93 protein-coding genes, 1 tRNA gene and 1 pseudogene are annotated in these 107,917 nt (G+C 71.4%); 63 read left to right on the plus strand and 32 right to left on the minus strand.

Annotated elements, in window-relative coordinates:
• Positions 1-265 precede the first annotated feature (265 nt).
• The 16 genes from ACWCRJ_RS32875 (at position 266) to ACWCRJ_RS32950 (ending at position 21,261) form a co-directional block, all read left to right on the plus strand.
• Positions 266-670, plus strand: a complete 405-nt coding sequence (locus tag ACWCRJ_RS32875) for an ATP-binding protein (protein WP_450942711.1) — start codon at positions 266-268, stop codon at positions 668-670.
• A gap of 146 nt (positions 671-816) precedes the next feature.
• On the plus strand, positions 817-1,851 hold the full coding sequence (locus ACWCRJ_RS32880) for a LacI family DNA-binding transcriptional regulator (protein ID WP_450942712.1): 1,035 nt from the start codon (positions 817-819) through the stop codon (positions 1,849-1,851).
• Positions 1,848-3,401 (plus strand): sugar ABC transporter ATP-binding protein, encoded by a 1,554-nt coding sequence (locus tag ACWCRJ_RS32885; protein WP_450942713.1) that lies wholly within the window; start codon positions 1,848-1,850, stop codon positions 3,399-3,401. The genes ACWCRJ_RS32880 and ACWCRJ_RS32885 overlap by 4 nt, the downstream gene beginning before the upstream one ends.
• Entirely contained in the window at positions 3,391-5,352 is a 1,962-nt protein-coding gene (locus ACWCRJ_RS32890) for an ABC transporter permease/substrate-binding protein (RefSeq protein WP_450942714.1), read from the plus strand. The genes ACWCRJ_RS32885 and ACWCRJ_RS32890 overlap by 11 nt, the downstream gene beginning before the upstream one ends.
• A 181-nt stretch (positions 5,353-5,533) precedes the next feature.
• Positions 5,534-6,433: a ribokinase gene (locus ACWCRJ_RS32895; RefSeq protein ID WP_450942715.1), complete on the plus strand. Its 900-nt coding sequence runs from the start codon at positions 5,534-5,536 to the stop codon at positions 6,431-6,433.
• Complete coding sequence (gene rbsD, locus ACWCRJ_RS32900) at positions 6,430-6,819, plus strand: D-ribose pyranase (RefSeq protein ID WP_450942716.1); 390 nt, start codon at positions 6,430-6,432, stop codon at positions 6,817-6,819. Before ACWCRJ_RS32895 ends, rbsD begins: the two co-directional genes overlap by 4 nt.
• A gap of 396 nt (positions 6,820-7,215) precedes the next feature.
• Positions 7,216-7,548, plus strand: coding sequence for a hypothetical protein (locus ACWCRJ_RS32905; RefSeq protein ID WP_371580145.1), 333 nt, complete (start codon positions 7,216-7,218; stop codon positions 7,546-7,548).
• Positions 7,549-7,580: 32 nt separating this feature from the next.
• Positions 7,581-7,892, plus strand: a complete 312-nt coding sequence (locus tag ACWCRJ_RS32910) for a pore-forming ESAT-6 family protein (RefSeq protein WP_005486398.1) — start codon at positions 7,581-7,583, stop codon at positions 7,890-7,892.
• Positions 7,893-7,935: 43 nt separating this feature from the next.
• Positions 7,936-8,241, plus strand: coding sequence for a hypothetical protein (locus ACWCRJ_RS32915; RefSeq protein ID WP_450942717.1), 306 nt, complete (start codon positions 7,936-7,938; stop codon positions 8,239-8,241).
• Between the two features lie 16 nt (positions 8,242-8,257).
• On the plus strand, positions 8,258-9,646 hold the full coding sequence (gene eccD, locus ACWCRJ_RS32920; protein ID WP_450942718.1) for a type VII secretion integral membrane protein EccD: 1,389 nt from the start codon (positions 8,258-8,260) through the stop codon (positions 9,644-9,646).
• Positions 9,647-10,442: 796 nt separating this feature from the next.
• Positions 10,443-11,450 (plus strand): type VII secretion protein, encoded by a 1,008-nt coding sequence (locus ACWCRJ_RS32925; protein ID WP_450942719.1) that lies wholly within the window; start codon positions 10,443-10,445, stop codon positions 11,448-11,450.
• 58 nt (positions 11,451-11,508) lie between these two features.
• Positions 11,509-15,528, plus strand: coding sequence for a type VII secretion protein EccCa (gene eccCa, locus ACWCRJ_RS32930; RefSeq protein ID WP_450942720.1), 4,020 nt, complete (start codon positions 11,509-11,511; stop codon positions 15,526-15,528).
• Positions 15,525-17,006: a DUF6177 family protein gene (locus ACWCRJ_RS32935; protein WP_450942721.1), complete on the plus strand. Its 1,482-nt coding sequence runs from the start codon at positions 15,525-15,527 to the stop codon at positions 17,004-17,006. The genes eccCa and ACWCRJ_RS32935 overlap by 4 nt, the downstream gene beginning before the upstream one ends.
• Before the next feature lie 128 nt (positions 17,007-17,134).
• Positions 17,135-18,325 carry an ABC transporter substrate-binding protein gene (locus tag ACWCRJ_RS32940; RefSeq protein ID WP_450942722.1) on the plus strand — a complete coding sequence of 397 codons (1,191 nt, stop codon included), beginning with the start codon at positions 17,135-17,137 and terminating at the stop codon, positions 18,323-18,325.
• Between the two features lie 43 nt (positions 18,326-18,368).
• Entirely contained in the window at positions 18,369-20,141 is a 1,773-nt protein-coding gene (locus ACWCRJ_RS32945) for an ABC transporter permease (protein ID WP_450942723.1), read from the plus strand.
• A complete protein-coding gene (locus tag ACWCRJ_RS32950) occupies positions 20,134-21,261 on the plus strand; it encodes an ABC transporter ATP-binding protein (RefSeq protein ID WP_450942724.1) in 1,128 nt (375 codons plus the stop codon). Before ACWCRJ_RS32945 ends, ACWCRJ_RS32950 begins: the two co-directional genes overlap by 8 nt.
• A 176-nt stretch (positions 21,262-21,437) precedes the next feature.
• On the opposite strand, the gene ACWCRJ_RS32955 is transcribed toward ACWCRJ_RS32950, so the two are convergent.
• Positions 21,438-21,641 (minus strand): hypothetical protein, encoded by a 204-nt coding sequence (locus ACWCRJ_RS32955; RefSeq protein WP_450942725.1) that lies wholly within the window; start codon positions 21,639-21,641, stop codon positions 21,438-21,440.
• A 316-nt stretch (positions 21,642-21,957) separates the two neighbouring features.
• Entirely contained in the window at positions 21,958-22,458 is a 501-nt protein-coding gene (locus ACWCRJ_RS32960; protein ID WP_450942726.1) for an ATP-binding protein, read from the minus strand.
• A 157-nt stretch (positions 22,459-22,615) separates the two neighbouring features.
• On the opposite strand from ACWCRJ_RS32960, the gene ACWCRJ_RS32965 reads away from it, so the two are divergent.
• From ACWCRJ_RS32965 to ACWCRJ_RS32985, 5 genes are all read left to right on the plus strand, one after another.
• Positions 22,616-23,467 carry a helix-turn-helix domain-containing protein gene (locus ACWCRJ_RS32965; RefSeq protein WP_450942727.1) on the plus strand — a complete coding sequence of 284 codons (852 nt, stop codon included), beginning with the start codon at positions 22,616-22,618 and terminating at the stop codon, positions 23,465-23,467.
• Positions 23,467-23,658, plus strand: coding sequence for a DUF397 domain-containing protein (locus ACWCRJ_RS32970; RefSeq protein ID WP_450942728.1), 192 nt, complete (start codon positions 23,467-23,469; stop codon positions 23,656-23,658). Before ACWCRJ_RS32965 ends, ACWCRJ_RS32970 begins: the two co-directional genes overlap by 1 nt.
• An 8-nt stretch (positions 23,659-23,666) precedes the next feature.
• Positions 23,667-24,662, plus strand: a complete 996-nt coding sequence (locus ACWCRJ_RS32975; RefSeq protein ID WP_450942729.1) for a helix-turn-helix domain-containing protein — start codon at positions 23,667-23,669, stop codon at positions 24,660-24,662.
• Positions 24,663-24,752: 90 nt separating this feature from the next.
• Positions 24,753-25,028, plus strand: coding sequence for a hypothetical protein (locus tag ACWCRJ_RS32980; protein WP_275458285.1), 276 nt, complete (start codon positions 24,753-24,755; stop codon positions 25,026-25,028).
• Positions 25,025-25,420, plus strand: a complete 396-nt coding sequence (locus tag ACWCRJ_RS32985; RefSeq protein ID WP_450942730.1) for a DNA-binding protein — start codon at positions 25,025-25,027, stop codon at positions 25,418-25,420. The genes ACWCRJ_RS32980 and ACWCRJ_RS32985 overlap by 4 nt, the downstream gene beginning before the upstream one ends.
• A 47-nt stretch (positions 25,421-25,467) precedes the next feature.
• Here the strand turns inward: ACWCRJ_RS32985 and ACWCRJ_RS32990 are convergent, their stop codons facing one another.
• The 3 genes from ACWCRJ_RS32990 to ACWCRJ_RS33000 are packed head-to-tail and all read right to left on the minus strand — an operon-like array spanning position 25,468 to position 28,618.
• Positions 25,468-26,265: a sugar phosphate isomerase/epimerase family protein gene (locus ACWCRJ_RS32990; protein ID WP_450942791.1), complete on the minus strand. Its 798-nt coding sequence runs from the start codon at positions 26,263-26,265 to the stop codon at positions 25,468-25,470.
• A gap of 38 nt (positions 26,266-26,303) precedes the next feature.
• Complete coding sequence (locus tag ACWCRJ_RS32995) at positions 26,304-27,464, minus strand: dihydrodipicolinate synthase family protein (RefSeq protein WP_450942731.1); 1,161 nt, start codon at positions 27,462-27,464, stop codon at positions 26,304-26,306.
• Positions 27,461-28,618: a Gfo/Idh/MocA family protein gene (locus ACWCRJ_RS33000; protein WP_450942732.1), complete on the minus strand. Its 1,158-nt coding sequence runs from the start codon at positions 28,616-28,618 to the stop codon at positions 27,461-27,463. Before ACWCRJ_RS33000 ends, ACWCRJ_RS32995 begins: the two co-directional genes overlap by 4 nt.
• 235 nt (positions 28,619-28,853) lie before the next feature.
• Between ACWCRJ_RS33000 and ACWCRJ_RS33005 the strand changes: the two genes are divergently transcribed.
• The 10 genes from ACWCRJ_RS33005 (at position 28,854) to ACWCRJ_RS33050 (ending at position 38,890) form a co-directional block, all read left to right on the plus strand.
• Positions 28,854-29,897, plus strand: coding sequence for a LacI family DNA-binding transcriptional regulator (locus ACWCRJ_RS33005; RefSeq protein WP_450942733.1), 1,044 nt, complete (start codon positions 28,854-28,856; stop codon positions 29,895-29,897).
• A 557-nt stretch (positions 29,898-30,454) separates the two neighbouring features.
• Positions 30,455-30,652 (plus strand): CsbD family protein, encoded by a 198-nt coding sequence (locus tag ACWCRJ_RS33010; protein WP_450942734.1) that lies wholly within the window; start codon positions 30,455-30,457, stop codon positions 30,650-30,652.
• A 256-nt stretch (positions 30,653-30,908) separates the two neighbouring features.
• Entirely contained in the window at positions 30,909-31,904 is a 996-nt protein-coding gene (locus ACWCRJ_RS33015; protein WP_450942735.1) for an iron-containing redox enzyme family protein, read from the plus strand.
• Between the two features lie 56 nt (positions 31,905-31,960).
• Positions 31,961-32,701 (plus strand): methyltransferase, encoded by a 741-nt coding sequence (locus ACWCRJ_RS33020; RefSeq protein ID WP_450942736.1) that lies wholly within the window; start codon positions 31,961-31,963, stop codon positions 32,699-32,701.
• Complete coding sequence (locus tag ACWCRJ_RS33025; protein ID WP_450942737.1) at positions 32,682-32,930, plus strand: CDGSH iron-sulfur domain-containing protein; 249 nt, start codon at positions 32,682-32,684, stop codon at positions 32,928-32,930. The genes ACWCRJ_RS33020 and ACWCRJ_RS33025 overlap by 20 nt, the downstream gene beginning before the upstream one ends.
• Before the next feature lie 34 nt (positions 32,931-32,964).
• Positions 32,965-34,500 carry an FAD-dependent oxidoreductase gene (locus ACWCRJ_RS33030; RefSeq protein ID WP_450942738.1) on the plus strand — a complete coding sequence of 512 codons (1,536 nt, stop codon included), beginning with the start codon at positions 32,965-32,967 and terminating at the stop codon, positions 34,498-34,500.
• Between the two features lie 187 nt (positions 34,501-34,687).
• Positions 34,688-35,494 (plus strand): sugar phosphate isomerase/epimerase family protein, encoded by an 807-nt coding sequence (locus tag ACWCRJ_RS33035; RefSeq protein ID WP_450942739.1) that lies wholly within the window; start codon positions 34,688-34,690, stop codon positions 35,492-35,494.
• Between the two features lie 233 nt (positions 35,495-35,727).
• Positions 35,728-36,672, plus strand: coding sequence for an MHYT domain-containing protein (locus ACWCRJ_RS33040; protein ID WP_450942740.1), 945 nt, complete (start codon positions 35,728-35,730; stop codon positions 36,670-36,672).
• Between the two features lie 113 nt (positions 36,673-36,785).
• Positions 36,786-37,997: an NAD(P)/FAD-dependent oxidoreductase gene (locus ACWCRJ_RS33045; protein WP_450942741.1), complete on the plus strand. Its 1,212-nt coding sequence runs from the start codon at positions 36,786-36,788 to the stop codon at positions 37,995-37,997.
• Positions 37,994-38,890, plus strand: coding sequence for an RNA polymerase sigma-70 factor (locus ACWCRJ_RS33050; protein WP_450942742.1), 897 nt, complete (start codon positions 37,994-37,996; stop codon positions 38,888-38,890). The genes ACWCRJ_RS33045 and ACWCRJ_RS33050 overlap by 4 nt, the downstream gene beginning before the upstream one ends.
• A gap of 16 nt (positions 38,891-38,906) precedes the next feature.
• On the opposite strand, the gene ACWCRJ_RS33055 is transcribed toward ACWCRJ_RS33050, so the two are convergent.
• The gene (locus tag ACWCRJ_RS33055; RefSeq protein ID WP_450942743.1) at positions 38,907-39,647 is read right to left on the minus strand and encodes a Type 1 glutamine amidotransferase-like domain-containing protein; all 741 of its coding nucleotides are present in this window, start codon (positions 39,645-39,647) and stop codon (positions 38,907-38,909) included.
• A gap of 486 nt (positions 39,648-40,133) precedes the next feature.
• On the opposite strand from ACWCRJ_RS33055, the gene ACWCRJ_RS33060 reads away from it, so the two are divergent.
• The gene (locus ACWCRJ_RS33060; RefSeq protein WP_450942744.1) at positions 40,134-41,936 is read left to right on the plus strand and encodes a glycoside hydrolase family 3 protein; all 1,803 of its coding nucleotides are present in this window, start codon (positions 40,134-40,136) and stop codon (positions 41,934-41,936) included.
• Between the two features lie 164 nt (positions 41,937-42,100).
• Positions 42,101-42,742, plus strand: coding sequence for a hypothetical protein (locus tag ACWCRJ_RS33065; RefSeq protein WP_450942745.1), 642 nt, complete (start codon positions 42,101-42,103; stop codon positions 42,740-42,742).
• Positions 42,743-42,817: 75 nt separating this feature from the next.
• On the opposite strand, the gene ACWCRJ_RS33070 is transcribed toward ACWCRJ_RS33065, so the two are convergent.
• The 5 genes from ACWCRJ_RS33070 to ACWCRJ_RS33090 all read right to left on the minus strand — a co-directional run bounded on the left by ACWCRJ_RS33070 (position 42,818) and on the right by ACWCRJ_RS33090 (position 50,729).
• Entirely contained in the window at positions 42,818-44,248 is a 1,431-nt protein-coding gene (locus ACWCRJ_RS33070; RefSeq protein ID WP_450942746.1) for a S28 family serine protease, read from the minus strand.
• 133 nt (positions 44,249-44,381) lie between these two features.
• The gene (locus ACWCRJ_RS33075) at positions 44,382-44,732 is read right to left on the minus strand and encodes a hypothetical protein (RefSeq protein WP_450942747.1); all 351 of its coding nucleotides are present in this window, start codon (positions 44,730-44,732) and stop codon (positions 44,382-44,384) included.
• A gap of 121 nt (positions 44,733-44,853) precedes the next feature.
• On the minus strand, positions 44,854-48,591 hold the full coding sequence (locus ACWCRJ_RS33080; protein WP_450942748.1) for an ABC transporter ATP-binding protein: 3,738 nt from the start codon (positions 48,589-48,591) through the stop codon (positions 44,854-44,856).
• Between the two features lie 90 nt (positions 48,592-48,681).
• Complete coding sequence (locus ACWCRJ_RS33085) at positions 48,682-49,761, minus strand: esterase-like activity of phytase family protein (protein ID WP_450942749.1); 1,080 nt, start codon at positions 49,759-49,761, stop codon at positions 48,682-48,684.
• A gap of 74 nt (positions 49,762-49,835) precedes the next feature.
• On the minus strand, positions 49,836-50,729 hold the full coding sequence (locus ACWCRJ_RS33090; protein WP_334659798.1) for a serine hydrolase: 894 nt from the start codon (positions 50,727-50,729) through the stop codon (positions 49,836-49,838).
• A gap of 339 nt (positions 50,730-51,068) precedes the next feature.
• Here ACWCRJ_RS33090 and ACWCRJ_RS33095 point away from each other — a divergent pair, with 339 nt between their 5' ends.
• Positions 51,069-51,434, plus strand: a complete 366-nt coding sequence (locus ACWCRJ_RS33095) for a DUF4180 domain-containing protein (protein ID WP_450942750.1) — start codon at positions 51,069-51,071, stop codon at positions 51,432-51,434.
• A 91-nt stretch (positions 51,435-51,525) separates the two neighbouring features.
• On the opposite strand, the gene ACWCRJ_RS33100 is transcribed toward ACWCRJ_RS33095, so the two are convergent.
• Positions 51,526-52,893, minus strand: a complete 1,368-nt coding sequence (locus tag ACWCRJ_RS33100; protein ID WP_450942751.1) for a phosphatase PAP2 family protein — start codon at positions 52,891-52,893, stop codon at positions 51,526-51,528.
• 650 nt (positions 52,894-53,543) lie between these two features.
• Here ACWCRJ_RS33100 and ACWCRJ_RS33105 point away from each other — a divergent pair.
• From ACWCRJ_RS33105 to ACWCRJ_RS33115, 3 genes are all read left to right on the plus strand, one after another.
• Positions 53,544-54,350: an endonuclease I family protein gene (locus ACWCRJ_RS33105; RefSeq protein WP_450942752.1), complete on the plus strand. Its 807-nt coding sequence runs from the start codon at positions 53,544-53,546 to the stop codon at positions 54,348-54,350.
• Between the two features lie 235 nt (positions 54,351-54,585).
• Positions 54,586-56,853 (plus strand): ArnT family glycosyltransferase, encoded by a 2,268-nt coding sequence (locus ACWCRJ_RS33110; RefSeq protein WP_450942792.1) that lies wholly within the window; start codon positions 54,586-54,588, stop codon positions 56,851-56,853.
• A gap of 190 nt (positions 56,854-57,043) precedes the next feature.
• On the plus strand, positions 57,044-58,534 hold the full coding sequence (locus ACWCRJ_RS33115) for an FG-GAP-like repeat-containing protein (protein ID WP_450942753.1): 1,491 nt from the start codon (positions 57,044-57,046) through the stop codon (positions 58,532-58,534).
• A 171-nt stretch (positions 58,535-58,705) separates the two neighbouring features.
• Here ACWCRJ_RS33115 and ACWCRJ_RS33120 read toward each other — a convergent pair whose 3' ends face one another.
• Together ACWCRJ_RS33120 and speB are read right to left on the minus strand one after the other, a co-directional pair.
• The gene (locus ACWCRJ_RS33120) at positions 58,706-60,391 is read right to left on the minus strand and encodes a thiamine pyrophosphate-binding protein (protein ID WP_450942754.1); all 1,686 of its coding nucleotides are present in this window, start codon (positions 60,389-60,391) and stop codon (positions 58,706-58,708) included.
• A complete protein-coding gene (speB, locus tag ACWCRJ_RS33125; protein WP_450942755.1) occupies positions 60,388-61,389 on the minus strand; it encodes an agmatinase in 1,002 nt (333 codons plus the stop codon). Before speB ends, ACWCRJ_RS33120 begins: the two co-directional genes overlap by 4 nt.
• Before the next feature lie 285 nt (positions 61,390-61,674).
• Here speB and ACWCRJ_RS33130 point away from each other — a divergent pair, with 285 nt between their 5' ends.
• On the plus strand, positions 61,675-62,469 hold the full coding sequence (locus ACWCRJ_RS33130) for a phosphatase (RefSeq protein ID WP_046913325.1): 795 nt from the start codon (positions 61,675-61,677) through the stop codon (positions 62,467-62,469).
• Here the strand turns inward: ACWCRJ_RS33130 and ACWCRJ_RS33135 are convergent.
• The 3 genes from ACWCRJ_RS33135 to ACWCRJ_RS33145 all read right to left on the minus strand — a co-directional run bounded on the left by ACWCRJ_RS33135 (position 62,456) and on the right by ACWCRJ_RS33145 (position 65,317).
• Positions 62,456-63,355, minus strand: a complete 900-nt coding sequence (locus tag ACWCRJ_RS33135) for an acyl-CoA thioesterase (RefSeq protein ID WP_450942756.1) — start codon at positions 63,353-63,355, stop codon at positions 62,456-62,458. The genes ACWCRJ_RS33130 and ACWCRJ_RS33135 overlap by 14 nt on opposite strands.
• 35 nt (positions 63,356-63,390) lie before the next feature.
• The gene (locus ACWCRJ_RS33140) at positions 63,391-64,548 is read right to left on the minus strand and encodes an acyl-CoA dehydrogenase family protein (protein ID WP_046913336.1); all 1,158 of its coding nucleotides are present in this window, start codon (positions 64,546-64,548) and stop codon (positions 63,391-63,393) included.
• A 172-nt stretch (positions 64,549-64,720) separates the two neighbouring features.
• Positions 64,721-65,317, minus strand: coding sequence for an SACE_7040 family transcriptional regulator (locus tag ACWCRJ_RS33145; protein WP_450942757.1), 597 nt, complete (start codon positions 65,315-65,317; stop codon positions 64,721-64,723).
• 96 nt (positions 65,318-65,413) lie between these two features.
• Between ACWCRJ_RS33145 and ACWCRJ_RS33150 the strand changes: the two genes are divergently transcribed.
• The 10 genes from ACWCRJ_RS33150 (at position 65,414) to ACWCRJ_RS33195 (ending at position 78,936) form a co-directional block, all read left to right on the plus strand.
• Positions 65,414-67,030, plus strand: coding sequence for a carboxyl transferase domain-containing protein (locus ACWCRJ_RS33150; RefSeq protein WP_450942758.1), 1,617 nt, complete (start codon positions 65,414-65,416; stop codon positions 67,028-67,030).
• A gap of 19 nt (positions 67,031-67,049) precedes the next feature.
• Positions 67,050-69,095, plus strand: a complete 2,046-nt coding sequence (locus ACWCRJ_RS33155) for an acetyl/propionyl/methylcrotonyl-CoA carboxylase subunit alpha (RefSeq protein ID WP_450942793.1) — start codon at positions 67,050-67,052, stop codon at positions 69,093-69,095.
• Complete coding sequence (locus ACWCRJ_RS33160; RefSeq protein ID WP_450942759.1) at positions 69,092-70,042, plus strand: hydroxymethylglutaryl-CoA lyase; 951 nt, start codon at positions 69,092-69,094, stop codon at positions 70,040-70,042. Before ACWCRJ_RS33155 ends, ACWCRJ_RS33160 begins: the two co-directional genes overlap by 4 nt.
• Positions 70,043-70,047: 5 nt before the next feature.
• Positions 70,048-71,208, plus strand: a complete 1,161-nt coding sequence (locus ACWCRJ_RS33165; protein ID WP_450942760.1) for an acyl-CoA dehydrogenase family protein — start codon at positions 70,048-70,050, stop codon at positions 71,206-71,208.
• A 367-nt stretch (positions 71,209-71,575) separates the two neighbouring features.
• Positions 71,576-72,628, plus strand: a complete 1,053-nt coding sequence (locus tag ACWCRJ_RS33170; protein ID WP_450942761.1) for an ABC transporter substrate-binding protein — start codon at positions 71,576-71,578, stop codon at positions 72,626-72,628.
• Positions 72,629-72,855: 227 nt separating this feature from the next.
• Positions 72,856-73,713 (plus strand): siderophore-interacting protein, encoded by an 858-nt coding sequence (locus tag ACWCRJ_RS33175; protein ID WP_450942762.1) that lies wholly within the window; start codon positions 72,856-72,858, stop codon positions 73,711-73,713.
• Between the two features lie 172 nt (positions 73,714-73,885).
• The gene (gene desA, locus ACWCRJ_RS33180; RefSeq protein ID WP_450942763.1) at positions 73,886-75,331 is read left to right on the plus strand and encodes a lysine decarboxylase DesA; all 1,446 of its coding nucleotides are present in this window, start codon (positions 73,886-73,888) and stop codon (positions 75,329-75,331) included.
• The gene (locus tag ACWCRJ_RS33185) at positions 75,285-76,607 is read left to right on the plus strand and encodes a lysine N(6)-hydroxylase/L-ornithine N(5)-oxygenase family protein (RefSeq protein ID WP_450942764.1); all 1,323 of its coding nucleotides are present in this window, start codon (positions 75,285-75,287) and stop codon (positions 76,605-76,607) included. The genes desA and ACWCRJ_RS33185 overlap by 47 nt, the downstream gene beginning before the upstream one ends.
• Positions 76,604-77,167, plus strand: coding sequence for a GNAT family N-acetyltransferase (locus tag ACWCRJ_RS33190; RefSeq protein WP_450942765.1), 564 nt, complete (start codon positions 76,604-76,606; stop codon positions 77,165-77,167). The genes ACWCRJ_RS33185 and ACWCRJ_RS33190 overlap by 4 nt, the downstream gene beginning before the upstream one ends.
• A complete protein-coding gene (locus ACWCRJ_RS33195) occupies positions 77,164-78,936 on the plus strand; it encodes an IucA/IucC family protein (RefSeq protein WP_450942766.1) in 1,773 nt (590 codons plus the stop codon). The genes ACWCRJ_RS33190 and ACWCRJ_RS33195 overlap by 4 nt, the downstream gene beginning before the upstream one ends.
• Positions 78,937-79,136: 200 nt before the next feature.
• Here ACWCRJ_RS33195 and ACWCRJ_RS33200 read toward each other — a convergent pair whose 3' ends face one another.
• Complete coding sequence (locus ACWCRJ_RS33200; protein ID WP_450942767.1) at positions 79,137-80,750, minus strand: beta-N-acetylhexosaminidase; 1,614 nt, start codon at positions 80,748-80,750, stop codon at positions 79,137-79,139.
• Positions 80,751-80,855: 105 nt separating this feature from the next.
• Between ACWCRJ_RS33200 and ACWCRJ_RS33205 the strand changes: the two genes are divergently transcribed.
• Complete coding sequence (locus tag ACWCRJ_RS33205) at positions 80,856-81,731, plus strand: DUF4429 domain-containing protein (protein WP_450942768.1); 876 nt, start codon at positions 80,856-80,858, stop codon at positions 81,729-81,731.
• 143 nt (positions 81,732-81,874) lie between these two features.
• Here the strand turns inward: ACWCRJ_RS33205 and ACWCRJ_RS33210 are convergent.
• Positions 81,875-81,979, minus strand: a pseudogene (locus tag ACWCRJ_RS33210) (VOC family protein); the annotation flags it as partial.
• A gap of 281 nt (positions 81,980-82,260) precedes the next feature.
• Here ACWCRJ_RS33210 and ACWCRJ_RS33215 point away from each other — a divergent pair.
• Positions 82,261-82,596: a hypothetical protein gene (locus ACWCRJ_RS33215; protein ID WP_450942769.1), complete on the plus strand. Its 336-nt coding sequence runs from the start codon at positions 82,261-82,263 to the stop codon at positions 82,594-82,596.
• Between the two features lie 177 nt (positions 82,597-82,773).
• Here the strand turns inward: ACWCRJ_RS33215 and ACWCRJ_RS33220 are convergent, their stop codons facing one another.
• Complete coding sequence (locus ACWCRJ_RS33220) at positions 82,774-83,562, minus strand: NPP1 family protein (RefSeq protein ID WP_450942770.1); 789 nt, start codon at positions 83,560-83,562, stop codon at positions 82,774-82,776.
• Between the two features lie 410 nt (positions 83,563-83,972).
• Between ACWCRJ_RS33220 and ACWCRJ_RS33225 the strand changes: the two genes are divergently transcribed.
• Together ACWCRJ_RS33225 and ACWCRJ_RS33230 are read left to right on the plus strand one after the other, a co-directional pair.
• The gene (locus ACWCRJ_RS33225) at positions 83,973-84,953 is read left to right on the plus strand and encodes a phage baseplate protein (RefSeq protein ID WP_450942771.1); all 981 of its coding nucleotides are present in this window, start codon (positions 83,973-83,975) and stop codon (positions 84,951-84,953) included.
• A gap of 286 nt (positions 84,954-85,239) precedes the next feature.
• Positions 85,240-85,836: a hypothetical protein gene (locus ACWCRJ_RS33230; RefSeq protein ID WP_450942772.1), complete on the plus strand. Its 597-nt coding sequence runs from the start codon at positions 85,240-85,242 to the stop codon at positions 85,834-85,836.
• A 302-nt stretch (positions 85,837-86,138) separates the two neighbouring features.
• On the opposite strand, the gene ACWCRJ_RS33235 is transcribed toward ACWCRJ_RS33230, so the two are convergent.
• Positions 86,139-87,722, minus strand: a complete 1,584-nt coding sequence (locus ACWCRJ_RS33235; RefSeq protein ID WP_450942794.1) for a purple acid phosphatase family protein — start codon at positions 87,720-87,722, stop codon at positions 86,139-86,141.
• 186 nt (positions 87,723-87,908) lie between these two features.
• Between ACWCRJ_RS33235 and ACWCRJ_RS33240 the strand changes: the two genes are divergently transcribed.
• Positions 87,909-88,166, plus strand: a complete 258-nt coding sequence (locus ACWCRJ_RS33240; protein WP_005486507.1) for a hypothetical protein — start codon at positions 87,909-87,911, stop codon at positions 88,164-88,166.
• Positions 88,167-88,221: 55 nt separating this feature from the next.
• Entirely contained in the window at positions 88,222-90,039 is a 1,818-nt protein-coding gene (glmS, locus tag ACWCRJ_RS33245) for a glutamine--fructose-6-phosphate transaminase (isomerizing) (RefSeq protein WP_450942773.1), read from the plus strand.
• Positions 90,040-90,352: 313 nt separating this feature from the next.
• Here the strand turns inward: glmS and ACWCRJ_RS33250 are convergent, their stop codons facing one another.
• Entirely contained in the window at positions 90,353-90,883 is a 531-nt protein-coding gene (locus ACWCRJ_RS33250) for a universal stress protein (protein ID WP_046918788.1), read from the minus strand.
• A 366-nt stretch (positions 90,884-91,249) separates the two neighbouring features.
• Here ACWCRJ_RS33250 and ACWCRJ_RS33255 point away from each other — a divergent pair, with 366 nt between their 5' ends.
• The 4 genes from ACWCRJ_RS33255 to ACWCRJ_RS33270 all read left to right on the plus strand — a co-directional run bounded on the left by ACWCRJ_RS33255 (position 91,250) and on the right by ACWCRJ_RS33270 (position 94,247).
• Complete coding sequence (locus tag ACWCRJ_RS33255) at positions 91,250-91,750, plus strand: hypothetical protein (RefSeq protein ID WP_450942774.1); 501 nt, start codon at positions 91,250-91,252, stop codon at positions 91,748-91,750.
• A 378-nt stretch (positions 91,751-92,128) separates the two neighbouring features.
• The gene (locus ACWCRJ_RS33260) at positions 92,129-93,352 is read left to right on the plus strand and encodes a helix-turn-helix domain-containing protein (RefSeq protein WP_450942775.1); all 1,224 of its coding nucleotides are present in this window, start codon (positions 92,129-92,131) and stop codon (positions 93,350-93,352) included.
• A gap of 91 nt (positions 93,353-93,443) precedes the next feature.
• Entirely contained in the window at positions 93,444-94,046 is a 603-nt protein-coding gene (orn, locus tag ACWCRJ_RS33265) for an oligoribonuclease (RefSeq protein ID WP_450942776.1), read from the plus strand.
• 128 nt (positions 94,047-94,174) lie between these two features.
• Positions 94,175-94,247, plus strand: a tRNA-His gene (locus tag ACWCRJ_RS33270).
• 79 nt (positions 94,248-94,326) lie between these two features.
• Here ACWCRJ_RS33270 and ACWCRJ_RS33275 read toward each other — a convergent pair.
• Together ACWCRJ_RS33275 and ACWCRJ_RS33280 are read right to left on the minus strand one after the other, a co-directional pair.
• Positions 94,327-94,578, minus strand: a complete 252-nt coding sequence (locus tag ACWCRJ_RS33275) for a hypothetical protein (RefSeq protein WP_450942777.1) — start codon at positions 94,576-94,578, stop codon at positions 94,327-94,329.
• Positions 94,578-94,913: a hypothetical protein gene (locus tag ACWCRJ_RS33280; RefSeq protein WP_450942778.1), complete on the minus strand. Its 336-nt coding sequence runs from the start codon at positions 94,911-94,913 to the stop codon at positions 94,578-94,580. The genes ACWCRJ_RS33275 and ACWCRJ_RS33280 overlap by 1 nt, the downstream gene beginning before the upstream one ends.
• Before the next feature lie 165 nt (positions 94,914-95,078).
• On the opposite strand from ACWCRJ_RS33280, the gene ACWCRJ_RS33285 reads away from it, so the two are divergent.
• Positions 95,079-95,348: a GntR family transcriptional regulator gene (locus tag ACWCRJ_RS33285; protein WP_450942779.1), complete on the plus strand. Its 270-nt coding sequence runs from the start codon at positions 95,079-95,081 to the stop codon at positions 95,346-95,348.
• 72 nt (positions 95,349-95,420) lie between these two features.
• Here ACWCRJ_RS33285 and ACWCRJ_RS33290 read toward each other — a convergent pair whose 3' ends face one another.
• A complete protein-coding gene (locus tag ACWCRJ_RS33290) occupies positions 95,421-95,591 on the minus strand; it encodes a type II toxin-antitoxin system VapB family antitoxin (RefSeq protein ID WP_450942780.1) in 171 nt (56 codons plus the stop codon).
• Entirely contained in the window at positions 95,588-96,643 is a 1,056-nt protein-coding gene (locus ACWCRJ_RS33295) for a LacI family DNA-binding transcriptional regulator (RefSeq protein WP_450942795.1), read from the minus strand. Before ACWCRJ_RS33295 ends, ACWCRJ_RS33290 begins: the two co-directional genes overlap by 4 nt.
• Positions 96,644-97,259: 616 nt before the next feature.
• Between ACWCRJ_RS33295 and ACWCRJ_RS33300 the strand changes: the two genes are divergently transcribed.
• From ACWCRJ_RS33300 to ACWCRJ_RS33315, 4 genes are all read left to right on the plus strand, one after another.
• Positions 97,260-98,582 carry an ABC transporter substrate-binding protein gene (locus tag ACWCRJ_RS33300; RefSeq protein WP_450942781.1) on the plus strand — a complete coding sequence of 441 codons (1,323 nt, stop codon included), beginning with the start codon at positions 97,260-97,262 and terminating at the stop codon, positions 98,580-98,582.
• Positions 98,579-99,607, plus strand: a complete 1,029-nt coding sequence (locus tag ACWCRJ_RS33305) for a carbohydrate ABC transporter permease (protein WP_450942782.1) — start codon at positions 98,579-98,581, stop codon at positions 99,605-99,607. Before ACWCRJ_RS33300 ends, ACWCRJ_RS33305 begins: the two co-directional genes overlap by 4 nt.
• Complete coding sequence (locus ACWCRJ_RS33310) at positions 99,604-100,509, plus strand: carbohydrate ABC transporter permease (RefSeq protein ID WP_450942783.1); 906 nt, start codon at positions 99,604-99,606, stop codon at positions 100,507-100,509. Before ACWCRJ_RS33305 ends, ACWCRJ_RS33310 begins: the two co-directional genes overlap by 4 nt.
• A gap of 129 nt (positions 100,510-100,638) precedes the next feature.
• Complete coding sequence (locus ACWCRJ_RS33315) at positions 100,639-102,081, plus strand: GH1 family beta-glucosidase (protein WP_450942784.1); 1,443 nt, start codon at positions 100,639-100,641, stop codon at positions 102,079-102,081.
• 284 nt (positions 102,082-102,365) lie between these two features.
• Here ACWCRJ_RS33315 and ACWCRJ_RS33320 read toward each other — a convergent pair whose 3' ends face one another.
• The 6 genes from ACWCRJ_RS33320 to ACWCRJ_RS33345 form a co-directional block, all read right to left on the minus strand.
• Complete coding sequence (locus ACWCRJ_RS33320; RefSeq protein ID WP_450942785.1) at positions 102,366-102,779, minus strand: DNA-binding protein; 414 nt, start codon at positions 102,777-102,779, stop codon at positions 102,366-102,368.
• Positions 102,761-103,045: a hypothetical protein gene (locus tag ACWCRJ_RS33325; protein ID WP_450942786.1), complete on the minus strand. Its 285-nt coding sequence runs from the start codon at positions 103,043-103,045 to the stop codon at positions 102,761-102,763. The genes ACWCRJ_RS33320 and ACWCRJ_RS33325 overlap by 19 nt, the downstream gene beginning before the upstream one ends.
• 142 nt (positions 103,046-103,187) lie before the next feature.
• A complete protein-coding gene (locus ACWCRJ_RS33330; protein ID WP_450942787.1) occupies positions 103,188-105,206 on the minus strand; it encodes a beta-galactosidase in 2,019 nt (672 codons plus the stop codon).
• On the minus strand, positions 105,203-106,525 hold the full coding sequence (locus ACWCRJ_RS33335; protein WP_450942788.1) for a glycoside hydrolase family 36 protein: 1,323 nt from the start codon (positions 106,523-106,525) through the stop codon (positions 105,203-105,205). The genes ACWCRJ_RS33330 and ACWCRJ_RS33335 overlap by 4 nt, the downstream gene beginning before the upstream one ends.
• 40 nt (positions 106,526-106,565) lie before the next feature.
• Complete coding sequence (locus ACWCRJ_RS33340; RefSeq protein ID WP_450942789.1) at positions 106,566-107,471, minus strand: carbohydrate ABC transporter permease; 906 nt, start codon at positions 107,469-107,471, stop codon at positions 106,566-106,568.
• Positions 107,468-107,917 (minus strand): carbohydrate ABC transporter permease (locus ACWCRJ_RS33345; protein WP_450942790.1); only part of this gene is annotated, 450 nt, incomplete at its 5' end. The genes ACWCRJ_RS33340 and ACWCRJ_RS33345, both read right to left, overlap by 4 nt.

Genomic DNA, 107,917 nt, shown 5'->3' on the forward strand with positions numbered 1-107,917 from the left:
CATGAGACCCGAACCTACACAGCCGCCCGCACACACAGACCACTTCCGTACACCTGTCCCACCATTCAGCGACCCGCCCGGCCGTACGTTCGACAATGCCCCGGCTTCGCCAGACAGCCCTACGGGCGCTCCGCGCCCGAACTCCCGGACACTGCGACGCTCCGCGTCGCTACCACACGATGCGATTCCTCCCAGGCGCAAACGCCTGGGGTTCCTCGCAAGAATCTCGCTGAAATCCCCCCTCACCCATCGGAGTTGACGACCCATGCCCGAAACCTGGGACTACACCCTCCAGATCCCCAACGACCTCAGAGCCGTGACCGTCTGCCGCCGCACCCTGCGGCTGATCCTCACCATGCACGGGCTCATCGGACTGGTGGACACGGCGGAGCTGCTCGCGGCGGAGTTGATCTCCAATGCCGTACGGCACACGAAGGGGCCCGCCGCGCTGCGGGTGCGGCGGTCGGCGGAGGGGGTGGTGTGGATCGGGGCGTGGGACGCCGACCCCGAACCGCCGCGACCGCCGGAGCCGTTGGACGCGGTGGGCGAGCGGGAGGACGGGCGGGGGTTGGGGCTCGTCGTGGCCTGCACGCCGCACTGGGGATGGATGCCGTCGGCCAGGTTCGGCGAGCGGGGCAAGTACGTGTGGTGCGAGCTGGCGGCGGCCTAGTCGGCGTCGCACCGGGCCCGGTCAGCCACCGCACCTCGGTCACGATTCAATTTCAGCCATCGCCACCCCCTTGCCCATCCCCGTGGAATCGATTCCAATCCTTCATGACCTCGATGTAATCGATTCCACGAGGAGGTGGAGCGGCGATGGCGAGCATCAAGGACGTCGCGGCCGATGCGGGCGTGTCCGTCGCCACGGTGTCGCGGGTCCTGAACGACCATCCGTCGGTCAGTGAGGACGCGCGTACGCGGGTGATGGCCGCCGTGGCCGCGCTGGGGTACCGGCCGAACGCCGTCGCCCGGTCGTTGCGGACGGACCAGACCCGGACCCTCGGGCTGGTCATCAGTGACGTGATGAACCCCTACTTCACGGAGCTGGCGCGGTCCGTCGAGGAAGAGGCGCGGGCGCTCGGGTACAGCGTGATCATCGGGAACGCCGACGAACGGCCCGAGCTGCAGGACCACCACGTACGGACCCTGCTGGACCGGCGGATCGACGGACTGCTCGTGTCGCCGACCGACGGGGGCTCGCCGCTGATGCTGGACGCCGTGCGGGCCGGGACGCCGATGGTGTTCGTGGACCGGTGGATCCCGGGGGTGGACGTACCGGTGGTGCGCTCCGACGGGCGGGCGGCCGTGCGGGACCTCGTCGCGCATCTGCACGGGCTCGGGCACCGGCGGCTCGCGATCATCGCCGGTCCGGCCGCGACCACCACCGGGCGGGAGCGCGTGGAGGCGTTCCGGGAGGCCCTCGCCGCGCACGGGCTGCCGCTGCCGGACGCCTACATCGGTCAGGGCGACTTCCAGGCCGAGAGCGGGCGGCGGGTGACCGAGGGGTTCCTCGACCTGGCCGAACCGCCCGAGGCCGTCTTCGCCACCGACAACCTGATGGCGCTGGGCGCGCTGGACGCCGTCCGCGCGCGTGGGCTGCGGGTTCCGCAGGACATCGGGCTGGCGGCCTTCGACGACATCCCGTGGTTCGTGCACACCGATCCGCCGATCACGGCGGTCGCCCAGCCGACGGGCGAGCTGGGGCGGGCCGCCGTCCGCGCGCTCGTCGACCGCATCGAGGGGCGGCCTCCGCAGTCCGTCACCCTCCCCGCACGTCTCGTCGTACGTCTGTCGTGCGGCGAGTCCACTCCCCCAGAGCCGTCCCCCGTGACGAACAGGAGCACGTCGTGAGCGACCCGGACGAGTTGCTGCGCATCGAAGGCATCCGGAAGACCTTCCCCGGGGTGGTCGCGCTGGACGGCGTCGACTTCGATCTGCGCCGGGGCGAGGTGCACGTCCTGCTCGGGGAGAACGGCGCGGGCAAGAGCACGCTCATCAAGATGCTCTCCGGCGCCTACACACCCGACGCGGGACGGATCCTGGCCCAGGGCGAGGAGGTGCGCATCCATGGTGCGCAGGACTCCGAGCGGCTCGGGATCGCCACCATCTACCAGGAGTTCAACCTGGTGCCCGATCTGACCGTCGCCGAGAACATCTTCCTCGGGCGGCAGCCGCGCCGCTTCGGGATGATCGACCGGAAGCGGATGGAGGCCGACGCCGCCGAGCTGCTGGAGCGGGTCGGGGTGAAGGTGTCGCCCCGCGCGCGGGTGCGTGAACTCGGCATCGCCCGGCTGCAGATGGTCGAGATCGCGAAGGCGCTGAGTCTCGACGCGCGTGTGCTGATCATGGACGAGCCGACCGCCGTGCTGACGACCGAGGAGGTCGAGAAGCTCTTCGCGATCGTGCGCCGGCTGCGCGAGGACGGGGTGGGCGTCGTCTTCATCACCCATCACCTGGAGGAGATCGCCGCCCTGGGTGACCGGGTGACCGTCATCCGGGACGGCAGGAGTGTCGGGCAGGTGCCCGCCTCCACGCCCGAGGACGAGCTGGTGCGGCTCATGGTCGGGCGCTCCATCGAGCAGCAGTACCCGCGGCAGCGGGGCGGCTCCGACGCCGGGGAGGCATTGCTCGTCGTCGAGGGGCTGACGCGGGACGGGGTGTTCCACGACGTGAGCTTCGAGGTGCGGGCCGGTGAGGTCGTCGGCATCGCGGGGCTCGTGGGCGCCGGTCGTACGGAGGTCGTGCGGGCCGTGTTCGGCGCCGACGCGTACGACGAGGGGGCTGTGCGAGTCGGCGGTTCGGCTGTGCCCAAGGACGACGTGGGCGCCGCCATGGCCGCCGGGATCGGGCTCGTGCCCGAGGACCGCAAGGGCCAGGGGCTGCTGCTGGACGCGTCCGTCGAGGAGAACCTCGGTCTGGTGACCCTGCGGGGCGCGACCAGGGGCGGGTTCGTCGACCTGAGACGACAGCGGGAGAGCGCGGCCCGGGTCGCCGAGCGGCTCGGGGTCCGGATGGCCGGGCTGCACCAGCAGGTGCGCACCCTCTCCGGCGGCAACCAGCAGAAGGTCGTCATCGGCAAGTGGCTGCTCGCGGACACCCGGGTGCTGATCCTCGACGAGCCGACGCGCGGCATCGACGTAGGCGCGAAGGTCGAGATCTACGAGCTGGTCAACGAGCTGACGGCCGCCGGTGCCGCCGTACTGATGATCTCCAGTGACCTGCCCGAGGTGCTCGGTATGAGCGACCGGGTGCTGGTCATGGCCCAGGGGCGGATCGCGGGCGAACTCGCCGCCGCCGAGGCCACCCAGGACGCCGTGATGGCGCTCGCGGTCTCCACCCCCACCATCCCCACGACCCCCACCACCGAGAAGACTGAGAAGGAGGCCCCCCGTGGCCGCTGACACGCTCAAGAGCACGCCGGGCGCGCGTGGCGCCTCGGGACCATCGGGGCTTCGCCGGATCCTGCTCGACAACGGCGCGCTGACCGCGCTCATCGTCCTCGTCGTCGCCATGTCGGTGCTCTCCGGCGACTTCCTGACGGCCGACAACCTGCTGAACATCGGCGTCCAGGCCGCCGTCACGGCGATCCTCGCGTTCGGTGTGACCTTCGTGATCGTCTCGGCGGGCATCGACCTGTCGGTGGGCTCGGTGGCGGCCCTGTCGGCCACCGTGCTGGCCTGGAGCGCCACGTCGGAGGGCGTCCCGGTCTGGATAGCCGTGATCCTCGCGATCGCCACCGGTGTCGCGTGCGGTCTCGTCAACGGCTTCCTGATCTCGTACGGGAAGCTGCCGCCGTTCATCGCGACGCTGGCCATGCTGTCGGTGGGGCGCGGTCTGTCGCTGGTGATCTCGCAGGGCAGCCCGATCGCGTTCCCGGAGTCGGTCTCGCACCTCGGGGACAACCTGGGCGGCTGGCTGCCGGTGCCGGTTCTGGTGATGCTCGTGCTGGGCGGTGTGACGGCCGTGATCCTGGGCCGTACGTACATCGGGCGGGCCATGTACGCGATCGGCGGCAACGAGGAGGCGGCCCGGCTGTCCGGGCTGCGGGTGAAGCGGCAGAAGCTGGCGATCTACGCGCTGTCCGGGCTGTTCGCCGCCGCCGCGGGCATCGTGCTCGCCTCCCGGCTGTCCTCCGCGCAGCCGCAGGCCGCGCAGGGCTACGAGCTGGACGCGATCGCGGCGGTCGTCATCGGCGGCGCCTCGCTGGCCGGCGGTACGGGCAAGGCGTCGGGGACGCTGATCGGCGCGCTGATCCTGGCGGTGCTGCGCAACGGGCTGAACCTGCTGTCGGTGTCGGCGTTCTGGCAGCAGGTCGTCATCGGTGTCGTCATCGCGCTGGCGGTGCTGCTCGACACGGTGCGCCGCAGGGCCGGGGCTACCCCGGTCGCGGCCGGTACCGGCGGGGCCGGGGAGCGGCGCAGGCAGGCGCTGACGTACGTGCTCGCGGCGGTGGTCGCGGCGGCCGTCATGGGCGCGACCTCCTTCCTGCACGGCGGGTCGTCGGCGGCGAAGAGCGAGAAGATCGGGCTGTCGCTGTCGACGCTCAACAACCCGTTCTTCGTGCAGATCCGGGCCGGGGCGCAGGACGAGGCGAAGAGGCTGGGCGTGGACCTGTCGGTCACCGACGCGCAGAACGACGCCTCGCAGCAGGCCAACCAGTTGCAGAACTTCACCAGCGAGGGTCTCGGCACGATCATCGTCAACCCGGTGGACTCCGACGCGGTGACCCCGGCGGCGAAGGCCGTGAACAAGGCGGACATCCCGCTGGTGGCCGTCGACCGCGCGGTGAACGGCGCGAACACGGCCGCGCTCGTCGCCTCCGACAACGTCAGCGGCGGCAAGCTGGCCGCCAGGTCGCTCGCCGAGAAGCTGGGCGGCAAGGGGGAGATCGTCATCCTCCAGGGCCAGGCGGGCACCTCCGCCAGCCGGGAGCGCGGCGCCGGCTTCGCCGAGGGGCTGAAGGCCTACCCGGGCATCAAGGTCCTCGCCAAGCAGCCGGCCGACTGGGACCGCACCAAGGGCCTCGACGTGATGACGAACCTCCTCCAGGCCAACTCCGGCGTCGACGGCGTCTTCGCGGAGAACGACGAGATGGCGCTCGGCGCGATCAAGGCGCTCGGTGCCAAGGCCGGCAAGTCCGTCCAGGTCATCGGCTTCGACGGCACCGCCGACGGGCTGAAGGCCGTCGAGGCGGGCACGCTGTACGCGTCGGTCGCGCAGCAGCCCGCCGAACTCGGCAGGATCGCGGTGCGCAACGCGGTGAAGGCCGCCGAGGGCGAGAAGGTCGCGAAGTCGGTGATGGTGCCGGTGAAGGTGGTCACGTCGCAGAACGTGGCCGAGTTCAGCGGCTGACACGATGCGGTGGCCGGACGGGGAGCGCGTGGCCCCGTCCGGCCGCCTCGGCCGTTCCGGGCGCGTCGGTTCCGCCGGGCCGTTCCGGGCCCTTCGGTCCCGCCGCGTGTTTCGATCGTTCCGCCCGTCGGCGTGACCGGCCTTCGGGCGGCTCCAGTCCACCTGCACAGGGAGATGGATCATGTACGACTACGACCTCCTGGTCGTGGGATCGGCCAACGCCGACCTGGTGATCGGTGTCGAGCGGCGGCCCGGGGCCGGGGAGACCGTGCTCGGCTCCGACCTGGCCGTGCATCCGGGCGGCAAGGGCGGCAACCAGGCCGTCGCGGCGGCCCGGCTGGGAGCGCGTACGGCGCTGCTGGCGCGGGTCGGTGACGACGGTCACGGGCGGCTGCTGCTGGACTCGCAGCGCGCGGCCGGGGTCGACACGGCGGGGGTGCTGGTCGGCGGGGCGCCCACCGGGGTCGCGCTGATCACGGTGGATCCGTCGGGCGACAACAGCATCGTGGTGTCGCCGGGCGCCAACGGGAGGCTGACCCCCGAGGACGTGCGGGCGGCGGACGGGCTGTTGCGGGCCTCGCGGGTGGTCTCGGCGCAGTTGGAGATCCCGCTGGAGACGGTGGTGGAGGTCGTACGGCGGCTGCCGGAGGGGACGCGTTTCGTGCTGAACCCGTCGCCGCCCCGGGAGTTGCCCGCCGAGGTGCTGGCCGCCTGTGATCCGCTGATCGTCAACGAGCACGAGGCGCAGGTCATCGTCGGGGGTGAGCTGGCGGGCTCGCCGGAGGACTGGGCACGGGCGCTGCTGGCGCTGGGGCCGCGGTCGGTGGTCGTCACGCTGGGCGCGGAGGGGGCGCTCGTCGCCACCGCCGGGAGCAGCGTGCGGGTGCCCGCCGTGCGGGTGGAGGCCGTGGACACCACGGGGGCCGGGGACGCGTTCACCGCGGCGCTGGCGTGGAAGCTGGGTGCGGGCGCGGAGCCGGCCGAGGCCGCCGCGTACGCGGCCCGGGTGGGGGCGGTGGCCGTCACGAGGGCCGGGGCGCAGGTGTCGTTCCCGACCGCCGAGGAGGTCGCGGCGCTGTGAAGCGGGCCGGGATACTGAACCGTCATCTGGCGGGCGCCCTCGCCGAGTTGGGGCACGGGCACGGGGTGCTGGTGTGCGACGCGGGGATGCCGGTGCCTCAGGGGCCGCGGGTGGTCGACCTGGCGTTCCGGGCCGGGGTGCCGTCGTTCGCCCAGGTGCTGGACGGGCTGCTCGACGAACTCGTGGTCGAGGGCGCGACCGCCGCGCGCGAGGTCCGGGGCGCGAACCCGGAGGCGACGGCACTGCTGGAGGACCGCTTCCCCGACCTGGAACTGGTCTCCCACGAGAAGCTGAAGGCGCTGTCGGCGGGGGCGCGGCTGATCGTACGGACCGGGGAGGCGCGGCCGTACGCGAACGTGCTGTTGCGGTGCGGGGTGTTCTTCTGAGCCGGTGAACCGGATATCAGACATCGGACATCGGTGTGGGTGTCGGCGGCGAGGCCGGGGGTGAGGGACGGCGGTGAGGACGTTTCGAGGGGCCCGGTCCAGTGGACCGGGCCCCTCGGCTTCCCTCCCCATCAGAAGTCCCGCGATCCCCCCGGATCCCCCGTCCGAGACGTCCTGATGCCACATACGACCCGCGAAGTGCGGGGAGGGTTGCACGCGTTCTGAGATTTCTTTGGTATGCCAACGCGGTCAGCGACAAAAGGGCGTTCGATACAAGGGCGTTCGATTTATGTCCCGATGATGTCACTTCACCGGCAACCGCGTTGCGGGTGCAACGGGTTGTGGGAGAGCATGTTCGGGACGCAGGTGAACCGGACACACGGGGGTGGACACGACGTGAAGTTCGACATGGGGTCGACGACCCTGGCGGACCTCGGCAAGAGCACGCTCGGATCGAGCGACGACCTCGGGACACTGATCCAGCTGCTGATCAGCGCGGCGGAACCGCTGGAGGGCAAGTTCAACGGCGCGGGCAAGCTGGCGTTCGACTCGTTCAAGAACCGCGCGGACGAGATCACGGCCGATCTGAACGGCTCGCTCGCCGCGATCCTGGGCGGTCAGTCGGGCATGGACGACGCGTTCGGCACCGGTGACGTGGAGTCCCAGGACAACGCCAACCAGAACATGGGCCTGGCCAACTTCGACGCGGCCCGCTTCGGCGCCCGATAAGCCATCGAGAGCATCAGCAGGGGGACATCCACATGGCGCAGAACCAGGACCGCCGTTCGTACGACACCGGAGCCTCGGGCGAGGTGCAGACCGCGCTCGGCACGATCGTGGGGCAGTTGGAGCGGGTCCTCGGCGACCGTGACGCCGCCGTCAAGGCCGCGATGACCGAGTTCCAGGCCGACGGCGTCTCCGACGACTACCACGGCAAGGAAGAGCGCTGGAAGAAGGCGGCGGGCGAGGTCCGCGAGATCATCCGCCTCGTGCGCACCACGCTCGAACAGAACGACGGCACCGCCCAGTCCACGCTGGCCAAGGCCCGCGCGGCGGTCGACCAGATCGGCTGACCGGCCGGTCGGCCGACAGAGAAGCGAGCGGGGTTCCGTAGCCGTGGCAGCGCAGGATTACGACAGCCAGTTGCTGGAGTCGGTGTCGGTGCGGCGTCGACGGCTGCGGGACGCCCTGCTGTTCGGGGCGCAGCGGCAGCGGCGTTCCGTGGACGAACGGATCGGGAAGATCTTCGCCGGGATCGTCATCGCGGCGGTGTTGTGCGCGGGGTGTGTGGGGTGGTCCTTCGTGTCGAACCGCATCATCGGCAAGAGCCCGTACGGGGGTTCGGTGCAGCCGTCCGTCACCCCCTCCCCCGCTGTTTCCACAGCGGTTTCCACAGCCCCGACCAGCACTTCTACCCGGTGATAGGTTCGATCGCGTGATGTCTACGGGGACGTTGGGGCAGGCCACGGGCGGAGCGCGGACGGCGCTCAGCCGGGTCACACTCGTCGGTGAGCGGCGGCGGGTGGATCTCGTGCTGCCGTCGCGCGAACCGGTCGGACTGCTGCTGCCGGAGATCATGCGGCTGCTCGACGACCAGGTGGGCGGGCGGCCCGAGTTGCGGCATCTCGTCACCGCGGACGGTTCCGCGCTGGCGCACGACGGCACGCTGGAGTCGGCCGGCATTCCGGACGGCGCCGTGCTGCGGCTCGTCCGGGCCGAGGACGCGCCGTCGGCGCCCGTCGTGCACGACGTCACGGACGAGGCGGCCGACGACCTCGACGCCCGCGCCGGCCGCTGGCGGCCGGCCGCACGCCGGGTGACCGCCGGGTTCGCCACGGTCGGCTGGGCCCTCGCCGCCGGCGTCCTCGCACGGGCCGCGTACGAACCCGGGGTGGTCGCCGCCACGCTGCTCGGTGTCGCGCTGGTGGCCGCGCTCGCGGGTGCGCTGCTCGGGCGGGCCGGGAAGCGGGGCCTGGCGACGACCCTGATCGCGACGGCGGGTGCGCTGGGGCTGCTCGGCGCGTGGACATCGGCGGAGGCACAGCACTGGTCCGGGGCGGCACAGGTCGCGGCCCTGGCCACGGCCGGGGTCGGCACGCTCGCCCTGCTCGGGCTGTTCACCCCGCTCGGGCGGGGCGGGCTGGTCGGGGCGGGAGCGCTCGGCGGGATCTCGCTCTGCTGGCTCGGGGTCGCCGCGGCCGTGTCGGGCGCGGTGTCGCCGTCGGTGCCGGAGCAGGCCGAGGTGGGGGCCGTTCTCGCGGTCGTCTCCGTGGTCGTGCTCGGGCTGCTGCCCAGGCTGGCGCTGATGGCGTCGGGGCTCTCCGGGCTGGACGACCGGCGTTCCGGCGGCACCTCCGTGAGCCGCTTCCAGGTGTCGGCGGCGCTCACCGCCACGCATCGGGGGCTGGCGCTGGCGACGGTCACCCTGGCCGTCTCCGCGACCGCGGCCGGGGTGTTCGCGCTGCGGGCGCCCACCAGGTGGACGGTGCTGCTGGCCGTCGTGACCATGGTCGTCCTCGCGTTGCGCGCGCGGGCGTTCCCGCTGGTCGCGGAGGTGGTGGTACTGCTCGGCGCGGCGGCCGTGCTCGCCGTGCGGCTGGTCTCGGCGTGGCTGGACCACTCCGGCGGGGCGGCCGGTCCGCTCGCCGTCCTCGTCCTGCTCGCCGCCCTTCCGCTGCTGGTGCTCGCCGTGCAGCCCGCCGAGCACGTACGCGTACGGCTCCGGCGCTTCGGCGACACCCTCGAATCCATCGGCGTCATCACTCTGTTCCCGCTGCTCATCGGGGTGTTCGGCGTGTACGGACGACTGCTCGACACGTTCGCCTAGGGGCTGGGGGCCGCACATGACGCAGGCAGGGGACTGGCAGCGGGATGTGCTGCGCGAGCTGGGCGGGCAGGATCCGGCGCCCGGGGGCGAGAACACCGCCCCCACCGCGCCGGTGACCCCCGCCCGGCGGGCCGAGCCGACGCTGAGGTTGGTGCGGTCGGTACCGGCCGAGCCGACCGGGTCGGCGGAGCCGGTGGGCGGGCCTGCGCCGACGGGCGGGCCCGGGGCGGTGGGCAGGTCCGAAACGGCGGCGCCTGGCGCGGCCGGGGAGCCGGGGTCCGCCGAGGGTGCCGGGAGCGAGAGGTTCGCTCGGTCTGTGCCGGGGTACGGCGCGGCGGCCGAGGAGGCACTGAGGCCGGCTGCGGGGCAGCCGGAGCAGGGTGTGCCGGTCGGGCCGCAGGCGATGCGGCAGGCAGCCTTCGTACACCCGCAGCCGCCGGTGGAGCCGGGGCACGACGTACCACCGCCGGTTCAGACCGGGCACGTCGCCTGGCCGCCGTCGCAGGAGACCCCCCTCGGGCAACAGCCGGGCCGGGCGACGCCCGCCGCACAAGCGCACCTGCGGCCGGGGCACGCCGTACAGCCGCCAGTACAGGCGGCACCCGTCGTGCGACCGCCCACGCAGCCGACCCCCCACCTGCAACCGCCGCTACAGCCAGGGCACTACGCACAGCCGCCGGTAGAGCCCACCCGCGCGGTCCCCGTGCCGCACGCCCCCGCCGTGGGGCCCCCTGCCGGAGCGCACGGTGCCGCCGCGCGGTCGGCCGGTGTGCCCGGTGGCGGGGAGGTGCCGGAGGTGCCCGGTGGGGACGGGGTGCCGGGGGACGGGGCGTCGGGCGGTGTGCCGGCGGCTCGTGGTGCGCGGGTGCCGCAGACGCCGCTGCGCGCCCCCGACTCCGTCCCCACGATCGACCCCCGGCTCGCGCACGCGCTCGGGCGGCCGCAGCACGGGGACTCCGTGGTGCGGCGTACGGGGCGCTCGATCCGGAAGCTCGCCTCCTCCGCCGCGCAGGACGTGGCCGAGGAGACCCGGATCGCGCGGGAGTTGCAGCAGCCGGTGACGACGGGGCGGGTGATCGCCGTGACGTCGATCCGTGGCGGGGTCGGGAAGTCGACGACGGCCGCGCTGCTGGGGCGGACGTTCAACCACTACCGGCACGACCCCGTGCTCACGATGGAGGCGGACGCCGCCCTCGGCACGCTCCCGGTGCGGATGGGCGCCGACTCGGTGCGCTGGGCGGCGGCCGATCTGGCCCGCATCCTGAACCCGGCGATGCAGCTCACCGATGTCACCGGCTACCTGGTGCCGGTGTCCGACGGCGGCTGGCTGCTGCCCGGCAGCCAGGGCCGGGTGGGGGCCCCGCTGGACATCCGGACGTACCGCACCGTGACCCTCGCGCTGCGGCGCTACTTCGCCGTGACGGTGGTGGACTGCGAGACCCTGCCGGGAGAGGTGGCCCGTACGGCGATGGATACGGCCCACGCGCGCGTGGTCGTCGCGCCGATGACCGCCGAGGGCGTCAACGGCACCCGGCAGGTCCTGGACTGGCTCGGTCAGCTGCCGCACTCGGCGCTCGGCTCGACGGTGGTCGCGCTGACCGCCAACTCCCCCGACGTGACGCTGGACCGCGACACGGCCGTCGCCCACCTCAAGGAGTCCGGCGTCCACGTCGTCCCCGTCCCCTACGACCGCCACCTCGCCCAGGGCGGCCCCATCCGCACCGCGCTCCTCGGCCGGGAGACCCGTGCGGCGGCGATCACGCTGGCGGCGGAGGCGATGACCCGGGCGGTGCGGATGCGATGAACGACCACCGACAGGAAGAACAGGCAGAACACGCAGAACAGGCAGAAGGGGTCCGTCCGTGACCCAGCAGTTGATCCACCGGCCCGCGCGCAGCACCCGGCCGCTCGGGGCCGCGGGAGCCCGCACGATCGAGCCGCCGCCGAACCTCCCGGAGGGCAAGGCGGGGACGGCGGCGACGGCGTTGCTGCCGATGGCGGGTGTCATGGGCTCGGTCGTGATGATGACCGTGATCCGCAACAGCCAGTTCGCGGCACTTGGCGCCATCGTGCTGGTGTTCGCGCTGCTCGGCGCGGTCGCCCTCTTCCTCTCCCAGCGCGGCAAGGCCCAGCGCACCCGGCGCGCGCAGCGCGAGCGGTACCTGGAGTATCTGGAGGAACTGCGCGAGGAGTTCGGGGCCGAGGAGCGGCAACGGCGGGCGCTCGCGCGAGTGCTCGATCCGCCCCCGGAGGCGCTGTACGACCTGGTGCGCGACCCCGCCCGGCTGTGGGAGCGGCGGCGGCAGGACCCGGACTTCCTGCGGGTGCGGGTCGGCACCGGTGACGTCCCCGTGGCGGACCTGGTCATCGGGCAGAACCAGGGCGGGGTGATGACCCCGCCGGACCCCTTCATGCTGAACGAGGCCCGCGCGCTGCTGGCCCGCTACTCCGTGGCCAACGACTGCCCGATCACCGTGCCGTTGGACCGCGCGGGCAACGTCAGCGTGGTCGGCGACCGGGAGGGCGTGCTGCGGGTGGCCCGCGCGCTCCTCGTCCAGGCCGCCGTCGCGCACGCGCCGGACGACGTGGCGGTGGCACTCGGCATCCCGGGCGAGCGGCTGGCGGACTGGGAGTGGGCCAAGTGGCTGCCGCACGTGCTGGACGCGCAGGAGCACGACGGCCCGGTGGCGGCCCGCCGGATCGCGCCGAGCCTGCCGCAGCTGGCCCGGCACTTCCGGCACGAGCTGGGCCGGCGCGCGTCGTACGCGGCGGAGGTGCGCCGGGGGCTCGCCGACCGCAAGGCGCTGCGGCTGGCGTCCCGCATGCTCGTCGTGAGCGACGAGTACGGGGAGACGGCCGCCGAACTGCCGCGCCCGGACACGGCGGTGGGGCTCGCGGACATGGGCGTCACCGTGCTGCATCTGCTGGCGGAGCAGGTGCACGAGCCCGACCACGTGTCGGTGCGGATCACCGTGCGGGGCGATGAGGTCGTGGTGGAGGACCTGCGCGACCCGGATCCCTCGGCGATCACGGCCCCCACCGCCGTCCCGCCCGCGCACGGCACCTCCGACCAGGTCACCGCCGCCGGCGCCGAGGGCCTCGCCCGGCTGCTCGCGCCGCTCAGGCTGTCCGCCGAGTCGGCCGCCGAGGGCACCCCGGTCACCGGCCCCGTCGACTTCCCGGCCCTCCTCGGCATCGACGACCCGGCCGTACTGAACCTCCACGAGCTGTGGGCACCCCGCGGCGAGCGTGAGTTCCTGCGCGTGCCCATCGGCCTGACCGACCGTCACGAGCCGGTCCTGCTGGACCTCAAGGAGTCCTCGGAGCTGGGCATGGGCCCGCACGGGCTGTGCGTCGGCGCGACCGGGTCCGGCAAGAGCGAGCTGCTGCGCACCCTCGTGCTGGCACTCGCCGCCACCCACTCCCCCGAGGACCTGGCGCTCGTCCTGGTCGACTACAAGGGCGGCGCGACCTTCGCCCCGTTCACCGGACTTCCGCACGTGGCGGGCGTGATCACCAACCTGGAGAACCAGGCCGGGCTGGTCGAGCGCGTCCACTCCAGCCTCGCGGGCGAGGTGAAGCGGCGGCAGCAGGTACTCAAGGACGCGGGGAACGTGGCCGACATCGGGCACTACGCCGCCCTGCGCGCCACCCGCCGGCCCGACCTCGAACCGCTCCCGCACCTCTTCGTGGTGATCGACGAGTTCGGTGAACTCCTCACCGCCAAGCCGGACTTCATCGACCTGTTCCTGTCCATCGGCCGCATCGGGCGGTCCATCGGCGTCCACCTGCTGCTGTCCAGCCAGCGCATCGAGGGCGGCAAGCTCAAGGGCCTGGACACCTACCTCTCGTACCGGCTGGGACTGCGCACCTTCTCCGCCGACGAGTCGCGGACCGTGCTGGACACGACCGACGCGTTCCATCTGCCGCCGCTGCCGGGCTTCGGCTATCTGAAGGTGGACACCTCGACGTACGAGCGGTTCAAGGCGGGGTACGTGTCGGGCGCGTACCGGGGTCCGGCGCTGGTGGCGCAGGAGGACGACACGCCGCTGGCCTGGACGTATCCGACGTACAACACGCTCGACAGCGCGCGGACCGGCACCGAGGTCGTCGAGGGGCCGAAGGCGACCAAGCGGGAGACCGGGCCGACGGTGATGTCGGTGATGGTGGACCAGCTCGCCTTGGCCGCCCGGCCGGTACGGCGGATCTGGCTGCCGCCGCTGCCGGACGCGATCACGCTGGACGCGGCGGCCGGGCCCGTACGGGTGGACGAGCGGGGGCTGCGGCTGGCGGCCGCCGAGGGGCCGTTGCGGGTGCCGCTCGGGGTGCTGGACGATCCGGCGAAGCAGTGGCAGGGGCACTGGGTGCTCGATCTGACGGTCGCGGGCGGGCACGCGGCGGTGATCGGCGGCCCGCAGTCCGGCAAGACGACCCTGTTGCGGACCCTCGCGCTCTCCCTCGCCACGACCCACACGCCCGCCGAGGTGGCCGTCTACGGGCTCGACCTGGTCGGTGGCGGACTGTCCGCGCTCGCCGGCCTGCCGCACGTCGGCGGGATCGCGGGACGGGCCGACCGCGAGCGGGCGGCGCGGACGGTCGCCGAGGTGCGGACGATGCTGAACGAGCGGGAGGAGCTGTTCCGGGAGCACGGCATCGACTCCGTCGACCAGCTGCGGCACCTGCGGGCGCAGGGGAAGCTGCGCGAGCTGGGGTCCACCGACATCGTGCTGCTCGTCGACGGGTTCGGGGCGCTGCGCGACGAGTTCGCCGAGCTGGACGACACGGTCGTGGACCTGCTCAAGCGCGGCGGCGGGTACGGCATCCACGTCGTCGGCGGCATGCTCCGCTGGAACGACGTACGGATCGCGACGCAGTCGATGTTCGGGACGCGGGTGGAGCTGCGGCTGAACGACCCGAGCGATTCGAGCGTCGACCGCAAGCTCTCCGAGACGCTGTCGCCGGACACGCCGGGACGGGTCCTGACCGACGGCAGGCTGTTCGCGCAGGCCGCCCTGCCGCGCCTCGACGGACGGCCGTCGACGAGTGACCTCGGTCCCGCGCTGGAGGACGCGGCCCGGACGATCCGATCCACCTGGCACGGTGAACTGGCGCCTCCCGTAAGGGTGTTGCCGACGCGGCTGCCCTCCGGCCGGCTGCCGTCGGTTCTCGCCGAGCCGCACCGGGTGCCGATCGGCGTGGACCAGGACGCCCTGGCGCCCGCCCTGCTGGACCTCTTCGGCACCGACCAGCATCTGCTGGTCCTCGGCGACAACGAGTGCGGCAAGACGAACCTGCTGAAGCTGGTCGCCGCACGGCTCGTGGAGCGGTACTCGGACGAGGAGCTGGTCTTCGGCGTGTTCGACCCCCGGCGCGGGCTGCGGGGCGTGATCCCGGAGCCGTACCGGGGCGGATACGCGCACAACGCCAAGCTCGCGGCGGGCCTGGCGACGGGGATCGCGACCGAGCTGGAGAAACGGATGCCGCAGAGCGCCGACCCGGACGCGCTGACCGACGAGCCCGCGTTCGAGGGCCCGCGGATCGTGATCCTGGTCGACGACTACGACATCCTCACCACCGCCGGGCAGCAGCCGCTGTCGCCGTTCCTGCCGTATGTGTCGTCGGCGCAGGACATCGGGCTGCACTTCGTGATCACCCGGCGGGTCGCGGGCTCCTCCCGGGCGATGTACGAGCCGCTGCTGCAGACGCTGCGCGAGACCGGCACCACCGCGCTGCTGATGACCGGTGAGCGGAGCGAGGGGCAGCTCTTCCCCGGCCTGTACGCCTCGGCGCAGCCGCCGGGGCGGGGCACGCTGGTCCGCCGGGGGCGGGCCCATCAGCTGATCCAGACGGCACTCGACAGCGAGGAGGGCGACCGCCCGTGACCAGGGACGTCATCGCGCTCACCCCGAAGATGCCCGATGTGTGGGCCCTCATGACGAGTCTGTACGCCGGCGGGTCCGACCTGGACCTGTCGGCGGCGGCCGACGGCGCGGTCGTCCAGCTGCACGGGCCGGGCGGGCGTCCGCTGGTGTCCGTGGAGTCGCCGGTGCTGGTGCAGGTGCCCGGTGAGGCGGAGCGGCTGCTCGGGCAGACCGTGCGGGCCCCGTTCTGGTGGACGGAGGCGCGGGCGTCCACGGCGGTGCCGGAGGCGGAACGGCTCGCGGGTGTGGTGTGCGGGCGGCTCAACGCCCTGCTGGGCGGGTCGACCTGGCCTCCCGGGGCGGCGAGCACCGAGGTGGTGGACGTGTCCGCCGTACCGTCGGCGGGGTCGGGACAGCCCGCCGTGGACGTGGTGACCGAGCACGCGGCCGTGGTCCTCGTCGACCGGCCGGTGGTCGCCCTGACCAGCTGGCTCGCGGAGATCATGCGGACGGCCGTGGCGTCCCGGCGGTCCCTGCAGATCGTCACCCCGCCCGGCGTGCGGCTGACCACGGCCGCTCGTACGACGCTCGCGCGCGTCCCCAACCGCTGGGTGGTGCGGGACCCGGAGTGCGGCTACTACGACGGCCTGTCGGGGGCGGTGCTGCGCTGGCGGGACGGGGCGTTCTCGCCCGCGTTCGCCGAGGACGGGACGGCGGCGGTGGCCGCCGCGTTCACGCGCCCGGCGCCCGTGTCGGAGAAGGGCGCGGCGGGCCGTACGGCGGGCGGTACGGCGGGCTCCCCGGCGGACGAGCCGCCCGGACGTCAGCTGATCGTCGCCCTGCGTACCGTCCACCGGGCCGACGAGCGGCTGCTGCTGGGCGGCGCCCTGGAGGCGGCCTGGCAGGAGCTGACGGGGGCGGCGCCGGCGGGCTGGGGCACCGCCGAACCGGTCAACCTCCCCTGGTCCCGGCGGCAGTTGACCGACCTGGCCCGGGAGCGGGCGCCGGAGCCGTCGCAGCTGGTCGTCGTCGGCGCCCCGGAACGGCCGGCCCTGGCGACGGTCCGGGTGACGCGGACGACGAAGGGCGTGGAGGAGGACGCGGTCCTGACCGTCGGGTACGCGGCCGGCGAGGAGCCGCCGCTGGACCGGATCCAGGCGCTGGCCGACACCGCGGTCCGGGAACACGGGCTGCGGACCATGCTGACCTCGGTGCGCGTGGCGCGCGCCGACCTGACGACCGCGCCCCGTCTGGAGGGTCCGCCGCTGCCGGTGGCCTTCACCCTCGGCCCGGACGACGTCCACACGATCGGGCTGGACCGCGCGCGGCGGCCCCCGGTCGAGGTCCGCGCGGTCCCCCTCGGCCCGGCGGCCCGCCCGGCCCTGCACTACCCCCTCGGGGACGGCGCGGACACCGAGGCCTGGGGGCGGCTCCAGCAGCTGACGGCTCACCTGAAGGGCGATCATTCCCGGCCATCCGCCCCTGCTCAGCACGGGTGACTCGCGTCACTAACTCAACGACCACTACGAGCAGTACGAGCTCTGACGGATCCGGCATTTACCGGCCTGACCTGGGTCCCTAACCTCCCGGCAACAGCTGCCAGAAGGCACGCGCCAGGAGGAGAACCATGGCCAGATCCAGCCACACCGCTACCGGGCACCTCGTCGCCACCGGCAGGGGGCCGGCATACCGGCGTCCCCTCGCGGCGGCGTTCGCCGCGACCCTCGCGCTCGGCACCCTGGGCGCCTGCGGAGGTGGCGACGACGCCGCGCCGAAGGTGGCGGAGAACAAGATCTCGGCGGGCAAGGTGCCGGACTACTACCCGGCCGACTACGCCGACCTGATCGCGGCCGCGGAGAAGGAGGGCGGCAAGCTCACCGTCTACTCGAACCTCGGCGACGAGAACATGGCCCCGATCGTGCGGGACTTCAAGAAGAAGTACGGCTTCGTCAAGACGGTCTCCGTCAACGAGCTGGACAGCGACGAGCTGTTCCAGAAGACCCTGTCCGAGAACGCGGCCGGCTCCTCCCCGGCGGACGTGCTGATCTCCAGCGCGGCGACCGCCTGGGCGGACTTCTCGGCCCGGAAGAACACGGTCCTGTCGTACGAGTCGCCGGAGCTGAAGGAGCTGGGCGCGAGCGCGCAGCTGCTGCCGAGCGTGTACTCGATGTCACAGGACCCGATGACGATCGCGTACAACACCTCGCTGATGGAGACCCCGCCGACCACGCTGACGGACTTCGCCGAGATCCTCACGTCGGACGAGGACACGTACAGGAACAAGGTGACGGTCCGCGACCCGGAGGGTTCGTTCGGCTTCACGGTCACGCGGGCGCTCACCGAGGGCAACCCGGAGTCCTGGGACGACCTGGAGAAGATCCTTCCGCTGACCCGCCCGGAGACCTCCTCCGGCACCCAGCTGGAGAAGATCGTCGCCGGTGAGTACATGGCCGGCTTCCTGATCAGCGCCTCCCCCGCGTACCCGGTGGTCGAGGACAGCGCGGGGCTGGTGAAGATCGTGTTCCCGAAGGACGGGACGGTCGTCCTGCCGCGCGGCCTGGGGATCGCCGCCGAGGCTCCGCACCCGGCGACCTCGAAGCTCTTCCTGGACTTCGCCCTCTCCGAGGAGGGCCAGCGCGCGGTCGCCGAGGGCGGACTGGCCTCGTACCGCGAGGGCGTGAAGGGCGAGGGCCTGCACACCTACCAGGAGGTCGTGGACGCGGTCGGCGAGGAGAACATCATCCACGTCGAGTACAAGCCGGTCGGGAAGGACGACGCCGCCGCCTGGCTGGAGCGTTTCGACGGACTCCGCAAGTAGGCACGCGAGCAGGCAGCCTTCGGGACGATCGGAGTCACCTCACATGTCAACCCTCACCCAGCCGCCCCGCACACCGGCCGGCGCGCCTCCCCCGGACACGTTCAGGCCGCCGCGCTACCGCCGCCCCCTCGGCATCGGACGGGACACGGTCGTCCAGTACGCCATCCTGGCGTTCCTCGCCGTCCTGGTGCTGGCCCCGATCGTCCCGACGCTCTACCAGAGCATTCGCAACCGCCCGCTCTACGAGGCGGGCGGGGCGTTCACCCTCCGCGGCTACAGCGACCTCTTCACCGAGGCCGGCTTCGGTGAAGTCGCCCTGAACACGCTGCTGTTCGCCTCGCTGACGACGGTCCTCAGCCTGGCCATCGCCATCCCCATGGCGATCGTGGTGGTCCGCACGAAGCTGCCGGGCGGCCGACTGGTAGCCCTGGCGATGCAGTGGCCGTTCTTCATATCGTCGCTGATCCTGGGATTCGGCTGGATCATCATGTACGGCCCGGCCGGGTTCGTCAGCGTGAAGGTGCAGCAGATCTTCGGCGGGGTGCCGTGGAACCTGTACTCGATCCCCGGCATGGCGCTCACGGAGGCCGTGGCGCTCGCCCCGATCGCGTACGTCTTCTGCGCCAACGCCCTGCGGCAGTCCGACGCCTCGCTCGAATCGGCCGCCCAGGTCTGCGGGGCCGGCCCCTTCCGCATCCTCGCGCAGGTGGTCGTGCCGCTGCTGCGGCCGCCGATCGTGTACTCGGCGATCCTCGTCTTCTCCGTCTCCATCGAGACGCTGAGCGTGCCGCTGCTCTACGGCCAGCCGGTCAGCATCGACGTGTTCTCCACCTTCCTCTACCACAACGGACTTCAGTCGGTGGACCCCGACTACACGATGCTGGGCGCCGCCTCCACGGTGATCCTCGTGGTCACGCTGAGCCTGGTCGCCGTCCAGGCGAAGCTGCTGAAGGACGCGGCGCGGTTCGTGTCCGTGCGCGGCAAGGTGACCCGGCCGCGCAAGCTGGACCTGGGCTGGCTGAAGTGGGTCAGCATCGCGTGCATCTGGTTCTACGTGATCGTGGGCGCCCTGATCCCGATCGCGGGCCTGGTGATGCGGTCCTTCACGCTCGTGTTCACGCCGCTGCAGTCGCCGTTCAGGACGGTCACGACGAAGAACTACGAGCTGGTCCTCGACTCCGACAACTACGTGCAGTCGCTGTACAACAGCATGATCGTGGCCGGGGTCGGTTCGGTGGTCGTCAGCGCGCTGGCCGTGTTCGCGGTGATGGTGGCCCGGCGGTCGACGTTCCGCTTCGGCCGGGCGGTGGAGTATCTGGCCCTGATCCCCCAGTCCCTGCCCGGCATCATCATCGGCATCGGCTTCTTCTGGGCCTTCGCGCTGGCGCCCTTCGGGATGGGCTCGGTCCTCCAGGGCACGCTCTACGCCGTCGTCATCGCCTTCGGCATGCGGGCCCTGCCCAGCGCGTTCGGCTCGGTCGCCCCGGCGATCATGCAGATCGGCGGCGAGCTGGACAACGCGGCCCGGGTCTCCGGCGCCGACTGGCTGATGACCTTCTTCCGTGTCCTGCGGGCCCTGATCACACCGGCGTTCGCGGGAGCGCTCGTGCTCACCTTCGTGATCATGCTCAAGGAGTACTCCCCGGCCGTCTTCCTCTCCTCGGCCGACAACAACATCCTCGGCACCACCATGCTCAGCCTCTGGACGCAGGGCAGGGCCGGATCCGTCGCCGCGCTGGCCACCCTCCAGATCGGCATCACCGCGGTCTTCGTCGCACTCGCGGGACTGCTCATGAAGGGAAAGCACCATGCCTGAGGTGACCGTCAAGAACCTCGCCAAGACCTTCGGCGACAACTCCGTCCTGCGGGACGTCACCTTCACCATCAGGGACGGCGAGTTCTTCACGCTGCTCGGCGCGAGCGGCTGCGGCAAGTCCACGACGCTGAACTGCATCGCGGGCCTGGAGCAGCCGACGGAGGGCTCGATCGCGGTGGGCGGCAGACCCTTCGTGGACGCGGGCGCGGGGATCTTCCTTCCCCCCGAGGAGCGCAACCTCGGCATGGTCTTCCAGTCGTACGCGCTCTGGCCGCACATGACCATCGCGAAGAACCTGGCCCTGCCGCTCAACATCCGCAAGGTCCCCAAGGACCAGCAGAGGACGCTGATCCACGACGCCCTGGACAAGGTGGGCCTCGCCGCGCTCGGCGGCCGCTACCCGCACCAGCTCTCCGGCGGCCAGCAGCAACGCGTGGCCCTGGCAAGGGCGTTGGTCTACTCCCCGACCGTCCTGCTGCTCGACGAACCGCTCTCCAACCTGGACGCGAAACTCCGTGAGCAGGCCCGCGCCTGGCTCAAGCGGCTCCAGGAGGAGCTGGGCATCACCACGGTCTACGTCACCCACGACCAGGACGAGGCGCTGGCGCTCAGCGACCGGATCGCGGTCATGGAGGGCGGCAACATGATCCAGATCGGCACCCCGCACGAGATCTACGAGAAGCCCGCCGCGCCGGCGGTGGCGGCCTTCGTCGGCCGCTGCAACTTCCTCACCGGCAAGGTCGTGAGCGTCGATGGCACCCGGCACACCGTGCTCCTGGACGCCGGCGGGGAGGTCGTCCGGGTCGACAGCGACCGGCGCGTCCCGACGGGCGACTCGGTCACGGTCGCGGTCCGCCCCGAACGCCTGGAGGTCGTCGCCTCGGCCGAGACCCCGTCGGGCATGAACCGCCTCGACACCCAGGTCATCACCAGCTCCTACGTCGGCTCCCGCTACGAGTACGACGTCCGCCTCGGCGACCAGGTGGTGCAGGTGCTGAGCGGCAACGGAGGTCTGGCGGGCGAGGTGGCGCTGGTCTTCGACCCGGGGCACGCGCTGTTGTTCGCGGACCGGGTGGAACTGCCGCAGGAACAGCGGGAGTTGCTGACGGTCACCACGTGACGGTGGCGGTGGTCGGGGAGCCCGCCGCCCTGGGACCCCGCCGCCCGGGACACCGGCGGCCTCGGGGCGGCCCGGTCGGGCTCGCTCAAGCCCGCGCAAGTGCGAGGTGGGCCTTCGGAGCGTGAAGACGCGTGAGTCCCGGGAGGTCTGCTCACTCCCGGGACTGCCGCGACACCTTACGGGGTGACGATGACGGAGTTGTACGTGGTGAGATCGACGTCATCCCAGGCACCCGGATAGAAGGTCCAGTCGCAGTTCTCGCCGTTCCAGCCATGGCACAGATGGAACTTCCAGCCGTCCGTCTGGTTGTTGAACACGGTGTGGACGCCAACCTGGTTGCGGAGCTGGTGAACCCCTCGGGACCAGTACTGGTTGGTCACGCCACCGCTGCTGTTGGGTCCCCCGTAGATGCACGCGGCGCCGGACGGACAGCCTGCGGGGGCCGCCGAGGCCGGCGACGCCGACAGTACTCCCGTACCGAGCGCCAACAACGCGGTCGCGGCTACCGCTGCGACCCTTCTCCGGATCGGCGTACGCGTCATGCATGCCCCCTCAATCGTCGTGGAACGGACGACGTGCGGCAGATCTGTCCCCGGGGTGCGCCCGGCGCCGCACGAAGGCCGAGGTGCTTGGATGCAAACGGTAGGGCGACTTCACATCGGCCCACACCCGTAAAGAGCCGGATTGACAGGCCCGCTAGCCGCGCCTCTTGCACGGCCGGCGTTCGGGGAGCCGTCTCATCAGGGACCGCCAGTCCGGCAGGTCGATCTCGACGAGGACGGTCTTGCCGGGCGGTCTGCCGTCCTGGACCTCCCAGCGGTCGGCCAGCGCGTCGACCAGGACCAGACCGCGCCCGCCCTCGTCCAGGGGGCGGGCGGGCAGTACGGCGCCGGGGCGTGGCGGCAGGCGTTCGGCGCGGGTGTCGGTGACCTCGATGCGGAGCGAACCCGTGGGCAGGGAGAGGCGCAGTTCGAAGTCCCGGCCCGGGACGCGGCCGTGGGTCACCGCGTTCGCGGCCAGCTCGGCCACGACCGCCGCCGCCCGGTCGGAGGGGTCCGAGCCGTACCGGATGCCCCACGCGTGCAGCTGGTTCAGGGCCAGGTGCCGGGCCAGGCGGGCGCCCAGCGGGGTCGAGCTGAAGCGCTGCGTGAACGTCGGTGCCGTCAGCGTGTGGCGCGCGGCGGGCGGTGCGGTCATGACGCCAATGTGGCCTGCGGGGAGGCCGGTTCGCCAGCTACGCGCCGCGTACGCCGAGGCAGCGTACGCGGTTACTCACTGGACGGTACTGGTGACGTGCTGTGACCATGGGTGGGGAACGGTGTGGTTCGGCGGGCGGGTGCGCGGGAGGTGGCCCATGGTGGCCGACAGCGGCGGCATGACGGCGACGGGACTGGGCGGCGGGGAGCCGGAGGCGTCCGACAGCCTGCGGACGTTCGGGGCGATGGTCCAGGCGTTGCGGGAGCACGCGGGGCTGGGCCGGGAGGAGCTGGCCGACGCGGTCGGCTACTCCAAGCACATGGTGGCTTCGGTGGAGTTGGGGAGGAGGATGCCGGACGCGGCATTCGTGGAGGGGGTTGACCGGGAGCTGGGGGACACGGGTGCGCTGATCCGGGCGGCTCAGCATCTGGGGCGGCAGCCGGGGTTGGCGGCTTGGTTCAGGAAGTGGGCGGGATTGGAGGCGGCGGCGATCGTTCTGCACACGTACGAGTGCCGCCTCATTCCTGGGCTGTTGCAGACGGAGGCGTACGCCCGGACGCTGTTCGACAACCAGTTGCCGCCGCTGGGCGATGAACAGGTCGAGGCCCAGTGGCTGGCTCGGGCAGAGCGCCAGCGGCTGTTGAGAGAGCGGCCGAACACCGAGTTCAGCTTCATCCTGGAGGAGGGGCTGTTCATTCGGCGTACGGGCGGCGCGGCGGTGACACGCGAGCTCATCGATCACGTGCTGGAGATCGGCGAACTGCGGAACATCGAGATTCAGGTCATGCCGCAGGTACGGGAGACTCACGCTGGGCTCGATGGCCCCATGCGCCTGCTGGAAACCTCGGAAAACCGCTGGTACGGCTACTGTGAAGGACAGCGAGGCGGCCTGCTCGTATCCGACGCGAAAGAGGTCAGCGTCCTGCAACGGCGATATGCCAGGATGCGATCACAGGCTCTCACCTCCGAAGACTCCGTGAGCCTGTTGCGGCGGATGCGAGGAAACTGATGAGCAGCTCCGAACTGACGTGGTTCAAGAGCAGTTACAGCGGCGGCGACGGCGACGACTGCGTCGAAGTGGCCGTAGCCCTCCCCCACACCATCCACGTCCGCGACTCCAAGATGGACACCACCGGCCCCCGGCTCACCCTCTCCCCCGCCGCCTGGGCCGAGTTCGTCCCGTACGCCTCCCAGGGCTGACCCACGTCATGATCGGAACGGTCTTCCGGAGCGACGACGTGCCCAAGGAGCACCGGTTCGACTACTGGAGCGAGTTGATGCACCGGGCGATCGCCCCCAGCCACATGAGCTGCGAGTTCGCCGACGACTTCTGGGCGCGGCAGCGGCTGATGGAGCTGGGCCCGGTGATGGTGTGGCCGACGGCGCATCTGGTGACAGGTTTCCGGCGTACCGAGAAACTGGTGCGGCAGTCCGACCCGGAGATGTACCACCTGTCACTGGTGCTCGGCGGCGGGCTGGGGTTCGAGCATGCGGGGCGGACCGAGGCGTACGGTCCGAGCGACCTGTGGCTGAGTGACACGTCGCGGCCGTACGAAGTCCACGCGCCGGCCGGCCTGGGCCGTCAGGTGATCTGGGGGGTGGGCCTGGACTTCCCCAAGGCGCTGCTGCCTCTGCAGCCCGCCCGCGTCCAGCAGTTACTGGGGAGGCGGCTGGCGGCGAGGGAGGGGGTGGGCGCGCTGCTGACCGGGTTTCTCACCGGTCTGGAGCAGCAGGCCGAGACTCTCCAGCCGGCCGACGCGCCCCGCCTGGGCACCGTACTGATCGATCTGCTGGCCGCCTGGTTCGCGCAGGTGCTGGAGGCGGAGGAGGCGCTGCCGCCGGAGACGCGCCGACGGGCCCTCGTGACCCGCATACGGGCGTTCATCCGGCAGAACCTGCACGACCCGGAGCTGACCCCGACGGTGATAGCGGCGGCTCATCACATCTCGCTGAGCTATCTGCACCGGGTCTTCCAGGAGGGCACCCCGGGCGAGACGGTCGCGGCCTGGATCCGCGTCCAGCGTCTGGAAGGCGCCCGCCGCGACCTGGCGGACCCCGGCCTCACCACCACCCCCGTCCACACCATCGCCACCCGCTGGGGGATGCCCCGCCCCTCCGACTTCACGCGGGCGTTCCGGAGCGCGTACGGGGTGTCGCCGACGGAGTTCCGCGCGCGGGAGCGGGCGGCGCGGGAGGTGGGGTAGACGTCGTCGATCCCCTGCATGGGTCGGCCGCTGTGGACAGGCGCGCTACGCGACAGAACGCTCTAATAGAACTTTTGCTAGATTGGGTGGGTGAGTGAACCTGCCTACGGGCCCGGCGAGGGCCCGACCAAGTCCGTCTCGGTCTCCGTACACGAGGGCACCATCGCGGCCCTCCGTTCACGCGTCGGCAAGCGCGGCATCTCGGCCTACGTGGAGGCCGCGATCCAGCGGCAGATCGAGCGGGACCAGCTCGACGAACTCATCGCCGCGAACGAGGAGCTGCACGGCCCCCTCACCCAGGAGGAGATCGACGCGGCCGAGCGCGAGATGTTCGGCAGCGGCCGGGGCGACCGGGCGGTGGCGTGAGCGGCACCTGGGTGCTCGACAGTGAAGCCCTGTCCCTGTACCTGCGTGGCGATCGCACCATGACCGCCAGGCTCGCCGTCGCCGCCAAGCGGGACGTCAGGGTCATCACCAGCGCGGCCACGATCGTGGAAGCCGATCCCCAGGGGGCGCACACCGCCCGCCTCGCCTGGGCCCTCTCCCGGCTCGTCGTGGAGCCGGTCACCAAGGAGACCGCAAAAGAGGCCATCACCCGGATGAAGGACAGCGGCAGGACCGGCGGGCACAAGTACGCCCTGGACGCGATCGTCGCCGCCACCGCCCGCGCGGCGCAGCCGCCGGTGACGGTCCTCACCTCCGACCTCGACGACCTCAAGCCGCTCTGCGGCAAGCAGGTCGAGGTCCGACAGGTCTGACCCGGGCGGCGGGCCGGAGCATGGTGCCCCGGCCCGCCGCCCGGACGTCACGCCGCGTGTTCCACGAACCGCCGGGCCGTCCGCGCGAGCAGCTCATGCCCGTCGCCCGCCCACAGCTCGTCGTTGAACAGCTCCACCTCGATCGGGCCGGTGTAACCCGCCGCCTCGACGTAGGACTTCCACTCGCGCATGTCGATCGAGCCGTCGCCGATCTGGCCCCGGCCGGTGAGGACGCCCTGGGGCAACGGGGTGATCCAGTCGGCGAGTTGGAAGGTGTGGATGCGGCCGGTGGCGCCCGCGCGGGCGATCGCCGCCGGGGCCGTGTCGTCCCACCAGATGTGGTAGGTGTCCACGGTCACGCCCACCTGGTCGGCCGGGAAGCGTTCCGCGATGTCCAGCGCCTGGGAGAGCGTCGACACCACGCAGCGGTCCGAGGCGAACATCGGGTGGAGCGGCTCGATGGCGAGCCGGACGCCGTTCGCCGCCGCGTACGGGCCCAGTTCGGCCAGCGCGTCGGCGATGCGCTCCCGCGCGCCGTGCAGGTCCTTCGAGCCCGCCGGGAGGCCGCCCGAGACCAGGACGAGGGTGTCCGTGCCCAGCGTCGCCGCCTCGTCGATCGCCTTGCGGTTGTCGGCCAGCGCCGCCGCCCGCTCGGCCGGGTCGATCGCCGTGAAGAAGCCGCCCCGGCAGAGGGTCGTGACCGCGAGGCCCGCGTCGCGGACCAGCTTGGCCGTGGCGTCCAGCCCGTGCTCCGCCACCGGCTCCCGCCACAGGCCCACGCCCGTGATGCCCAACTCGACGCAACCGGCGACGAGTTCGGGCAGCGACAGCTGCTTGACCGTCATCTGGTTGATGGAGAAGCGGGACAGATCTCCGATGGCGCTCACTGGGCCACTCCGTACAGGGAGAGCAGGTTCTTCATCCGGGCCTCGGCCAGCGCCGGGTCCGGGAACAGGCCCAGGCCGTCGGCGAGTTCGTAGGCGCGGGCGAAGTGCGGGAGGGAGCGGGCCGACTGGAGGCCGCCGACCATCGTGAAGTGCTCCTGGTGGCCGGCCAGCCAGGCCAGGAAGACGACACCCGTCTTGTAGAAGCGGGTGGGGGTCTGGAAGAGGTGGCGGGAGAGTTCCACGGTCGGGTCCAGGAGGTCCCGGAAGCCCTGCGCGTCACCCGTGTCCAGGACGCGGACCGCCTGCGCCGCCAGCGGGCCCAGCGGGTCGAAGATGCCGAGCAGCGCGTGGCTGAAGCCCTTGTCGTCGCCCGCGATCAGCTCGGGGTAGTTGAAGTCGTCGCCCGTGTAGCAGCGGACGCCCTGCGGGAGCCGGCGGCGGATGTCGATCTCGCGCTGGGCGTCCAGCAGGGAGACCTTGATGCCGTCGACCTTGTCGGGGTGGGCGGCGATCACGGCGAGGAAGGTCTCCGTGGCCGCGTCGAGGTCCGACGAACCCCAGTAGCCGTCCAGCGCCGGGTCGAACATGGGGCCGAGCCAGTGCAGGACGACCGGCTCGCCGGCCTGGCGGAGCAGGTGTCCGTAGATCTCCAGGTAGTCCTCGGGGCTCGTCGCGGCGGCGGCCAGCGCGCGCGAGGCCATCAGGATCGCCTGGGCGCCCGACTCCTCGACGAGCGCCAGCTGCTCCTCGTACGCCTTGCGGATCTCCGGCAGGGAGGCCGCCGCCGGGTCGGTGAGCTGGTCGGTGCCCACACCGCAGGCGATCCGGCCGCCGACGGCCTTGGCCTCGGCGGCGCTGCGGCGGATCAGCTCCGCCGCGCCCGCCCAGTCGAGGCCCATGCCGCGCTGCGCGGTGTCCATCGCCTCGGCGACGCCCAGGCCGTGCGACCACAGGTGGCGGCGGAAGGCGAGGGTGGCGTCCCAGTCGACGGCGGCGGGCGAGTCCGGGGACACGTCCGCGTACGGGTCGGCGACGACGTGCGCGGCCGAGAAGACCGTACGGGAGGTGAGGGGGGTGCCGGGGGACACCACCAGGGGTTCGGTACGGGGGGTGTAGGCCTTGAACGCGCCGTTACCGTCCGGGAGCTGGATCGTCACAGCTGGATCTCCGGTACGTCGAGACGGACGCCCTCGGCCGAGGACTTCAGGCCCAGTTCGGCGAGCTGGACGCCGCGGGCGCCGGCCAGCAGGTCCCAGTGGTAGGGCGCGTCGGCGTAGACGTGCCGGAAGAACAGCTCCCACTGCGCCTTGAAGCCGTTGTCGAACTCGGCGTTGTCCGGCACCTCCTGCCACTGGTCGCGGAAGGAGTAGGTGGCGGGGATGTCAGGGTTCCACACCGGCTTGGGGGTGGCGGAGCGGTGCTGGACCCGGCAGTTGCGCAGACCGGCCACCGCCGAACCCTCGGTGCCGTCGACCTGGAACTCCACCAGCTCGTCGCGGTTGACGCGGACGGCCCAGGAGGAGTTGATCTGGGCGATCGCGCCGCCGTCCAGCTCGAAGATGCCGTAGGCGGCGTCGTCGGCGGTGGCGTCGTAAGGCTTGTCCTGCTCGTCCCAGCGCTGCGGGATGTGCGTGGCGGTGAGGGCCTGGACGGACTTCACACGGCCGAACAGCTCGTGCAGCACGTACTCCCAGTGCGGGAACATGTCGACGACGATGCCGCCGCCGTCCTCCGCGCGGTAGTTCCAGGAGGGGCGCTGGGCCTCCTGCCAGTCGCCCTCGAAGACCCAGTAGCCGAACTCGCCGCGGATGGAGAGGATGCGGCCGAAGAAGCCGCCCTCGATGAGGCGCTTGAGCTTCAGCAGGCCCGGCAGGAACAGCTTGTCCTGGACGACGCCGTGCTTGATGCCGGCGGCGTTCGCGAGGCGGGCCAGCTCCAGGGCGCCGTCGAGGCCGGTGGCGGTCGGCTTCTCGGTGTAGATGTGCTTGCCGGCGGCGATGGCCTTCTTGATCGCCTCCTCGCGGGCCGAGGTGACCTGGGCGTCGAAGTAGATCTCCACGGTCGGGTCGGCGAGGACCTCGTCGACGTCCGTGGAGACGTTCTCCGGGTCCAGGCCGTGCTGCTCGGCGAGTGCCTTCAGGGCGTGCTCGCGGCGGCCGACGAGGATCGGCTCCGGCCACAGGACGGTGCCGTCGCCGAGGTCCAGACCGCCCTGCTCGCGGATGGCGAGGATGGAGCGGACGAGGTGCTGGCGGTAGCCCATGCGTCCGGTCACGCCGTTCATGGCGATCCGTACGGTTCTGCGTGTCACGGCCGGTCCTTTCGTTGGTGTGCGTTCGTGTCTGCGTACGCGTCCGGCGCCGCGTACGCCCGACGAAAGGGTGAGCGTCACAGCAAGCGCTTTCTATCCAACTAGAAGCTAGCCTCTGGGCAGCGGTCTATACAAGACCGCGAGGGGGTCGAGTTGTTCGAGGGGGCGAACGGCGATCGCGGTCGTAAGGTTCCCCGACAGCCCGAACATCACGCGCACCGGAGGACGAGCAACGATGACTGTGACCCTGGCGGACGTGGCGGCCCGTGCGCAGGTGTCGCCCGCGACCGTCTCCCGGGTGCTGAACGGCAACTACCCGGTGGCCGCGACCACGCGCGAGCGGGTGCTGAAGGCCGTGGACGAGCTGGACTACGTCCTCAACGGCCCCGCCAGCGCGCTCGCCGCCGCCACCTCCGACCTGGTCGGCATCCTGGTGAACGACATCGCCGACCCCTTCTTCGGGATCATGGCCGCGGCCATCCAGTCCGAGATCGGCGGTCCTGGCGGGCGTGCGGGCGGGGAGCGGCTCGGTGTGGTGTGCAACACGGGCGGCTCCCCGGAGCGCGAGCTGACCTATCTCACGCTGCTGCAGCGCCAGCGCGCCGCCGCCGTCGTACTGACCGGTGGGGCCATCGAGGATCCCGCGCACCTGACGGCCGTCGGCAACAAGCTGCGGAAGCTGTCGGAGGCCGGGACGCGGGTGGTGCTGTGCGGGCGGCCGCCGACGCCGGAGGCCATCGCGATCACCTTCGACAACCGGGGCGGCGGGCAGCGGCTCACCGAGCACCTGATCGGGCTGGGGCACCGGCGGCTCGGCTACATCGCCGGGCCGCAGGAGCGGACGACCACCCGGCACCGTCTGGAGGGCCATCGCGCGGCGCTGGCCGCCGCGGACATCGAGGACGACCCCCGGTGGACGGTGTACGGGCGCTACGACCGCCTCTCCGGCTACGAGGCGACGCTGGAGCTGCTGCGGCGCGACCCGTCGCTGACGGCCGTGGTCGCGGCCAACGACACGGTCGCGCTGGGGGCGTGCGCCGCCCTGCGCGACTCCGGTCTGCGCATCCCGGACGACGTCTCCGTGGCCGGCTTCGACGACCTCCCCTTCAGCATCGACGCGGTGCCCGCGCTGACGACGGTGCGGTTGCCGTTGACGGAGGCGGGCGCCCGTGCCGGACGCATCGCCATGGGCCGCGAGGAGCCGCCGCCCGGGGGGATCGCCACGGTGCGGGGGGAGTTGATGGTGCGGGGATCCAGCGGGGGGCCTCGGAAGGGCTGAGGGCGGGCCGAGCGGGGCGGGGGCGGCCGGTCGGGACGGGACCGGGGCGGGGGTCGGCCGGGGCGGGCAGGGTCGGTCGGGGCGGGCAGGGTCGGCCGGGGCGGGTAGGGTCGGTCGGTCGTCTCGGGGTCGAGGATGCAGAAGCCTGACATCACCCCGACCCCGTAAGCGCCGAGGGCGATCGTCGCGGCCGACACGGTGAGCAGGACGCACGAACCGGCGTCCGGCAGGCGCCGTCCGCCGCCTTTCTCCCGGCGATGCGCGCGCATCGCGAGTGCCGAGGTCGTGGCCGCGACGACCCACGGTGCCAGGAACGGGGCGAAGGCGAGACCAGGAGGAGGAAGGACTCCACGCCCGAGCGGACTTCGCCGGTGGGCCGGCGGCTCCGCCGCGAGGAGATCCGGGGCGACGGGACGGGTTCGACGCGTGGGCCGACGTACGACCCCCGAGCCACCCCTCACGCAAAGTGACGCTTCGGCGCGCGACAGTCACCGGTCCGTCCTACGTTGGGCGGGAGAGCCGATTCGCCTCTCCCCCACCATCGAAGAGGAGGAACCATGGCCGCCAAGGACAAGGGCAGCATGGACAAGATCAAGGGCAAGGCCAAGGAGATGTCCGGCAAGGTCACCGGCAACCGCGAGCAGCAGGCCGAGGGCAAGATGCAGCAGGTGCGCGGTGAGGCCAAGAAGATGAAGGCCAAGGTGCAGGGGCGTGCGCAGGAGACGCGGCGCCCGGCGCAGCGCGACGGCGTCTGAGGTCGCGTAGCGCGACGGCCCCCGCGGTCGCGCGGCGCGCGTAGGCGTACGGCCGACGGCCGGTGGCCCGGAACGGCGTGCGGTCCCCTCGGACCCGCCGACCGCGGGCCGCGGCGGCGGCCGAGGACGGGGGCTCCCCTGAAGGAGCCCCCGTCGCCGTGGGCGCCGTGGGCGCCCCCCGCCTCTCGACCGCCCGGCACCGCCGTGAGCAGGGACGTACAGGTGAGAACTCATGCATCACGGGTACCCGGCGCCCATGGAGACTCGGGTGGCAGAACCGGCGCTGCCGGAGAGCAGGGGGCCGATCTCGGCTGCGGTCGTGGCGTTCCTGCGGGGCGAGGGTCCCCCGCCCGACAGTCGGGCGATCGCCGGGGCCGACCCCTTCGGGGAGGATCTCCAGCTGGCCCTGTACCTCTGTTACGAGCTGCACTACCGGGGCTTCGCCGGCGTCGACGCCGGCCTCGAATGGGACCCGGAACTGCTGCGCTGCCGGGCGGCCCTGGAGTGGCCGTTCCTGGAGTCGCTGCGCGATCGGGCGACCCAACACGTGAGCGCCGAGGAGGCGCTGGACGACCTGCTCGTGGAACCGGCGGCCGACGACGGCGGCGGGGTCGGTGACTTCCTCCAGGACGAGGGCGAGCTGTGGCAGGTGCGTGAGTACGCGGCCCAGCGCTCGCTGTACCACCTGAAGGAGGCCGACCCGCACGCCTGGGTGCTGCCCCGGCTGTGGGGGCGGGCGAAGGCGGGGATGGCGGCGGTGGAGTTCGACGAGTTCGGCGGGGGGCGGGCCGAACGGGTGCACGCTCGTCTCTTCGCCGACCTCATGACCGACCTCGACCTCGACCCGGCGTACGGCCGCTATGTGGACGCGGCCGGTGCCGAGGCGCTCGCCCTGGTGAACCTGATGTCCCTCTTCGGGCTGCACCGCGCCCTGCGCGGCGCCCTGGTCGGGCACTTCGCGACGGTCGAGATCACCTCCTCCCCCGGATCCCGGCGGCTCGCCCGTGCCATGCGGCGCACCGGGGCCGGCCCCGCGGCCGAGCACTTCTACGACGAGCACGTGGAGGCCGACGCCGTACACGAGCAGATCGTCCGGCGGGACGTCGTCGCCGGGCTGCTGGAGGAGGAGCCGCAGCTGGACGCCGACGTGGCCTTCGGCGTCGATGCCACCAACCATCTGGAGGACGCCCTCGCCGGCCGTCTCCTCGGAGCGTGGCGGGCGGGCCGTTCGTCCCTGCGCACGCCGGTCTGACGACGCCGATCTCCGTCCGCGCTCCCGCCGACGCACCCGCCTGGAGGCCCATCCCCGTGATTCCCCTCCCTCTCTCGCTCCCCGTGTCCCTGCCCGGCGTCTACTCCCCGCAGGACGACACCGAACTCCTGGTCCACGCCCTGGGGCGCGAACCTCTCGCCCCGCGGGCCCGTGTCCTGGACGTCGGTACGGGGACGGGCGCCGTCGCGCTCGCGGCGGCGCGGCGGGGCGCGGATGTCACGGCCGTCGACATCTCCCGGCGGGCGGTGCTCAACGCCCGGGTCAACGCCGTGCTGGCGCGGCTGCCGCTGACGGTCGTCCGCGGCGACCTGCTGGGCCCGGTGTCCGAGCGGTCCTTCGACCTCATCCTGTCCAACCCGCCGTACGTGCCGGGCCCGGAACCGAGGCGACGGCGGGGGCCCGGTCAGGGTCCCGGCGCGGCGCCGAGGCCCGACAGGCTCGGCCGCGTGCGGGGAGCCGCGCGGGCCTGGGACGGCGGACGGGACGGCCGGCTCCTGCTGGACCGGATCTGCCGGGACTCACCGGGGCTGCTGCGGCCAGGCGGGGTGCTGCTGCTGGTGCACTCGGCGCTGAGCGACGCGGAGCGGACGCTGACGCAGCTGGGGGCCGCAGGGCTGCGGGCCGATGTCGTGGAGCACCGCCGGGTCGCGTTCGGACCCGTCCTGCGGGAGCGCAGCGACTGGCTGCGCGGGCGCGGGCTGCTGGGGGCCGAGGGCCGTGCCGAGGGCGACGAGAAGGAAGAACTGGTGGTCATCCGTGCCGAACGTCCCCGCTGAACGCCGCCGTGTCACCCTGCAGCGCCCCGGCCCGCTGCTGGTCGAGGGGCCGGTCGAGGTCACCCTGGACGACGGGACGACCGTGTCGTCGGACCGCTTCTGCGTGGCCCTGTGCACCTGCCGCCGCAGCCGGATCTACCCGTGGTGCGACACCAGCCATCGTCGCCGTGCCCAGCCGCGGACGGCCGACCCGGACGACTCCCGCCCCGCCCAGCCGCCGCCCTCCTGAGCAGCCGCCGCCCTCCTGAAAGGACCCCGAAGCCATGCAGCCCGAGGAGCACACACGGCCCGAGCAGCGGTCGTACTGGATCGAGAGCGCGCCGCACGAGGGCGAGCACCCGGCACTGGACGGGGACCTGGTCGTCGACGTGGCGGTGGTGGGCGCGGGCATCGCGGGGATCAGTACCGCGTGGGAGCTGGCGCGGCGGGGGCGGCGAGTGGCGCTGCTGGAGGCGGACCGGGTCGCGGCGGGGGTCACGGGGCACACCACGGCCAAGGTGACGGCGCTGCACACGCTGATCTACGACCGGCTGCGGCGGACCCGGGGCGCCGAGGCGGCCGCACTGTACGCGCGGTCGCAGAACGAGGCGGTCCGGCATGCCGCCGCGCTGGTGGAGGAGCTGGGCATCGACTGCGACTGGGAGGACGCGGCGGCCTACACCTACGCCGAGGACGAGGGGCGCGTCGCGGAGCTGCGGGCCGAGGCGGAGGCGGCGCGGGAGGCCGGGCTGCCGGCCGAGTTCGTGACGGAGACGGGGCTGCCGTTCCCGGTCGCGGGGGCGGTGCGGGTGGCGGACCAGGCCCAGTTCCATCCCCGTAAGTACCTGCTGGCGCTGGTGGAGGATCTGGTGCGGCAGGGCGCGTCGGTCCATGAGCGGACGCGGGTGGTGCGGCTCAAGGAGGGCTCGCCGTGCCGGCTGACCACCGAGGCGGGGTTCACGGTGACCGCCGAGGACGTGGTGATCGCCACGCACTACCCCGTCTTCGACCGGGCGCTGCTGTTCACCCGGCTCTCCCCCCGCCGCGAACTCGTGCTCGCCGCGCCGGTCCCGGCCGGCGCCGACCCGCACGGCATGTACATCACCCAGGAGCAGCGGACCCGCTCCGCGCGGACCGCCCCGTACGGGGACGGGCGGCGGTTGCTGATCGTCACCGGGGAGCACTTCACCCCGGGCACGGCCGGCGTCGAGGCACGGTTCGAACTCCTCGCGGACTGGGCGGTCGAGCGCTTCGGTCCGCTGGACTTCACCCACCGCTGGGCGACGCAGGACAACGACTCCACCGACTCCGTGCCGCTCGTCGGCCTCTTCCACGCGGGCAGCCGGCACACGTGGGTGGCGACCGGGTTCGGCGGCTGGGGCATGAGCGGCGGGATCATGGCCGGGCGGCTGCTGGCCGGGCTGATCACCGGGCACAAGTCCGCGTGGAGCGATCTGTACGACCCGCGCCGGGTGCTCAGCGCGGTGCGGGAGGCGCCGGCCTTCCTCAAGCACCAGGCCCAGGTCGCGCGGCACTTCGTGGGCGACCGGATCAGCCCGCCCGGGGGCGCCTCCGTGGACGCGATCGCCCCCGGGGACGGCGCGGTCGTCCGCGTCGGCGGCCGCCACTGCGCGGTCCACCGGGACGAGGGCGGCTCGCTGCACGCCGTCTCCGCCCGGTGCACCCACATGGGCTGCCTGGTCGGCTTCAACCGCGCGGAACGCATGTGGGAGTGCCCCTGCCACGGCTCCCGTTTCGACGTCGAGGGCCGGATCGTGCAGGGACCGGCGACGAAGCCACTGGAAGGGCGGGATCTCTGATGCGGGGGCCGATACGGGGGCCGATATGGGGGCCGGTATGGGGGCCGGTATGGGGGCCGGTATGGGGGTCGCGCACGCCGAGGAGCGCGGGGCCCGGGTTCCGCGGCCCCGGCCCGCGGCCGACCCGTGTCCCCCACACCCCGGCGGGGTGCCGCACCGCGCCGGCCGACGTGTACGGTCCGAAGGCATGAAACTCGCGTTCTCCACCCTCGGTGTCCCCGGTCTCCCCATCGCCGACGTCGTACGGCTCGCCGTCACGCACGGCTATCACGGCGTCGAGTTGCGCGCCCATCCCGAGGAACCGGTGCACCCGGGGATCGGGGCCGGCGAACGCGCCGAGGTGGCCGCCGCGTTCAAGGCCGCGGGCGTGGAGATCCTGGGGGTCGCCGGGTACGCGCGCGTCGCCGCGCCGGGCGACGACGGCCCCGTACTGGACGAGATCCGCCAACTGCTGGACCTCGCGAGGGACTTGGGCGCCCCCTTCGTCCGTGTCTTCCCAGGCGCCGACCTGGCCGGCGGGCAGAGCGCGGACGAGGCCGACGCGATCGCGGCGCGGCGGCTCGGCACGGCGGCGGAGGACGCGGCCGACCGGGGCGTACGGGTCCTGCTGGAGACCCATGACTCGCACCGCACCGGCGCCGACGCGATCCGGGTGCTCGGCCCGGTCGGCCACGGCAGCGTCGGCTCGCTGTGGGACGTGATGCACACCTGGCTCGGCGGCGAACAGCCCGCCGAGTCCTACGCCGCCCTCTCCCCCTTCCTCGGCTACGTCCAGGTCAAGGACATCGCCTCCCCCGACGACACCACCCCGCTCGCACTCGGGGCGGGCGTCCTCCCGCTCGGCGAGTGTGTCGACCTGCTCTCCCGCAAGGAGTGGGACGGGTGGCTGTGCTGGGAGTACGAGAAGCGGTGGTACGAGGAGGCCGCGCCGCTGCCGGAGCTGCTGGCGGCGGGCCGGGAACACCTCGGACGGCTCCTCAACGACGCCGCGTAAAGCCAAGGCCTGAGCTTGGCAGATCAAGCTCAGGCCTTCGTCGGCCCTGCTCGGCGCGGATTTTGACCGCGAATCAGTATCGACTCACCCAAAGTCGATCACGCGCCGAGCAAGTATCGAGCAAGTACCGACAGTAACTCTTGCAAAACGGAGCGCTGCGGCCCGCCCTTACAGCAGACTTACCTCCCGCGCCTGTCAGGCACAACTGGCCATGTACCGGGGGGATTTGGCATATGCAAGGCACGGTCGACGGTTTCAGCTACGGCGCGGTCACCCCGGTGGCCGCCTATGTCATGGCCTGCCTGGGCGCGGCGCTCGGACTGCGCTGCGTCGTCAGGTCGGTCTACAACGAGCAGTCCTGGAAGCCCGGTTGGCTGGCCCTCGGGGCCGCGTCGATCGGCTGCGGCATCTGGACGATGCACTTCATCGCGATGATCGGCTTCCGGGTCGAGGAGAGCGAGATCCACTACGACGTCGGGCTGACCGTGCTCAGCCTCGTCGTGGCCGTCACCGTCGTCGGCATCGGGGTCTTCGCCGTGGGCTACCGGGGGGTCAGCACGGCCTCCCTGTGCTCGGCGGGAATCGTCACGGGCCTCGGGGTGGCCGCCATGCACTACCTGGGCATGGCGGCCATACAGCTGAACGGCTACATCCGCTACGACCTCGCCGTCGTCGCCCTCTCCATCGGCATCGCCATCGCCGCCGCGACCGCCGCGCTCTGGGCGGCCGTGTCGATCCGGGGTTTCCTGACCAGCCTGGGCGCCAGCCTGGTGATGGGGGTCGCCGTGTCCGGGATGCACTACACGGGGATGGCCGCGGTGGGGGTGCACCTGCACGGCACGGCCCCCGGCACGTTCACCGGTGAGTCGCCCACCTCGATCCTGCTGCCCATGCTCATCGGACCGGTCATCTTCCTGCTGCTCGCGGGGGTGGTCGTGATGTTCGACCCGATGCTCGTGCTCGGCGAGGGCGACTGGGACCGGTCCGCCGTCCGCGGCAGGGAACGCGAGCCCGACGCCCAGCGGCAGCCCTGGCGCGCCGACCGCCCCGACGTCCCGCTCCAGCACCCCGACGACGACTCCGCCGGCTCCCTCTTCGACCCCCGATCCCGCCGGCCGCAAGCGCAGCCCCAGCCCTCCCCCCAGCAGCAGGCGGGAGGCCGTGCCCAGCGGTGGTGACAGCGCTCCGAGCGGCCCGTCGAAGATTTTTCCGGGAAATCCGCGCCAGGTTGTCACAACCGCCGCCCCGGCGGTGTCTAGAGGTCGAATCCCTTGGAAGCGGAGGAGACATCATGACGAAGAACACCGCGGTGGTCGTGATCGGTGGCGGATACGCCGGGGTCATGGCGGCCAACCGCCTCACGCGACGCGACGACGTGACCGTGACGCTGATCAACCCGCGCCCGGACTTCGTCAACCGGGTCCGTCTGCACCAGCTGGTCGGCGGGTCCGACGACGCGGTGGTCGACTACCGGGAGGTCCTGGCCGAGGGCGTCCGGCTGGTGGTCGACACCGTGACACGGATCGGGACGGCCGAGCGGGGGGTGACCCTGGCGAGCGGCGACACGGTCGACTACGACTACCTGGTCTACGCGGTGGGCAGCGGCAGCGCCGACCCGGGCGTGCCCGGAGCCGCCGAGTTCGCCTACCCGATCGCCTCCCTGGAGGAGGCGCGGCGGCTGCGGCCCGTCCTCGACGCCACGGCCCAGGCGGCCCCGGTGGCCGTGGTCGGCGCCGGCCCGACCGGCATCGAGACCGCCGCCGAACTGGCGGAGCAGGGCCGCCCCGTGACCCTGCTGTGCGGCGGGGTGCTCGGCCCGTACCTGCACCGCCGGGGGCGGCGCGCGGTGGCCCGGCGGCTGGCCGCCCTCGGGGTGACCGTGCTCGACGGCCCCGGTACCAAGGTGACGGCGGTGACGGGCACGGCCGTCCGGCTCGGCGACGGCCGCGAGGTGCCGAGCGCGGTGACCGTCTGGACCGCCGGGTTCGGCGTGCCGGACCTGGCCGCGCGCAGCGGGCTGAGCACCGACGCGCTGGGCCGGCTGCTCACGGACGAGACGCTGACCAGCGTGGACGACCCGCGGATCGTCGCCGCCGGCGACTCCTCGGCGCCGTCGGGCCTGCCGCTGCGGATGAGCTGCCAGGCCGCGATCCCGCTGGGCGCGCGGGCCGCCGACACGGTGCTGGCCCGGATCGAGGGCGAGCCTCCCGCGCCCCTCAACCAGCTGTTCGCCGGGCAGTGCATCAGCCTGGGCCGTGGGGAGGGCATCTTCCAGTTCGCCCACCGCGACGACGTACCGCGGTGGTTCCACATCGACGGCCGCACCGGCGCCAAGATCAAGGAACTGGTGTGCACGGGCATCATCAAGCACCTGAACGGGGAGGCCCGCGAGCCCGGCGCGTACGGTCTGCACCGCATCCCGGGAGGCAGCAAGCGGCGCCGGCTGCTGGAGTCGGCGCACCGTGAGGCCCCGGCGACCGCCGGGAGGAAGATCGAGGCATGAGCGAGCACACCACCGACCCGGCGACCGAGGCGTTCGTCGCCCACCGCAATCTGCTCTTCACGGTCGCCTACGAGATGCTCGGTTCGGCGGCCGACGCCGAGGACGTCCTCCAGGAGACCTGGCTGCGGTGGGTCGACGTCGACCTCGCGCAGGTGCGCGACCAGCGCGCCTACCTGGTGCGGATCACCACCCGGCAGTCGCTCAACCGGCTGCGCGCGCTGAGCCGCCGCAAGGAGGCGTACGTCGGCCCGTGGCTGCCGGAGCCGCTGCTCACCACGCCCGACGTCGCGGAGGACGCGCTGCTCGCCGAGAGTGTGTCGATGGCGCTGATGCTGGTCCTGGAGACACTGTCGCCGACCGAGCGCGCGGTCTTCGTGCTGCGGGAGGTCTTCGACCTCGGCTACGACGAGATCGCCACCGCCGTCGACAAGAGCCCGGCGGCGGTCCGGCAGATCGCCTCCCGTGCCCGCAAGCACGTGGACGCCCGCCGGCCGCGGCAGGCGGTCTCCGTGGGCGAGACCCGCAAGGCCCTGGACTCGTTCCGGCGTGTCCTGGAGACCGGTGATCCGCAGGGCTTCCTCGACGTGCTCGCCCCCGACGTCGTCCTGATCGGCGACGGCGGCGGCATCAAGCAGGCCGCGGTCCGGCCGATCACCGGCGCCGACAAGGTCTCCCGCTTCCTGCTCGGCGGCCTGCGCAAGAACGACCTCCCGGTCCGGGTCGTCCCCACCGTCGCCAACGGCGCCCCCGCTCTCGCCGTGCACCTCGACGGCGAACTGGACGGCATCGTCGCGATCCACGTCGAGGACGGCCGGATCACCAGCCTCTACTACGTCCGCAACCCGCAGAAACTCTCCCGAGCCGAGTCCGAGACCCCCCTCACCCTGCGGTGACCGTCCCGGACCGGCCCTACCGGCGGGGCTCCGGCAACAGCCGGGGCTCCACCCGCTCCTCGCTCACCGTGCCACCCTCCGACCGCACGATGTACGCCCCCTTGCCCGGGAGTTCGGCGACGGCCTCCACCAGTCGGGTGCCCCGGTAGACGAGGCCGACGCCGTCGTCCGTGCAGTGCGTCTCCGGGAGGGTGCCGTCGCCGACGAGGGCGTGGATCAGGGGGCGCCGGCCCTCGTCGCTGTCGTAGTGGACGCCGTTGCCGTACGGGAGGTAGCCCAACGCGTCGGTGACGGGGCGGAGTTCGGGGCCGAAGGAGTCGGTCGTGCCGCCCCGGAACCAGCAGATGGAGCCGGCGCTGACGCCGCTGAGGACGACGCCGGACTCCCAGGCGCGGCGCAGGACGCGGTCGAGGCCGTGGACGCGCCAGACGGCCAGCAGGTTGGCGACCGAGCCGCCCATGACCCAGACGACGTCCTGTTCGAGGACGGCCGACTCGATGTCCTCGATGTTGGGCATCGGGAAGAGCGCGAGCGGCGTCAGGTCGAAGCCGGCCACGCGTGCGGCCTCGCTCATGCGGGCGGTCATGTGCTCGGCGTCGCCGATCGCCGTGCCGATGTACATCACCCTCGGGCGCCGGCCGTGCGCGCCCGACAGTTCCACCGCGTGGTGCACCAGGGAGTGGAACGTCACGCGGGTGCGGTCACCGAGGCGGTGGCCGCCCGAGGTCGCGACGATGGTGGGCTCGGAGGCTGTCATGGCCGGGAGGGTAGCGGAGGCCTCCGGCCGGCCGGGGGGGTGGGCTGTCGGCTGCCGGCCCGGTGGGGCTTCTCGCGCAGTTCCCCGCGCCCCTGAAAAGCAGGGGCTGCGCCCAGCGCTTTTCAGACCCGCGAACCCGTCACCTTCCAGACCCGCGAACCCGTCACCTTCCAGACCCGCAGACCCATCGCCTTCCAGGCCTCAGGGCCTGGGCTTTCAGGCCCGCAGGTCCTGTGTCTTTCAGGGGCGCGGGGAACTGCGCGAGAAGCCCCACCGGAGCCGCGCCCGCCCACGACGGGAACCCGAAACGCACCCACTCCACCCCGCCGCGCGCGAAACGCACCCACTCCACCCCGCCGCGCGCCCTCCCTTGACCGGTAGAAACTTTCCGGATAATCGTGACACCTGGAAGTTTCCTTCAACAGTCAGCAGCCAGCAGTCAGCAGCAGCTCCCTCTCTCCCCCACCTCCGGAAGGAGCGACGCACGTGCCCTCCAGACGTACCGTTCTCGCCGCCACGGCGGGCGTCACCTCGGCCCTGGCGCTCGGCACCGACGCGCGGGCCGGCAGCGGCCCCGACGACAAGAGACTCCGCCGGCTGATCTCACGCATGACCCTTGAGGAGAAGGTCGGCCAGCTCTTCGTGATGCGGGTCTACGGGCACTCGGCGACCGCGCCCGACCAGGCCGACATCGACGCCAACCTCCAGGAGCTGGGCGTCCGGACGGCCGCCGAGCTGCTGGCGAGGTACCGGGTCGGCGGAATCATCTACTTCTCCTGGGCGCACAACACCCGCGACCCCCACCAGATCGCCGCCCTGAGCAACGGCATCCAGCGCGCCTCCCTCGCCCTCCCCCGCGGCCTGCCCGTGCTCGTCTCCACCGACCAGGAGCACGGCGCCGTGGCCAGAATCGGCAGGCCCGCCACGCTGCTGCCGGGCGCGATGGCCCTCGGCGCCGGCGGCTCCGCGAGCGACGCCCGCGAGGCCGGACGCGTCAGCGGCGCCGAACTGCGCGCGCTCGGTGTCCGGCAGGACTACGCGCCGGTCGCCGACGTGAACGTCAACCCGGCCAACCCGGTCATCGGCGTACGGTCCTTCGGCGCCGACCCCCGGGCCGTCTCGAAGCTGGTGGCCGCGCAGGTGAAGGGGTATCAGGGCGCCGGCGTCGCGGCCACCGCCAAGCACTTCCCGGGGCACGGGGACACGGCCGTCGACAGCCACTACGGCTTCCCGGTCATCGAGCACACCCGGGCCCAGTGGTCCGCCCTGGACGCCCCGCCGTTCCGGGCCGCGATCCGCGCCGGCATCGACTCGATCATGACCGCGCACATCATGGTCCCCGCCCTGGACCCCTCCGGCGACCCGGCCACCCTGTCCCGCCCCATCCTCACCGGCATCCTGCGCGCCGAGCTGGGCTACGACGGGGTCGTGGTCACCGACTCGCTCGGCATGCAGGGCGTACGGGAGAAGTACGGCGACGACCAGGTGCCGGTGCTGGCGCTGCGGGCCGGTGTCGACCAGCTCCTCAACCCGCCCTCGATCGACGTGGCGTGGAACGCGGTCCTCGCCGCCGTGCGCGCCGGTGAGCTGACCGAGGAGCGCCTCGACGCGTCGGTCCTGCGCGTCCTGCGGCTGAAGGCGAAGCTCGGGCTGTTCGAGCGGCCGTACGTCAGTGACGCCGGTGTCGACCGGGTGGTGGGGACCGCGCGGCACCTCGACGCCGCCGACCGGATCGCCGAGCGGACCACGACCCTCCTGGTCAACGAGGGCGCGCTGCTGCCGCTGTCCCGCCGCAGGCACAGGAACGTGCTGGTGGTCGGCGCCGACCCGGCGTCCCCGTCGGGCACCACGGGCCCGCCGACGGCCGTCCTCGCCGCCGAACTCGCCGCCCTCGGCTTCACGACGACCCGGCTGTCGACCGGCACGGCTCCCACCCAGGCGGTCGTCGACCAGGCCGTCGCGGCGGCGGCCGGCAAGGACGCGGTGGTCGTGGCGACGTACAACGTGACGGCGGCCGGCACCCAGCGGACCCTCGTCACCCGCCTCCTCGCCACCGGGGTCCCGGTGGTGGCGGTCGCGATCCGCAACCCGTACGACGTGGCCCAGCTCCCGGCGGTGAAGGCTTACGTGGCGTCGTACTCCTGGACGGACACGGAGGTGCGGGCGGCGGCCCGGGTGCTGGCCGGGCGGGTGGCGCCGCGCGGCAGGCTGCCGGTGCCGGTGCAGCGGGCCGACGACCCGGCGCTGGTGCTGTACCCGATCGGGCATGGCCTGACCTACGGACCCTGACGTAGAGGGCCTACGCCGCATCATTCGCACACCGGCCCCAAGTGACGCAAAGCGCACGGTATGTCCGGCGTGACCCCCCTCCCCGAGGTCACGCTGGACGGGGTTCATCGGGGAGGGCCATGCGAGGGACGCGTCGCGTTCGAAGGGTGCGCGCAGGAGGGCTGGTGACCGCCGTCGTCCTGGCGGTCGCCGCGCTCTCGGGGTGTCAGGCCTGGCCGGACGGGGTGGGCGAGAAGCCGGAGGAGCCGACGACCACGACCACGGCCGTGCCCACGCCGACGTCCGGGTACGGGACGGTCTTCCTCGGGGTCGACGAGTGCAGTTCGTTCGGGACGACCAGCTTCACGGAGGTGCCCTGCGCGGGCGAGCGGGCCGCCGCCCGGGTCGTGGCGCGGCACGACGACCGGGTCGGCCAGGGGCCGCTCTGCCCGCCGACCACCGACTTCGTCCTCCACATCAGCGAGTCCCGGCCCGCTTCGGGCGGGTCCGGCCGCTCCGGCGCGTCCGGCGCGGACGAGGACGGCGACGGTTCCGTGCCGCAGGGCTATGCCTGTATGCGCAAGCTCCAGCCGCCCCACCCGGGCGACCCCGGCGGCGGGGGCGGCCCCCGCACCATCGTCGGTGACTGCGTCTACGGCTCCGGCCGGGGCGAGGTCCGCGAGACGGCCTGTGACGGCCGGGGCGAGCACGATCCGGAGTACGAGGTGACGACGGCCGTCGGCACGAGGGCGCGGTGCCCGGCCGCCACGGACCTGTACGTACGGCTGGGCGGGGACCGGCCGGTGGGGTGCGCGGTGCCGGTGTGACGTCCGGGAACGTGTGGGGCCCGGTCACCGCCGGACGGCGGCGACCGGGCCCCACTCGCTCACAGCTCCGGCGGGTTACGGCCGGAGCGTCATCTCCCGCTCGACGTCACGCTTGTCGAGCTTGGAGTCGAACTTCGCCAGCGGCTTCGCCTTGCTGGGGTCGGCCTGGACGGCGGCCGGGGCGACGCCCGCCCACTTCAGGATCCGGGCCGTGGCGAGGTCCTTCTGCGCCTTCACCAGACCGGCGACGTTGGCACCGTGGTTGGCGCCGGGTGCCGTGAAGACGTACGAGTCGCGCGCCTTCTTGCCCAGGTGGAACGGCTCGGAGCCCCACGGGTCGTTCTGCCCGTAGACGAAGAGCATCTGCTTGGCGTTGTTCCGGACCCAGGTGTCGACGTCCCGCATCGCGTTCTTCTGGAACGTCATCTCGATGTCACGCGGGACGAAGTTCCGGGGCGGCTGGTAGCCGTAGCGGATGTACTTCTTCTCGATGTGCGGGAACGTGATGTCGGGGGCGCCCAGCTGCGTGCCGGCCTGGTAGTAGTACGGCGTGTACGGCTCCAGGCCCTGGTCGGCGTAGGCGGAGAAGCCGGAGATCGTGTCGATGGACGTCCAGATCTCGTCGTCCGTCGCGGCCTTGGCGTCCTTCGGGATGACGTCGCTGTCGCAGTCGGCGAGCAGGCTGTACTGCCAGAAGCCCCAGACGTAGTCGAGGACGACCGCCTCGTACGCCTTGTCGAGGCTGCCGATCGTCTCGAAGGTGAGGCCGTCGGCGGCGGCGACCTCCGCGTACTTCTTCTCCAGCGGCTCACGGCGCACCAGCGCCTCGCGCTGCACGGCGTTCAGCCGGTCACGGCACTCCTTGGTGCCGACCTTGGCGAAGAACCGGTCGTAGGCCGAGTCCTCATCGTTGACGACGTCGTTGGGGGCGACGTACGCGACGACGCCGTCCATGTCGTGCGGGTAGAAGCGCTCGTAGTAGGTGGCGGTCATGCCGCCCTTCGAGCCACCGGTCGAGATCCAGTTCTGCCGGTAGATCTTCCTCAGGGCCCTGAAGATCCGGTGCTGGTCGCTGGCCGCCTGCCAGATGTCCAGCTTCGACCAGTCGGCCGGGTCGGGGCGGGAGGGGTTGAAGAAGCGGTACTCCATGGAGACCTGGTTGCCGTCCACGATCTGGGTGGGCTCGCGGCGGCCGGGGTTGGTGGAGACGTTGTAGCCGCCGGTGTAGAAGACCGTCGGCCGGGCGGTGTCCTTGTGCAGCACGGTGATCCGCTGCTGGAACGTGCCCTTCTTCGGGTTCCTGTGGTCCACCGGCTGGGTGAAGTTGAGGACGAAGAAGCGGTAACCCGGGTACGGCTTCTCCTGGATCAGGCTCACGCCCTTGATGGCGAGCAGTCGGTCCTTGATGTCAGCGGTGTCCGACCCGGCGGCCGTGGCCGCCCCCGCCGTGCTCAACGTGCCGATGAGCACCACGAGCGACAGCACCCACCTGAGTGCTTTGCGCATGCGTTTTCTCCCCTATGCAGCGGCTGTGCGCCGGAAGCTATCGGAGCCACCGCCGGGGCACCAGGGAAGAAAGGGGCCAACTGGACTGCTTTCGGCGGCAGATGGGCGGGATAGGGAAAACCCTGTGCGCGGTTCAGCGCAGGATCCAGCCCGAGTCGTAACTCCGGCCGCCTGCCTTCGCCTTGATCCACACGGGGCGCCGGCCCGCGTGCACGGTCACGGGACCGGCGGGGCTCTTGACGTTGCGGACCCACTGGCCGCCCCGGGCCCGGATGCGCAGGGTCCCCTTGCGGGCCTGCTTTTCGGGCACGAGCACGGCGCACACGTACCGGCCGCCCTTGCGGTACACCCGCACGGTGCCGGTGGCGAAGGTCAGGGTCCGTACCTTGCGCCCGCCGCAGGACGCGGCGGCCTCCGCACTCGCCGGCGGACCCGCCAGTGTCAGCAGCCCGGCGGTCGTCAGCACGGCCAGTCCGAGCGCCATGCGCCGACGTATCCCACGCCCGCTCACTGCAGCCCCTCCCGCCACACACCCGTACTGATGTACGGACGCACAACTCCCCTCGAACGGTTGCGCGCTCAAGGGGACAGGCTACGAAGGGCCGCTACGGCTTCAGAACCGGCTCGCCCACGAACGTGCGCCACAGTGCCGCGTACCGGCCCTCGCGCGCCAGGAGTTCGTCGTGGGTGCCGTCCTCCGCGACCCGGCCGTGGTCCATGACGACGACGCGGTCGGCGCGGGCGGCCGTGGTGAGCCGGTGCGCCACGACGAGGGTCGTACGGCGGCCGGCGAGGCGGTCGGTGGCGTGGTTGACCTGGGCCTCGGTGGCCAGGTCGAGCGCGGCCGTCGCCTCGTCGAGGAGCAGGATGTCGGGGTTCACCAGCTCAGCGCGGGCCAGGGCGATCAGCTGCCGCTGCCCGGCGGAGAGGTTGCGGCCGCGCTCGGCCACCTCGTGGAGGTAGCCGCCGTCGAGCGTGGCGATCATGTCGTGGGCGCCGACCGCGCGGGACGCGGCCTCCACCTCGGCGTCGGTCGCGTCCGGGCGGCCGTAGGCGATGGCGTCCCGGATCGTGCCCTGGAAGAGGTACGCCTCCTGCGGGACGACGCCCAGGCGGTGCCGGTACGAGGTGAGGTCGAGGTCGCGCAGGTCGGTGCCGTCGACGGTGACCCGGCCGCCGGTGGGGTCGTAGAAGCGGGCGACGAGCTTGACGAGCGTCGACTTGCCGGCGCCGGTCTCGCCGACGAAGGCGACGGTCTGTCCGGCGGGGACGGTGAGAGCCACACCGCTCAGGGCCGCTTCCCCATCGGCGGAGCCGTAGGCGAAGTCCACGTCCTCGAAGGTGATCTCACCGCGCAGGGAGCCCACCTTCCGCGGCTCGGCGGCGGACTTCGTGGACGTCGGCTCCTGGAGGAGTTCCTGGATGCGGCCCAGGGAGACGGTGGCCTGCTGGTAGCCGTCGAACACCTGGGAGAGCTGCTGGACGGGGGCGAAGAACAGGTCGATGTAGAGGAGGTAGGCGACCAGGGCACCGGTCGTCAGAGTGCCCGCGTCGACGCGGTGGGCGCCGACGACCAGCACGGCCGCCGCGGCCGCCGAGGACAGGAACTGCACGAACGGGAAGTACAGGGAGATCAGCCACTGGCCGTGGACCCGGGCCCGGCGGTAGCTGTCGCTGCCGACCGCGAACCGCTCGCCGCCCGCGCGCTCGCCCCGGAACGCCTGCACGATCCGCAGCCCGGCCACCGACTCCTGGAGGTCCGCGTTGACCACGGAGACCCGCTCGCGGGCCAGCTCGTACGCCTTCACGCTCGCCCGGCGGAAGAAGAACGTGACGACGATCAGCGGCGGGAGCGTGGCGAAGACGACGAGGGCGAGCTCCACGTCGAGCACCAGCAGGGCGCCCATGATGCCGAAGAAGGTGACGACGGAGACGAAGGCCGTGACCAGGCCGGTCTGCAGGAAGGTCGACAGGGCGTCGACGTCCGTCGTCATCCGCGTCATGATCCGGCCGGTCAACTCCCGCTCGTAGTAGTCGAGTCCGAGGCGCTGGAGCTGGGCGAAGATCTTCAGACGGAGGGAGTACAGGACGCGCTCGCCGGTGCGGCCGGTCATCCGCGTCTCGCCGATCTGGGCCGCCCACTGGGCGAGCACCGCGACCAGGCCCAGCAGGGATGCGGCCCAGACCGCGCCGAGGGCCGCCTGTGAGACCCCGTCGTCGATGCCGTGCCGGATCAGCACGGGCAGCAGCAGGCCGGTGCCCGCGTCGACGGCGACGAGCGCCAGGCTGATCAGCAGGGGCAGGCCGAAGCCGCGCAGCAGCCGCCGCAGGCCGTACGACTCCTCCGGCGCGACCGCGCGGGCCTCGTCGACGCCTGGGGCGTCGGTCGCCGGGGGCAGCGCCTCGACCTGGGCGAGGAGTTCGGGGGTGGCGGGGGTGCCGTCGAAGGCGGTGTCACGGGGCTCCCGGTCGCCGGTCCACAGCCGGGGCGTGATGCCGCGCTCGGCGTCGAACTCGGCGTCCAGCTCGTCCCTTATCGAGTCGCGTACGGGGGTGTCGTCGGCCTTGGTGAGAGCGGCCGGGGGGAGGTGGCCGGGTGAGACGCCGCCGAGTTCGTCGGGGTCGGTGAGCAGCCTGCGGTAGAGGTCGGAGCGGCCCTCCAGCTCCTCATGGGTGCCGATGTCGGCGAGGCGGCCCTCGTTGAGGACGGCGATGCGGTCGGCGAGGTTCAGGGTGGAGCGGCGGTGGGCGATGAGGAGGGTGGTGCGGCCCTCCATGACATGGGTCAGCGCCTCGTGGATCTCGTGCTCCACCCGGGCGTCCACGGCGGAGGTCGCGTCGTCGAGGACGAGCAGGCGGGGGTCGGTGAGGATCGCGCGGGCGAGGGCGACGCGCTGGCGCTGGCCGCCGGAGAGGGTGAGGCCGTGCTCGCCGACCTTGGTGAGGTAACCGTCGGGCAGCTCGGCGATGAAACGGTCCGCCTGGGCGGCGCGGGCGGCGGCCTCGATCTGTTCGTCGGTCGCGTCGGGGCGGCCGTAGGCGATGTTGGCGCGGACCGTGTCGGAGAAGAGGAAGGAGTCCTCGGGGACCAGGCCGATCGCGGCACGCAGCGAGTCGAGGGTCAGCTCGCGGACGTCGTGGCCGCCGATGAGGACGGCGCCGCGGGCCACGTCGTAGAAGCGCGGGAGGAGGAGGGAGACGGTGGACTTGCCGGAGCCGGAGGAGCCGACGACGGCGAGGGTCTCGCCGGGGCGGATCTCGAAGCTGAGGCCGTCCAGGACGGGGCGCTCGGAGTCGTACCCGAAGGACACGTCGTCGAACTCGACGGTGGCGGGCGCGTCGGCGGGGAGGGTCTTGGTCCCGTCGGTGAGGGCCGGCTCGGTGTCGATCAGCTCCAGGACGCGCTCGGTGCCGGCGCGGGCCTGCTGGCCGACGGTGAGGACCATGGCGAGCATGCGGACGGGGCCGACGAGCTGGGCGAGGTACGTGGAGAACGCGACGAACGTGCCGAGCGTGATGTGCCCGCGCACGGCCAGCCAGCCGCCGAGCGCCAGCATCGCGACCTGGCCGAGCGCCGGGACGGCCTGGAGGGCGGGGGTGTACCGGGAGTTGAACCGGATGGTCCGCAGCCGCCCCGCGTAGAGCCGGCGGCCGACCTCCCGCAGTTTCCCGGTCTCCTGGTCCTCCTGCCCGAACCCCTTGACCACGCGGACGCCGCTGACGGCGCCGTCGACCACGCCCGCGACGGCCGCGGCCTGGGCCTGGGCGTACCAGGTGGCGGGGTGCAGCTTGGCGCGGCTGCGCCGGGCGATCCACCACAGCGCGGGGGCGACGGCGACCGCGATCAGGGTCAGCGGCAGGGACAGCCACGCCATGATCACGAGGGAGATCAGGAACAGCAGGATGTTGCCGATGGTCATCGGCAGCATGAAGAGCAGGCCCTGGATCAGCTGGAGGTCGCTGGTGGCGCGGCCGACGACCTGCCCGGTGGACAGCTCGTCCTGCCGCCGTCCGTCGAGGCCCGTGATCGTCCCGTACATCTCGGTGCGCAGGTCGTGCTGGACGTCGAGCGCGAGCCGGCCGCCGTAGTAGCGGCGGATGTAGGTGAAGACGTACACCAGGAGGGCGGCACCGATCAGGGCCCCGGCCCAGGGGGCCATCTCCCGGGTCCGGTCCCCGATCACGTCATCGATGATCACCTTGGTGATCAGGGGGACCAGGGCCATCACGGCCATACCGCCGAGGGACGACCCCAGGGCGAGGATCACGTCCCTGGGGTACCGCCAGGCGTATCCGGCGAGTCTGCGCGCCCAACCTCGGTCGCCCCCCTGTTGCGCTACCACGCCGGTGCCCTCCGTTCGTCCTGGTCTCCGCACGAGACCAACACGCGGGGCAGCGGATTTCATCCCGCCGCAACAATTCGGGGGCGGCGCTCAGCCCACGAGCACCCGCAGGGAGTAGAAGCGGGTCGTCTGTACGGCGTTCTGGTTGTCGTCGCTGACCAGCAGCACGTCCAGCCGTCCCGGTCCGTGCCCGTCGTGTGCCTCGTGCCGCCACTGCCCGGTGACGGCCATCCCCTCGATGTTGTCGAGCAGCGGGTTCGGCTGGGGCTGCTTGGCGGTGGCGCCGAGGGAGGGGCAGTGCGCGAGGTCGGCGAGGAGGGTCTTGCCGACGAGCCGTACGCCGTCGCCGTCCCGGCCGGTGAGGACGTCCACGCCGCCGGTGTCGGTCGCTCGGCGCGGGTCGGCGGCGTAGAGGCGGACCGTGTTGCCGACCCCGGCGGTGAAGCCCCGCTCCAGCACCAGCAGCCGCCCGTCCGGCAGGCCCGCCACCTCGACGACGCCGAGTCCGGTGTCGGCGCGGTAGCCGTACTGGGCGGCGAGCCGGAAGTCCCCCGCCCGGCCGTGCCGCCGCCAGGTCTGCAGGCGGACGACCCCGGCGGCGTCCCCGGCGAGGGCGCCCTCCATCGAGGCGAGCAGGGTGCGCCCGCCGGGCAGGAGGGTGAGCCCCTCGAAGGTCTGGTTGGCGACGGCCCGCCCGGCCGGGGCGACCCGCAGCGCGGCGGGCACGGGCAGGGTGCCGAGGAGCCGCCCGGCCCGGTCGTACCGGCGGACGGACGGCTCGGTCTCGGAGGTGACGAGCCGGGTGCCGTCACGGTCGACGGCCAGTGCCTCGGAGTCGAGCGCGGCGCCGGCCTCCGAGGCGAGCGGGACCACGCTCCTCGGCCGCAGGGTGCGGCGGTCGAGGGCGAAGAGGGAGGACCGGTCGGAGACGGCGAGGAGCGAGCCGTCGTGGTCGACGGCGAGGCCGGAGAGGTTCCCGACGAAGGTGCCGTCGTAGGTCGTCTTGTCGAGGGCGTCGGAGTACGCCGCGATCGACACGGACGGCGAACAGGCGTGGCTCGGCGGCGGGCCGGCGTGGACGGGCCCGGCGTGGACGGGCCCGGCGGCGGCCAGGGTGGTGGCCGCCGTCAGGCCCGCGGTCAGGGTCGCGACGAGGCTTCTGAGAGGCATGGCGTCACGGTAGGACGACGCCGGTGATCCGCGGATGGCCTCGCCGTGAACGTCCGGATGCCACTCGCCGCGGTCTACTCGTTCTCGGGCACCGGCACGGTCGCCTCCTGGGGCCGGTCGGTGGGCACGTAGCGCTGCACGCTCGGCGCACCGGAGGCGCTCTTGGCGACGGGCACGAGATCCTTGTGGATGACCTTGGCGACACCCTGGATGGTGTTGACGCCGTACTGCATGTCCGGGTTGCCGTGGGTCAGGACGGTGATCGTGTAGTCCCGCCCGCCGCCGGTGAACGTGCCGACGCTGTGCACCCGCCAGCCGTGCGTGGCGCGGGACAGCCACCCGTTCTTGACGTGCACCTTCACGGTGGAGGGGGCCCCGGCGGGGGTGCCCCAGCGCTGCGAGGCGACGACCTGGTTCATGAGCTTCAGGGTGTAGGCGCGGGCGTTGTCGCTCAGCACGGTGTTCTTCGCGGTGAGCAGGGCGAGCAGCCGCTGCTCGTCCCGGACGGTGATCTGGGTGAGGCCCCAGTAGTTGTCCGCGCCCGGCTTGGTCTGGGTCATCTTGGCGGCGGTGAGGAACGCCTTGATCTTCTTCATGCCGAGCTGCTTCCACAGGGTGCTGGTGGAGGCGTTGTCCGACTTGGTGATCATGGCGGTGGCGAGCTTGGTCTCACGGTCGGTGAGATACCTGTTCGTCTTCTTCGCGTCGTACAGCAGCGCGGCGAGCACGGTCACCTTCACGACGCTGGCCGAGTCGAAGGCGGTGTCGCCGCGCAGCGTGCAGGTGGTGCCGGTGGTCCGTTCGGACAGCCCGACGGCCACCGTCCCCTTCCGCTTCCCCAGCGCGGCGGTGATGTCCTTCTGCAGCTTCTCGGCCAGCCCGGCCTGCTTCGACGTACAACTGACCTGCGGTGCCGGCGCCGCCGCGGCGGCCGGCGCGAACGCCACCGCCGCCGACGACACGACCATCCCGACGCCGATCCCCGCAGCTACCGCACGCGCACTTCTGGACGTACGCGACACCCGGGATACCCCCGATATCCGGTGAGTCATCTACTTTTTTCCCATCCCCTTGAGCGACTGGAACCCGCCACGGGCGGATTCACCTCAGTCGACTCGCGAGAGTACGCGATGGTTGTACATGTGTTCGCCTGATCGGGGATCGGTACGGGCTCGCTGCCGGAGCGGCTTCTCGCAGCCCGGACACCGGGCCCCGATCCACGGAGAAGTTCGCGCACCTGCTTCCCCGCGGGCGACCGGTGGCGGAATCCAGTCGCCCGGTCGCCGCCGGACCATAGGCTCGACGTCATGACGACCACCCTGGAGACGATCCACGACGTGCCCGTGCTGATGTGCGGCCCCGAGGGCGAGACGATCGCCCGCGAGAGCGACGCCCTGGATCTCATCGGCAACGCCGGGTACCAGGGCGCCACCTGGGTCGTCGTCCCCGTCGAGCGGTTCGACGAGGCGTTCTTCCGGCTGCGCACGCGCGTCGCCGGCGACATCGTCCAGAAGTTCGTCCAGTACGGCGTCCGCCTCGCGGTGATCGGCGACATCTCCCCCTACACGGAGGCCAGTTCGTCGCTGCGGGACTTCGTCCGGGAGTGCAACCGCAATCGTCAGACGTGGTTCCTGGCCGACATCGACGAGCTGCGGGAGCGCCTGCGGGGCTGAGGGCCGCGCAGCGGACCGGCCGCGCCGGGTGCGCCGCGCCGAGGGTCTCGGCGCGGCGCCCGGTGATCCGGACAAACCCCCGAACCGCGTCTCACACCAGCTCGGGCTGCCGCTCCGCCGGCCGTTCCGGCAGCGCCGTCGACGCGGGCTTCCCGTCCCATCGCCGTTCGTTCCGTACGTAGCCGTAGCCGACCGAGGCCATCATCAGCAGGATCAGCGGTCCGTACGCCCACGGGTGCCGGGCCATCTCCAGCGGCAGATGGCGATAGGCCAGCAGAAGCGCGACGAACACCGTCGCGCCGTAGGCGACCAGCCGTGTTCCCGACCGGTCCCAGCCGCGGTCGACCGTGCGCAGAGCCGCCTCGATGGTGAGCGTGAACACGACTCCGGCGATGAGGTCCACGCCGTAGTGGTAGCCGAATCCCAGCGTCGCGGTGAGCGTGGCGATCAGCCAGAACGTACCCGCGTACCGGAGAAGGCGCGGGCCGCCGCGGGAGTGGATGAAGATCGCCGTGGCCCACGCCGTGTGGAGACTGGGCATGCAGTTGCGTGGGGTGATCTCGTCGTACGGCATGGAGTGCGGGACCCCGACCGGCGGCGGAATGTCGGGCCACAGGTCGGCGAGCGCCCAGTGCCCGCCGCCGGTGCCGAACGCGCCGGAGCCGTAGGCGAAGACCGGTCCGACCACCGGGAAGATCATGTAGATGCCCGGCCCGAGGAGACCGATCACCAGGAACGTGCGCACCAGGTGGTGGCGCGGGAAGCGGCGCTCGGCGGCCACGTGGCGCAACTGGTAGAGCGCGACGCCGACCGCGGCCACGGCGAGCTGGATGTAGACCCAGTCGAGCAGATGGGTGCCGACCGGGCCGGTGGCCCTGACCATCCGGCCCACCAGCCACGAGGGGTTGCCCAGCGCGTGGTCGGCGGTCGCCAGATACGGGTCGAGCACCGTCGGGCGGGTCTTGGACGTGATCAGCAGCCAGGCGTCCCCGGTCTTGCGGCCGGCCACCAGCAGCAGGCCCAGCCCGACACCCTTCAGCAGCAGGGCCCGTTCACGGCCGGTGCGGCGGGTGACGGCGATGACCGCGCAGCCCAGCAGCACCCACAGCGCGCCGTTGCCGAACATCATCTTGGCGTCGAGAGCCCACCGCACCAGGAAGAAGACGACGTCGATCCCGATCGCGACACCGAGGGCGATGAACCGTTGCCGCCAGGTGAGCACCACCATCGTCAACGCCATGCTGGCGTACAGCAACGGCCCCGACTTGGGGGCGAATATCACCTCTCGCGCCTGGTTGGTGATCGGACCCGGCAGTCCGTAGCCACGAGAGACGATCTCCAGCGCGAGAATGAATCCGACGGTCGCGACACTCGCCGCGGCCCACAGAATCACCCTCGGCCGACGCCACTCGACGGACGCGAACGCGCTTCGTATACGCGGGAACACCCGCGAGACCATGGATATCAATTATCCGGCCGTCGTCTCGGTCGGGTGCGACGGGCCGGGTCTCTTCGTGGTGCGCAGCATGACTTTCCGGTGGAGGGCGTGGGCGGACGTAAGCGGTTCACGACGGGTGGGACCGCGCGAGGGATCTGGTACCAGCGGGGTCACCCCTGGGAAGACCGACGAGCACCCCTTGGGGTTGCTCGCACGACCGGATACGCGGGCGCCGCGTCCGGCTCGCGACGCGGAGTCCGTCCACACGTCGTCCACTGTTCCGTCCCCCATCTCTCCCCTGAGCGCCATCGCCTCCCCACCAGCATCGTGGACAGCTCCGAGAAGGCATAGGGCGCCCCCCACACTCCGGCGGACCGACCGGCGAGCCGGCCGGCGGCTCGAACAGTCGGCCGACCCGCCTCGCACGTGCCCGGCACGCCTGATTTCGCACGTCGATTGAGGCCTCCCTTGCGTCGGGGCACACGAGCGGGGCGTGGGACCCGAGGGTTGCCCCGTTGGCCAGAACGTCACCAAATCGCCTTCCCTTCGTAACACATGGACTGACCCGTCCATGCCAATCTCTCGATTGCCCACACAGTCAACCCGCGTAGAACGAGGCTCCCCGAAGCAACTCCTCGTGCTGCGCGGCCCTCTGGGAAGGGACACCCCTCATGCCCGCTGCGCGGATACGCAGTTGGAAGTCGGTCGCTCTCACGACGTCGGCCGTGCTCGTCGGTATCGTCCTCCCGGCCGCCACGGCCTCCCCCGCCTCGGCGACGACCACCGCCTACGACGCGACGTACTACAAGAACGCGGTCGGCAAGACCGGTACGGCGCTGAAGTCCTCCCTGCACACGATCATCAGCGCCAACGTCTCGAAGATCTCGTACGCCGCGGTCTGGGACGCGCTGAAGGTCACCGACCAGGACCCGAACAACAGCAGCAACGTGCTCCTGCTGTACAGCGGTGTCTCCCGCAGCAAGTCCCTCAACGGCGGTGACGTCGGCGACTGGAACCGCGAGCACACCTGGGCCAAGTCGCACGGCGACTTCGGCGAGGCCATCGGGCCGGGCACCGACCTGCACCACCTGCGCGCCTGTGACGTCCAGGTCAACAGCACCCGCGGCAACCTCGACTTCGACAACGGCGGCAGCGCCGTCACCAACGGCGGCGGCAGCACCGTCGACTCCGACTCCTTCGCGCCGCGCGCCGCGGACCGGGGTGACGTGGCCCGCATCATCCTCTACATGGCCGTGCGCTACGAGGGCGACGACAGCTGGCCCAACCTGGAGCCGAACGAGAAGGTGGGCAACGGCTCCAACCCGTACATGGGCAAGCTCTCCGTCCTGAAGGCCTGGAACGAGGCGGACCCGCCGAGCGCCTTCGAGGAGCGCCGCAACCAGGTCATCTACGACACCTACCAGCACAACCGCAACCCGTTCATCGACCACCCGGAGTGGGTCGAGGCGATCTGGTAGCCGCCCGCCGAGCCCGGTGGACCCCCGGCCCCGTACACCCCCACGTACGGGCCGGGGGTCTTCCGTTCCACAGCCCACATACGGGCCGGGGGTCGTCCGTTCCACACCCCACGTACGGGCCGGGGCCTTCCGTTCCACAGCCGCGCGGGTGCCTCTCTGCTTTCGCGCGTGCATTCACAGGCGACCGCCAGGCACACCACAGTGCGCGCCCATGGCGTCGCCGCAGGGTGCGGTGGTGACCTCTGCCACCGATCCATATCCCCACACCGGCGACGGCACCGAGCCGGTCCCGACCCCGCCGACTCCGACTCCGGCCTCCGAGCCGCCACCGCCCGCCACGTCCGTACGACCGCCCGAGGCCGCGCCACGCTGGTCGCTGCCCGCCCTCATCGCCATCATGGTCCTCGCGGCGGTCCTGTACTCCTGGAACCTGTCCTCCTCCGGCCTGAACAGCTTCTACAGCGCGGCCGTGCTGAGCGGCACCCAGAGCTGGAAGGCGTGGTTCTTCGGCTCGCTGGACGCGGGCAATTTCCTCACCGTCGACAAGCCGCCGTTCGTGCTGATGGTGATGGGCCTGTCCTGCCGGGTGTTCGGCTTCGGGACGTGGCAGATGATGGCCCCGCTGATCGCCTCGGCCCTCGGCACCCTCTGGATCCTGCACTCCTCGGTGAAGCGGGTCTGGGGCCACGGGGCGGCGGCCGTCGCCGCGCTGGTGCTGGCCCTCACCCCGATCACGGTCGCCATCAACCGTGACAACAACCCCGACACCCTGCTCGTCTTCCTGATGGTCGCGGGCGCGGCCCTGGCGCTGCGGGCCGTGCGCGACGGCCGGCTGCCGCCGCTGCTCGGCTCGGCCGTCTGCTTCGGCCTCGCCTTCAACACCAAGATGCTGCAGGGCTACATCGCCCTGCCCGCCGTCTTCGCCGTCTATCTGTACGCGGCCGACACCGGCCTCTTGAAGCGGATCGCCAACCTGGCGCTCGCGGGGGTGGCGCTGGCCGTCTCCAGCTTCTGGTGGGCGGCGGCCGTCTCCCTCGTCCCCGCCGACGAGCGGCCGTACATCGGCGGCTCCACCGACGGCACCGCCTGGAACCTGATCATGGGCTACAACGGCCTCGGCCGGATCCTCGGCGGCGAGGGCAACGGCGGAGGCGGGGGCGGGGGAGGCGGCGGCTTCTCCGGCACCGCGGGCCTCGGCCGGATGTTCAACGACACACTCGGCGGCCAGATCTCCTGGCTGCTCCCCTTCTCGGCCGTCGCGCTCATCGGCGGCCTGGTGCTGTGCGGCCGCGCCCCGCGTACGGACCCCACGCGCGCCGCGCTGGTGATGTGGGGCGGCTGGACCGCCCTGCACCACCTCACCTTCAGCCTCGCCGAGGGCACGATGCACCCCTACTACACGACCGCGCTCGCCCCCGGCATCGCGGCCCTCTGCGGGGGCGGCGGCCTGATGCTGCTGCGCGCCTTCCGCGCGGACAGGCGGTGGCTGTGGGTGCTGCCGGCCGCTTTCGCGGTGACGGGCGTGTGGGCGGTCGTGCTGCTGCGCCGGGCGACGGACTGGAACACCTGGCTGTGGCCGGCCGTCGCGGTGGTCATGGCCGTCGCGGTCGTGGGCCTGACCGTGTTCCGCTCCGGCGGCTCCGGCACCCGTGTACGGCTGCTGGCCGCCTCCCTCACCGCGGCGGTCGTCGCCTCGGTCGCGGGCCCGGCCGCGTACGCCGCCACCGAACTGTCCGCCACGGGCGGCGGCATGGGCGGCACCAACCCGACCGCCGGGCCCACGACGGGGAACGGCATGGGCGGATTCGGCGGCGGGGGCGACCGCGCGGGCGGCGGCGGTCCTGGTGGCGGCGGATTCCCGGGCGGGCAGAACGGACAGGCGAACGGGCAGCAGCCCGGCGGCAGTCGGACGGGTACGCCCCCGGGTGGCGGAACCGGCACGGGTGCGCCTCCGAGCGGCGCACCCGACGGCACGCAGCAGGGTGGCACGCAACAGGGCGGGCAGACAGGCGGTCAGGCGGCCCCGCAGGGCGGCACGAGCGGCGGCCCCGGCGGAGGCACGGGCGGCGGCATGGGCGGTGGCGGCATGGGCGGAGGCGTCGGCGGCGAGCTGATCACCTACCTGAAGAAGAACCAGGACGGCGCCAAGTGGCTGCTCGCGGTGGCGAGTTCGCAGAGCGCGGCCCAGCTCGTCCTCAGCAGCGGTGAGCCCGTCATCTCCATGTGGGGCTGGTCCGGCAGCGACCGTGCCATGACCCTCGCCAGGCTCAAGGAACTCGTCGAGGCCGGTGAACTCCACTACATCCAGCTCGGCGGCGGCATGGGCGGGCGCGGCGGCGACTCCGGCCTCAGCTCCGAGGTGACCGCGTGGGTGCGGGAGAACGGCACGGCGGTGGACGCGAGCGAGTACGGCGGAAGTGCGACGTCGGACTCGACCGCCTCGTCCGCCGAGAACAGCGAGTCGGCGAGCGTCTACCGCCTGGACCCGTCGGACGTGAAGTAGCTCCGGGGCACCACCCCTGCCCACTCCTGCTGTCCCACGAGAGCCCCTGGACAACGTCACGTCCGGGGGCTCTCCCTCGGTTACCGACCCATGACATTCGCACATACAACCGATGAAGGCCCGGTCGAGTCGGACTACACGGACGCGGCACTTCCGCCACGCCGGATCCACCGACTCGAAAGGCACGTGCATGTCACGAGCAGGAGCACGACGCAGCACCCGCGCGGCACGACTGAGCGCCCCCATGGCCGCGGTGGTGCTGCTGGCCGGAGGCCTGACGGCCCTGTCGCTCGGCCCGGCCTCGGCGGCGCCCGCGAAGGTGGGCGTGGCGGACGACTTCAACGGCGACGGCTACGGCGACCTGGTCGTCGGCGCCCCGAACGCCAAGGTGTCCGGGAAGGCCAAGGCGGGCTATGTGACCGTCCTGTACGGCTCGAAGAGCGGGGCCTCGGCGGCGAAGAAGAAGCTGATCAGCCGCTCGACGAGCGGTGTGCCGGGTGCCGCCGCCGCGAACCAGCGCTTCGGCTCGACGTTCACCAAGGGCGACCTCGACCGGGACGGCTACGGCGACCTGGTGATCTCCGGCGGCACGGCGGGCTCGGTGATCGTCTGGGGGTCGGCCTCCGGGCTGACCGGCGGTACGAGCATCGCCAAGTACGGGGCGGCCCCGCAGGCGGGCGACTTCGACGGCGACGGCAAGACCGACCTCGCCCTCTTCTCCGTCCAGGACATCAGCGGCGACGACCCCGAGGGCGCCCCGGCGGCCCTGTGGAAGGGGCCGATCTCCCGCGCGGCCAAGCCCAAGGCCGTACTCCCGCTCCTCGACAAGTCCCTGTGGTGGGGCTGGTACGAGGACGACGCCTCCTGCGCCACCGGCCACGGCTGCGAGAACGGCCCGTCCTCCATCACCGGCCCGGTCGTCTCCGGCCAGGTCGGGGACGTCAACGGCGACGGCCGCGACGACCTGGTGCAGTGGTACTACACGGGTGACGGCACCTGGGGCAACCGGCTGCTCCTGGGCGGCGCCTCTGGCTTCAAGCGCGGCTTCGCGCCCGGGGACGACGCGAGCCGCCCCGCGGCCGGCACGGGCCTGGGCGACGTGAACGGCGACGGTTACGACGACATCGTCGTGGGCGCCGACGGCTGGACCGACCAGGTCCGCGTGGCCTACGGCTCCGCCACCGGCACCTCCGAGTCCAACGTCCAGACCTTCGACCAGAACCTGCCCGGCTTCCCCGGCGCGCAGGAGGAGGGCGACCTCGTCGGCTCGGCGGTCTCGGTCGCGGACGTCACCGGTGACGGCTACGCCGACCTCGCCCTCGGTATCGCTTACGAGGACGTCGGCGACATCACCAACACCGGCGCGGTCGCCTTGGTCCCCGGCAGCGCCGCCGGTGTCACCGGCGCCGGCACGCAGGTGTTCCACCAGAACACCGCCGGGGTCCCCGGCGCCGCCGAGGCGGAGGACAAGTTCGGGACCACCACGGCCCTGGTGGACCTCAACGGCAACGGCCACCCCGACCTCGCGGTGGGCGCCCCCGCCGAGAACAGCGACAACGGGGCCGTCTGGGTCCTCCCCGGCACCACGACCGGCCTGACCACCACGTCGGCGCTCGCGTTCGGCCCCGGCGACGTGTCCGCCCCGGCGACCGACGCGATGTTCGGCGCGTTCCTGCGCTGACCGGATCCGGTCCGGCGTGACGGCCGCGCGCGGTCACGCCGGACGGGTGAGGTGCCGGTGCCGGTGAGGTGCCGGGGCGGTGCGGGGGCCGGGGCGGTGCGGGGGCCGGGGCCGGTGGCGGGGCGGTGCGGGGGCCTGGCCGCCCGCGTGCGCCCCTGTCCCCCGACCCGGTCAGACGTGCGTCGGCGCGAACATCCGCAGCACCGTCGGCAGCACCACCACCGAAGGCCCCGGCGCGGCGAGGGACTTGGCCAGGTCGTCCGCGAGGGACTCGGGGGTCGTCCGCACGCCCGGGACGCCGAAGGACTCCGCCAGGGCCACGAAGTCCGGGCGGGACAGCTCCGTGCCGGTCGGCTCGCCGTAGGCGTCGGTCATGTACTCGCGCAGGATGCCGTAGCCGCCGTCGTCGACGATCAGCCAGGTGACGTTCAGGTCGTACTGGCGGGCGGTGGCCAGCTCGGCGATCGAGTAGAGCGCGCCGCCGTCGCCGGAGACGGCCAGCACCGGGCGGGTCGGGTCGGCCGCCGCCGCGCCGAGGGCGGCCGGGAAGGCGTAGCCGAGACCGCCCGAACCCTGGGCGGAGTGCATGGTGTTGGGGCCCTTGGGGTCGAACGCCGACCACGCCCAGTAGGACAGGATCGTCATGTCCCAGAAGGAGGGCGCGCGGGCCGGGAGGGCTCGGCGGATCGACGCCAACAAGTCCTGTTCCAGGGTGAGTTCCTGGGCGTCGATGCGTGCGCGGACCCGGTCGAGGACGTCCCGCACGCGGTCCGGCGCGGAGTCGTCCGCGCGCGGCCCCTCGATCGTCTCCAGCAGGGCTGTCAGCGCCAGGCGCGCGTCCGCGTGGATGCCGAGCGCCGGGTGGTTGGACTCCAGCTTCCCGAGGTCCGCCTCGATCTGGATCACCCGGCCGCGGGGCCTGAACGTGTGGTAGTTCGAGGACAGTTCGCCGAGCCCCGAGCCGACCACCAGCAGTACGTCCGCGTCCTCCAGGAAGTCGGTCGTGTGCCGGTCCTCCAGCCAGGACCCCAGCGACAGCGGATGCGTCCACGGGAACGCGCCCTTCCCCCCGTACGTCGTCACGACCGGCGCCGACAGCCGCTCCGCCAGCTGCCGCAGCTTGCCGGACGCGTCCGCCCGGACGACCCCGCCGCCCGCGATGACCGCCGGGCGGGCGGCGGTGGACAGCAAGTGGGCGGCCAGGGCCGTCAGTTCGGGGCGCGGCGGCAGTTCCTCGGGGAACGCGTCGCCGCCCGTCACCACCGGGATCAGGGTCTCGGCCAGCAGGACGTCCTGCGGGATCTCCACCCACACCGGGCCGTGCGGGGCGGTCAGCGCGGACTGCCAGGCGGCGGCGATCGCGGAGGGGATCTGGGACTGCGTACGGACCGTGTGGACGGACTTCACCACGCCCCTGAACGAGGCGGCCTGGTCGGGGAGTTCGTGGAGGTAGCCGTGGCGGCCCCCGCCGAGGCCCGCCGTGGGGATCTGGCTGCTGATCGCCAGCACCGGCGCCGAGGCGGCCGCCGCCTCCTGGAGCGCGGCGAGCGAGGTCAGCGCGCCCGGGCCGGTCGAGAGGAACAGCGGTGCCGCCTCCCCGGTGATCCGGCCGTACGCGTCCGCCGCGAACCCGGCGTTGTTCTCCACGCGGAGCCCGATGTACCGCAGGCCGGAGCGGCGCAGCGCGTCGAACAGGGGCAGCGCGTGCTGGCCGGGGAGCCCGAAGACCGTCGTCGCGCCGAGCCCGGCCAGTGTCTCCACGACCAGGTCTCCGCCGTGGCGGCCGGCGGGAGGGTTCAGCGCGGCCTCCGTCTGGGCGGCCGTCGGGCGGAGTACCAGGTCGTGGTCGTGGGTCACTTGCCCTCGTTCTCCTTGCGGGCCTCGGCGATCTGGCGGGACATGATCGTGGTGAGTTCGTACGCCGTGTGCGAGGCGGCCACCGCGGTGATCTCGGCGTGATCGTACGCGGGCGCGACCTCGACGACGTCGGCGGAGACCAGGTGGCAGGAGGCGAGGCCGCGCAGGATCTCCAGCAGCTCACGGGAGGTCATGCCGCCGGCCTCCGGTGTGCCCGTGCCCGGTGCGTGGGCCGGGTCGAGGCAGTCGATGTCGATGGAGATGTAGAGCGGCCGGTCGCCGATCCGCTGCCGCAGCTGGTCGGCGATCTCGTCGACGCCGCGCCGCATCACGTCCGCCGAGGTGACGATCCCGAAGCCCATCTTCGCGTCGTCGGTGAGGTCCTGCTTGCCGTACAGCGGGCCGCGCGTGCCCACGTGCGAGAGGGCCTCGGTGTCGAGGATGCCCTCCTCCACCGCCCGCCGGAACGGGGTGCCGTGGGTGTACTCGGCGCCGAAGTACGTGTCCCAGGTGTCGAGGTGCGCGTCGAAGTGGAGCAGGGCGACCGGGCCGTGCTTCTTGGCGACCGACCGCAGCAGCGGCAGCGCGATGGTGTGGTCGCCGCCGAGGGTCATCAGGCGGGCCCCCGTCCCGAGCAGCTCGTCCGCCGCCGCCTCGACCGTCTCCACCGCCTCGTTGATGTCGAACGGGTTGACGGCGATGTCCCCGGCGTCCGCGACCTGGGCGAGGGCGAAGGGCGAGGCGTCCTGGGCCGGGTTGTAGGGGCGCAGCAGCCTTGACGCCTCACGGATCGCGTTGCCGCCGAAGCGGGCGCCCGGCCGGTAGGAGACTCCCGAGTCGAACGGCACACCCACGACGGCGACGTCCGTTCGGCCGACCTCGTCGAGGCGCGGCAGCCGGGCGTAGGTCGCGGGTCCGGCGTAGCGCGGGATGCGCGAGGAGTCGACGGGGCCTCGGGGCGAGTCCGCGGTGCCTCGGGGTGTCTCGTTGCTGCTCATGGGAACTGCCTACTTCCTGCATATGCTTCATCGCGTATGCATTGATATGCACAAACATGCACTGATACGTACTGCCGGACGCGACTCTACTGGTGGACGGGGCCCGCTCGGACACGGGTTCGGGCGCCCGTCCACCGCGGTACGGCCCGCCAACGCCCGACCCGGCGCGCCGTGTTGCCGAACGCCGGACCCGACGACCCGGCCACCGGTCCGCCGGAGAGTGACGCAGGTCGCAGCGGGCGGGACGCCCGCGACTCCCGCAGTCGTCTGCCTCACAATGGAGCCATGCCGATATCCGGGACCCCCAGCCGCGCCGAGCTAGTCGAACACCTTGTACGGACGCGTATCGCGGGCGACGTCGCCACGCCGCGCGAGAACAACCTCTCCCACTACCGCGAACTGGCCAACGGCAACCGCCACTACTGGCTCGGCCTGGAGCTGGGGGACCGCTGGAGCGACGAGCAGGACGTGCTGGCCGTGATGGCGGAGCGCGTCGGCGTGAACGACGACCCGGGGTACCGCTACGGCCAGGACACCATCGACCCGGACCTGACCGTCGACGCGCTGGAGCGCATGGCGGCCCGGCTGCGCAAGGCGGCGGAGGGCGGGCAGCGCGTGCTGTTCGCCACCGGCCACCCCGGCGGGCTGCTCCAGGTGCACCACGAGACCGCGCGGGCGCTGCGCGCCGCCGGCTGCGAGATCGTCGTCATCCCGGACGGCCTGCAGACGGAGGAGGGGTACGTCATGCAGTTCGCGGACGTGGCCGTCCTCGAACACGGCGCCACGCTCTGGCACACCCACTCCCCCGAGCCGATGCGGGCCATCCTCCGGGGCCTGGAGGGCGCCGGCCGCCCGCTGCCCGACCTGGTCGTCGCCGACCACGGCTGGGCGGGCTGCGCGGGCCAGCTCGGCGTCGACTCCGTCGGCTACGCGGACTCCAACGACCCCGCCCTCTTCCTCGGCGAGTCCGAGGGCACCCTCCAGGCCGTGGTCCCGCTCGACGACCACGTGGTCAGCCCGCGCCACTACGACCCGATGTCGGCGTACCTGCTCCAGCAGGCGGGGCTCAGCGAGGCGTAGCCCCCGGCGCCTCGGGCCGTTCCCTCGGTACGCGTACGACGCCCTCCTGGATCACGGAGATCGCGAGCCGTCCGTCCTGCGTGTAGATCCGGCCCTGGCCGAGGCCCCGGCCGGCCGACGCCGACGGTGACTCCTGGTCGTACAGGAGCCATTCGTCGGCGCGGAAGGGCCGGTGGAACCACATGGCGTGGTCGAGCGAGGCGCCGACGACGTCGCCGACGGCCCAGCCGCCGCGCCCGTGCGCGAGCAGGATGGAGTCCAGGAGCGTCATGTCGGAGACGTAGGTGGCGAGGACGACGTGCAGGAGGGGGTCGTCGTCGAGCTTGCCGTTGGCGCGGAACCAGACCTGGGAACGCGGTTCACGGGGCTCGCCGTAGCGGCCGTAGGGCGGGTCGTCGACGTAGCGCAGGTCGACGGCGGCCCGCGCCTCCAGCATCTTCTCCACGACGGCCGGGTCGAGGTCGTACGCGGGGAGCCGCTGCTCGGCGGTGGGCAGGGACTCCGGGTCGGGCGCGGCCGGCATCGGGGCCTGGTGGTCGAGGCCGTCCTCGTACCGCTGGAAGGACGCGGAGAGGGCGAAGATCGGCTGCCCGTGCTGGACGGCGACGACGCGGCGCGCGGTGAATGAGCGGCCGTCGTTCATGCGCTCCACGGTGTACACGATGGGCGCGCCGGCGTCTCCGATGCGCAGGAAGTACGCGTGGAGGGAGTGCGGGAGCCGGTCGGCGGGGACCGTCCGTCCGGCGGCGACGAGCGCCTGGGCCGCGACCTGCCCGCCGAAGACCCTCGGGACGATGGCGGGCCGGGACCGGCCGCGGAAGATGTTCTCCTCGATCTGCTCGAGGTCGAGCAGATCGAGGAGAGACTGCAGTGGTACCTGACTCATGGGGTCAGTTGTACAGAGCCTGGTTTTCCGGGGCCTTACAGACCCATGTCCTTGGCGATGATCGTCTTCATGATCTCGCTGGTGCCGCCGTAGATACGGTTGACGCGGTTGTCCGCGTACAGGCGGGCGATCGGGTACTCGTTCATGAAGCCGTAGCCGCCGTGCAGCTGGAGGCAGCGGTCGATGACGCGGTGGGCGACCTCGGTGCAGAACAGCTTGGCGCTGGCGGCCTCGGCGGGCGTCAGCTCACCGGCGTCGAGGGCCTCCGTGGCGCGGTCGGCGACGGCCTCGGCCGCGTCCACCTCGGCCTGGCAGGCGGCCAGCTCGAACTTGGTGTTCTGGAAGTGCGCGACGGGCTTGCCGAAGACGGTGCGCTCCTGCACGTACTGCTTGGCGAACCGGACGGCGGCCTTGGCCTGCGCGTAGGCGCCGTAGGCGATGCCCCAGCGCTCGGAGGCGAGGTTGTGGCCGAGGTAGGAGAAGCCCTTGTTCTCCTCGCCGAGGAGGTTCTCGACGGGCACCTTGACGTCGACGAACGCCAGCTCGGCGGTGTCGGAGGTCTTCAGGCCGAGCTTGTCCAGCTTGCGGCCGATCGAGTAGCCCTCGGACTTGGTGTCCACCACGAGGAGGGATATGCCGTGGCGGCGGTCCTCGGCGCTGGGCGCGGCGGTCCGGGCGCAGACGATCATCTGGTCGGCGTGGACGCCGCCGGTGATGAAGGTCTTGGAGCCGTTGAGGACGTAGTGCGTGCCGTCCTCGCTCAGCTTGGCGGTGGTCTTCATGCCCGCGAGGTCGGAGCCGGTGCCCGGCTCGGTCATCGCGATCGCCCACATCTCCTCGCCGGAGACGAATTTCGGGAGGTAGCGCTTCTTCTGCTCGTCGGTGGCGAGCAGCTTGACGTACGGCAGGCCGAGCAGCACGTGCACGCCGGAGCCGCCGAAGGTGATGCCCGCGCGGGCGGTCTCCTCGTACAGGATGGCCTCGAACTTGTACGAGTCGATGCCGGCGCCGCCGTACTCCTCGTCCACGCGGATGCCGAAGACGCCCAGGTCGGCGAGCTTGTAGTAGAACTCGCGCGGCGCCTGCCCGGCGGCCAGCCACTCGTCGTACTCGGGCACTACCTCGGCCTCGATGAAGGCACGCAGGGTCTCCCGGAACGCCTCGTGATCCTCGTTGAACACCGTACGACGCACCGCCGCCACCTCCACCTGAGTACCTTCGGATGTGCTCAAGCGCCCACCGCCTCGCACGGCTAAGCGCTTGCTCAGATCAAAAGGTACCGGCGGGTAGGGACACGCGTCCAGATGGTCGCCCCCGTAACGCTCGTCACGCTTTTGCCGGACCGCGGGGACCACCACCCCCCGCTCAGCCGGACGCCGCCGCCCCGAACGCCCCCCGGGCCATCCGGTGCAGCAGTTCCGCCATGGCCGCGCGGCCCGGCAGCGACCCCGCCCGGCCCAGGTGCGGGGTGGAGTTCAGCAGCCCGAACACCGAGTGGACGGCGGACCGCGCGGCCGGTTCCGCCAGGGCGGGGTACACCTCCCGCAGCACCCCGACCCACAGTTCGACGTACTGCCGCTGCAGCTGCCGTACGAGCTTGCGGTCGCTGTCGCGCAGGCGGTCCAGCTCGCGGTCGTGCAGGGTGATCAGGGGACGGTCGTCGAGGGCGAAGTCGATGTGCCCCTCGATGAGCGAGTCCAGGACCTCCGCCCCGGGCACCCCGTCGGCCTCGGCCACCCTCCGCTTCGCCCCGGTCAACAACTGCCCGCTGATCCCCACCAGCAGCTCCGCGAGCATCGCGTCCTTGCCCGCGAAGTGCCGGTACAGACCCGGCCCGCTGATGCCGACGGCCGCCCCTATCTCGTCGACGCCGACACCGTGGAAACCACGCTCGGCGAAGAGGCGGGCGGCTTCCTTGAGGATCTGCTCGCGACGGGTGGGCGCGTCGGTTCTCGTGGCCATGGAGCCAATTCTAGACAGGGAGGTTAGCGGTCGTTAACCTGAGGGAGACGCGTTAACGCTCATTAACAGGAATCCACTGGGTGAGGGGACCGCACGATGGACCAGGCACCGGAGCTGACGACCGCGGCAGATCCCGCGGCCGAGGCGTATCGGGCCAACGAGGCCGCGCACCGCGCGCTGGGCGAGGAGCTGCGGGCCAAGCTGGCCGCGGCACGGCTCGGCGGCGGCGAGAAGGCCCGCGCCCGGCACACCGCGCGCGGCAAGCTGCTGCCGCGCGACCGGGTGGACACCCTCCTCGACCCCGGCTCGCCCTTCCTGGAGCTGGCGCCGCTGGCCGCCGACGGGCTGTACGACGGCCAGGCGCCGGCCGCGGGTGTCATCGCGGGCATCGGCCGGGTCTCCGGCCGCGAGTGCGTCGTCGTCGCCAACGACGCCACCGTCAAGGGCGGCACGTACTACCCGATGACGGTGAAGAAGCACCTGCGGGCCCAGGAGGTGGCCCTGGAGAACCGACTGCCCTGCCTCTACCTGGTGGACTCCGGCGGCGCCTTCCTGCCCATGCAGGACGAGGTCTTCCCCGACCGCGAGCACTTCGGCCGCATCTTCTACAACCAGGCGCGGATGTCGGGCGCGGGCATCCCGCAGATCGCCGCCGTCCTCGGCTCCTGCACGGCGGGCGGCGCGTACGTCCCGGCCATGAGCGACGAGGCCGTCATCGTCCGGGGCCAGGGGACGATCTTCCTCGGCGGTCCCCCGCTGGTGAAGGCCGCCACCGGCGAGGTCGTCACCGCCGAGGAGCTGGGCGGCGGCGAGGTCCACTCCCGGATCTCCGGCGTCACCGACCACCTCGCCGAGAGCGACGCCCACGCCCTGCGCATCGTGCGGACCATCGTCTCCACCCTCCCCGCCCGGGGCCCGCTGCCCTGGTCGGTCGAGCCGGCCGTCGAACCCAAGGTCGACCCGTACACGCTGTACGGCGCGGTGCCGGTGGACTCCCGCACTCCGTACGACGTGCGTGAGGTGATCGCGCGCGTGGTCGACGGTTCGCGGTTCGCCGAGTTCAAGGCGGAGTTCGGGCAGACCCTCGTCACCGGCTTCGCCCGGATCCACGGGCACCCGGTCGGGATCGTCGCCAACAACGGCATCCTCTTCTCCGAGTCCGCCCAGAAGGGCGCCCACTTCATCGAGCTGTGCGACCAGCGCGGCATCCCGCTCGTCTTCCTGCAGAACATCTCGGGCTTCATGGTCGGCCGGGACTACGAGGCGGGTGGCATCGCCAAGCACGGCGCGAAGATGGTGACGGCCGTGGCCTGCACCCGCGTCCCCAAGCTGACGGTCGTGATCGGCGGCTCCTACGGCGCGGGCAACTACTCGATGTGCGGCCGGGCGTACTCACCGCGCTTCCTGTGGATGTGGCCGGGCGCCAAGATCTCGGTGATGGGCGGCGAACAGGCCGCGTCCGTCCTCGCGACCGTGAAACGGGACCAACTGGAAGCGCGCGGTGACTCCTGGTCCGCCGAGGACGAGGAGACCTTCAAGGACCCGATCCGCGGCCAGTACGAGCGCCAGGGCAGCGCCTACTACGCCACCGCCCGCCTCTGGGACGACGGCGTGATCGACCCGCTGGAGACCCGTCAGGTCCTCGGCCTCGCCCTGACCGCCTGTGCCAACGCGCCGCTGGGTGAACCCCAGTTCGGCGTCTTCCGGATGTAAGGGGGATCTGAAGGTGAGCATGTTCGACACGGTCCTCGTGGCCAACCGGGGCGAGATCGCCGTCCGCGTCATCCGCACCCTGCGCGCCCTCGGCGTCCGCTCGGTCGCGGTCTTCTCCGACGCGGACGCCGACGCCCGGCACGTACGGGAGGCCGACACGGCGGTACGGATCGGTCCGGCGCCTTCGTCGGAGAGCTATCTGTCGGTGGAGCGGCTGCTGGAGGCCGCCGCCCGCACCGGCGCCCAGGCCGTCCACCCCGGGTACGGCTTCCTCGCGGAGAACGCCGCCTTCGCGCGGGCGTGCGCGGCGGCCGGCCTGGTCTTCATCGGCCCGCCCGCCGACGCCATCTCCCTGATGGGCGACAAGATCCGCGCCAAGGAGACGGTCCGGGCGGCCGGGGTGCCGGTCGTGCCCGGTTCGAGCGGCAGCGGCCTGACCGACGCCCAACTCGCCGAAGCCGCCCGGGAGATCGGCATGCCGGTCCTGCTGAAGCCCAGCGCGGGCGGCGGCGGCAAGGGCATGCGGCTGGTGCGAGAGGCCGGGCTGCTGGCCGAGGAGATCGCCGCCGCCCGCCGCGAGGCCCGCGCCTCCTTCGGCGACGACACCCTCCTGGTGGAGCGGTGGATCGACCGCCCCCGGCACATCGAGATCCAGGTCCTCGCCGACGGCCACGGCGGTGTCGTCCACCTCGGGGAGCGCGAGTGCTCCCTCCAGCGCCGTCACCAGAAGATCATCGAGGAGGCGCCCAGCGTCCTGCTCGACGAGGCCACCCGTGCCGCGATGGGCGAGGCGGCCGTGCAGGCGGCCCGCTCCTGCGGCTACTCCGGCGCGGGCACGGTCGAGTTCATCGTCCCCGGCGGCGATCCCTCCTCGTACTACTTCATGGAGATGAACACCCGCCTCCAGGTCGAGCACCCCGTGACCGAGCTGGTCACGGGCGTGGACCTGGTGGAGTGGCAGCTGCGGGTCGCGGCGGGCGAGCGGCTGGCCTTCGGGCAGGAGGACGTCACGCTCACCGGGCACGCGGTCGAGGCCCGGGTCTGCGCCGAGGACCCGTCCCGGGGCTTCCTCCCCTCCGGCGGCACGATCCTGCGGCTGCGCGAGCCGCAGGGCGCCGGTGTGCGCACCGACTCCGGTCTCACCGAGGGCACGGAGGTCGGCTCGCTGTACGACCCGATGCTCTCCAAGGTCATCGCCTACGGCCCCGACCGGCCCACGGCCCTGCGCAGGCTCCGCGCGGCGCTCGCGGAGACGGTCACCCTGGGCGTGCAGACGAACGCGGGCTTCCTGCGGCGGCTGCTGGCCCATCCGGCGGTGGTGGTGGGCGAGCTGGACACCGGGCTGGTGGAGCGCGAGGTCGAGCAACTGGTCCCGCGCGAGGTGCCGGTCGAGGTCCACGCGGCGGCGGCCCTGCTGCGCCAGGCGGCGCTGGCCCCGGCCCGCGGCGACGGCACCGGCTGGACCGATCCGTTCGACACGGCGGTCGGCTGGCGGCTGGGCGGCGAACCGGCCTGGACGGCCCACCACCTGCGGCTGCCGGGCCACGACCCGGTGACCGTACGGGTGCGCGGCACGGCGGACGGCGGGACGGAGGTACTGCCGGACGGGGCCGAGGCGCCTCTGCGGGGGTCCGGGAGCATGTCCCGGTCCGGCGGGGACACGGGCCGGTTCACGTTCCTGCTCGACGGCCTCACCCACACCTTCCACCACGCGGGCGAGTGGCTGGGCCGCGACGGAGACGCCTGGCAGGTGTCCGCCCACGACCCGGTGGCCATGTCGCTGAACCGGTCCGCCCACGCGGGCGCCGACTCGCTCACCGCACCCATGCCCGGCACCGTCACCGTCGTGAAGGTGGCCGTGGGCGACGAGGTGACCGCCGGTCAGAGCCTGCTGGTGGTGGAGGCGATGAAGATGGAGCACGTCGTCTCCGCGCCGCACGCCGGGACGGTCGCCGAGCTGGACGTGACGCCGGGCGCGACCGTCGCCATGGACCAGGTGCTGGCCGTGATCGCACCGCACGAGGAGCAGGAGCAGCACGGGGAGCACGAGGAGGTGGCGCGGTGACCCTGCCCATGACGGTCCCCGAAACCGGTCTGCCGGCCCGGGTCCGCATCCACGAGGTCGGCGCCCGTGACGGCCTGCAGAACGAGAAGTCGACCGTGCCCACCGAGGTCAAGGCGGAGTTCGTCCGCCGCCTGGCCGACGCGGGGCTGACGACCATCGAGGCCACCAGTTTCGTCCACCCCCGGTGGGTGCCCCAACTGGCCGACGCGGAGCAGCTGTTCCCGCAGGTCGCGGACCTGGCTGTGGACCTCCCGGTCCTCGTCCCGAACGAGCGGGGCCTCGACCGCGCCCTCGCGCTCGGCGCCCGCCGGGTCGCCGTCTTCGCCAGCGCCACCGAGTCCTTCGCCAAGGCCAACCTCAACCGCACGGTCGACGAGGCGCTGGCGATGTTCGAACCGGTCGTCGGCCGGGCGAAGGCCGAGGGCGTCCACGTCCGCGGCTACCTGTCGATGTGCTTCGGCGACCCCTGGGAGGGCACCGTCCCGATCCCGCAGGTCACCAGGGTCTGTCACGCCCTGCTCGACATGGGCTGCGACGAACTCAGCCTCGGCGACACGATCGGGGTGGCGACGCCGGGGCACGTGGGGGCGCTGCTGAGCGAACTCGACGTCCCCGTGGAGAAGCTGGGCGTGCACTTCCACGACACCTACGGCCAGGCGCTCGCCAACACCTACGCGGCGCTGCGGCACGGCGTCGCCACCGTGGACGCCTCCGCGGGCGGCCTGGGCGGCTGCCCGTACGCGAAGTCCGCCACCGGCAACCTCGCCACCGAAGACCTCGTCTGGATGCTGCGCGGCCTCGGCATCGACACGGGCGTCGACCTCGGCCGCCTCGTCGCCACGAGCGCGTGGATGGCCGGACACCTGGGCCGGCCCAGCCCGTCCCGCACCGTACGAGCCCTGTCCCACGAGGACGACGAGGGCACCGAGGACAGCAAGGAGCAGTGACGTCCATGAACCACCGCCTCTCCCCCGAGCTGGAAGAACTCCGCCGCACGGTCGAGGAGTTCGCGCACGAGGTCGTCGCGCCCAAGATCGGCGACTTCTACGAGCGGCACGAGTTCCCGTACGAGATCGTGCGTGAGATGGGCCGCATGGGGCTGTTCGGGCTGCCGTTCCCCGAGGAGTACGGCGGCATGGGCGGCGACTACCTGGCGCTGGGCATCGCGCTGGAGGAGCTGGCCCGGGTGGACTCGTCCGTGGCCATCACCCTGGAAGCGGGGGTCTCCCTGGGCGCGATGCCGATCCATCTCTTCGGCACCCCGGCCCAGAAGGCCGAGTGGCTGCCTCGGCTCTGCTCCGGCGAGGTGCTGGGCGCGTTCGGCCTCACCGAGCCCGACGGCGGCTCGGACGCGGGCGCGACCCGGACGACGGCCCGGCTGGACGAGTCGACGAACGAATGGGTCATCAACGGCAGCAAGTGCTTCATCACCAACTCGGGCACGGACATCACGGCCCTGGTCACGGTGACGGCGGTGACCGGCCGCACCCCGGAGGGCAAGCCCCTCATCTCCTCGATCATCGTCCCGTCCGGCACCCCGGGCTTCACGGTGGCCGCCCCCTACTCGAAGGTCGGCTGGAACGCCTCCGACACCCGTGAGCTGTCCTTCTCGGACGTCCGGGTCCCGGCGGAGAACCTCCTCGGCGAAGCCGGCCGCGGCTACGCCCAGTTCCTGCGCATCCTCGACGAGGGCCGCATCGCCATCTCGGCGCTCGCCACGGGTCTCGCCCAGGGCTGTGTGGACGAGTCGGTGAAGTACGCGAAGGAGCGGCACGCGTTCGGGCGGCCGATCGGCGCCAACCAGGCCATCCAGTTCAAGATCGCCGACATGGAGATGAAGGCCCACACGGCCCGCCTCTCCTGGCGTGACGCGGCCTACCGCCTGGTCGCCGGCGAACCCTTCAAGAAGGAGGCGGCGCTGGCGAAGCTGTATTCCTCCACGGTCGCCGTCGACAACGCCCGCGACGCCACCCAGATCCACGGCGGGTACGGCTTCATGAACGAGTACCCGGTCGCCCGTATGTGGCGCGACTCCAAGATCCTGGAGATCGGCGAGGGCACCAGCGAGGTGCAACGCATGCTGATCGCCAGGGAGTTGGGCCTGGTCGGCTGACCGACAGCCCTGACCGACAGCCTGTGTTCGAATGACGGTCGGAGCGCGCCGGGACGGCGCGGCTCCGGCACCCTCCCACCCGGCTCGCCGCCAGCGAGCCGGGTTCCGTTTTGCCCGCTATGAGGAGCCATCAGGCCGGGGCGGGAGCCCTGCGCATCAGCGACACGACGCACTGCTTGAAACGTCAATGACGCCCCGCGAACCCAACCAACCTTCGATTCACAGGCAATTCAAAGATTGAGGCGGAGGTGGACGAGGGAACTCCACTTCCCGGAACCCCCCACTGGACAAGCAGTGAGGTTAGGCTAACCTACCTTCGAACTCGCCCTCGGGTGGCCCGCCACCCCGTTCGAAAGTAGCCATACACATGTCCAACGCCAGAGCCGCTCACCTCACCCGCCGTGGCATCCTCGCCGCCGGTGGCGCCCTCGGTCTCGGCGCCGCGCTCGCCGCCTGCGGGGACGAGAAGTCGACGAGCGGCAGCACTGGCTCCGGCAAGGAGACGGCTGCCGCCACGTCCGGCCCCTGGTCGTTCAAGGACGACCGCGGCGTGACCGCCAAGACCGACAAGGTCCCGGCGAACATCGTCGCCTTCGTGGGTGTCGCCGCCGCGCTCCACGACTACGGCATCGGCGTCAAGGGCGTCTTCGGGCCCACCAGAACGGCCGACGGCAAGGCCGACGTCCAGGCCGGAGACCTCGACATCAGCAAGGTCACCGTCCTCGGCAACGTCTGGGACGAGTTCAACGTCGAGAAGTACGCCGCCCTGGCGCCCGACGTCCTCATCACCACGATCTTCGACGACGCCGGCACCCTCTGGTACGTGCCCGAGACCTCCAAGGACAAGATCGCGGCGCTCGCCCCGAGCGTCGGCATCTCCGTCTACGACCGCCAGATGACCGAGCCCCTGCAGCGCATGCTGGAGCTGGCCAAGTCGCTCGGCGCGGACACGGGGTCGCAGAAGATCGCCGCCGCCAAGAAGCGGTTCGAGGACGCGGCGGCCCGGCTGCGCGCGGCCACCAAGGCCAACCCCGGCATCAAGGTGCTCGCGGGCTCCGCCAGCCAGGACATCTTCTACGTCTCCGGCTCCAACCTCTCCATCGACCTGGAGTACTTCAAGGCCCTCGGCGTGAACTTCGTCGAGCCGAGCGCCGCCGCGCTGAAGGCCAGCGGCGGCTGGTTCGAGAACCTCAGCTGGGAGAACGTCGACAAGTACGACGCGGACCTCATCATCATGGACAACCGCACCTCGGCCATCCAGCCGGACGCCATCGAGGAAGCGACCTGGAAGAAGCTGCCCGCGGTGAAGGCCGGTCAGGTCATCGGGCGCAACCCCGAGCCGATCCTGTCCTACGACAAGTGCGCGCCGCTTCTGGAGGAGCTGGCCGAGGCGATCGAGAAGGCCAAGAAGGTCAGTTAGGGCTTCGGCCGCAGGTCGACCGCGGGTCCGGTGGGACTTCTCGCGCAGTTCCCCGCGCCCCTGAAAGCACGGCCCCTGCGGGCCTGAAAAGCACGGGGCGCAGCCCCTGCTTTTCAGGGGCGCGGGGAACTGCGCGACCAGCCCCCACTCACCCGCACCCGCACTGGCACAGGCACCGGCACCGGCACCTGCCGAACCACCCGAGCCCCCGACCCACGAGGCGCCCCATGACGACGGCCGTAGCCGCCCCTTTCCGATTCTTCGCTCTTCAGGTCTCGCGGACGGAGCGGCTGGGGCCGTCTCTGGTGCGCGTCACGTTCGCGGGGGACGATCTCAGGTTCTTCCACTCCGACGGCCGGGACCAGTCACTGTCCCTCTTCCTGCCGCACCCCGGGCAGGAAGTCCCGGCCGTGCCCTACGAGTTGGGCGACGGCTGGTGGCAGGCGTGGCGGGAACTGCCGGACGACGTACGGGCGGTGATGCGCTCGTACACGCTGCGGGGGCTGCGCTCGGACGCCCACGGCGACACCGTCGAGATCGACATCGACTTCGTGCTGCACGGGGTCGAACCGGGCGCCGCCGCCCCCGCCGGGCCCGCCTCGCGGTGGGCGTCCGAGGCCGCCCCCGGCCACCGGGTCGTGCTGCTCGGGCCCGCGATCGCCGACAACCGCGCGATCCGTTTCCGCCCGCCGGCCGACACCGACCTGGTGCTGATCTGGGGTGACGACACCGCGCTGCCCGCCGCCTCGGCGATCCTGGAGTCACTGCCGGCCGGTACGCCGGCCCGGGTCTGGCTGGAGGTCCACCACGCGGGGGACATCCAGGACCTGGCCACCGAGGCCAACGCCGAGATCACCTGGCTCGTGCGGAGCGAAGGAGCGCCGGCCGCCCTCGACACCATCCGTGCCGCGCGGCTCCCCGCCGGTGCGTCGGCGTACGCCTGGATCGCCGGCGAGTCCGGCCGGGTCAAGGAGTTGCGCCGTCATCTCGTGCGGGAGCGCGGGATCGACAAGCGGCGCGTCACCTTCGTCGGGTACTGGCGTGAGGGCCTGACGGAGGAGCAGTTGCGGGAGCGCGGCGAGTAGTCGGGCCCCGCGGACCCCGAAGCCGGAGGCGCGGTGAAGTGATCACCGTCACGGCAGAGCCAGGGTTCCGCTCAAGTTAGTTAGGTTAGGCTTACCTAAGTTGGACGACGTGATGTCACCCCCCACTCACCTCTCCGTCCCACCCGGACCGCCCCGCTCGGAGGACCTCCCCATGCGCTCGCACCTGCTCAATGACACGACCGCGGAGCGGTACCGCCGCACCGTGACCGAAGGCGTGGAGCGGGTGGCGGCCAGAATCGCCACCACCGACCGGCCGTTCACCGGTGTCACCGTCGACGCCCTCTCCCCCGCCATCGAGAGGATCGACCTCGACAAGCCGCTGCACGACACGGCCGCCGTCCTCGACGAGCTGGAGGACGTCTATCTGCGCGACGCGGTCTACTTCCACCACCCGCGCTACCTCGCCCACCTCAACTGCCCGGTCGTCATCCCGGCCGTGCTCGGCGAGGCCGTCCTCTCGGCCGTCAACTCCTCCCTGGACACCTGGGACCAGTCGGCCGGCGGCACCCTGATCGAGCGCCGACTGATCGACTGGACCAACGAGCGCATCGGGTTCGGGCCCGCCGCCGACGGCGTGTTCACCTCCGGCGGCTCACAGTCCAACCTCCAGGCCCTGCTCCTCGCCCGCGAGGAGGCCAAGACCGACAGCGCCGCCAAACTGCGGATCTTCGCCTCCGAGGTCAGCCACTTCAGCGTGAAGAAGTCGGCGAAACTGCTCGGCCTCGGCCCCGACGCGGTCGTCTCCATCCCGGTGGACGCCAACAAGCGGATGCAGACGATGGCCCTCGCCCGTGAGCTGGAACGCTGCAGGAACGACGGCCTCGTCCCCATGGCCGTCGTCGCCACCTCCGGCACCACCGACTTCGGCTCCATCGACCCGCTGCCCGAGATAGCCGAGCTGTGCGCCCAGTACGGCACCTGGATGCACGTCGACGCCGCCTACGGCTGCGGCCTGCTCGTCTCCCTCAAGCGCCGCGACCTCCTGAACGGCATCGAGCGCGCCGACTCCGTCACCGTGGACTACCACAAGTCCTTCTTCCAGCCGGTGAGTTCGTCCGCCGTGCTGGTCCGCGACGCGGCCACGCTGCGCCACGCGACCTACCACGCGGAATACCTCAACCCGCGCCGCATGGTCACCGAGCGCATCCCCAACCAGGTCGACAAGTCCCTGCAGACCACCCGCCGCTTCGACGCCCTCAAACTGTGGATGACGCTGCGCACGATGGGCGCCGACGGCGTCGGCCAGCTCTTCGACGAGGTCTGCGACCTGGCGTGGGAGGGCTGGCGGCTGCTCGCCGCCGACCCGCGCTACGACGTGGTCGTGGAGCCCCAGCTGTCCACGCTGGTCTACCGCTACATCCCCGAGGCCGTCACCGACCCGGCCGAGATCGACCGCGCCAACCTGTACGCCCGCAAGGCCCTGTTCGCCTCCGGCGACGCCGTCGTCGCGGGCACCAAGGTCGGCGGCCGCCACTACCTGAAGTTCACCCTGCTCAACCCCGAGACCACGGCCGAGGACATCGCCGCCGTACTCGACCTGATCGCCGGCCATGCCGAGCAGTACCTGGGAGAATCCCTTGACCGCGTCGCTTCCTGAACCCGCCGAGTCCGCCGTGCGCGTCCACGACTTCATCGGCATCGGACTGGGACCCTTCAACCTCGGCCTCGCCTGCCTCACCGAGCCCATCGCCGAACTCGACGGGATCTTCCTGGACTCGAAGCCGACCTTCGAGTGGCACTCGGGGATGTTCCTCGACGGCGCCCACCTCCAGACCCCGTTCATGTCGGACCTGGTCACCCTCGCCGACCCGACCTCCCCGTACTCCTTCCTGAACTACCTCAAGGATTCGGGCCGGCTGTACTCGTTCTACATCCGCGAGAACTTCTACCCGCTGCGGGTCGAGTACGACGACTACTGCCGCTGGGCCGCGAACCGGCTGAGCAACGTCCGCTTCGGCACGACGGTGACGGAGGTGACGTACGAGGACGAGGACGAGGTCTACGCCGTACGGACGGCCGACGGCGATGTCCTGCGCGCCCGGCACCTCGTCCTCGGCACCGGCACTCCCCCGTACGTCCCGGAGGCGGTCCGGGGCCTGGACGGCGACTGGATCCACAACTCCCGCTACATGCGGCACAAGCGGGAGCTGCAGCGCAAGGAGTCGATCACCCTCGTCGGCTCGGGGCAGTCGGCCGCCGAGATCTACCTCGACCTGCTCAGCGAGATCGACGTCCACGGCTACCAGCTGAACTGGGTGACGCGCTCCCCACGCTTCTTCCCGCTGGAGTACACCAAGCTCACGCTGGAGATGACCTCCCCGGAGTACATCGACTACTTCCACGAGCTGCCGGAGCCGACCCGCTACCGGCTGACCCAGGAGCAGAAGGGGCTGTTCAAGGGCATCGACGCAGACCTCGTCAACGAGATCTTCGACCTGCTCTACCGGAAGAGTCTCGGCGGCCCGCTCCCCACCCGGCTGCTCACCAACTCGGCGCTGCACAGCGTGCGTCACCAGAACGGCACCTACACCCTCGGCCTGCGTCAGGAGGAGCAGGAGAAGGACTTCGAGCTGCACTCACAGGGCCTGGTCCTCGCCACCGGCTACAAGTACGCCGAGCCGGAGTTCCTCAAGCCCGTCCGCGACCGGCTGCGCCACGACTCCCGGGGCAACTTCGACGTCGCCCGCAACTACGCGATCGACACCACCGGCCGGGGCGTCTTCCTGCAGAACGCGGCCGTCCACGCCCACAGCATCACCTCACCCGACCTCGGCATGGGCCCGTACCGCAACGCGTACATCATCCGCGAGCTGCTGGGCACGGAGTACTACCCGGTGGAGAAGTCCATCGCGTTCCAGGAGTTCGCCGTATGAGCGGCCCGAACGGCACGTCCTTCACGTTCCGCCCCCTCGACCCGCCGCACGACGCCGAGCTGCTGCACCGCTGGGTGACGCATCCCAAGGCGGCGTACTGGATGATGCAGGACGCCCGGCTGGAGGACGTCGAGCGCGCCTACCTGGAGGTGGCGGCCGACCCGCACCAACAGGCCCTGCTGGGGCTGCTGGACGGCGAGCCCGTGTTCCTCATGGAGCGGTACGACCCCGCCCACCGCGAACTGGTCGGCCTGTACGAGCCCGCACCCGGGGACGTCGGCATGCACTTCCTGGTGCCGCCGACGGACACCCCGGTGCACGGGTTCACCCGGGCCGTGATCACCGCCGTGATGGCGCACCTCTTCGAGGACCCCGCCACCCGCCGCGTCGTCGTCGAACCGGACGTGTCCAACAAGGCCGTGCACGCCCTCAACGAGGTCGTCGGTTTCGTCCCCGACCGCGAGATCGACAAGCCGGAGAAGCGCGCGCTGCTGAGCTTCTGCACGCGCGAGCAGTTCTTTCACAGCCAGAGCCTGGCTGCCCGAGGAGTAGCCGTATGACCCTGTCCGATGCCGTGGCGCATCTGTCCCCCCACCGCTGGGCACGGGCCAACCGCCTGCTGATCCGCAAGGCCCTCGCGGAGTTCGCCCACGAGCGGCTCATCACGCCGGAGGCCACCGCCGACGGCCGCTTCGAGGTCCGCAGCGACGACGGTACGACCCGCTACGGGTTCACCGCCGTCCGGCGCGCCCTCGACCACTGGCAGGTCGACGCCGACTCGATCACCCGTCAACGAGACGGCGTCGACCTCCCTCTGGCCGCGCTGGACTTCTTCATCGAGCTGAAGGGGTCCCTCGGCCTGAGCGACGAGATCCTCCCGGTCTACCTGGAGGAGATCTCCTCCACCCTGGCCGGCACCTGCTACAAGCTCACCAAGCCGCAGACGCCGGTAGGTGAACTGGTGGACGCCGGCTTCCAGGCCATCGAGACCGGAATGACCGAGGGCCACCCCTGCTTCGTCGCCAACAACGGCCGCCTCGGCTTCGGTGTCCACGAGTACCTCGCGTACGCCCCCGAGACGGCGAGCCCGGTCCGCCTGGTCTGGCTGGCCGCGCACCGCTCACGGGCGGCGTTCACGGCGGGTGTGGGCATCGAGTACGAGGCGTTCCTGCGGGACGAGCTGGGCCCGGAGACGGTCGACCGCTTCCACGCCGTCCTCACCGGCCTGGAGCTGGACCCCGCCGACTACCTCTTCATCCCGGTGCACCCCTGGCAGTGGTGGAACAAGCTCACCGTCACCTTCGCCGCCGAGGTCGCGCAGCGGAACCTGGTGTGTCTGGGCGAGGGCGACGACGAGTACCTCGCCCAGCAGTCGATCCGGACCTTCTTCAACAGGTCCGCCCCCGAGAAGCACTACGTCAAGACCGCCCTATCCGTCCTCAACATGGGCTTCATGCGCGGTCTCTCGGCGGCGTACATGGAGGCGACCCCGGCCATCAACGACTGGCTCGCCGCGCTCATCGACAACGACCCGGTCCTGAAGTCGACGGGCCTGTCGATCATCCGCGAGCGGGCCGCCGTCGGCTACCGGCACCTGGAGTACGAGGCCGCCACCGACAAGTACTCCGCGTACCGCAAGATGCTGGCCGCGCTGTGGCGAGAGAGCCCGGTCGCCTCGCTCCGGGAGGGCGAGTCCCTGGCGACGATGGCCTCCCTGGTCCACGTCGACCACGAGGGCAACGGGTTCGCGGCGGCCCTGATCACCCGCTCGGGCCTGACCCCGACGGAGTGGCTGCGCCGCTACCTGCGGGCCTACCTCACCCCGCTCCTGCACAGCTTCTACGCCTACGACCTCGTCTTCATGCCGCACGGCGAGAACGTGATCCTGGTCCTGAAGGACGGCGTGGTCGAGCGGGCGATCTACAAGGACATCGCCGAGGAGATCGCGGTCATGGACCCGGACGCGGTGCTCCCGCCGACGGTCGAACGCCTGCGTGTGGACGTCCCCGAGGACATGAAGCTCCTCTCGATCTTCACGGACGTCTTCGACTGCTTCTTCCGTTTCCTCGCGGCGAACCTCGCGGAGGAAGGGGTGCTGGGCGAGGAGGAGTTCTGGCGCACGGTCGCCGAGTGCGTCCGTGACTACCAGCACTCCATGCCCGAGCTCGCCGACAAGTTCGCCCAGTACGACATGTTCGCCCCCGAGTTCGCCCTGTCCTGCCTCAACCGCCTCCAACTGCGCGACAACAGGCAGATGGTCGACCTGGCCGACCCGGCGGGCGCACTCCAACTGGCCGGCACCCTGAAGAACCCCCTCACGGGCGTATAGCCCCCGGCGGTCCCCAGGACAGACGGGCACCTCGCAGTACGGTCCTGCGAGGTGCCCGTCGTTTCACGGTAGATCGTTCATCCGCGCCCCGGCGGGCCTGAAAAACACAGGGCGCAGCCCCTGCTTTTCAGGGGCGCGGGGAACTGCGCGAGCAACCACGACGCACCCGCACCCGCCGACGCACCCAACCCCCCACCCCCCTACCGCCCCACCGCCGGAGGCCACGGCACCCCCGGCGCCCGGAAGTACCCCACCCCCAACGCCTCCCACCGAGCAGCCTGCGCGGCAAGCCGCACCCGATACCCGCCCCACCCGTGCGTGGACACCGGCGACCACCCCAGCTCCGCGACCCCCGGCAACCTCGGAAACACCATGTACTCCACGTCCGCCGAGGAATCGATCGTCTCCGTCCACAGCGGCGCCTCGACCCCCCGCACCGCGGCCCCCGGCACCCCCGCCAGATACGCCCCCGGATCCCAGTCGTACGCCCGCCGCACATCCACGTACCCGGCCCAGTCGAGCCCCAGCGGCGTGTCCTTGTCGTACTTCATGTCGAGGTAGATCCGGTCGGCCGGCGACAGGATGATCCCGGTGCCGTTCCGCGCGGCGGCGGCCACCCGCTCCTTCTCCTGCGCGCCCGTACTGTCCAGCCCCCAGTACTGCGCGAGAGCGCCCCGTACCGGAGTGGCCCCGGTCAGCTGGTGCCACCCGATGACGGTCTTCCCGTACTTCTCGACCACCGGTTGCACCCGGTCCATGAACGTCGCGTAGTCCTCGTGGCTGGTGGAGTGCGCCTCGTCACCGCCGATGTGCAGATACCGCCCCGGCGTGAGCGCGGCCAGCTCCCGTACGACGTCCTCCACGAAGTCGTACGTCACGTCCTTGTCGACGCACAGGGAGCTGAAGCCGACCTCGGTGCCGGTGTAGAGCGGCGGCGCGACCCCGTCGCAGTTCAGCTCGGCGTACGACGCGAGGGCCGCGTTGGTGTGGCCGGGCAGGTCGATCTCGGGGACGACCTCCAGATGGCGGGAGGCCGCGTACCGGACGATGTCCCGGTAGTCGGCCTTCGTGTAGTACCCGCCGGGACCGCCGCCGACCTGCGTGGAGCCGCCGTACGCGGCCAGACGCGGCCAGGAGTCGACGGCGATGCGCCAGCCCTGGTCGTCGGAGAGGTGCAGGTGCAGCTTGTTGAACTTGTAGAGCGCCAGCTGGTCGATGTAGCGCTTGACCTGGTCCACGCCGAAGAAGTGGCGGGAGACGTCCAGCATCGCGCCGCGCCAGCCGTAGCGCGGAAGGTCCCGGACGGTGCCGCCCGCGACCAGCCAGGGGCCCGGCTGCACGGAGTCCTTCTCGACGGCGGCGGGCAGCAGCTGACGCAGGGTCTGCACGGCGTGGAAGAGACCGGCGGGCGCGCGGGCGGTGAGGGTCACCCCGGCGGGGCGGCTCTCCAGGCGGTAGCCCTCCTGGCCGAGACTCGTCTCCTCGGCGGCCAACCGCAGGCGGATTCCGGCCTCCTGGTGCTCGGTCACCGGCAGCCGGTATCCCGTCGAGGGCCGCAGGATGCCCGCGAGGTACTCCCCGATCCGTCGGGCCTCGGGCCCGCCGTCCACGACGATGCGCGCGGCGCTCGTCAGCCGGTACGGCGATCCGTCGGGCCGGACCGAGGCGGGGGCCGGGATCACCTGCCCGAGCGGGATCGTGACGGCGGCGGCTTGCGCGTTCTCGGACACGGGTGCGGCTCCCACGGCGAACATCCCGGTCGCCACCAGCAGCAGCGAGCCGAGCAGGCGGGTCGATCTGTGGCGCGGATTCACGACGTGCTCCCTCCACCCATCGAACTGTGCGCTCCCCACCCTCACCCCTGCACCCCCTCCAGGTCTAGACCACATCGCCCCGCAGCCGGTGGAACAATCCTGCGCATGGCGGAAATCATCCAGCGGGACGGCACGTGGACCTTCGACGGCGACACCCTGCGACTGACCCCGGGCCGCGACAGGGGCGTGAGCCTGCTCCGCAGGACCCTGGGTGAACTCGCGGTGCCACTGGGCGCGTTGGCGGGCATCTCCTTCGAGCAGGGGAAGAAGTCGGGGCGGCTGAGGCTGCGGCTGCGCGACGGCTCCGACCCCCTCCTCCAGGCCACCGGCGGCCGGCTCACCGACTCCGACGACCCCTACCAGCTGAGCGTCGACTCCGACCGGTACGGCGTCGCCGAGTACGTCGTGGACGAGGTCCGTAACGCGCTCCTCCTGGACGAGGTGCCGGGCGACGCGGTGGACACGTATCTGCTCGCCGGGCCCGCCGTCCCGCTCTCCGTCTCCGCCGGGGACGGCACCGCGAGCTTCGACGGCGACCACGTACGCCTGGAATGGAACTGGAAGACCGAGGACGCGAAGGCCGCGTCCGGGCCACGGACGCTGCCGCTGGCCGACATAGCCGGCGTCGAGTGGCACCCCTCGGTCGGCCTGGAGAACGGCAGTCTGCGCTTCACCGTGCGGAACGCGCCGACCAAGGCCCCGCCCAAGTACGACCCCCACTCCGTGGAGCTGTGGGGCTTCAAGAAGGATTCCCTGATGGCCCTGGTCGCGGCGGCCGTACAGGCACGGCTCCCGCACCCGTCGGCCCCCGCGCCGAAACAGCTCACCGCGCCCCCGTCGCCCCAGGACCGGCCCGCCCCCGAGGTGGACCACGACGCCCTGCTGCGCCGCCTGCGCGAACTGGGCGACCTCCACCGGTCCGGGGTGCTCACGGACGAGGAGTTCACGAGGGCCAAACAGGCGGTCCTCAAGCGCATCTGACGCGTGGAAGGACCGTCTGCCCGGCACTGGGCCGTGTATCGAAAGTGGATCTTCACGAGGCGACCGTCCTCGTAGCGGCCATCGGCGAGTGGCTGTGACCAGCGGTCATACGAAGTCGGCATCGGCCAGGATGGCGCGTGGCGTCAGGAACTCATCGTGGCTCGGTCGGAGTCGCTGCGAAGAACGCAGAATTCGTTGCCTCCGGGGTCAGCAGGGACTGCCCGGCCAGAGCCATCGGGATTCCGGTGAGCGGTGCGGGGCGGTGAGCGGACCGCGCGGGATCGCTGCCTCGCCGCCGGCGCGGAGCAGGGTGTGGGGGCCGGCACCAGGTACATGAGCTTGCCGTACATCCGGCCGGTGCGTTCCACGCGGACGGTGTCCGGCGGGATGCCCTGGTCGGTGAGGGCCTGGTCGACGGCCTGGGCGGAGGGCCAGTGCGGCAGCGGGCCGGGGGCCAGGAGCCCTGGCGGGTTGAGCAGCACTCGCGCCTCCACCACGGATACGGATCAGGTCGACGGGGCCAGGAGGCGTGCAGGTGGGCGGCGGCCGGGCCGAGCGCGCCGGGCCCGAACTTCTTGCGGATGCGGTCGCTGACCGCTTCCGCGACCAGCCGGTCCTCCCGCGCTCGGTCGAGGCTGATCTGCTCAGCGACCTGGTCGGCGTCGGCCAGGTCGTCGCCGACCAGGGCGAGTCCGGTCAGGCGGCCACGCCGGAGACCGGCGGCGTCGATCAGCCGGTGGGCCAGGGTGCGCAGGTCGTCGTCGTGCGCGGAAGCTTCCGGCAGGCGGCGTGTTCGGGCCGAAGGCATCCGGTCGGTTGCGCGTTCTTCGGGGTGGAGGGGTGCCCGGCGGCATCGCCGCCGTGAGGCGATGCCGCCCGCCGGGCTGCACCGGCCGCCCGGTCGCCGCGGCAGCCGCCGGTGGCGGCGGCCGGCACGATGCCGATGGCGCCCGGCATCCGCAGACGCGCGCTGCCCCGGCCGCCCGGCCGTCGCCGCCCGCAGGGCGACGCAGCCGATCCGGCCGAAGGGCACCCCGCTGGGCTACGCGTTCGGGTCGAACGTGATGCCCGACGGCATCGCCGCCGTGAGGTTGGACGCGAAACTGCCGTCCTTGAGGCCGAAGTTGGCGCTGCCGAAGTCGTAGGCGACGAGGGTGTCGCGGATGGCGGTCGACGGGTAGCCGTTCCAGCCGACGAGCGGCGGGTACTGCCAGGTGCCCTTGTGGTTCTCCGGCGGCTCGTCGTTGGAGCCCGCGAGACGGAAGGCGTGCGTGCGGACGCCGTCCTTGTGGTAGACGATCTTGGGGTGCGTGCCGGACCAGAGGACCGAGGACGCGGCGTACACGCTGTAACCGCCGTGGGCGGAGGTCGAGACGTACCGGGCCGTGCCGTTCTGCACCCAGACCACGACGTGCTCCCAGTCGTGCCGGTGCCCGCCGACGCTGCTGCCCGCGACCGCCTGGTCCTTCTCGAAGTAGAGGTCGTACATGATCGCGCACCAGCCGTTGTTGCACTTGGAGCGCGAGTAGCCGTTGGTGTTGTCCAGGTCGGACGCGTCCCGACAGTCGCCGCTGAGCGAACCCGTCGGGTTGAGGCCGCCGTTGACCGTGCCCGTCGGGCCGATCGCGGGGGTCGGGTAGCAGCCGTCCGTGTCGTAGTCGTACGCCGGCTGCCACGTCTTCTCCAGCGTCTCCGCGTTGGCCGGCAGTGCGGCGGGCGGCGCCGCGTACGCGCTGCCCGCGACACCGACGACGAGCGCGACGGTGGCGCCCAGGGTGACTGCGGATCTGCGGAAACGACGCGAAGTACGCGTGCGCGAACCTGTCTTCACTGCGACCTCCTGATGGACCGCGGCGCGGGGGGAGACGGCCGGGAGCCGGGTGGGGGCATGCCGACGGGGGATGGCATGCGCAGGTCAGGTTCGCCTTACTCGCGGGTAATGCGCAAGGGTCGGGAGGTGTGGGAGTGATGAAGAATCAATCAATGTGAAACGCCTGTGGATTGGCTGTCGGGCCCCCGCGACCCGGCGTCACGGCACAGGAAGATATCCGCCACGTAGTTGTTGTGTGCGAAGTCGCCGCGCGCACCCGCTCGGAGAACGTTCCGCCTCCCGCGCGCGTGCGTGACGACTGCTCGCACAACGGTGGTCGGGGCCCGGGAGATCTTCCTCCAGGGCCCTTTTGCATAGGCTCATAGGGCTGATCAAGCAGCTCTCACCACCCAACAACTTACGGAGAACCCATGAACGACGCCTTGAGCCGCCGCACCCTGCTCCGCGCGGGAGGAGGTCTCTCACTGGCCGCGGTAGGGCTCGGATACGGCACGGGGGCCGCGTCGGCCGCGGTACCGACCTCTCAGCGGTTCACGCTGGCCACGACCTCCTCGAACGACCTCTACCGGGGCCGGGCGCTTCGGGACGGCACGGTGATGCAGAGCTTCGCCTTCGACCAGACCAACCAGCGGTTGTTCGTGGCCCAGTTGCGCCAGGGCGCGGGGGCCGACTCGGGCGACCTGTGCATCACCGAACTCTCCTGGTCGACCTGGAACGCGATCGGCCACATGTACCTGACGGGCTTCGGCCACGCGGTCTCCATAGGCGCGCAGGCCGTGGGCTCCTCGACGTATCTGTGGGTCGACGCGGTCGCGGACACCAGCGGCTTCGGACAGCGGCTGGGGCGCTTCAAGTACACCAACGGCACTACGCTGAGCGCCTCGTCGTCGGCGGTCACGAAGCACACGCCCGTCTCCTCGGCGAACCGGCACACCTGCGCCATCGACCCCACGCACAATCGCCTGATCGTGCGCTACCGGCCGACGGGCTCGGCCACCCACCGCTTCGCCGCGTACGACCTGACCGACGCCACCAACGGCGACTTCGGCAGCCGCCTGGTGGACTTCCCGGAACCGTCCCGGATCGACGCCGCGAACTTCCAGGGGTACACGGCATACGGCCAGTACTTGTACTGCCTCACGGGCCACAGCAAGGACGTCACCGGCGAGGCCGACACAGACGCGGTCCTCTGGAGCGTCGACATGAACACCGGACAGACAGCGGAGGAGTTCCTCACCGGGGCCGGCTCCACCCTCGCCTTCCGTGAACCGGAGGGCATGGCCGTCTACACCACCGCCGGAGGAGAGCCCCGCCTCTTCTTCGGCTTCGCCTCCGGTGAGGAAGTGGGCGAACGCCTCTCCAACGTCTTCTACAAGAACGTCCTCGTCTGACGGTCGCCCGGTCCGGCCGACCTGGCCGGACCGGCAGCCCTGAATTCGCGTCAGACCTACTGGGGAGAAGGGGCTTTCGAGGGATGTACGCGAAGGGCGGAATGGCCGATTTCCCGTGCCTCGTGCGCCTGCCGTGACAGAAAAGCATTCTTGTGGTGAGTGGGAGATTGTGTGACGGTGTCAGGGAACTGACCTGTACATGCGGTCAATTGCCTGACCAGTGAATCCACCGCATGCGCCGTATCGGAACGGGCCGGTCGACCGTCGGCCCGGAATGGGGGAAAACATGAACGCATTGCGTGCATCAGCCGGATCGGTTCTCGCCGCAGGCCTGTTGTTCGGCGTCGTCGTCGCCGTACCGGGACAGGCAGGGGCTGCCGAAGGGACCGCCGGACACTGCGTGTACAACGTGTCCACGGGTGCTACGGCATGTCACAGCACCTTCCGCGCGGCCGTCGTCGACGCCACCAACGGGAAGGTGACCAACGCGTCGCCCGTAGCCCGTACAGCCCTTTCCGACACGTCGTTCCTGAAGCGGCTGGAGGGGCCCATGCCCGCGACGGAGGCCACCGCCGCAGCGGTCGACTACGTCCTGTCCATCGAGTACGACATCGCCAACCTCAGCCCCTCCGGCGGCTCCCTCACCATCACGGCGGGCGGGCCCTGCGTGGAGGACGGGCAGCGGGACTTCACCGTGAACGACGTCCGGGACGCCTGGCCCTCGTGGAACGACCGGATCTCGTCCTTCAAGGGCTTCAACACCTGCGACGTCAACCACTACGAGCACCAGGTCCGCAACGGCGGTGACACCACCGGCCCGAAGCCCTCCATGACGACCATGGGCGACATGTCCAACAAGACGACCGGGCTGACCTTCGGCTGACCCGAGCCGATAGCCCGCCGGGCCGGTGGCGTCCCTTGCCACCGGCCCGGCGCACGCGTGTACCGCCGGTGCGAACCCGCGCACCACCAGGACGGCCGGTCGGGCGTGACCCCGACCGGCCGCATCCCGCACTGGTCGGCATGGCGCTGTCGACGACAACACCGAGCCCGCGTCAGCCGCTGCGAACGACACGGACACAGCCCGTGCCACTGCCCAGCAGCCGGAACGAGCACATGGCGGTACCAGTGCCGCGGCGCTGGAAGCTCGTGCGTGCGCCCCGCCTTCCGGGCGCACCCACGGCACTACTTGGCCCTGCGCGCCACCGTGAAGTGGTCGACCCGCGCCCCCGTCTCCGCGATCCCCCGCACGGTCAGCGTGGCCCAGTGCCCCTTCGGCGCGGGCTGCACGTCCACCCGCAGGAAGGAGTAGTCGAGGTACCGCACCCGCGACCAGGTGACGGTCTCGTTCTGCTTGCCCGCCTTGGTGTTGATGTAGGAGGGGACGGACTCGACCTCGTTCTCGTGGCCCTCGTACGACAGCGGGGCGGTGAAGGAGTAGAGGCTGCGGCCGGCCGCGCCCGCCGTCACGTAGACCACGCCCTCGGTCTCCGGGTACGCCGTGCTGCCGATCGGGAGCTTCTTGGTGACCGCGCCCGCCTTGATGACGTCGGTGCGCTCGTACTGGTGGTTGTGGCCGTTGATGACGAGGTCCACGGAGTACTTCTCGAACAGCGGCACCCACTCCTGGCGCACACCGCCCTCGGAGGCGTGCGCGGTGGAGGTGCAGTAGGCGCAGTGGTGGAAGAAGACCACGACGAAGTCGACGTCCTTGGATGCGCGGAACCTCTTGAGCTGTGCCTCCAGCCACGTGGTCTGGGTGCCGCCGGAGATGCCGAGGTTGGCCGGGATCTCGAAGGAGATGTCGTTGGCGTCGAGCGAGACGACGGCCGTGTTGCCGTAGACGAAGGAGTAGACGCCCGGCAGGTTCTTCGGGTCGGGGCCGTTGTCGGGGAGGTTCCAGCGGGCCTCCTCGCCGCCGTAACCGTTGGGCGAGTACCAGGCCTCCATGTCGTGGTTGCCGTAGGCGGGCATCCACGGGACGGACTTGGCGACGGACTCAGTCTGGGCGAGGAACTGGTCCCACACGCGGGAGTCGAAGCCGGTGTCGGCGGTCTTGCCCTGGCCGGCCGGGTCGGCGTAGGCGATGTCGCCGGCGTGCAGGTGGAAGGCCGGGTTCTGGCCGAGGAGGAGGCTGTTGTTGGCGAGGCCGTGGTAGCCGACGCCCTCGTCGCCGAAGGCCGTGAAGGTGAAGGGCTCCTTGTGGGCGGGGGCGGTGGTGAAGGTGCCGATGGTGCCCGCGAACCGCGGCGAGGCCGGGTCGAAGCCGTCGTGGCCGACGCCGTAGAAGTAGGTCCTGCCGGGCTTGAGGTGGGTCAGCTTGGCGTGCACGTAGTACTGGGTGTGGTCACCGCTCGCGCCGACGCCGGCCGGGGTGAAGAGGGTGCGGACCTCGGCGTCGATCTTGACCGAGAGATGCGAGGCGTGGGTGCCGACCCGGACGAAGGGCTTCTTCACCGGGAGCGGGACCTGCCAGGAGACGGTGATCTCGGTGCGCGGGTCGTTGCCGTAGGCGAGGTGGCGGCCGAAGGGGGCGACGAAGGAGCCGTCGACGTGCTCGGCGCTCGCGGCGGCCCGGGTGGGCGCCGAGGTGCGGAGGGCGGCGGGGGTGGCGGCCTGGGCCGTGGCGGGCACGAACGCGCCGCCCGCGACGGCGCCGAGGGTGACGGCGCCGCCTCTGATCATCGAGCGGCGGGAGAACTTGGAGCGCAGGTACTCGTGCTGTTCGGCCATGCTCATGCGCTCGGCCAGCTGCTCGGGTACGCCCATACGAGGTGTGTCCATGGTGTCCGAAAGTCGTCGCCTCAGGCGACGGGATGCGGGACGCCGGATGGACGGCGCACGAACAGCCACTCATAACACATTCAACGTTCCCCCAAGGGGCGGTAACCGCACCCTGCCCGATATCGGGCAGGATTCTTGCGAAACGCCCGCCGTTCCCCCAGGATCTACCGAGTGCACGACGACCTTGTTGATCATTTGACGCGATCCTCACCCCTCAACCGGGGCGAGGCGCTGCGGGTGATCCAGGACGTGCTCGCCTACTTCGACGAGACGACCGAGGCCTACGTCCGTCGCCGCCACCGCGAACTCCAGGCCCAGGGCCTGGTCAACGCGACGATCTTCGAACGGATCGAGGCGGACCTGAAGTACCGGGCGGTCGCACCGCCGGAGCTCACGCTCCGGCAGCTGCGCCGCATCGTCTACGGCTGACCGGCCGCGACCGGCCGGCCGGGGCCGACCACCTACAGCTAGGGGATACGTCTATATGTGCGGGATCGTCGGTTACATCGGCAAGCGCGATGTGGCGCCGCTGCTCCTCGAAGGCCTGCAGCGCCTGGAGTACCGGGGCTACGACTCGGCGGGCATAGTGGTCACCTCGCCCAAGACGGCCGGTCTGCGGATGGTCAAGGCCAAGGGCCGGGTCCGTGACCTGGAGGCCAAGGTCCCCGCGCGCTTCAAGGGCACCACCGGCATCGCGCACACCCGCTGGGCCACCCACGGCGCCCCGTCCGACGTCAACGCCCACCCGCACATGTCGGGCGACAACAAGGTCGCCGTCGTCCACAACGGCATCATCGACAACGCCTCCGACCTGCGCAGGAAGCTCGAAGCCGACGGCGTGGAGTTCCTCTCCGAGACGGACACCGAGGTCCTGACCCACCTCATCGCCCGCTCCCAGGCCACCACCCTGGAGGAGAAGGTCCGTCAGGCGCTGCGCATCGTCGAGGGCACGTACGGCATCGCCGTCATGCACGCCGACTTCAACGACCGCATCGTCGTCGCCCGCAACGGCTCCCCGGTCGTCCTCGGCATCGGCGAGAAGGAGATGTTCGTCGCCTCGGACATAGCCGCTCTGGTCGCCCACACCCGCCAGATCGTCACCCTCGACGACGGCGAGATGGCCACCCTCAAGGCCGACGACTTCCGCACCTACACCACGGAGGGCACCCGCACCACGGCCGAGCCCACCACCGTGGAGTGGGAGGCAGCCTCGTACGACATGGGCGGCCACGACACGTACATGCACAAGGAGATCCACGAGCAGGCCGACGCCGTGGACCGGGTGCTGCGCGGCCGGATCGACGACCGCTTCTCCACCGTGCACCTCGGCGGCCTCAACCTGGACGCCCGCGAGGCGCGCCAGATCCGCCGGGTGAAGATCCTCGGCTGCGGCACCTCGTACCACGCGGGCATGATCGGCGCCCAGATGATCGAGGAGCTGGCGCGTATCCCCGCGGACGCCGAGCCGGCGTCGGAGTTCCGCTACCGCAACGCGGTCGTCGACCCCGACACCCTCTACATCGCCGTCTCCCAGTCCGGCGAGACGTACGACGTGCTGGCGGCCGTCCAGGAGCTGAAGCGCAAGGGCGCGCGGGTCCTCGGTGTGGTGAACGTCGTCGGTTCGGCGATCGCCCGCGAGGCGGACGGCGGCATCTACGTGCACGCGGGCCCCGAGGTCTGCGTCGTCTCCACCAAGTGCTTCACCAACACCACCGTCGCGTTCGCCCTGTTGGCGCTGCACCTGGGCCGCACCCGCGACCTCTCCGTCCGCGACGGCAAGCGGATCATCGCGGGCCTGCGCAAGCTGCCCGCCCAGATCGCCGAGATGCTGGAGCAGGAGGAGGAGATCAAGAAGCTGGCCGAGAGTTACGCCGAGGCCCGCTCGATGCTCTTCATCGGCCGCGTCCGGGGCTACCCGGTGGCCCGTGAGGCCTCCCTGAAGCTCAAGGAGGTCTCGTACATCCACGCCGAGGCCTACCCCGCCTCCGAGCTGAAGCACGGCCCCCTGGCCCTCATCGAGCCCGCCCTGCCCACGGTCGCGATCGTCCCGAACGACGACCTGCTGGAGAAAAACCGCGCCGCCCTGGAGGAGATCAAGGCCCGCAGCGGCAAGATCCTCGCCGTCGCCCACCAGGAGCAGGAGAAGGCCGACCAGACGATCGTCGTCCCGAAGAACGAGGACGAGCTGGACCCGATCCTCATGGGCATCCCCCTGCAACTCCTCGCCTACCACACGGCGTTGGCCCTGGGCCGCGACATCGACAAGCCGCGCAACCTGGCGAAGTCGGTGACCGTGGAGTAGGACCCCCGCGACAGACCACAACAGACGGCAACAGACGACAACGGACCCCCACGTGATGCCCCATCACGTGGGGGTCCGTTCACGACGCGCCGGGGTCGCCCAACATCCCGACGCCGCTGCCAACTACCCGTGGCCGTCACGCCACTTTGTCAGGCATCACGCGGGTTATGCCCTTCACAAGGGCACAAACACCTCTACGCGCCAGTAGACTTACGCGCTTCGGGAAGCGGGCGGAACGACGGACGAATCGACGGACGGAACGACGGACGGAACGTCACGGATGACGATGACCGGCCGCTGCGCCCGCTCGACGTCACGGAATGACGATGACCGGCCGCTGCGCCCGCTTGGCGAGCCGCCCCGCGACGGATCCGAAGATGCGCCCGACGATCCCGTGCGTGGACCCGACGACAATCGCGTCGGCCTCGTACTCCCGCCCGACCTCTTCGAGTTCGTGGCAGATGTCGCCACCACGCTCGACGAGGATCCAGGGCACCTCGGCGAGATAGTCGGCGCAGGCCAGTTCCAGGCCGAGGACCTCGGTCCGGTGATCCGGGACGTCCACGAACACGGGCGGCTCGCAGCCGGCCCACACGGTCGTGGGCAGCCGGTTGGCTACATGCACGATGATCAGGCCCGAGCCGGAACGGCGGGCCATGCCGATGGCGTACGCGAGGGCGCGCTCACTGGACGTCGAACCGTCGAAGCCGACGACGACGCCGTGCTTGAAGGCAGGATCACAGGAGGGACGTGCCTCTTCCGCCGCAAGGGGTTCGGCCGCCGTGTGATCGGCGACGGGCCGCCGCTCGCGGTCCGCGGATTCGAAGAATTCTTGACCGGCCATGGGTGTCTCGGCGTTCGGATCCTCGTGTGGGACGACGTGGATGGGATGTCAGTGTGCGGCGGAGCGGTGTCCGGGAAACATCTTCCCCACCCCATACCCCCAAGGGTACGACCGCACGCCTCCTCCGCCCAGATCCCGCACCGGCTGCGCGGGGTTCCAGGGAGCATGCACGAGCACCGCCCCGTAACGCAATGGTTGCTGCCACGTACAGCCGGTTCACCCGGTCCGCCGGGCCTTCGGCGCCCGGCGCGGGTGAGTGAACCCGGGCCCCGCGGCAACCCGATCAAGCGGTACCAGTGACCGACAGGTCGAACACGCGTTGAACCCCGGTAAGCCGATCGCACGGGAGCCAGGAGGGAGCCCGCAGTGTCCGCGCACCGCACCGCGCCCCAGTCCGCCCCCGAGAGCGACGAGATCCCCCCGCAGCCGCCGCGCACCCCCGAACGCGCCCCCCAGCCCGCGCCCCACCTCGCCGACCCCGCCACGGACGTGGTCCGCTGGGCGGCGTTCAGCTGCGTCCTCGTGCCGGTCGTCCTCGTCTGGTACGGCACCTCCCTCGCCGGCGCGACGGGCGCGGCCCTGGGCCTGGCCGCGGTCACCGGCGTCTGCCGCGTCCTCCTGCGCCAGTCCGAACGCGGCGCGGCCCGCGCGGCGCGCGCCACCGCGGCACACCCGCGAGCCCCCCGCACGACACCCGCTCATGCGACGTCCGCCCGCACGACGTCCGCCCGCACGACGTCCGCCAGTTCGATGGCCGCTCGTTCGGTGGCCGAAGATCGCGCCCCTCAGCGCGGCCGGCACGGACGTCCCGCTTCCGGGGCGCACAGGGGCGGACGGAATTCGGGTCCGAGTACGCCGGTCGACTGACCGGTTTCCGCGCACACTCCCGTATCTTTTCAGCCAACTTCGGTTACCTGCGTGTTCCTTGGTCGAACACCCCCCCACCCCCCGTTCGACCTGCGCCGAAAGGGGTCCGGGGGCCTCGCGCACCCTACGTGGACCGGCCACGGGGACGAGGCGTACTTCCCTGCACGGCCCACGAGTGCAACGCTTCGTGATCGAATGCTTTACGCCAAGTTGCCATGTCGACAATGTGCCGGTTGGCGATCTGGTCACGTCGGCACCACGGGACACAGTAGATTCGATCATGACTGTCTTACGGCGGGGGACTCGTGCAGGACCAAGGGGAAACGTGCAGGAGCGACACAACCGAGGAGCCGCGACCACTGAGGGGGGCTTAGCAGTATGAGCCACGACTCCACCGCCGCGCCGGAAGCCGCGGCCCGGAAGCTGTCCGGGCGACGCCGCAAGGAGATCGTCGCGGTGCTGCTGTTCAGCGGCGGCCCCATCTTCGAGAGTTCCATACCACTGTCGGTGTTCGGGATCGACCGCCAGGACGCCGGCGTACCGCGCTACCGGCTGCTGGTCTGCGCGGGCGAGGAAGGCCCGCTGCGGACCACGGGGGGCCTGGAACTCACCGCACCGAACGGCCTTGAGGCGATCTCGCGGGCGGGCACGGTGGTCGTGCCCGCATGGCGTTCGATCACCTCACCGCCGCCGGAGGAAGCGCTCGACGCACTGCGCCGAGCGCACGAAGAGGGAGCCCGCATAGTCGGGCTGTGCACCGGCGCGTTCGTGCTGGCCGCCGCCGGCCTGCTGGACGGCAGACCCGCGACGACGCACTGGATGTACGCGCCGACGCTGGCCAAGCGCTATCCGTCCGTCCACGTCGACCCACGAGAACTCTTCGTGGACGACGGCGACGTACTGACATCGGCCGGCACCGCGGCCGGAATCGATCTCTGTCTGCACATCGTGCGGACCGACCACGGGAACGAGGCGGCAGGCGCGCTGGCCCGCCGGCTCGTCGTCCCGCCCCGTCGATCGGGCGGCCAGGAGCGCTACCTCGACCGGTCTTTACCGGAGGAGATCGGCGCCGACCCGCTGGCCGAGGTCGTCGCCTGGGCGCTCGAACACCTCCACGAGCAGTTCGACGTGGAGACGCTCGCGGCACGGGCGTACATGAGCCGTCGTACGTTCGACCGCCGGTTCCGCTCGCTCACCGGGAGCGCTCCCCTGCAGTGGCTGATCACTCAGCGCGTACTGCAGGCGCAGCGACTGCTGGAGACGTCGGACTACTCGGTGGACGAGGTCGCGGGCCGGTGCGGCTTCCGTTCGCCGGTGGCGCTGCGCGGGCACTTCCGGCGGCAGCTGGGTTCGTCCCCGGCGGCGTACCGGGCGGCCTACCGCGCCCGTCGCCCCCAGGGCGAGAAGCACAGCGACCACCATGACGGTCCGCACGGCGTGCCGGGGCCCTCGGTGTCGCCGGAGCACGCTCCGGTGCCGCTCCAGGCCCGGCGCACGGCCGCGGCGAGCACCCTGGCGCCGTCGGCGTCCCTGTCCACGGAGGGCGCCAAGCCGGAGCTGTACGCGACGGGCCGCCTGCCGGGCCAGCGCAGCGCCCCGTAGCACCGATCGGCCCGTACGGCCCGGTCCCGCACCTGATCACCCCGGTGCAGGACCGGGCCGTACGGCTGTCACGGGCCGTAAGGTGAGACACATGAACGATCGCATGGTGTGGATCGACTGCGAGATGACCGGCCTCTCGCTGTCCGACGACGCGCTCATCGAGGTGGCCGCCCTCGTCACCGACTCCGAGCTGAACGTGCTCGGCGACGGTGTCGACATCGTCATCCGCCCGCCGGACTCGGCGCTGGAGACGATGCCGGAGGTGGTGCGCGAGATGCACACCGCGTCCGGCCTGCTCGACGCCCTGGCCGGCGGCACGACACTCGCCGACGCCGAGGCGCAGGTCCTGGCGTACGTGCGCGAGCACGTGAAGGAACCGCGCAAGGCCCCCCTGTGCGGCAACACGGTGGGCACGGACCGCGGCTTCCTCCTGCGGGACATGCCCACGCTGGAGAACCACCTCCACTACCGCATCGTGGACGTCTCCTCGGTCAAGGAGCTGGCCCGCCGCTGGTATCCGCGGGCGTACTTCAACAGCCCCGAGAAGAACGGCAACCACCGGGCCCTCGCCGACATCCGCGAGTCCATCGCCGAGCTGCGCTACTACCGCGAGGCGATCTTCGTCCCGCACCCCGGCCCCGACTCGGACACGGCCCGCACGATCGCCGCGAAGCACGTCCTGCCCGCGCTGTAACCCCGTCCACCGGGCCCCTCCGGGCCCCCGAACGCCCCCCACCGAAACGTGTGCGCGGGCACCCCTTCGGACCCTGTACACTTTTTCTCGGCCGGTCGGTGAAACCTTCGGATGAACCGCCGGTCATGGTGGGTGTAGCTCAGCTGGTAGAGCACCTGGTTGTGGTCCAGGATGCCGCGGGTTCGAGTCCCGTCACTCACCCTGAAGTACGAGCCCCGATCCGGGAATCCGGATCGGGGCTCGTTGCTGTGCTCCCCGCGCCCGGCGTTCAGGGGCGCCGCTACGACCGCTCGCCTCTCGACCGCGCGTTGCTCCGGGCGACGCTGTCGCTCAGCGCCTCGGACCGGGTCACCGGCCCGAGCCCTTCCAGCAGGGCGTCCCATTCCAGGCCGCCGCCGACCGGCCGCAGTTGGACGTACGGGCCGACGAAGCCCATCACCCTGCCGATCCGCCCGCTTCCCGCGTCCCGGACAGTGTCACCGAGGTGCACCGTCAGCGGGTCGGGGCGGCGGGGAGGTTCACAGACGCTCATCACGCCACCGCCTTCGCCGCAGCGCCGATCACGTGGTCGTCGAGGTCGATGCCGAAATCGGCCGCGAGCACCAACGCGAGCCTGCGCCGGGACTGTCGAGCCTCCTCCCGCTCGGCCTCGGCGACGTACGGCCGGACCATGACGGTGGCAGCGCCGTCCAGCGGTCCGTGGAGGCCGTACGGAGAGCGCGGGAGCGCCTGCGGCAGCGGTCGGGGCGGGTGCGGGGGAATTCCGCGGTGCCGAGGGGTGGGGCGGGGGCCGGTCATGCGGCGCCTGCCGGTGCCGGGGGCGAGTACGCCCAGGGCCCACCGCAGGAACGCGTGGATAATGCTCACTGTCGTCAGCTCCTTCGAAGCTGGTGGCCATGCCCCGGGAGGTCGCACAACCTCGCCGGGGTCCTTGCATGTCGAGAGATTACGCCACTTGTAAGGTGTTGTCAGGTGATGTCATATGGCTCCACATATTGATAGGCATCGTCGCAGGTCAAATAGGGTCGGCATATGACTGTCGACCTCGAAGGACCTGAGCCGCTGTACGAACAGATCGCCGCCATACTCAGCGCGCGCATCGCGGACGGCACGTATCCGCCCCGCCGCAGGGTCCCCTCCGAGGCAGCCGTCTGCGACGAGTTCGGGGTCTCGCGCCCGACCGCACGATCCGCACTCCAGCTTCTGAGTCAGCGTGGCCTGATCGTCACTGTGCGCGGCAAAGGGTCGTTCGTCATCGAACGCGGCGCGGCACCGGTCGAGGACAGCGGCTCCGCAAGCTGACGCCGACCGCTGCACAGACCAGCAGGTCAACGGCGTCTGCGGCCCAGTGCTGTCCGTACTGGGTCAGTGTGATCACTCGAAGGCTGCCCGGCGCGCCCGCTTGGCTTCGCTGTGCGCCGCCGCGGCCGCGTCGAACTCACCGCGCTCACCACGCGCGGCAAGTCTCTCCGCCGCCTCCAGCCTCCCGACACGCGCGACACAGTCCGGCGCTTCGTCGTCCGGGTCGATCCGGGTCGCGCTCATGAGGAATCCCGCTCCACCAGCGCCGTAGGCAGCACCACCTGGCGCCGCTCCAGCCCCCGCGACACCGCCGGCCGGCGGTCGGCGATCTCGTCGAGGAGGAGGTCGATCATCGCGCGGCCCATCTCCTCTATGGGCTGGCGGACGCTGGTGAGGGGCGGGTCCATGTGGCGGGCGATCGCCGAGTCGTCGTAGCCGACGAGCGCCACGTCGTCGGGTATGCGGCGCCCCTCCTCGCGGAGGATCTGGCGGGCGCCGGCGGCCATGACGTCGGACTCGGCGAAGACCGCGTCGAGGTCCGGGCAGCGGGCCAGGAGTTCGCGCATCGCCCTGCGGCCGCCCTCCTCGGTGAAGTCGCCGGGGGCGATGAGACGCTCGTCGACCTCGCGGCCCGCGTCCTCCAGGGCGTCGCGGTAGCCCTCGATGCGCCGCTGGGCGCCGTAGACGTCCAGGCGCCCGGTGATGGTGGCGATCCGCGCGCACCCCCGGGCGATCAGGTGCTCCACCGCCGAGCGGCCGCCGCCGTAGTTGTCGGAGTCGACGGAGGGCAGCGTCTCGTGCTCCGAGCGGGGGCCGCTGATGACCGCGGGGATCTCCAGTTGCGACAGCAGATCGGGGAGCGGGTCGTCCGCGTGGACCGAGACCAGGAGGACACCGTCCACGCGGTGCGCGGCCAGGTACTGGGCGAGGCGCCGGCGCTCGCGGTCGTTGCCCGCGAAGATCAGCAGGAGCTGCATCTCCGTGTCGGACAACTGCGCGCCGACACCCTTGAGGATGTCGGAGAAGTACGGCTCCGAGAAGAAGCGGGTCTCCGGCTCGGGCACGACCATCGCGATCGCGTCGGTACGGTTCGCCGCGAGCGCGCGGGCCGCCGTGTTCGGGACATAGCCCAGCTCCGCGACGGCCGCCTCGACCGCCGCCCGGGTCGCGTCGCTGACCCGGGGCGAGCCGTTGATCACCCGGGACACCGTCCCCCGGCCCACTCCGGCCCGTGCGGCCACCTCTTCCAACGTGGGCCGCCCACCGCTCCGGCCCCGTGCTCCGTGGCCTGCCACCATGGTCGCCTCCCGTCAACACCGCGCTGGCGTGGAATCTAACAGTCCTGATCCTTGTACGACGTCCGGGAACTGCTCAGCCGGGCTGCGGCGCCGTCGGCGGCACCGGCCCTGCTGCCGCGTCGGCGCCCCGTCCGGGACGAGCCGCCGACGAGCGGCAGACGATCGGCCGGCCACGGGCCGACCATCGGTTACACGAGTCCAACAGTGCCCCCGGCCCGGAAGCCGGCGTTCCGGTGGCGTTCCGGTGGCGCTCCGGCGGCGTTCCGGTGCCGCCGGACCGTCCGCCCGTACCGGCCCGAACACCCCACACCCGGACCGTTCGCACCGATCTCCGAAGCCCCGCGTGGGCCCATCCGGCCGTTTTCGGGCATACCCGGCCGCCGGTACCGGGTTAGTTAACAGCCCGATAACCGAAGACATCTCTCCGCGCTCGCTCCCTTGACACCCCCGCACGAACCGACGACTCTTCAACACATCACTCGTGGGAGCGCTCCCACAGTACCTGGCACTTACACATCCCGCACGTTCCCCGCCCGAGCCGCAGCATGTAACTAACGGGCCCAACAACGCCGTTGGCCGGGGGGTCGGCACGTCAGGGCATCAGGAGGACGCAATGCGAGCACGTACCCGAACCGCCCGCAACACGGTGGTCCTGGCAGCCGTCGCCGCCCTGGGCGCCGGGCTGCTGGCCGGCTGTTCCGAGGATCCGGACGACGGCACGCCGAACGAGGGCGGCGGCAACAGCGGGGGCAAGACCACGCTGACGGTCGGCACCTTCGGTGTCTTCGGCTACAAGCAGGCCGGCCTGTACGACGAGTACATGAAGCAGAACCCGGACATCGTCATCAAGGAGAACGTCACCACCAAGACCTCGGTCTACTGGCCCAAGACGCTCACCCGGCTGCAGGCCGGCTCCGGCACCGACGACATCCAGGCGATCGAGATCGGCAACGTGACCGAGGCCGTGCAGACGCAGGGCGACAAGTTCGTCGACCTCGGCAAGGAGGTCGACAAGTCGCAGTGGCTGGACTGGAAGAACCAGCAGGCCACGACCAAGGACGGCAAGCTCATCGGTCTCGGCACCGACATCGGTCCGATGGCGATCTGCTACCGCAAGGACCTGTTCGAGAAGGCCGGCCTGGAGACCGACCGCACCAAGCTCGCCGAGCAGTGGAAGGGCGACTGGAGCAAGTACGTCGACCTCGGCAAGGAGTACATGAAGAAGGCGCCGTCCGGCACCAAGTACGTGGACTCGGCCTCCTCCGTCTACAACGCGGCCCTCGGTGGCGCGACCGAGCGCTACTACGACCAGGACGGCAACGCCATCTGGGACAAGTCCAAGGGCGTGAAGGACTCCTGGGACGCGGCCATGTCCGTGGCGACCAGCGACATGTCGGCGAAGCTGAAGCAGTTCGAGGCTCCCTGGGACCAGGGGTACGCCAAGGGCTCCTTCGCCACGGTGGCCTGCCCGGCGTGGATGATCGGCTACATCCAGGAGAAGTCCGGTGAGGCCGGCAAGGGCAAGTGGGACGTGGCGGCGGCGCCGACCGCGGCCAACTGGGGCGGCGCGTTCATCGGCGTGCCGACGGCGAGCAAGCACCAGAAGGAGGCCATCGCGCTGGCGAAGTGGCTGACCGCTCCCGAGCAGCAGGCCAAGGTCTTCGCCAAGCAGGCCAGCTTCCCGTCGACCCCGTCGGCGTACGCGACCCTCAAGGCGAGCCCCGACACCACCGCGTACTTCTCCGACGCGCCGCTGACGCAGATCTTCTCCGACTCGGCGAAGACGATCCCGGTGCAGCACTTCGGCACCAAGGACCAGCCGATCGGCACCGCGATCGCCGACATCGGCATCGTGCAGGTCGAGCAGAAGGGCAAGAGCCCTGAGGAGGGCTGGGACGCCGCCAGCAAGGAGATCAAGGACGTGCTCGGCCAGTGACCAGCTCCAAAGAGGCACTCGCGCATTCCGCGGCGAGCGCCGAGACCGCGCCCGGCGATGAGCCGGGCGCGGTCCGGGGCGCTCAGGTTCGCGGTACGCCGCCGGCGGCCACCGACTCGTGGCGCAGCCGGCTGTACCGCTGGGACATGAAGGCCTCCCCGTACGTCTTCATCTCCCCCTTCTTCCTGATCTTCGGGGCGTTCTCGCTCGTCCCGCTGCTCTACACCGGCTGGTACTCGCTGCACAACGTGCAGCTGGCCGACCTGGACAACCAGACCTGGGTGGGCCTGGACAACTACCAGAACCTGCTGTCCTCGGACTTCTTCTGGAACTCCCTGTGGGTCACCTTCACCATCGGCGTGATCGCGACCGTGCCCCAGCTGCTGGTGGCGATCGGCATCGCGCACCTGCTCAACTACCGGCTGCGCGGCTCGACCGTGTGGCGGGTCATCATGCTCACCCCGTACGCCACGTCGGTGGCGGCGGCCACGCTGGTCTTCGTGCTGCTGTTCTCCTGGGACGGCGGAATGATCAACTGGCTGCTCGACTTCATCGGGATCGACCCCGTCAACTGGCGCGAGTCCAACTGGGGTTCGAAGTTCGCGGTCTCCACGATCGTGATCTGGCGGTGGACCGGCTACAACGCGCTGATCTACCTCGCGGCGATGCAGGCGATCCCCGCCGACCTGTACGAGTCGGCGTCCATCGACGGAGCGAACCGCTGGCAGCAGTTCGTCCATGTGACGATCCCGCAGCTGCGGCCGACCATCCTGTTCACGGCGGTCGTCTCCACGATCGGCGCGACCCAGCTCTTCGGCGAGCCCCTGCTGTTCGGCGGGGCCGACGGTTCCAAGGGCGGCTCCGAGCACCAGTACCAGACGCTCGGCCTGTACATGTACGACCAGGGTTTCATGATCGGAAACCTCGGCAAGGCGTCCGCCATCGCCTGGTCGATGTTCCTGATCCTGCTGATCGTGGCCGCGATCAACCTGCTGCTCACCCGACGGCTGAGGAAGACCCCATGACCACGAGCGAACTGACCCGTCCCCGGGCACCTGAGCGGGCGCCGGAGACGAAGGGCTCCCGTCGCCGGGTGATGGGCGCGGGCAAGCAGATGCACGCGGGGCCGCTCACCTACGTCGTCCTGACCGTCTTCGCCGTGGGCTCGCTGGCGCCCCTGGTGTGGACGGCGATCGCGGCCTCGCGCACCAGCCAGCGGCTCGCCGAGGCGCCGCCGCCGCTCTGGTTCGGCGGGAACCTGTTCAAGAACCTGGAGACGGCCTGGGAGCAGGCCGGGCTCGGCACCGCGATGCTCAACACGACGCTCGTGGCCGGAACGATCACCGTCGGTACGGTGCTGTTCTCCACGCTCGCCGGGTTCGCCTTCGCCAAGCTGCGGTTCCGGTTCTCCAGCGTCCTGCTTCTGCTGACCATCGGCACGATGATGATCCCGCCGCAACTGGCCGTGGTCCCGCTGTACCTGTGGATGAGCGACCTGAACTGGTCCAACCAGCTGCAGACGGTCATCCTGCCCACGCTGGTCAGCGCGTTCGGTACGTTCTTCATGCGGCAGTATCTGATCCAGGCGCTGCCCTCCGAGCTGATCGAGGCGGCGCGGGTCGACGGCGCGAGCAGTCTGCGGATCGTGTGGCACGTCGTGTTCCCGGCCGCGCGGCCGGCGATGGCAGTGCTCGGACTGCTGACCTTCGTGATGGCCTGGAACGACTTCCTGTGGCCGATCCTCGCGCTGAACCAGCAGAACCCGACGGTCCAGGTGGCCCTCAACGCCCTCGGCACCGGCTACATCCCCGACCAGTCGGTGATCATGGCAGGTGCGCTGCTCGGCACGTTGCCGCTGCTGATCGCCTTCCTCCTGTTCGGCAAGCAGATCGTGGGCGGCATCATGCAGGGCGCGATCAAGGGGTGACCCGGCTCGCGCCGACCGCTCCACCGCGGAAACCCCTTCGGGGGCTGGGCCACCGCCGTCCCGGCCCCCTCTCCTTTCGTCCCCCCACCCACCACTGTCGGTCTCCACGACCACTATGGGAGCGCTTCCATGCCTGAACCCGTGAACCCGGCCACCCCGGTGACCTTTCCTCCCGCCTTCCTCTGGGGCGCGGCCACCTCCGCCTACCAGATCGAGGGAGCGGTGCGGGAGGACGGCCGTACGCCCTCCATCTGGGACACCTTCAGCCACACGCCGGGCAAGACCGCCGGCGGCGAGACCGGTGACATCGCTGTCGACCACTACCACCGCTACCGCGACGACGTGGCGATGATGGCGGACCTGGGCCTCAACTCGTACCGCTTCTCCATCTCCTGGTCGCGGGTGCAGCCGACGGGCCGGGGTCCCGCGATCCAGCGCGGCCTCGACTTCTACCGCCGGCTGGTCGACGAGCTGCTCGACAAGGGCATCAAGCCGGCCGTCACCCTCTACCACTGGGACCTCCCGCAGGAGCTGGAGGACGCGGGCGGCTGGCCCGAGCGGGACATCGTGCACCGCTTCGCCGAGTACGCGCGGATCGTGGGCGAGGCGCTCGGCGACCGGGTCGAGCAGTGGATCACCCTCAACGAGCCGTGGTGCACGGCGTTCCTGGGCTACGGCTCCGGGGTGCACGCGCCGGGCCGTACGGACCCGGTGGCGTCGCTGCGCGCGGCCCACCACCTGAACCTGGCGCACGGGCTCGGCGTCTCGGCGCTGCGTTCGGCGATGCCCGCCCGCAACTCGATCGCGGTGAGCCTCAACTCCTCGGTGGTACGGCCGATCACCAGCGCCCCCGAGGACGTGGCCGCGGCCCGGAAGATCGACGATCTGGCGAACGGCGTCTTCCACGGCCCGATGCTGCACGGCGCCTACCCGGAGAGCCTGTTCGCCGCCACCGCGTCGCTGACGGACTGGTCGTTCGTGCAGGACGGTGACGTGGCGGCCGCCAACCAGCCGCTGGACGCGCTGGGGTTGAACTACTACACGCCGACGCTGGTGGGCGCGGCGGACGCCGACGCCGTCGGGCCGCGCGCGGACGGCCACGGGGCGAGCAACCACTCGCCGTGGCCGGGCGCGGACGACGTCCTGTTCCACCAGACTCCGGGCGAGCGTACGGAGATGGGCTGGACCATCGACCCGACGGGCCTGCACGAGCTGATCATGCGCTACTCGCGGGAGGCGCCGGGTCTGCCGATGTACGTGACGGAGAACGGCGCCGCGTACGACGACAAGCTGGACTCGGACGGCCGCGTCCACGACCCCGAGCGCATCGCCTACCTGCACGGCCACCTGCGGGCGGTCCGGCGCGCGATCGCCGAGGGGGCGGACGTGCGCGGGTACTACCTGTGGTCCCTGATGGACAACTTCGAGTGGGCGTACGGGTACGGCAAGCGCTTCGGCGCGGTGTACGTCGACTACGCGACGCTCGCCCGTACGCCGAAGTCGAGTGCGTACTGGTACGCGCAGGCGGCGAAGACGGGCGCGCTGCCGCCGCTGGTGACGACTCCGGCGTAGCGGACCACAGGGCCGGGGGCCGGGGAGCCCCCTGGGGGAACGGGGGAACGGGGGAACGGGGGAACGGGGGAGCGGGGGAGCGGGAGTCCGGGGCGCGGCGCGCATAGGGGAAGCGCCGCGCCCCGGACGTGGGGCAGAGAGTGCCTGGGGATGCCAGCCACTGGGTCTGCTGGCCTGTGACCGAGGCAATGGTCTCGAAGTCGTTGTCGAGGTCCTCCCGCGGCACACTCATCCGCGCGGCGTCGGCCCAGTCGAACAGCACACCGCCGGTTCCACGCACCGCCCTACACGGCGACCGGCCGCACCCGCTCCCCGCACAGCTTCGCCATGTCGTCGATGTCCGAGGTGAGCATGACCACCGGACGGTGCTGCCGTAGGGCCATCTCGGCCACGGCGGCGTCGATCGCGTACTTGTGGCCGTGCAGACCGGCCCCGATCAGCATGGTCGAGGCGGCCTTGGCCTCCTCGTCCCCGATGGGCACGATCCGCATGCCGGACAGCACCCACGCGAGCCGCGCCCGGTCCGTCCGCCGGTGAACCGCCTCAATGATCGTCAGAGCACTGATGGCCACCTCCATGCCCCTCTTACGCGCCTCGGCGACCAGCGCGACGACAGGTTCGTCATCACCGACCAGCTTGGACAGGCCCTCGCAGTCCAGGACGAGGGTGCCCTCGTGACTCAGCTTGCGGCGGGCCACTGCCCCTCCTCGGCGAACACCTCGTCGAAGACGCGACGCGCCCCCTCCTGCGCCTCGGTGGAGATCGGCCCCTTGCGTTGTTCGTAGTCGGCCAGATACTCGTCCAGGATCTGGCCGCGCAGCTCACGCTCCACTGCTTCGGTGATGAACGCGGAGAACTCACGCTTGCCGACTCGCTGCCGGATCGCCTCCGCCGTGCCCTCCGGAAGAGAGAGGCTGACCCTGGTGGCAGGGCCTTCGCCGATGCTGTACGAGGTGTCACTCATGAAGCCAGATTATCAAACGAGTAGGAATCTCTCCGTGTCCTGCTGACGACTCGCCCGAGGGCTCGCCCCGGCAGGCTGATCAACAGGCAGGGCCGCGCCTCCCTGAGGAGCCGCGGCCCTGTGCCGTTGTGATCGGTGCCGGTCAGCGTGGTTCGCGGACGACCGCCACGTCCCCGGCCGCCACCAGCACGGTCGTCGAGCCGTCGCCCATGGTGATCCCCTTGCCCGTCAGCAGTTCGGACGCGTCCGCCGAGACCGTGACCTCGGCGTCCGACTCACCGTGGTTGATCAGGAAGAGGTAGTCCGCCTCCGGGCCCCGGCGCAGTGCCGCCTCGACTCCCTCGGGGGTCGGGCGCACCGAGGTCACGCCCGCCTCCTCGCGGACGCGGTCCAGGAGGGCGGCGAGGGTCGTCGGGTCCGGGCGGGTGGCGACGTACCAGGCCGTGCCCGCACCGTGGGTGTGGCGGGTGACCGCCGGGACGCCGGTCAGGGGGCCGGAGGTGTACGAGGTCACCGCCTCCGCGCCCGCCAGGGCGACCCGCTCCGACCACAGTCCGGCCGTACCGCCGTCGCTCAGGCCCACCGACTCGCCCGGCAGCAGCGGGAACAGCTCGTCCGTGCGCACGCCCAGCGCCTCGCGGAACGCGCCCGGGTAACCGCCCAGCCGGACGTGGCAGTTCTCGTCCACCGCGCCGCTGTGGAAGCCGACGGCGAGCGTGCCGCCGGTCTCGGCGAAGCCGGTGAGGTTCGCCGCGCCCGCGTCGTCCACCAGGTACAGGCTCGGCGCCAGCACCAGCTTGTACGCGGACAGGTCCGCGTCGGGGCGGACGAAGTCCACGGCCACGCCGGCCCGCCACAGCGGCTCGTACCAGGCGCGGACCAGGTCCTGGAAGCGGAGTTCGCCGCTCGGCTGGGAGGGGAGTTCCACCGCCCACCAGGCGCTCCAGTCCCAGACGATCGCCACCTCGGCGACGCCCGTGCTGCCCCGCACCTCCGCCAACGAGCCCAGATCCGCGCCCAGTCGCACCACGTCCCGCCAGATCTGGCTGTCGGTGCCCGCGTGCGGGAGCATCGCCGAGTGCCACTGCTCGGCGCCGGCCTTGGCCGCCCGCCACTGGAAGTAGGCGATGCCGTCGGCTCCCCGGGCCACGTGGGACAGGGCGTTGCGGCGCAGCTCGCCCGCCGTCTTGGCCCGGTTGACCGGCTGCCAGTTGACCGCGCCGGTGGAGTGCTCCATCAGCAGCCACGGACTGCCGCCGGCCAGCGAGCGCACGAGGTCGCCGCTGATCGCGATGTCGATCTCGGACTCGGGGTCCGTGGACTGGAGGTAGTGGTCGTTGGAGACGATGTCCAACTCCGGTGCCCAGCGCCAGTAGTCGAGCTTGTCGAAGTTGAACATCACCATGAAGTTGGTGGTGGCGGGGGTGGTGGGAGCCGCCTCCAGCAGCACCTCGCGCTCCGCCTTGCACAGCGAGAGCAGCGCGTCGCTGCAGAAGCGGCGCCAGTCCAGCTGGTGGGTCGGGTTCGGGACCGCGCCCGTCGGGCGGGGCGGGATGATCTCGTCCCAGTCGTAGTACCACTGGCTCCAGAACGTCGTGCCCCAGGCGTGGTTGAGCGCCGCCAGGTCGTCGTCGTACTTCTCGCGCAGCCAGACACGGAAGGCCGCCGCGCTCGTGTCGCAGTGGCACTCGCCGTTGTGGCAGCCGTACTCGTTGTGGACGTGCCACATGACGACGGCCGGGTGGTCGGCGTACCGCTCGCCCAGCACGCGGGCGATCCGCAGGGCGGCCTCGCGGTAGGCGGGGCTGGACGGGCAGAAGGTCTGGCGGCTGCCGTACGAGAGGGCGCGGCCGTCCTTGTCGACCGGCAGGGCGTCCGGGTGCTTGACGAAGAACCAGGCCGGCGGGGCCGCCGTCGGGGTCGCCAGGTCGGCGGCGATGCCGTTCTCGTGGAGGAGGGCGAGGATCTTGTCCAGGCGGGAGAAGTCGTACTCGCCCTCGCGCGGCTCCAGCAGCGCCCAGGAGAAGATGTTGACGCTGACCATGTTCACGCCCGCCTCGCGCATGAGGCGTACGTCCTCGGCCCACACCTCCTCGGGCCACTGCTCGGGGTTGTAGTCCCCGCCGTAGGCGATGCCGGGGACGTTCAGTTCGCGCTTCATTCGGAGGCCTCCGGGCCCTTCGTCAGCAGTCGGCGGGTCGTTTCCACGCCCCAGGTGTCCAGGGAGAGCAGGCGGTCGCTGGAGGCCATCAGGCCGCCCGTCGCCTCGACGTGCGCCGCCCAGCGCTCGCGCGTCTCGACGGCGGGGCGGGCCATCAGGCAGTCGGGATCGTTCACCCAGAGACGCCCGTGCTGCCACTGGCGGGCGGCGCCCGTGAACTCGGCGGAGTCCTGGCCGGGCTGGCTGTGGTCGTCCGCCTCGGGGCGGCGGTGCGGGGCCGTGTCGGGGCTGACCCGCATGGCGTCGAACAGGCCGAGGGACGGCAGGATCGGCGCGCCGCAGCCGAGGAGGTAGGCGTCGGGGCCGATCGCGTCGCGGATCAGCTCGATGCCCCGGCGGTACGCCGTGAGGGCATCCACGCAGGCGTGGCGTACGCCGTCCAGCGCGCCCGCGTAGAGGAAGTCGACCTTGAAGTAGTCGTAGCCCTCGGAGCGGAGGGTGGTGAACACCTCGGTGAGGTACGCCGCCGCCCCGGGGTGGGTGGTGTCGAGGACGTACAGGTCGTGGCCCCAGTTGTGGCCGGCGTGCGTGGGACCGCCGTCCTCGTCGCGCACCAGCCACTCGGGGTGCTCGGCGGCCAGGGTGCTCGACGGGTCGACGAGGAAGGGCGCCGTCCAGATGCCTGCGCGGCGGCCCCGGGCCCGGATGGTGTCCGCGATGCCCGCGCGGGAGCGGAAGCGGCCGGAGAGGGTGAGCCAGTCGCCGAGGGCCTTCTGGTAGCCGTCGTCGATCTGTACGACGTCGATGGGGAGGTCGAGGGTGTCCATCGCACGGAGGTTCTCGTGGATGTCGTCCTCGGTGACGGAGGTGAAGTACTCGTACCAGGAGCACCAGACGGTGGGGGCCGGGCGGGGGGCCGCGAGGCCGAGGCTCGCCGCCCACTCGCCCAGCACCGCCTGGATGTCCGTGCCGGTCCACTCCTTCACCGGGCCGTCGGACGCGATCTCGGCGACCCCGTCCCTCACCGCCAGGCGGATCGAGGGGACCTGGTGGACGGGGTCGGGGGCGGCCCAGAGGCGGACCGGGGTGCCGTCGCCCGGATCGAGGGCCAGCAGGCCCTCGCCCTGGAAGGTGCCGGCCGGGACGGTGACACCCGGGCGGTAACAGACCGTGGCCCAGTTGTCGCCGGCCGGACGGTACGGGGTCGCGTCGAGGGCGTAGGAGCCGCTGGGGCTCCAGGACTGCCAGCCCTCCTCGTGGACCCGTGCCGTACCGGTGTCCACGGGCACGGAGACCACGTGGGTGAAGGGGTGGTGCACGAGAACTTCTCTTTCACACAGTGGGCCGCCGCGGGGGCGGTCAGCCCTTGTTGGCGCCGAGGGTCAGTCCGCTGACGAACTGTCGTTGGAGCGCGAAGTACACGATCAGGGTGGGGATGGCGGTGAGCAGGGCGCCGGCGGCGACGAGGTTGGGGTCGGTGAAGTACTGGCCGGAGAGGTTGTTCAGGGCCGAGGTGATCGGCATGTTCTCGCCGGTGGAGATCAGTACGAGCGCCCAGAAGAAGTCGTTGTAGATCCAGATGGAGAGCAGGGTGGCCAGGGCGGCCATCGCGGGCTTGCACAGGGGCAGCACGATCTGCCAGTACAGGCGCCACACGGACGCGCCGTCGACGAGGGCGGCCTCGGTCAGTTCGTGGGGCAGGGAGCGCATGTAGTTGCTGAGGACGAAGGCGCAGAACCCGGACTGGAAGGCGACGTGGATGAGGACGAGGCCGAGCGCGGAGTCGTACAGCTTGCCGGACATGGTGATGCCGGGCAGGTCGATGAGCAGGTACATGCGGTACAGCGGGGTGATGATGACCTGCTGCGGGAGCAGGTTGCCGGCGGTGAAGACCAGGAGCAGGAAGAGGTTGACGCGGAAGTCGAAGCGGCTGACGTAGAAGGCGACCATCGAGGACAGGAACAGCGTCAGCAGTACCGCGGGGACGGCGATGACGAGGGTGTTCACGAAGTAGTGCGTCATGTCCGACTGGGTGAACGCGTTCGTGAAGTTGGCGAAGTTCAGCTTGTCGGGCCACGAGACGTAGCCCTTCTCGCTGGTCTCGCCGTAGGGGCGCAGGGCCGCGTACAGGGCCCACAGCAGGGGTCCCAGCCACGCCAGTGACATGCTGACGAGGAAGACGTGCAGGACGATCCGGGCGGGGCGGACGGGGGTGCGCTCCTTGGGAGCGGTGGCCGCGGCGGTGGTGTCGACGGTGGTGCTCATGCGCGCCGCTCCTTCCGGAAGGTCGCGATCAGATACGGGATGATCACGGCGAGGGAGATCACCAGCAGGACGACGGCGATCGCCGATCCGTATCCGATACGGCTGGACTCTCCGATGATGTTGTTGGTGACGAGGATGGAGAGCAGTTCGGTGCCCTCGGCGCCCTTGTTGAAGACGAAGACGAGGTCGAAGGCGCGCAGGGCCTCGATGATGGTGACGACCAGGACGACGGTGTTGGTGGGGCGCAGGGTGGGGAAGATGACGTTCTTGAACGTCTGCCACTCGTTCGCGCCGTCCAGCGCGGAGGCCTCCCGCAGGGACGGGTCGACACCCTTCAGGCCGGCCAGGTACAGGATCATCATGTAGCCGGTGTGGCGCCAGGACGCGGCGATGAGGATGGCCCAGAGGTTGAGGTCCGGGTCGCCGATCCAGTCGATGTAGTGGCC

The organism is Streptomyces sp. NPDC002324, assembly GCF_053593335.1.

Excerpts from the sequence above, each read along its gene's own strand:
- ACWCRJ_RS32875 (WP_450942711.1), top strand. The coding sequence starts at position 266 with ATGCCCGAAACCTGGGACTACACCCTCCAGATCCCCAACGACCTCAGA.
- ACWCRJ_RS32880 (WP_450942712.1), top strand. The coding sequence starts at position 817 with ATGGCGAGCATCAAGGACGTCGCGGCCGATGCGGGCGTGTCCGTCGCC.
- ACWCRJ_RS32895 (WP_450942715.1), top strand. The coding sequence starts at position 5,534 with ATGTACGACTACGACCTCCTGGTCGTGGGATCGGCCAACGCCGACCTG.
- ACWCRJ_RS32910 (WP_005486398.1), top strand. The coding sequence starts at position 7,581 with ATGGCGCAGAACCAGGACCGCCGTTCGTACGACACCGGAGCCTCGGGC.
- eccD (WP_450942718.1), top strand. The coding sequence starts at position 8,258 with ATGTCTACGGGGACGTTGGGGCAGGCCACGGGCGGAGCGCGGACGGCG.
- ACWCRJ_RS32940 (WP_450942722.1), top strand. The coding sequence starts at position 17,135 with ATGGCCAGATCCAGCCACACCGCTACCGGGCACCTCGTCGCCACCGGC.
- ACWCRJ_RS32945 (WP_450942723.1), top strand. The coding sequence starts at position 18,369 with ATGTCAACCCTCACCCAGCCGCCCCGCACACCGGCCGGCGCGCCTCCC.
- ACWCRJ_RS32950 (WP_450942724.1), top strand. The coding sequence starts at position 20,134 with ATGCCTGAGGTGACCGTCAAGAACCTCGCCAAGACCTTCGGCGACAAC.
- ACWCRJ_RS32960 (WP_450942726.1), bottom strand. The coding sequence starts at position 22,458 with ATGACCGCACCGCCCGCCGCGCGCCACACGCTGACGGCACCGACGTTC.
- ACWCRJ_RS32965 (WP_450942727.1), top strand. The coding sequence starts at position 22,616 with ATGGTGGCCGACAGCGGCGGCATGACGGCGACGGGACTGGGCGGCGGG.
- ACWCRJ_RS32970 (WP_450942728.1), top strand. The coding sequence starts at position 23,467 with ATGAGCAGCTCCGAACTGACGTGGTTCAAGAGCAGTTACAGCGGCGGC.
- ACWCRJ_RS32975 (WP_450942729.1), top strand. The coding sequence starts at position 23,667 with ATGATCGGAACGGTCTTCCGGAGCGACGACGTGCCCAAGGAGCACCGG.
- ACWCRJ_RS32990 (WP_450942791.1), bottom strand. The coding sequence starts at position 26,265 with ATGACGGTCAAGCAGCTGTCGCTGCCCGAACTCGTCGCCGGTTGCGTC.
- ACWCRJ_RS33005 (WP_450942733.1), top strand. The coding sequence starts at position 28,854 with ATGACTGTGACCCTGGCGGACGTGGCGGCCCGTGCGCAGGTGTCGCCC.
- ACWCRJ_RS33010 (WP_450942734.1), top strand. The coding sequence starts at position 30,455 with ATGGCCGCCAAGGACAAGGGCAGCATGGACAAGATCAAGGGCAAGGCC.
- ACWCRJ_RS33015 (WP_450942735.1), top strand. The coding sequence starts at position 30,909 with ATGGAGACTCGGGTGGCAGAACCGGCGCTGCCGGAGAGCAGGGGGCCG.
- ACWCRJ_RS33030 (WP_450942738.1), top strand. The coding sequence starts at position 32,965 with ATGCAGCCCGAGGAGCACACACGGCCCGAGCAGCGGTCGTACTGGATC.
- ACWCRJ_RS33035 (WP_450942739.1), top strand. The coding sequence starts at position 34,688 with ATGAAACTCGCGTTCTCCACCCTCGGTGTCCCCGGTCTCCCCATCGCC.
- ACWCRJ_RS33040 (WP_450942740.1), top strand. The coding sequence starts at position 35,728 with ATGCAAGGCACGGTCGACGGTTTCAGCTACGGCGCGGTCACCCCGGTG.
- ACWCRJ_RS33045 (WP_450942741.1), top strand. The coding sequence starts at position 36,786 with ATGACGAAGAACACCGCGGTGGTCGTGATCGGTGGCGGATACGCCGGG.
- ACWCRJ_RS33050 (WP_450942742.1), top strand. The coding sequence starts at position 37,994 with ATGAGCGAGCACACCACCGACCCGGCGACCGAGGCGTTCGTCGCCCAC.
- ACWCRJ_RS33055 (WP_450942743.1), bottom strand. The coding sequence starts at position 39,647 with ATGACAGCCTCCGAGCCCACCATCGTCGCGACCTCGGGCGGCCACCGC.
- ACWCRJ_RS33070 (WP_450942746.1), bottom strand. The coding sequence starts at position 44,248 with ATGCGCAAAGCACTCAGGTGGGTGCTGTCGCTCGTGGTGCTCATCGGC.
- ACWCRJ_RS33075 (WP_450942747.1), bottom strand. The coding sequence starts at position 44,732 with ATGGCGCTCGGACTGGCCGTGCTGACGACCGCCGGGCTGCTGACACTG.
- ACWCRJ_RS33085 (WP_450942749.1), bottom strand. The coding sequence starts at position 49,761 with ATGCCTCTCAGAAGCCTCGTCGCGACCCTGACCGCGGGCCTGACGGCG.
- ACWCRJ_RS33090 (WP_334659798.1), bottom strand. The coding sequence starts at position 50,729 with ATGGTCGTGTCGTCGGCGGCGGTGGCGTTCGCGCCGGCCGCCGCGGCG.
- ACWCRJ_RS33095 (WP_450942750.1), top strand. The coding sequence starts at position 51,069 with ATGACGACCACCCTGGAGACGATCCACGACGTGCCCGTGCTGATGTGC.
- ACWCRJ_RS33100 (WP_450942751.1), bottom strand. The coding sequence starts at position 52,893 with ATGGTCTCGCGGGTGTTCCCGCGTATACGAAGCGCGTTCGCGTCCGTC.
- ACWCRJ_RS33105 (WP_450942752.1), top strand. The coding sequence starts at position 53,544 with ATGCCCGCTGCGCGGATACGCAGTTGGAAGTCGGTCGCTCTCACGACG.
- ACWCRJ_RS33115 (WP_450942753.1), top strand. The coding sequence starts at position 57,044 with ATGTCACGAGCAGGAGCACGACGCAGCACCCGCGCGGCACGACTGAGC.
- speB (WP_450942755.1), bottom strand. The coding sequence starts at position 61,389 with ATGAGCAGCAACGAGACACCCCGAGGCACCGCGGACTCGCCCCGAGGC.
- ACWCRJ_RS33130 (WP_046913325.1), top strand. The coding sequence starts at position 61,675 with ATGCCGATATCCGGGACCCCCAGCCGCGCCGAGCTAGTCGAACACCTT.
- ACWCRJ_RS33135 (WP_450942756.1), bottom strand. The coding sequence starts at position 63,355 with ATGAGTCAGGTACCACTGCAGTCTCTCCTCGATCTGCTCGACCTCGAG.
- ACWCRJ_RS33145 (WP_450942757.1), bottom strand. The coding sequence starts at position 65,317 with ATGGCCACGAGAACCGACGCGCCCACCCGTCGCGAGCAGATCCTCAAG.
- ACWCRJ_RS33150 (WP_450942758.1), top strand. The coding sequence starts at position 65,414 with ATGGACCAGGCACCGGAGCTGACGACCGCGGCAGATCCCGCGGCCGAG.
- ACWCRJ_RS33155 (WP_450942793.1), top strand. The coding sequence starts at position 67,050 with ATGTTCGACACGGTCCTCGTGGCCAACCGGGGCGAGATCGCCGTCCGC.
- ACWCRJ_RS33165 (WP_450942760.1), top strand. The coding sequence starts at position 70,048 with ATGAACCACCGCCTCTCCCCCGAGCTGGAAGAACTCCGCCGCACGGTC.
- ACWCRJ_RS33170 (WP_450942761.1), top strand. The coding sequence starts at position 71,576 with ATGTCCAACGCCAGAGCCGCTCACCTCACCCGCCGTGGCATCCTCGCC.
- ACWCRJ_RS33175 (WP_450942762.1), top strand. The coding sequence starts at position 72,856 with ATGACGACGGCCGTAGCCGCCCCTTTCCGATTCTTCGCTCTTCAGGTC.
- desA (WP_450942763.1), top strand. The coding sequence starts at position 73,886 with ATGCGCTCGCACCTGCTCAATGACACGACCGCGGAGCGGTACCGCCGC.
- ACWCRJ_RS33185 (WP_450942764.1), top strand. The coding sequence starts at position 75,285 with ATGCCGAGCAGTACCTGGGAGAATCCCTTGACCGCGTCGCTTCCTGAA.
- ACWCRJ_RS33190 (WP_450942765.1), top strand. The coding sequence starts at position 76,604 with ATGAGCGGCCCGAACGGCACGTCCTTCACGTTCCGCCCCCTCGACCCG.
- ACWCRJ_RS33195 (WP_450942766.1), top strand. The coding sequence starts at position 77,164 with ATGACCCTGTCCGATGCCGTGGCGCATCTGTCCCCCCACCGCTGGGCA.
- ACWCRJ_RS33205 (WP_450942768.1), top strand. The coding sequence starts at position 80,856 with ATGGCGGAAATCATCCAGCGGGACGGCACGTGGACCTTCGACGGCGAC.
- ACWCRJ_RS33225 (WP_450942771.1), top strand. The coding sequence starts at position 83,973 with ATGAACGACGCCTTGAGCCGCCGCACCCTGCTCCGCGCGGGAGGAGGT.
- ACWCRJ_RS33230 (WP_450942772.1), top strand. The coding sequence starts at position 85,240 with ATGAACGCATTGCGTGCATCAGCCGGATCGGTTCTCGCCGCAGGCCTG.
- ACWCRJ_RS33235 (WP_450942794.1), bottom strand. The coding sequence starts at position 87,722 with ATGGGCGTACCCGAGCAGCTGGCCGAGCGCATGAGCATGGCCGAACAG.
- glmS (WP_450942773.1), top strand. The coding sequence starts at position 88,222 with ATGTGCGGGATCGTCGGTTACATCGGCAAGCGCGATGTGGCGCCGCTG.
- ACWCRJ_RS33250 (WP_046918788.1), bottom strand. The coding sequence starts at position 90,883 with ATGGCCGGTCAAGAATTCTTCGAATCCGCGGACCGCGAGCGGCGGCCC.
- ACWCRJ_RS33260 (WP_450942775.1), top strand. The coding sequence starts at position 92,129 with ATGAGCCACGACTCCACCGCCGCGCCGGAAGCCGCGGCCCGGAAGCTG.
- orn (WP_450942776.1), top strand. The coding sequence starts at position 93,444 with ATGAACGATCGCATGGTGTGGATCGACTGCGAGATGACCGGCCTCTCG.
- ACWCRJ_RS33275 (WP_450942777.1), bottom strand. The coding sequence starts at position 94,578 with ATGAGCGTCTGTGAACCTCCCCGCCGCCCCGACCCGCTGACGGTGCAC.
- ACWCRJ_RS33285 (WP_450942779.1), top strand. The coding sequence starts at position 95,079 with ATGACTGTCGACCTCGAAGGACCTGAGCCGCTGTACGAACAGATCGCC.
- ACWCRJ_RS33290 (WP_450942780.1), bottom strand. The coding sequence starts at position 95,591 with ATGAGCGCGACCCGGATCGACCCGGACGACGAAGCGCCGGACTGTGTC.
- ACWCRJ_RS33300 (WP_450942781.1), top strand. The coding sequence starts at position 97,260 with ATGCGAGCACGTACCCGAACCGCCCGCAACACGGTGGTCCTGGCAGCC.
- ACWCRJ_RS33310 (WP_450942783.1), top strand. The coding sequence starts at position 99,604 with ATGACCACGAGCGAACTGACCCGTCCCCGGGCACCTGAGCGGGCGCCG.
- ACWCRJ_RS33315 (WP_450942784.1), top strand. The coding sequence starts at position 100,639 with ATGCCTGAACCCGTGAACCCGGCCACCCCGGTGACCTTTCCTCCCGCC.
- ACWCRJ_RS33325 (WP_450942786.1), bottom strand. The coding sequence starts at position 103,045 with ATGAGTGACACCTCGTACAGCATCGGCGAAGGCCCTGCCACCAGGGTC.
- ACWCRJ_RS33330 (WP_450942787.1), bottom strand. The coding sequence starts at position 105,206 with ATGAAGCGCGAACTGAACGTCCCCGGCATCGCCTACGGCGGGGACTAC.
- ACWCRJ_RS33340 (WP_450942789.1), bottom strand. The coding sequence starts at position 107,471 with ATGAGCACCACCGTCGACACCACCGCCGCGGCCACCGCTCCCAAGGAG.